This is a genomic window from Winogradskyella vidalii, from assembly GCF_013403955.1.
GTDB classification, from domain to species: Bacteria; Bacteroidota; Bacteroidia; order Flavobacteriales; family Flavobacteriaceae; genus Winogradskyella; species Winogradskyella vidalii.
On sequence record NZ_JABFDG010000007.1, the window covers coordinates 173,015 to 255,664 of the forward strand.

Below are 82,650 nucleotides of genomic sequence, written 5' to 3' on the forward strand. Positions count from 1 at the left end.
ATACGGTTTAAATATTCTTGCAGAAAGCATACAAACAATTAAAGAAAACGAAACGCGCTTTGTTATTGTTAAACGGGAAATGATTGATAAAGATGAAAGTCAAATCAATAAAGCCTCTTTAAAGTTTGAATTAGATCATAAGCGTGGTAGTTTGGCTACAATTTTGAATGTTTTAAGTGATTGTAAACTGAATTTAACAAAAATACAATCCTTACCTAAAATTGATACCCCTTGGAAGTATGCGTTTTTTGTAGACGTTACTTTTAAGACCTATAATGATTATGAGAAAGCAAAATCTATAATGAATTTAATGGCTGAGAATTTTAAAGTTTTAGGAGAATATAAAAATGCAAGATTATGATTGAAGTTGCTAAACGTTTACAAAAAGTTGAAGAATACTACTTTTCTAAAAAGTTGCGAGAAGTGGCGTTTCTAAAATCTCAAGGAAAACCTATTATAAACTTAGGAATTGGTAGTCCAGATTTAGAACCACCTTTTAAAGCTTCTATGGTGCTTCAAGATAGTTTAATAGACGAAAAAGCACATCAATATCAAAGTTACCAAGGCTTGCCAGAATTAAGAGAAGAGATTTCAAACTTCTATAAAAAACATTATAAGGTTAATTTGGTTCCTAAGTCCGAAATTTTACCTTTAATGGGAAGCAAGGAAGGTATTATGCATATTTCTATGGCGTTTTTAAATAAAGGCGATAAAGTATTAGTGCCAAATCCTGGGTACCCAACGTATGCCTCGGTGACCAAATTATTGGAAGCAAAACCAATTTATTACGACTTAAAGGAAAAACGTAATTGGTTACCAGATTTTAGAGCACTAGAACGATTAGATCTTAAACGTGTTAAAATTATGTGGATTAATTATCCGCACATGCCAACCGGTAGAAATGCAGATAATAAGTTTTATGATAAGGTGATTGCCTTTGGGAAACGCCACGATATTTTAGTTGTAAATGACAATCCTTATAGTTTTGTATTAAATGAAAAGCCTAACAGTATTTTAAGATATAAAGACGCCAAAGACGTGTGTTTAGAGTTGAATTCGTTGAGTAAGACTTTTAATATGGCAGGTTGGCGTGTTGGAATGTTGTCTGGAAATTATGAATTTATTAATGCCGTATTACGTGTAAAAAGTAATATGGATTCGGGGATGTTTTATGGCATTCAAAAAGGAGCTATTGAAGCCTTAAAATCCTCAGATATGTGGTTTCAAAGCTTAAATAGTGTGTACCTAAAGCGTCGAAAACTTATATGGGAATTAGCAAAAAAACTAAAATGTACCTACTATAGAAATGCAACAGGCTTATTTGTTTGGGCAAAATTACCACCGGGTTATAAGTCAGAGGAATTTACCGATTTAGTATTAAAAGACTATTCTATATTTATAACACCAGGAACCGTTTTTGGAACTAATGGAGAAGGTTATGTGCGATTTTCATTGTGTGCAGATGACGATGTAATTAAGGACGCAATAGAACGAATAAAATAAAGGCTTAGAAATAGATTAATGAAGAATATTTTTATAATAGGAGTAGGGTTAATTGGCGGAAGTTTTGCTTTAGATATTAAGAGTTTATATCCAACGTGTACCATTTTTGGGATTGATAAAAGTGAATCTCATTTGGAAGAAGCTATAGCGCTCAACGTCATAGATAAAACAGCAAATTTTGAGGATTTAAATATAGCAGATTTAGTTATAGTTGCCATTCCTGTGGATGCTACTTTAACACTTTTACCCAAAGTTTTAGATCATATAGCAGATACTACGATTGTTTTTGATGTTGGTTCAACTAAAGAAAATATTTGTTTAAAAGTAAAAGAGCACAAAAATCGCCGAAACTATTTAGCTGTTCACCCTATTGCAGGTACAGAACATTCGGGACCAAAGGCTGCACTTCAAGGTTTGTATAAAAACAAAACGAATATCATTTGTGAAGTAGAAGAAACCGCATTTAAACTTCAAGAAAAAGCCCTAAAATTGTTTACGGATTTAGGAATGCGAATTCGTTATATGAATCCTAAAGCACACGATACACACATCGCTTATGTATCACATTTATCGCATATTAGCGCTTTTATGCTAGGTAAAACGGTGATAGACAAAGAACGAAATGAGCGTGATATATTTGATATGGCGGGTAGTGGATTTGAAAGTACAGTGCGTTTAGCAAAAAGCTCACCAGCGATGTGGACACCAATCTTTAAACTCAATAAAACGAATGTAATAGCATCTTTAGATGAATATATAGAAAACCTCAAGCATTTTAAAAAGATGATGGAAGCCGAAGATTTTGAAGCAGTCTATCAAGAAATGGAAAAAACAAATCATATAAAAGAAATTCTAAACGGAATACAATAGTAATTAAGATTAAAAAGGAAACATGGAAAATAAGAAAGAAATGAGAACATGGTTAGATGACTTAAAATTAGATCATCCATTAGTAATTGCAGGACCATGCAGTGCAGAAACAGAAGAACAAGTATTAAAAATAGCACACGAGCTAAAAGATACGGATGTTAATTACTATAGAGCTGGTATTTGGAAACCAAGAACACGTCCCGGAAATTTTGAAGGTGTTGGAGCATTGGGTTTAAAATGGTTGAAAAAAGTAAAAGAAGAAACAGGCTTAAAAACAGCTACGGAAGTCGCTAATAGAAATCATGTAGAATTAGCCTTAGAAAATGATGTCGATTTATTGTGGGTTGGTGCACGTTCTACAGTTAGCCCTTTTATAATGCAAGAAATTGCCGATGCTTTAAAAGGTACGGATAAAATTGTATTGGTTAAAAATCCTGTAAATCCAGATTTAGCTTTATGGCTAGGAGGGATTGAACGTTTACATTCTGCAGGTATTAAAAATTTAGGCGCTATTCATAGAGGGTTTTCTACTTATGAAAAGTCTAAATACAGAAATATTCCTGAATGGCAATTAGCTATCGAATTTCAAAACAGATTTCCAGATTTGCCTTTAATTAATGATCCGTCTCATATTACAGGAAAAAGAGATATGATTTTTGATGTGTCGCAAACCGCTTTAGATTTAAATTTTGATGGCTTAATGATTGAAACGCATTTTGATCCTGAAAATGCTTGGAGTGATGCAGCACAGCAAGTAACGCCAGGTAAGTTAGTTCAAATAATGGATGATTTGAAAATTAGAAAAATAACAGATCCTGAAGCAGAATATAATTCTGAATTGAATAACCTAAGAGCGCAAATCGATGTTGTGGATAATCAAATTATTGATTTATTAGGCAAACGTATGAAGGTTGCTGATGGTATTGGCAAACTAAAAAAGCAAAAGAATGTTGCGGTACTACAGAACAAACGTTGGAATGAGATTTTAGGAAGTATGGTATTAGAAGGGGAAGAAAGAGGATTGAGTGAAGAATTTGTACTACGTATGTTTAAAGCCATTCATCAAGAATCAATTAATCATCAAGAGAAAATTGTAAATAAATAAATTTAATTACAACTTCAAAAAAGGCTCGCAATTTGCGAGCCTTTTTTATGTAATACGTTTACGCACTGAAAAGTAGGTGTCACTCATTTTGGTTTTTTTAAAATTGTGTTTTATGATATGTTTGGTGTATTAACCAAAACCAATGATTCATGAAAAAAATGACTTTATTAATTGTTACATTGTTTTTTAGTGTTATCACTTCAGCACAAGTTTCAATAACCGGTATTGTGTCTAATGATTCCATTCCGCTAGAATCAGCAAGCGTTATTATTAAAAATAGTACAACAGGAATAGCCACCAACAGCAAGGGGGAGTTTAAATTAAAAGCCCAAAAAGGAGATACCTTATTGGTGTCTTATTTGGGGTACAAAACCGAAGAATTAGTTTTAACTGTGAGCGAGAGTATTACATTTAAACTTAAAGACGATAACAACTTAGATGAAGTTGTAGTAATTGGTTATTCTCCATCTATTTATCACATTAGAACAGGTTGTGGTGGTTATGTAACTCAAATAAACTATTTGGAGATTACTAAAACTAAGAAAAATAGACTCTTTCCAAATCCTTCATCAAATGGAATGTTTCAATTAAAGTTGACTGAAAATTATAATAAAGTAGAAATTTCAATAGCAAATATATCTGGTCGGATAATTCAGAATTCAACCTATCAAAAATTTGGAGAAATAGGGAGTATTGATCTCTCTCATTTTTCAACAGGAATTTATATTGTAAATATTATTGCAGATGGCAAGCGATTAGCCACATTAAGGGCAATAAGGAGTTAAAATTAATTAAGAATTTTAATTAATTCATGTTGAATTTAACGATTTATATTTCAAAGTGTTAAAATTTAAATAAAAAAGTTATTTTTGGTATTAATAAGAAATTACTTGTTAATGAATTCTAAATATTTTAAGGTATTACTTCTTTTTTTATGTTTTCAACTTGTTTGTTCTCAAGATGCGGTTAATGAGTATCTACCTCAAGATATAAATGAAACCGAGATTTACCTTAAGAGAATTAATTCCAATTATATTAATAAAATTGAAGGGCCTTTTTCTTCAAAAATTAAGAAAGTATTTAAAGACAGAGATGAGGAAATATTAAAAACAATAAAGGACAGTAGTTATGTTTTTATTCCAGAAATAAAAGAACATCTCGACTTAATTCTTGCAAATATTTTTGCTTCCAATCCTGAAATAGATACTACAGATTTCAATTTTTTTATTAATAATTCTATGTTGCCCAATGCGGCTTGTTATGGTGATGGCATGTTTCAAATTAATATTGGCTTATTTACTGCATTAGAATCTGATGATGAGCTAGCCTTTGTAATTTGCCATGAGATTGCTCATAAGTATTTAGAGCATTCTTTAAAAAATGTTTCAAATGTAATTGCAACAATTAACTCTAAAGAAACAAAAAAGAAGGTAAGGCATGTAAAAAGACAAAGGTATGGACAAACCAGAGCCGCATTATCTGTTATAGATGGTTTAAGTATTGATATTTTAGAACACTCTAAAGAGGTTGAAGCGGAAGCTGATTCATTAGGGTTTGTGTTTTTTTCTAAAACCAAATATTCTAAATCTAAAGCTCTTAGTTCTTTAAATAAACTAAAGGCTGTTGATGATATGTTGTTGCATCATGATGTTAAAATTGATAGTGTATTTAATTTAGAAACTTATCCTTTTAAATCCTATTGGTTAAAAGAAGCAATATCAATTTTTGATACAGATGAAAAAATAAACGAGTTTAAACTATCATCAGATACCCTAAAAACACATCCAGAAATTAATTTTAGAATAAAAAAATTAAAAACAGAGTTTAATATCCAAGACGAATTAATATTAGGAGTAACGACTGAAATTAGTGAAATAAAAAAAATAGCGAACGCTCAAAGTATTAAATGTTCAATTGATTTAAAGCTCTTAGACCTTGCGATATATCAGTTGATTGAACAATTTCAAAATCATAAAATTACATCAGATTACTATTATAGTACAATGGCTCAAGTATTAAAATCAATATATCAAGCCAAAGAACAGCATCATTTAGGAAAATATGTTCCTCAAAAAAATAGTTTTTCAGACGAGAAACAATTGAATACGATACGATTGTTTTTACACAATTTAGAACTCAATGAAACACGAAAACTAGGACTCGCATTTTGTGAGTTCAATAAAAGTAACATGGAGAACTATGAATTGTTAAGGACAACTCATGAATTTTTTGAATCTATTAATCAGTAATTACTAATCTTTAACTAAAACAAAATGAAAAACTTTTTAGGACTTGCATTTATTTGCTTCTTAAGTGTTGGTGTTTTTGCACAGCAAAAATCATTAAGCGAAATTACATCTTTTAAAATAAAGAACTCGGGTTCTTTTATGGACAAAAATAAGGATGTTGATGGCTATTATTTTTACTATCAGGTAGATAAACTAAAAAAAGGTAAGCGAGAATATGCCATTAAAATGTTAGATAATAATCTAAATGAAATTGCAACAAAATCTTACATTGATGATAAAAATACCGTTTTAGCAAACAGCAAGTTTAATAATCAAAAACTAATGTTTGCGATGGTGAATGTAAAAGAGCGACAGTATAAGTTAGTTTCTTTTGATAGGCAAGGAAATCAGGGTAAAGATATTGTGATTCCTGTGAGTAAAAAAGAAATGAAATGGTTGTCTTTTATGGTGAAATCAGGAAACTTCAACTTATTATTTCCTATTGATAACAAAGGGTTTTTGTTTAACTATATACGCGATAATAAAAAACTAGGATACGGTTTAAAGTATATACCAACAGATGGAGGAAAAGCTTGGGATTATAATTCACCAGAAGAGATTAAAGAAATTTTGTCAATTAATCCAATTGAGGTTAATGAAGAAGTCGTAGTTGCATTAGAAACCTCTAAGAAGTCTTTAATGAGCCAAACGCTAAAATTCAAAATTTTAGTTATAGATGTTAAAACTGGAGCGTTATTATTTGAAAAAGAGTATGATAGGGAGGAAAACCCGAGATTAATAACCAATGCTTTTTTAACAGATGATAAAGAATTGGTTTTATTAGGTGAGTATTTCAAAAAAGGAGATAACGTTGTTAAAGCTAAAAGTGAAGGGATTTTTGCGGAAGTGACCAGTTTAGATGGGAAAACGATTTCTGATAATAAAGTAAGTTGGGAAGACAAAATAGACGCTATGATGCCTGAGGATTCTAGTGGAAAGAAAAATAGAGGTTATGTCTATTTTCATGATATTATACGAACACAAACAGGGTCTTATTATTGTATAGGCGAGCGTTTTAGAAAAACAGCTAGTGGAATGGGTATTGCAGCTGCTGCACTTGGTGGAGGAGGTTCTGTAACTCAATTAACTATAACTGATGCAGTAATTTTTGAATTTGATAACGATTTTGAGCTAAAAAATATTACCAATTATAAAAAAGGAAAATCTAGAGCTCCTAGTTTAACCGACTTTGGAAGCCCGCAATTAAATGCTCATGCCTTAAAATCCTATGGTGCTTTTGATTATGAATTCACTCAAATTGATACAGATAGAGATCGATTCTATGCTACTTTTATTGATTATGAAAGATTAAAAGGTGAAAAAAATAAATTGGCTTTCAAATCAATAATGTATAATGAAGGTGAATTATCTGAGGATAAAATCTATTTGCAAAAATCTAAAGGTAAAATTAGCTATAGAGTTTTACCAGCAAAACTGGGGCATGTGATGTTGTTAGAATATAACAGAAAAGAAAAATCGTTAGATATTCATTTAGAAAAATTAAATATCAATTAATTTTTAAAATAAAATTAAAGGCTACCAATTGGTAGCCTTTTTTAGTTGTATTACACGCTAATAATAGCCATCTTTGTAGCAATGACAGGAACAGTATATAAATCTACAGGAAGCTGGTACACAGTTAAAACCTTAAATGGCAAATTCTATGAATGTAGAATTAAGGGCCGTTTTAGGCTAGAGGGCATTAAGAGCACCAATCCAATTGCTGTTGGTGATAAGGTAACGTTTGAATTAGAAACCAAAAACAATACCGAAACCGGTGTTATTCATCATATTGAAGAGCGTAAAAATTATATCGTTCGCAAATCGGTAAACCTATCTAAACAAACCCATATTATTGCATCTAATATTGATCAGGTCTTTTTATTGGTTACCATTAATAATCCACCAACATTTACCACTTTTATCGATCGTTTTTTAGTCACTGCAGAAGCCTATTCTATAACTACCATTCTGCTTTTTAATAAGGTAGATACTTATGATGAAAATACGAGGTTAGAGATGAAATATATCTCTAGTATTTATAGTGCTATAGGTTATAAATGTATTGAGATTTCTGCTGCTACAGGCGAAAATATAGATCAGGTTAAAAACTTAATGCTAGGGAATGTAAGCATGTTTGCAGGACATTCTGGCGTAGGTAAATCGACCTTGGTTAATGCTATAGAACCAGCTTTAGATTTAAAAACGAAAGCGATATCTACCCAACACAGCCAAGGGCAACATACCACAACATTTGCCGAAATGTTTGATCTTAGTTTTGATGCTAAGATTATAGACACACCTGGTATTAAAGGTTTTGGTGTTGTGGATATGGAAAAGGAAGAAGTAGGTGATTATTTTCCAGAATTCTTCGCGCTTAAACAAGATTGTAAGTTTAATAACTGTATCCATCTCAACGAACCTAAATGTGCCGTAAAAGACGCTTTAGAAGCTGATGAAATTTCGTATTCAAGGTATAAAAGCTATGTTCAAATTTTAGAAGGTGAAGACGAACATTACAGAACTGATAATTGGGATGAGGTTCAGTAATCAGTTTTCAGTTTCAGCTAACAGTAAAATATTATGAAAATAGTTATTCAAAGAGTTTCAGAAGCTTCAGTAATTATAGATGATTTAGAAGTTGCAGCGATACAAAAAGGACTTTTAATTTTACTAGGCATCGTTAACGATGATACTCAAGAAGACATTAATTGGCTCTGTAATAAAATAGCTAATCTTCGCATTTTTCCCGATAATGAAGGTGTTATGAATCTGTCTTTAAAAGATGCTAAAGGCGATGTAATTTTGGTGAGTCAATTCACACTTCATGCTAGCACAAAAAAAGGGAATCGACCAAGTTATATTAAAGCAGCAAAACCGGCTATTGCTATTCCGTTGTATGAAGACTTTATCAAGACTCTCGAAAACACACTTGAAACACCCATACAGACAGGTGAATTTGGTGCCGATATGAAAGTAGCTTTGGTTAATGATGGCCCTGTTACTATTATTATCGATTCTAAAAATAGTGAATAATTTTAAAGAAATATTAGATTCTTCAAGCGAATACATTTGGTAAACTTTCAAATTATAAAAGAATAATAACATGAATATTAAAAACGCACAACAAGACGTTGATAACTGGATTAATGAACACGGTGTTCGTTACTTTAATGAACTTACCAATATGGCACAACTCACTGAAGAAGTGGGGGAAGTAGCAAGAATTATAGCAAGACGTTACGGCGAACAAAGCGAAAAAGAAAGTGATAAAGACAAAGATTTAGGTGAAGAGTTATCTGATGTGATGTTTGTAGTTCTATGCTTAGCCAACCAAACCGGTATAGATTTACAAGCTGCATTCGATAAAAAAATGGATAAAAAAACAAAACGAGATCACGACAGGCACCACAATAACGAGAAATTAAAGTAGTTTTATCACCTCAACTTTTAAAGACCCTTTATGAATATCAGAATTCAAAAGTCTAAGCTAATAAATAATCAAACGATTCAAATTACAGGATCAAAAAGCGAATCTAACCGCTTGTTGCTGCTTAAAGCATTGTTTCCAAATATTAGTATCGCCAACGTGTCAAATTCCGACGATTCAGTGCTCATGCAAAAAGCACTAGAATCAAATGAAAAGCTCATAGATATTCACCATGCTGGCACAGCCATGCGATTTTTAACGGCTTATTTTTCTATTCAAAACGATAGAGAAACTATTATTACAGGGTCGCCTCGTATGAAAGAACGACCAATTAAAATCCTAGTTGATGCCTTAACAACGCTAGGCGCAGATATTACTTATTTAGAAAATGATGGCTTTCCTCCACTTAAAATTTCAGGAAAACAACTCACTAAAAATAAAGTAGCATTAGAAGCTAATGTAAGTAGTCAATATATTTCGGCATTATTACTTGTGGCTTCAAAATTAGAGCATGGATTAGAGCTTACTTTAAAAGGAAAAATCACCTCTGTGCCTTACATCAATATGACTTTGAGTTTATTGAATTCTATCGGCATACAAACTAGTTTTGTAGATCAAATTATTACAGTAAAACCAAACGATACTCCGATTAATGCACAACAATTAACGGTTGAGTCCGATTGGTCATCAGCTTCTTATTTTTATAGCCTTATTGCTTTAAGCGAGGTTGGGACACAAATTACAATCGCGTATTATAAAGCAGAAAGTTTACAAGGTGATTCCGTTTTAGCTGAAATTTATAAAGATTTTGGTGTGGAAACACATTTTGAAAATAATGAAATTACACTCAAAAAGATTTCAGAGGTAAACCAACAAGAAAAAATCTATTGTGACTTGAGTAACGCACCAGACATCGCTCAAACTATTGCCGTAACCGCATTTGGTTTAGGCTTAGAATGTGAGATGATTGGGCTACACACGCTTAAAATAAAAGAAACAGACCGTCTAGTGGCGCTTAAAACCGAAATAGAAAAATTAGGAGGAGCCGTAAGTATTACAGAGGCTTCACTACATTTACAGATAGCACAAAAAATTAACCACAACATACCTATTGCTACTTATAATGATCACAGAATGGCAATGGCTTTTGCTCCCTTGGGATTAAAAGTGCCACTTATAATTGAAAATGCAGATGTGGTAAGTAAATCTTATCCAAAGTTTTGGGAGGATTTTAAAGCCATTGGTTTCGCCATAGAGTAAAGTTAAAACAATTAAATTTTTATGCTGAGATTGCCTTGTTGTTTGTTATTTATATAACCGAATGACTTATGCTTATAACTAGAAGTGAGGCTGTTTTAAAGCCATTATTATAATACCAAAATAAAAATAAACATCTATTTACTTGACAACCCCTATCTTGAGATTGTATATTTGCAGTTCGAAAAATAATAAAATACCACACGCTTAAAACCACGCATGTTAGAATTAGCGTTATTATGATAAATGATTAATAGCGAACAACATGTAATCTTTAAAATCTAATACATATAAATACATGAAATTATCACACTTTAGTTTTGACCTTCCAGACGAATTACTTGCCGAGCATCCTGCAGAACACAGAGATGAAGCAAGATTGATGGTGCTTAACAGGGAAAAGCAAACTATTGAACACAAGCTCTTCAAGGATATTATTGATTACTTTGATGAAGGTGATGTGATGATTATGAATGATACTAAAGTGTTTCCTGCACGTTTGTTCGGTAATAAAGAAAAAACAGGCGCACGTATCGAAGTATTTTTATTAAGAGAATTAAACCAAGATCAACGTCTTTGGGATGTTTTGGTAGATCCAGCTCGTAAAATAAGAATTGGTAATAAGTTATATTTTGGTGATGACGAAACACTTGTTGCAGAAGTTATAGATAATACCACCTCTAGAGGTAGAACGCTTCGTTTTTTATATGACGGGTCGTATTCAGACTTTAGAACAAAATTAACGCAATTGGGTGAAACACCATTACCTAAGTACATTAATAGAGAGGTAGAGCCAGAAGATGAAGAGCGTTACCAAACTATATATGCTAAAAATGAAGGCGCTGTTGCAGCACCAACTGCAGGGTTACACTTCTCAAAGCATTTATTAAAGCGTTTAGAAATTAAAGGCGTAGAAACAGCAGAGGTTACTTTACATGTTGGTTTAGGAACTTTTAATCCGGTTGAGGTTGAAGATTTATCTAAACACAAAATGGACAGCGAAGAAATCATCATCAGCAAAACTGCTGCAGATATCGTAAATAAAGGCATTGAGAACAAAAAACGTGTATGTGCCGTAGGTACAACATCCATGCGTACTATTGAAAGTTCGGTGTCTTCAAATGGCAGATTAAATGAATTTGAAGGATGGACTAATAAATTTATTTTTCCTCCTTACGATTTTAGCATTGCTAATTGTATGATTACTAACTTTCATACACCAAAATCAACGTTGTTAATGATGACATCAGCCTTTGCAGGTCATGATTTTATGAAAAAAGCTTACGAAGAGGCTGTAAAAGAAAAATACAGATTCTATTCTTATGGTGATGCTATGCTTATCATCTAATAAACGAAATAGCCTATAATTTAAAGCCTCTTTATAGAGGCTTTTTTTTGTTTCAATTTTTTGGGCGTTACTCTACTCCGTGAAAAAACTACGTAGAGTCAGGCTGTCCGCTGCAAGTCCTCGTAATTTGGAAAAGAAAACCAAATTCCTGTGGGCTTTCCACTACCATCCTTAACGCGCTTACCAAAGGCTTGATTATCCTTTCTAGTGTCGTTCTATTCCAAACGCATAGATTGTTAATTTTAAATGTTACTAGCATTTATTTTCACTTTTAATAGCGCTTTTTTTCTGTGTGAATCTCGGGGTGTATGCCGCTTAACACTGCTAAATAATCGCTTTTTAGAATTTTTAAATCACAAAATTAGTCGCATAGGTTCGTATGAATTAGTGCAAGTTGGGGCTAAAAAAATATTCAATTTTAAGTATCACAATACATTTCATTACTTTTGCAAAATATGGAAACTAAAAAGAAAGACATACGCGCGTTAACCAAAGAGCAACTCAGAGAATTCTTTGTAAAACAAGGTGATAAAGCTTTTAGAGGTAATCAGGTTTATGAGTGGTTATGGCAAAAGTCAGCTTACAGTTTTGAAGATATGACCAATGTATCTTTAGAAACACGACAAATGCTAGAAGATAACTTTGTAATTAACCATATCAAAGTGGATCAAATGCAAAGAAGTTCTGATGGGACGATTAAAAATGCAGTTAGACTTCATGATGATTTAATTGTAGAGTCTGTATTGATTCCTACCACATCTAGAACTACAGCATGTGTGTCATCTCAGGTAGGTTGTAGTTTAGATTGTAGGTTTTGTGCAACATCGCGATTAAAACGTATGCGAAACCTTAATCCAGATGAAATTTATGACCAAGTGGTTGCTATAGATAACGAAAGCCGCTTATACCACAACAGACCATTGAGTAATATTGTATTTATGGGTATGGGGGAGCCTTTAATGAATTACAATAATGTACTTAAGGCGATTGATAAAATTACATCACCAGAAGGTTTGGGTATGTCACCAAAGCGTATTGTCGTATCTACATCAGGAGTGCCAAAAATGATAAAAAAAATGGCAGATGATAAGGTGAAGTTTAAGCTAGCTGTTTCCTTGCATTCGGCTATAGATGACATTCGTACCTCAATAATGCCATTTAACGCCACATTTCCTTTAAGTGACTTAAGAGAAGCCTTGCAATATTGGTATGCCGCTACAAAAAACAGAATAACCTACGAGTATGTAGTTTGGGATGCTATAAATGATAAACGAAAAGACGCAGAAGCCTTAGTGGCATTTTGCAAATTTGCACCAAGTAAAGTCAATCTTATAGAATATAATCCTATCGATGATGGCGAATTTCAACAAGCCAATTCAAAAGCAATTGATATGTATGTTTCTGTTCTAGAAGCTAATAATATAACGGTTACCGTAAGACGAAGTCGAGGTAAAGATATTGATGCTGCTTGTGGACAGTTGGCGAATAAAGGTTAAAATAATTTAAGTTTAGACATAAAAAAAAGCGGCCAATGGCCGCTTTTTTAATTAGAATTAACAATGATTAATTCTTAATAAATTTGATAGTTTCAGAATTACCATCTATCGTTACTTTAGCTAAATATACGCCGTCAGCTAATGAAGCAGTATTGATGCTTTCAGTAGTGTTAGATAATGGTTGAGAAATTACACGTTTTCCTTGAATTGAATATATCTCAATATTAGTTATTGGTGAATTTGATGACTCAAGATTAAAAGTTTCAGAATTTTTATCGTAGTAATGTGTTAATGAACTTGAATCAAATTCGTTAACTGAGGCAGTTGGCTCATCATTTGTTCTAAAATTGTCCAAGTAAGCAAAACCAGCAAAATTATCATGAACAAATCTTACATGTTCTATATCTGCATCTGGAGTCGCAACAGTTCCTGTATAAATGGAAACGTTATCAATAAAAATTTCAACAGCACCTCCAGTAGTTAACTCCATACGAACATTAAACCAAGTCAAAGGTGTCCAATCTGTTAAAGTGTCATCTAAAATAACTGTGCCTGCTCCATCGTCAGCTAGAATGTTTATGTCACCTGTGTAGCTAAAATTAATGTAAGTAATAAATACACCGTCGGTTAGATTTATGAATCCTAACATATAATCTGAAGTGGTTGAAGAATCAAAAGTGTCAATATACAAGTCTGTAGAAAAAACAGCATCAACATAAGAAACAGGTGTGCTATAATCGTAAAAACCTCCTACTATAGGACTTTCTTGGCCTCCAAATGCACTTTCAGTAGTGATTTTTAAAGAGTATGATCCATCAGATGCTTGCTCATCGCTAACCACCTGATTTGTCACAAATCCTCCAGCGCCATCTCCTGTTGATACCCATCCATTCTGAGTATTGATGTCACCTAAGGTGTAACCTTCTGTGCTTTCAAAAGAAATTGTTTCTTGTGCTGTTAGGTTTAAAGAAAGTACGGCACAGATAAATAATAAAGTAATTTTTTTCATGTGTTTTTGGATTAAAAGTTAATTTTATAAAAGTACAAATATTTTATAAAATCAAAGTTTATTTTTAATAATCTTATACAAGATACTTCGGGTAATAACGTCGTGTCGATGTATGATTCGTTTAATTATTACGAATAGGTATAAAAAAAAAGCGGCAATTTGCCGCTTTTTTAATTCGAATTAATAATAATTAGTTCTTAATGAATTTAATTGTTTTAGACTGACCATTAATTTCAACTTCAGCTAAGTATACACCATCTGAAAGTGCTGGTAAATTAATTAATTCACTAGTATTAGATAATGATTTTGACATTACATTTTGTCCTAAAACAGAATGAATATTAATGCTGCTTAATGCATTGGTATTAGATTCTAATTTAAGCGTGTTTAAATTATTATCATAATAGTAAGAAAATGAATTGCTGTCAAACTCATTAACGCTAAGTGTGCTTGCAGTTACAGTTAAATCATCAATTGAGATCCAATCTTGATCGGTAGTATCCCAGTGTCTTAAAGCAATGTAAACTTCAGCTTCACCCGCTAAGCTACTAATGTCTAGAGACTGGTTAGTAGGTGTGCCTAAATCATCAGCTTGACCTAAAGTCTCTGTCATTGAGGTAGTTGCATTTACTAATGTAGCAGTATCACTACTTGTACCAACATGGATGCTGTATTTTTCTAAATCCCAAGATGCTGCAGCAACTTGTGTTATCCATTCAACAGTTATTGTTCCAGAAGCACCACTTAAATCAATAGCTGGAGATATAGCCCAATTATCAGGTGTTAAAGCTATTGTTTGCCAAGATCTAGAGATTAAAGATACTGGAGAAACAGGAGCTCCTAAAGCATCAGTAACTTGAAATAGATCTCCCCAGTTAAAAGTGTCTCCATCAGCGTCAATTAATGTCCAGTCAGAAATATCTTCGTCATCAAAGTTGTCAGACCAGACAACGTCTTGTGCATAAGTGTTTAAGCTAATGCTTAAGATAAAAAGTAATAAAGTAATTTTTTTCATAGTGTTATATTTTTATGATTAAAAACCTAAAATTACAAATATTAATTCAGAGAAAATGTTAAAACTGTAAATTTCTATTTTTGAGAATATACTAGCACTATTATTTGTAATATTGTAAAATAGGAGCATAATATCAATTTAAATGAAGATTACTGAGGAGATAAAACAGCTTACGGTCTACAAGATGACAAATTCTTACGAAGGTAGAAATCTTAATTATTACGTTAAGAGTAATTGAAACTATCAAATGATTATTTAGTTTTACAAATTAACTTTTTTACAGGCTAACCAAACATGCGTAAAATGAAGATTACTGAGCAGATTAAACAACCTATTGCTTACGAAATGGAACTTTTTGAACAAAAGTTTCAACTTTCAATGGCAAGCAAGGTGGCGCTTCTTAATAGAATTACACATTATATTGTTAACCGGAAAGGCAAGCAAATGCGACCTATGTTTGTGTTTTTGGTGGCAAAAATGATGAATAATGGCGAAGTTAGCGAACGTACATATAGAGGCGCTTCGGTCATAGAGTTAATACATACTGCGACTTTGGTTCATGATGATGTGGTTGATGATAGTAACAGAAGACGAGGCTTTTTCTCCATCAATGCCCTTTGGAAAAATAAAATTGCCGTCCTTATTGGTGATTTCTTATTATCAAAAGGACTGTTATTGTCTATAGATAATAATGATTTCGATTTACTAAAAATTATTTCTGTCGCTGTACGAGAAATGAGTGAAGGCGAATTGCTTCAGATTGAAAAAGCCAGACAATTAGATATTACAGAAGACATCTATTACGAAATTATTAGGCAAAAAACAGCCACTTTAATTGCAGCTTGTTGTAGCTTGGGTGCAGCTTCGGTTAAACCTAATTCTCCAGAAGTGGAAACCATGCGAAAATTTGGTGAACTGATAGGTATGGCTTTTCAAATAAAAGATGATTTATTTGATTATGGTCAGGAAGCTATTGGTAAACCTACAGGAATAGATATTAAGGAGCAAAAAATGACCTTGCCATTAATATATGCCTTGAATAACTGCAGCAAAAAAGAAAAATCTTGGGTGATTAATTCTGTTAAAAATCATAATAAAGATAAAAAACGAGTTAAAGAAGTTATTGACTTTGTTAAGAATAAAGACGGCTTAAACTATGCGGTTTCTAAAATGAAAGCATTTCAAGAGGAAGCTTTAAGTATTTTAGCAACCTATCCAGAATCACCTTATAAGGCGTCTTTAAAATTGATGGTAGATTATGTCATCGATAGAAAAAAATAGATTGTAAGTGCTATATAGTCATTATATTGAATAGTGTTTTTAGTCTATTTCAGACATATAATATTTGTTTGATTTAAGATTAATTATCAATAAGTTATATTTATTACAAGCAATCAATATTATCCTACAGTTCCGTATGAATCCCTTTCCTTTGGGAAGGCTTAGGTAGAGGTCAATGAAATCAGAAACAAGACAACAAGAAATCATAAGAGTAGCAGCAAAACTTTTTAAAGAAAAAGGCTATAGTGCGGTTACCATGCGAGATTTAGCAAAAGCCATGGGAATAAAAGCGGCTAGTCTTTATAATCATATCAATTCTAAACAAGATATTCTAAATGCTATCATTATTTCTTTAGCGGAAGCGTTTTCTAGCGGCATGAAGCAAATTAGCGAGTCCAATGAAGCTTGCATCGATAAGCTAAAAAAAATTATAGAACTTCACGTTCATATTTCAAGTAAAAACAGCTACGGCATGGCATCCTTAAATAACGATTGGATGCACCTTGAAACTCAACTTAACTACTACAAAAAACTACGCAGCGATTACGAAAACGACTTCAAAACCATTCTAGAAGACGGTATAAAATCCGGAGAAATTATAGACGCAAAACCAGATGTCATGATGTTTTCTATACTCACTACATTACGTTCGCTTTATATTTGGATTCCAAAGAAAGAGGTAATCAATCTCAAAGAATTAACGGACGACCTAAGTAATATTCTCATTAATGGTATTGCCATAGAATAGCTGATAAATTAAGATTTTCTTAGTTTATGGCGTTCAGAAAATCGAATTAACAAAAACTTTAGAATATATTTTATATTTTTGTCAAGCAAACTAACAAGTGTTAGTTGTGTAAAATTGAGATAGAATATGAAATTGAAGGTATTCAGTTTCAAATTCTAGTTCAAGTTCGATTTCAAATTAGATGACAGAATTTCACAAATTAAAAGTCGAAGACATATATAAGGAAACAGAAGACACCTCTGTCATTACCTTTCATGTGCCTTCAGAATTACAAAACGCATTCAAATTCAGGCAAGGGCAACATTTAACCTTAAAAGCTGATATTGATGGCGATGACGTACGACGTTCCTATTCCTTATGCTCAAGCCCTGAAGAAAAGTTGTGGAAAGTCGCGGTAAAATTAATTCCAGGCGGCAAATTCTCAACCTACATTAATAACGAACTCAAAGCCAATGACGATATCGAAGTCATGTCACCAAACGGCACATTTGGTGTAGAAGTTAATGCCAAAAAAGCGAAAAATTATCTGTTTTTCGCTGCAGGAAGTGGTATCACACCAGTCTTGTCCATGGTTAAAGCACATTTACAAGCCGAACCAAATTCAACATGCAAATTATTTTACGTCAATAAAACCGCAAAATCCATTATCTTTAAAGAAGAATTGGAGCAACTGCGAAACAAATATTTCGGACGCTTAGAAATCTATTATTTCCTCACTAAAGAACGACGAGATATCGAACTATTCAACGGAAGATTCGATGACGACAAAATGAAAGTCCTCACAAAAACCTTCATCGATATTCCAGATACCAGTGAAGTATTTCTCTGCGGACCAGAAAAAATGGTCAATTACGTGAGCGACTATTTAATTAACGCAGGATTACCAAAAGAACTCATCCATTTTGAGCTCTTTGTAACCGGACTTTCAGACGAAGATATCAAACGCGCCGAACGCTTAGCAAAACAAAATGTTGAAGGCACAGAAATCACAATCGTAGATGGAGGAAAAGAATTTTCCTTCACTATGACCAAGCAATACGACAACATCCTCGATGCAGCCCTTGGCGCAGGAGCCGATTTACCATTCGCATGTAAAGGAGGCGTGTGCAGCACTTGCAAATGCGAAGTCAAAGAAGGTGACGTGGAGATGAAAATAAATTACGCATTAGACGACAAAGAAGTCGCACAAAATTTGGTGCTAAGTTGCCAATCCGTACCAACAACCGATAAAGTTGTGGTCGATTTTGACGTTTAAAATTCCTGCGTAAACAGGAACCTCATGTCGTTATCCTGCAAAGTTTCAAAACCTTGTAGGTATTATAAGTTCATTAAAATAATAATTTGGGCGTTACTCTACTTCGCAAAAAAAAAAAAGCTACGTAGAGTCGGGCTTTCCGCTATATCTTTTTTACTTGTTCTCGATATAAAATTGCAAAAAGGCAATTTCACTCGAACTGACGTAAAAAAGGATGTCGCTACAATCCCTAACGCGCCAATAGTAAAAAGCCAACAGCCAACAACTAATAAAAGTTCAACAAGCTAAAGGCAAATAGCCAAAAGCTAAAAGCTTAAAACCATGAGTGAAGAACAAATAAAAAATCCAGGGACTGAGCGCAGTCGAAGTCTAGAAAAACAGTTCGAAGCACGTATCGCAAGAGACGAAAAAATCGAACCCAAAGACTGGATGCCCGAAAAATACCGAAAAACACACATTCGTCAAATGTCGCAACACGCGCATTCCGAAATTGTAGGGATGCTTCCAGAAGGCAATTGGATAACGCGCGCACCGTCATTACGAAGAAAAGTCGCCTTACTCGCCAAAGTCCAAGACGAAGCGGGTCACGGTTTATACCTCTATTCAGCAACAGAAACCTTAGGTATTTCTAGAGATGAAATGTACGAGCAATTACATACCGGAAAAGCAAAATATTCATCCATATTCAATTACCCAACAGTCACTTGGGCCGATATGGGAGCGATTGGTTGGCTCGTCGATGGTGCAGCAATTATCAATCAAGTGCCCTTATGTAATACCTCTTATGGTCCTTATGCAAGAGCGATGATTCGCGTCTGTAAAGAAGAAAGTTTTCACCAACGTCAAGGTTATGAAATCATGATGAAACTGGCAAACGGAACACCAGAACAAAAGGAAATGGCTCAGGATGCCTTAAACCGATGGTGGTGGCCAAGTTTAATGATGCTGGGACCAACTGACGCTGAATCCATTCACACAGAGCAATCCATGAAATGGAAGTTAAAACGAAAATCAAATGACGATTTACGTCAACAATTTATAGACCAAACCGTACCGCAAGCCGATTTAATCGGACTCACTATTCCGGATCCAGATTTAAAATGGAACGAAGAACGCCAAAGTTATGACTTCGGTGACATCGATTGGGACGAATTCTGGCAAGTCGTAAAAGGTCATGGCCCAATGAACAAAGAGCGTATGAAAGCAAGAGTTGGCGCATGGGAAGAAGGCGAATGGGTTAGAGATGCGGCAATGGCGTATGCTGATAAGAAACAAGAACGAAAAGAGAAACAAGTAGTTTAATTAGATAATAGATATTTAGACCGCTTTGCTGTTAGATTATAGACAAAGCAGTGCCTTGACAAAAAATAATAATATAATAGTTGAGATTTTGAATCCTTGGATTGTCCCCTTGAGGGGACTTTAGGGGGTGTTTTTAAGATAGTAATAGTATAAAGTATAAATTGAAACGATTCATATTCGAGTTCAATTTCAAATTCAATTTCATATGAGTAAAAACTGGCCACTTTGGGAAATCTTCGTAAGAAGTAAAAACGGATTAGAACACAGACACTTTGGTAGTTTGCATGCCGCAGACGCTGAAATGGCATTAGTAAACGCAAGAGACGTTTACACCAGACGCAATGAAGGCGTTAGCATTTGGGTTGTAGAAAGTAAAAACATCATAGCATCAAATCCAGAACACAATGGAGAGATGTTCGAACCAGCACAAGACAAAGTCTATCGTCATCCCACGTTTTACGATTTACCAGATGAAGTGAAGCACATGTAAAATTCCTTTGAAGAAAGGAATCTCATTAATTGAAATACAAATTTGATGCTTATGATTGTCCCCTTGAGGGGACTTTAGGGGTGTTAAACAGAAAAAAATCAATTTTGAAAGTAAGTAAAACTATTTATTGAAATTCTTCGAATGCAACTTCAAGTTCAATTTAATATGAAACAAGAATTATACAAATACATCCTAGGCATTGCAGACAACAGCCTAATCCTCGGCCAACGCCTAGGCGAATTAACAGGTCACGGTCCAACTCTAGAAACAGACATCGCTTGCACCAACATCTCACTAGATTTATTCGGACAAGTCCGTAGTTATTTCCAATACGCAGCTAAAATCGCCGGAGATGGCAGAACGGAAGATAACATTGCGATGCTCAGAAAAGAGCGCGAATACGTCAATGTATTATTAGTAGAACAACCAAACACTAATTTTGCTTACACTATGGCACGTCAGTTTTTATTTGATGTGTACCATTTGGCTTTTCTTTCAGAATTAGAAAAGAGCAAAGACTTAACACTTTCCGCAATAGCAAAAAAATGTATCAAGGAAGTACGTTACCATGAGCGATTTTCATCAGATTGGATAAAACGTCTAGGCGACGGAACAGAGGAAAGCAAAGCAAAAATGCAGGAAGCCATAAATGATTTATGGACTTATACCGACGAATTATTTCATCAAACCGAAGCTGATAAAGCAATGGTTTCCGAAGGTATTGGCGTTGATGTCACCAAGCTAAAAGATGCTTATTACAAACAAGTCAATGAAGTTTTAGAAATAGCAACACTGAAAATCCCAGAATCAAAATATTTTCAAAAAGGAGGAAAAAAAGGAATTCACACCGAACATTTAGGGTACTTATTAGCTGAATTACAATATATGCAACGCACATACCCTAATATGGAATGGTAACCCAATTCCTACGAAAGCAGGAATCTCATAAATGAACAATAAAATTTCAAATTAAAACTATATGTCATGCTGAGCTTATCGAAGCATTTCAAAAATGATAACAGAAACACAAGATATCGACAAAAACCTAATTGAGATTTTATCCAAAGTCTCAGACCCAGAAATCCCAGTACTTTCTATAATGGACATGGGAGTCGTACGTTCTGCAACTATTGTTGATGGGATTGTTAAAGTAGAAATCACACCAACTTATAGTGGTTGTCCTGCTATGGACGTCATTGGAGATGATATAAAAAAAGCATTAAAAAAAGCCGGTTACAAATCTGAAACTGAACTCATCCTGCATCCAGCATGGACCACCGACTGGATTACACCAAGAGGAAGAAAAGCATTAGAAGATTACGGCATAGCAGCACCATTAGAGGCAGAAGCAGATAAAGATGTATTGCTCAACGAAAAACGCTTGGTAAAGTGTCTGCAATGTGGTTCTACCAATACAAAATTAGTAAGTCAATTTGGCTCAACCGCATGTAAAGCACAATTTCAATGTGATGATTGCCATGAACCCTTCGATTATTTTAAATGTTTAAAGTAACATCACGTCAGTTCGAGTGAAATTGCTTTAGGGCAATTTTGTATCGAGAACATATAAAAGAAAAAGATTAAATGAAGTCAATTGAATTAAAAACAGAAAACAAAATAGCAACCATAACGCTAAACAGACCAGAGGTCTTTAATAGTTTCAATCGTGAAATGGCTTTAAGTTTACAAAGTATTTTAGACGATTGTGAAAATAATCCCGATGTCAGAGCCATTGTCCTCACAGGAAACGGAAAAGCGTTTTGCGCGGGTCAAGATTTAAAAGAAGTCACGGACCCAGATTCAAATCCAGGCTTCAAAAAAATATTGGAAGAACACTACAATCCAATTATCACAAGAATCAGAAGTATTAAAAAACCAATTATTGGAGCCATAAACGGCGTTGCTGCAGGAGCAGGCGCTAATATAGCATTAGCCTGTGATATTGTTGTGGCTCACGAAAAAGTAAGCTTCATTCAAGCCTTTAGCTTAATAGGATTGGTACCTGATAGCGCAGGTACCTACTTTCTTCCAAGATTAATAGGTTTTCAAAAAGCACAGGCCTTAGCCATGTTAGGCGATAAAATTTCAGCTGAAGATGCAGAAAAAATGGGAATGATTTACAAAATGATTCCATTAGAAAATTTCGAAGAAGAAGTTGATAAATTAGCCTTAAAACTAGCCAACATGCCAACCAAAGCTTTGGGAATGATAAAAGAGCTATTCAACAAATCGATGACCAATACTTTAGAGCAACAACTCGCTCTTGAATCAAAATTACAAATTGAAGCCGCACAAAGCGACGATTACAAAGAAGGAGTCACTGCATTTATAGAAAAACGTCAACCAAAATTTAAAGGACAATAATATCATTAACCTGTAAGGTTTCTAAAACCTTGTAGGTTTTTTTAAAATTATGAATAAACAAACTCTCATAGAAGTTCACAACCGAATAAAACCTTTTATTCATAAAACCCCTGTTTTAACCTCACAATTATTAAACAAAGAAACGGGTTGTAATCTATTTTTTAAATGTGAGAATTTCCAGAAAATGGGAGCCTTTAAAATGCGAGGCGCAACAAATGCTATTCTTTCGCTGTCTGAAGAAGAAAGACAACGCGGCGTCGTTACACATTCCTCAGGTAATTTTGCACAAGCGGTTTCATTAGCTGCTCAAAATCTAGGCATAAAAGCTTATATCGTTATGCCTGAAAACGCGCCACAGGTTAAGAAAAATGCAGTTAGAACATATGGAGGAGACATCATTGAATGCGAATCGACATTAAAGGCAAGAGAGGAGACAGCCAATAAAATAAAGACAGAAAGAGGCGCCTCATTTTTGCACCCATCCAATCAAGATGAAGTCATTTATGGTAATAGTACAGCTGCTATAGAATTACTAGAGGAACAGCCCAATTTAGAGGTCATTTTTGCACCCGTTGGTGGTGGTGGATTACTAGCCGGAACTGCTTTAGCAGCGCATTTATTCTCAAATAATTGTAAAACTATTGGAGCGGAGCCTATGGCTGTGGATGATGCGTATCGTTCCTTGGTTTCTGGACAAATTGAAACAAACAAGACAACTTTGACAATTGCAGATGGTTTGCGAACAAATTTAGGAAACCGTAACTTTCCAATTATCCAAAAACACGTTGAAAAAATAATTCGTGTGGAAGAAAATGAAATTATAAACGCTATGCAATTACTTTGGGAACGCATGAAGATTATTATAGAGCCTTCATCAGCTGTTCCTTTTGCAGCCGTTTTAAAACATAAAGAAGAATTTAAAAACAAAAACGTCGGTATTATTTTATCTGGCGGAAATGTAGATGTGAAAAATTTACCATTTTGATTAACGATTGAAGACTGTTGATTTATGATTATAGAACTTAAACAGAATAAAGATGAAACCTAATCAATTAGAAGAGAGAGTAATTCAATTTTCAATTGAGATTATACTGTTGTGTAAAACAATAGATAAATCTTTTGCATCAGAACATTTAGCTAAACAATTAATACGTTCGGTAACGTCTTCAGCTTTAAATTATGGATAAGCTAGAAATGGAAAGTCTACAAGAGATTTTCTTCATAAAATGAAAATTTGCTTAAAAGAATTAAGAGATTCTTTTATAAACTTAAGAATATTAAAAGGAGCTAATCTTATCAAAGACTTTGAATTTTTAGAAAAGATATTAAAAGAAAATGATGAATTAATTTCAATTTTTGTTGTTAGTATTTAAACAACACCAAATAAGTTGAAATCATAAAATATAGATGGAATATTAGGTATGGGTGAAAATCAAAAATCAGAAATCGTTAATCTAAAATCTCAAATCAATAGAGTTGGAATAATAGGTTCTGGAACCATGGGAAGCGGCATAGCACAAGTCGCTGCAACCTCGGGTTGTAAGGTTAAATTGTACGATACTAATCAAGCGGCTTTAGACAAAGCAAAAGCTTCATTGGAAAAAATATTAAATCGCTTAATCGAAAAAGGAAGGATAAATGCAGAAGAAAAAAACAGAATTCAATTTAATATCAGTTATGTTGATAATTTAAAAGACTTATCGGATTCAAATCTAACGATTGAAGCCATTATTGAAAACCTAGACATCAAGAAAAAAGTCTTTTCAGAATTAGAAAGTTATGTGTCTGAGGATTGTATTATTGCTTCTAACACATCAAGTTTATCAATAGCATCCATTGCAGCATCCCTAAAAAAGCCAGAACGTTGTATCGGCATTCACTTTTTTAATCCGGCACCTTTAATGAAATTGGTTGAGGTCATTCCTGCTATTCAAACGTCAAAAGAAGTGCTTGAAAAATCAATTCAAACCATTTCGGATTGGAAAAAAGTAGTTGCTGTTGCGAAAGATACACCAGGGTTTATAGTCAACCGAGTAGCAAGACCATTTTATGGGGAAGCTCTTCGAATATATGAAGAAGGCATTGCAGATTTCGAAACCATAGACGCAGCAATGAAAGACCTAGGAGGTTTCAGAATGGGGCCATTTGAGTTAATGGATTTTATTGGAAACGATGTCAATTACACTGTAACTGAAACTGTTTTTACAGCGTTTTATTTCGACCCAAGATACAAACCTGCATTCACACAAAAACGTTTTGCCGAAGCAGGTTACTTAGGACGAAAATCAGGAAAAGGCTATTATAATTATGATGAAAATGGAAGAAAAATAGAATGTCCATCTGTCTCGTCGAGCGCAGTCGAGATGTCTCTTTCAGAAACCATTTTCAACAGAGTCCTAGTCATGCTGATCAACGAAGCAGCAGATGCCTTATTTTTAAACATCGCATCAGCCGAAGATATCGACAACGCCATGACCAAAGGCGTCAACTACCCAAAAGGCTTATTAGCCTGGGCAGACGAAAAAGGTATCGATTGGTGTGTGAATAAAATGGATGAGCTTTACAATGAATATCATGAAGACAGATACCGTTGTAGTCCGTTATTGCGTAAAATGGATAATACAGGTGTGAGTTTTTTTTAATTGCAAAGGGATTGGGTAATAGGAAATAGGCATTAGTATGAAGAGTAACTATCATTTTAATTTGAGGATTTAATAGTGTATCAAAAGGCAATGGATTTTGGTGAAATAGTTAATGCTTTAGTAAAAGAATTCCCAAACCATGAGTTATACGCACTATCATCACAGTTCAGAAGAGCCGCCGATTCTATTGCATTAAATATAGCAGAAGGCTATCCTGGTTCAGATGCTCAATTTGTTAAACATATTAATCACGCTATTTATAGTGCTAATGAATGTGTTAGTTGCAGTACAAAAGCAAAGAGAAGATTATATATTAACTTTGAAAAAGATGAAGAAAACCGAAAACTAATATCAGAATTAACAAAAATGATGTCTTCCTTGAGAAAGAAAATTTTGGAAAGAAACAAGCGTAACTAATCCCTAATACCAAATTCCTAATGCCTTTAACCGGAGAACAAATCCCACATAAAATGCTTAGTCAAGACCATTACAGTCAATGGCTAGGAATAGAAATCCTAGAATGCGAAATAGGCAGATGTAAAGTGGCTATGACCATAAGAAAGGAAATGCTAAACAGCATGAACAAAGCGCACGGTGGAATCAGTTACTCATTAGCGGATACTGCATTCGGGTTTACGGCAAACACACATGGTAACTATGCCGTTTCAATTGAGACCAGTATTAATCACATTGAAGCATTGAATGAAGGCGATTATTTAGTAGCAGAATCTGTTATAGAAAAAGTGAATAACAAATTAGGTTTCAACATTGTGGAAGTGAAACGCGGCGACGAATTAGTGGCACTTTTTAAAGGTGTAGTTTATCGTACACAAAAACCATGGGAAGAAAACTAACAAAAGAATAAACTTATAAAATATGAAATGGCAAGGTAGAAGAAAAAGTGATAACCTCGACGATAGACGAGGGATAGGAACAAAAGGCAAAGTCGCAGCAGGTGGTGGTGTAATCGCAGTAGTGGTTATTCTTTTACAACTATTTGGTGGTGAAACTGGTCAACAAATAGCACCAATTCTTGAACAAGTAGGTAATAGTCAAAGTTCCCAACAAGTTGAGCAAAGAGATTTAACCAGCGAAGAAGTTGAAATAGGCAATTTTATGAACGCAGTCTTGGTCGATACAGAAGATATTTGGAATCGGCTTTTTAAGGAATATAACTTAGGCGATTATAAAGAGCCAACACTTGTTTTATTCACAGATGCCGTAAGTACAGGCTGCGGAAATGCAAGTTCAGCTTCTGGTCCTTTTTATTGTCCAGCAGACCAAAAATTATACATGGATATGTCTTTCTTTGACGAATTAAGAACGCGTTTCGGAGCTAAAGGTGGCGATTTTGCGATCGCCTATGTGACAGCTCACGAAGTCGGTCATCACATTCAAACGCTTTTAGGAACGTCAAATAAAGTCAGACAATTACAAAGCCAAGCAAGCCAAACTCAAGCAAATAAACTTTCAGTAGCACAAGAATTACAAGCCGATTTTTATGCAGGTGTTTGGGCACACCATAATAAAAAATATTTACAAGCAGGTGATATAGAGGAAGCGCTAAGTGCTGCCAATGCAGTAGGAGACGATGCTATTCAAAAACGAATGAGCGGAAGCGTCAATTCAGACAGTTTCACACACGGCACTTCAGAGCAGCGTATGGAGTGGTTTATGAAAGGCTACAACACAGGCGATATTAGAAATGGAGATACGTTTTCTGCACTTTTAGATTAATCAATTCCTGCGAAGGCAGGAATCTCAGAATAAAACAGAACAGAACAAACTAAATTCAAAGACTTAAACAAATAAGTTTTTTAAGACCGAGTAAAAACACAAGATTCCCACTTTTGTGGGAATGTAATCAAAAGATACCCACTTTCGTGGGCAATACTATGGAAGCATACATAATAGACGGTATAAGAACACCAATAGGTAACTACAAAGGCACATTATCAGCCGTAAGAACAGATGATTTAGGAGCACTTGTCATTGCAGAAATCGTAAAACGAAATCCAAACATCCCAAAAGACGCTTACGACGATGTCATCATAGGATGCGCTAATCAAGCAGGAGAAGATAACCGAAATGTTGCAAGAATGGCCTCTCTTTTAGCAGGACTACCATTCACAGTTCCTGGAGAAACGGTCAACAGACTTTGTAGCTCAGGATTATCCGCTATCATTCACGCCAACAGAGCCATAAAAGCAGGTGATGGGGACCTTTTTATTTCAGGTGGTGTTGAAAACATGACCCGTGGACCGTACGTCATTGCTAAACCATCAACCGGATTTGGGGGCGATTCAAAAATGTATGATTCTACATTCGGGTGGCGTTTTATCAATCCAAAAATGCAAGAGATGTATGGTACTGATGGTATGGGAATGACGGCTGAAAATCTTGTCGAAAAATATAATATCTCTAGAGAAGACCAAGATAAATTTGCGCATTGGAGCCAAATGAAAGCCACCAAAGCACAAGAAAATGGTCGACTAGCAAAAGAAATTGTAACCGTAGAAATTCCACAACGCAAAAAAGACCCAATCCTTTTTTCGAAAGACGAATTCGTAAAACCTAACACGTCCTTAGAGGTTTTAGGAAAACTAAGACCAGCATTTAAAAAAGAAGGTGGCAGTGTCACGGCAGGAAATTCATCAGGATTAAACGATGGAGCGGCAGCAACAATCATTGCTTCCGAAGCTGCCGTTAAAAAATACAATCTAAATCCGATAGCAAAAATTGTAAGCTCTGCAGTCGTTGGTGTTGAGCCTAGAATTATGGGCATCGGTCCTGTTGCAGCTTCCAACAAGGCGCTAGAAAAAGCAGGGTTAACTATGGCTGATATGGACATTATTGAGCTTAACGAAGCTTTTGCGGCGCAAGCTTTGGCATGTATTCGTGCTTGGGGATTGGCAGATGATGATGAAAGAATAAATCCAAATGGTGGTGCGATTGCCATTGGTCATCCACTTGGGGTTACAGGCACCAGAGTAGCCTATTCTGCCGCTTTAGAATTGAAAGAACAAAACAAAAAATACGCCTTAATCACAATGTGTATTGGCGTTGGACAAGGTTATGCTGCCATAATCGAAAATGTGAATTAAGTGATTTATATGTTTTTAAATAAAATAAGATTTCTTTTTCTAAGCGTAATTTTCGTTTTTGTTTCATGTCAGGAAACGAAATCTAAAACTACTTCAAACCCAATAAAAAATACAGGTAAGAAGGTGGTTGGTGAGAAAATAGATAGTGCTGTTAAATTAAAAGCGGATAGCATTATCGATATTTCTGGTAGCTATGAATTAATAAAAGGGGAAACTTTTTTTGTAGATTCAAAACGTAAAGCAATCCACGATAGTGAATTAATTATAAACCGTCTTTCAGAAACCGATTTTGGATTCTATTCTGCTTATAAAGAAAAAGATATTACACCGATTAGTGATTTTGGTGTGCTAAGAAGTTTTAAAAATAAATTTTATTTAATAAAAATATGTAATGGAAATGGATTAGGATTCGATGCTTATGCTCAAGAAAATTTCACAGCAGGAACTTACCTCTATAATCAAGTGATGATTAGAAAAAATAAGAATCTACTTTCTGTAATAGAATATGGAAGTAATTTTAGAAGGTATCTAATTTATAAGAAAAAGAAACCGGGTTCAGAAACTTATGTTTCATTACAAAAAACATTAGAAAAGGCTAAAAATGGTCTTAGAAATTATACGATAGAATACAATAAAGCACAGGAATACGACAAAAAAAAATTACAAATAGAATATATTTTTAAAGATAGTATTTGGGTTTCTAAACATAAGCATAAAGAAGAGTATGCATCTTTCGATTATTTGCATACTTATACAAACCCCTACCAGAACGGTAGATTTACAAAACAAGACAGCATTTTTTATAAAGAATTTAATGCTTATAAATAAGATAAAGACAACATCAAGTTTCCGTGAAAACGGAAATCTCACAAAATAAACCACAAAGTTTATGAGAAAAATAGAACATTATGTAACTGGTTCTTGGACAACAGGAAAAGAAGAAGGAATACCAATCCTTGATGCCGTTACAGGTGAAGTATTCACAAGCATTGCTACTGAAGGTTTAGATATTCCGGAAATCCTAAACTACGGAAGAACCAAAGGCCGCGAAAAACTTCGCAAAATGACTTTTCAAGAGCGTGGAAATATGCTCAAAAGTTTAGCATTATACCTTACTAAGCGAAAGAATGAGTTTTACGATTTAAGTTACAGAACAGGAGCAACCAAAGTTGATAGTTGGATAGATATCGAAGGGGGTTTCGGGAATTTATTCGCCAATGCTTCGCTTAGAAAACTATTTCCTAATCAACCTTATCATGTTGAAGGCGATGCTATCGATTTATCTCGAGGTGGACGTTTTATGGCGCATCATATTATGGTGCCTAAAAAAGGCGTTGCGGTTCATATCAATGCCTTTAATTTTCCGGTTTGGGGCATGTTAGAAAAATGTGCGGTCAATTGGATGGCAGGAGTTCCTGCAGTCGTTTTGCCAGCACCTTCATCTTCGTATTTAGCGGAAGCTGTAGCGAGAACTATTATAGATTCAGGTATTCTTCCAGAAGGCGCACTTCAAATAATAAACGGTACCGTAAAAACGATTTTAGACACAGTTGAATCACAAGACGTCATCACATTTACAGGTTCAGCACAAACAGGACGCCTTTTAAAAGCGCATCCAAGATTAATTCAGGAGTCTGTACCTTTCACAATGGAAGCCGATTCTTTAAACGCATCTATTTTAGGAGAAGATGCGGTTCCTGGAACACCAGAATTCGACCTTTTTATCAAAGAAGTAAGAAAAGAAATGACGGTTAAAGCAGGACAAAAATGTACTGCCATCCGCCGAATTATTGTGCCTGAAAATTTAATTGAAGACGTTCAGATTGCATTAGGAAAAGCACTAGATAAAGTCACCATTGGCAACCCAAGATTAAAAGAAGTCCGAATGGGGTCTTTGGTCAGTCATCAACAAGTACAAGCCGTTAGAGATTCGGTAAATGATTTAGCCAAAGAAGCACAAATAGTATACGGTAGTTTAGACAAAATAGAAACCATTGGAGCAGATGCCAAAAAAGGCGCTTTTATAAGTCCGATTTTATTACGAGCAGACCATCCGTTTAAAAACACGGTTATTCATGAGCGTGAAGCTTTCGGTCCGGTAAGTACCATTATGCCTTATAAGAATTTAGATGAGGCTATCACTTTGGCGCAAATGGGGAAAGGTTCACTGGTATCTTCTATAGCTACGAACGATGATAGAATCGCTAAAGATTATGTGGTCAATGCTGCAAGTCATCACGGAAGAATTTTAGTTTTAAATAGAGAAAGCGCTAAAGAAAGCACAGGTCATGGTTCACCATTGCCATACTTGGTACATGGAGGTCCTGGTCGCGCAGGAGGAGGTGAAGAAATGGGAGGCATGCGTGGTATAAAGCATTATTTACAACGTACCGCTATCCAAGGTTCGCCATCAACTATAACCGAAATCACAGGTGTTTACCAGCAAAACGCCAAATATAAGGAGGCAGAACAGCATCCGTTTCAATACCATTGGGAAGATATCCAACCCGGAATGTCGTTAAAAACCCACAAACGAACATTAACTGATAATGATATCCAGAATTTTGCCAATTTAACTTGGGATCACTTCTATGCTCACACCGATATTACGTCATTAGATGGAAGTATTTTCGAAAAAAGAACGGCTCATGGTTATTTTATTATTTCTGCAGCCGCAGGATTATTTGTATATCCTAATAAAGGACCTGTAGCAGCAAATTATGGTTTAGATAGTATCCGTTTTTTAAGACCATTATATCATAACGATACTATTTATGTGCGTTTAACGTGTAAGGAAAAAGTAGACCGTGATGTGGCTTCCGCAGAACACCCAAGTGGAATTGTAAAGTGGCATGTTGAGGTTTTTGATGCTAATTTTGAAAACCGTCCTGAAAGTCAGAAAACAGAAAAAGATAGTCCGTTAGTCGCTGTAGCAACCATATTAACCATGGTTGAAAAAAAGCAAGAAACGTTTGTGGAGATGACTTCGGAAAAAATAAACGAATGTCTTTCTAAATTAAAAGCAGATACAAAACCAAAATGGGGAATCATGACACCACAACACATGGTTGAACATTTAGAATACACTTATAAAATTGCTTCAGGCGACATTCAAGATTTTGAAATTGCAACACCAGAAAAGATTTTAGAAAAAGTACATCATAGTTTATATAATTATGATAAGTTTCCTAAAAACTCTCAGTTCCCGCAGTTGGAAAAAGATAAATTAGAGGATTTGAAACATCCTGATTTGGAAACGGCAATCGAAAAATTCAAAGCACAGCGTGAAAGATATATTGAATATTTTAAAGCACATCCAGAAGCTAAATTAAAAAATTTGGTGTTTGGGGAATTGAATAAGTATGAATCGTATCTTTTAGAGCGAAAGCATTTGAATCATCACTTCGAGCAGTTCAATTTGCTTTAACAATTTGAACTGCTCGAAGCACCCGAGAAATCGGGTGTCTCAAGAAAACTATAGTGAATATAAAAATCCAATTAACCAACAGGTAAGTTTTGAAACATTATGTCTACATCATAACCAACAAACCAAAAGGTGTTTTGTATATTGGTGAGACAAAAAGGTTAAAAATAAGAATATACCAACATAGAACGAAGGTACATCCAACCACATTTTCGGCGCGATATAATTTAGATAAGCTCGTGTATTTTGAAGTGCATCCTACAGAGGCAGCAGCTAAATTAAGAGAAAAGCATATGAAGAAATGGAATAGAGTTTGGAAGATTGAGTTAATAGAAAAAATAAATCCTCAATGGAAGGATTTGTATGAAGAAATAAAAGTATAACATTAAAAGATTACCGCTTTCGCGGCAAGTAAACATGAACACACCATACGTAAAACTAGAAAACAAAAACCAAGTAGGCTACATAGAATTCTTCCATCCAGCCCACAATTCCTTACCAGGTGATGTGTTAGCGAAATTAGCCAAAACCATAACCGAAGCAGGAGAAAACAACGACATAAAAGTTATTGTTTTAAAAAGTGGAGGCGACAGAACATTCTGTGCGGGAGCAAGCTTTAATGAACTAATTAACATCAACGATGCAGCAACCGGAAAAGTATTCTTTTCAGGATTTGCAAACGTGATTAATGCCATGCGAAAATGTCCGAAATTCATCATCGGGCGAATCCAAGGAAAAACCGTTGGTGGCGGTGTTGGCTTAGCTGCTTCAACCGATTATTGTATGGCTACCAAATTTGCAGCTATTAAATTAAGCGAATTAAATATTGGTATTGGACCTTTCGTGGTTGGACCAGCCATAGAACGTAAAATGGGATTGAGCGCCATGTCGCAAATCGCCATTGATGCCAACAGTTTTTATCCACCAGAATTCGCAAAGCAAAAAGGCTTGTATACGCAAGTTTATGAAACCACAGAAGAACTAGATGAAGCCGTAAAAACAACCGCAGAACATTTGTGTACTTACAATCCTGAAGCGATGATAGAAATGAAGAAAGTATTCTGGAAAGGCACTGATGATTGGGATGCGTTATTGGCAGAACGTGCTGAAACGAGTGGAAGATTAGTATTAAGTGAATTTACAAAAGAGAAATTGAAAACTTACCGATAGTCTATCCTGCAAGGTTTCAAAAACCTTGTAGGTATTTTAAATAAAAAATTTATGGCCATATATTCATTTAAAAATTTCACACCAGTCGTACACCAATCAAGTTTTGTTCATCCTTTAGCAGCCGTTACAGGAAACGTCATCATTGGCAAAAACTGTTACATTGGCCCAGGAGCAGCCATTCGTGGTGATTGGGGACAAATTATATTAGAAGACGGTGTTAATGTGCAAGAAAATTGTACTATCCACATGTTCCCGGGAAAATCCATAACCCTACAAGAAAGTGCACACGTTGGTCATGGAGCTATTATTCATGGGGCCAATTTAGGTCGCAATTGTTTAATTGGAATGAATACGGTAATTATGGATGATTCTGAAATTGGTGATGAATGCATTATAGGCGCCATGTCTTTTGTAAAAGCGGAGACCAAAATCCCATACCGGAGTTTAGTGGTTGGTAATCCTGCAAAAATAATACGAGGTGTAACGGATAAAATGATAGCATGGAAAACCAAAGGCACAGAATTATACCAACAATTACCAAGTGATTGTCATGAGAGTTTAAAAGAAGTTGAACCACTTCGAGAGGTTCCTGAAAACATGAAAGTTCAGGATGAGGTTTACCAAACGCTTCGTGAAACGTTTAAGAAATAGTATCACGTCACTTCGAGTGATTCCGATTTTTTTATCGGAATTGTATCGAGAAGCCGTAATTTAATTCTCAAAAATAAAGATTGTTAGGTATTGAAAGCTTCCAAGACTACAACACCCGACTCAAATCAATAGCATTGGTTTCCTTGCTTGTAGACATCGCAATCAAACTTTGTACATTGCCCAAATAAGGAAGTAAGGTCAGTTTCGAAATAATAAAAGTCTCATATGCTTCAATATCTTCAACCACCAATTTTAAAAGATAATCAAAATTACCGCTCACTCTGTGGCACTCGATAACTTCAGGGAAATTATTGATTTCTTTCACAAATTTTTCCAAATAACTTCGGGTATGCCCTTGTAATGTAATCCCGATAAAAACGGTCAGTTTTAATCCAATTTTTTTATTGTTGAGAACAGCAACGTATTTTTCTATATACCCTTGTTTTTCAAGCTTTTTTATTCGTTCAAAAATAGGAGAGGTTGTCATACCTAGTTCTTTTGCTATACTCTTTGTTGTTCTATTGCTATCGGTTTGAAGAATGTGAAGGATTTGAGCGTCAATTTTATCTAAAGTAGCCATAAGAAAATTTGTTTTTAAATCTATTCAAATGTAAAGTATGTAAGTTTAATTTTCTGAATATAATAAAATAAAAGAATATTTATCTTCCATAAGTTAATATGAAAGATTTTAAGAACTGTAATGTGTAATATGCTTTATCTTTAGTTCTTATTATGTTATTGATAATAGATTAAGAAATGAAAGATAAAGTGAGATTCCCACTTTCGTGGGAATTGAAGATGCCCAAAATGGGCGAAAGCATAACCGAAGGAACAAACTTCCTGCGCAGGCAGGAATCTCAAAATTGGTAAGAATGAGTAAGTGGTATATCTATATTATGGCAAATAAGTTTAATGGCACAATTTATATAGGTATTACTAATAATATTGACGAACGAGTAAAAGAACACAAATTAAAAGTCAACCCCAATTCTTTTACCGCAAAATATAATTGTGATAAACTAGTATATTTTGAAGAGTTTGAAAATAGCAGCGAAGCAATTATTAGAGAGAAACGATTAAAAAAATGGAAACGAGATTGGAAAAAAAATTTGATTGAAAATATGAATCCCAGTTGGATGGACATTAGTATTAATTGGAATATGGACTTTAATAGATTAAGAAATGAAAGACAATAAGAGATTCCCACTTTCGTGGGAATTGAAGATGCCCAAAATGGGCGAAAGTATAACCGAAGGAACAATCATCAATTGGTTAATTTCCGAAGGAGATACTTTCGAAGAAGGCGATATCATCCTAGAAGTAGCAACCGATAAGGTGGATAACGAAGTTTCAGCACCAGCATCAGGAACATTAAAAGAAATTTTGTTTCAAGCCAAAGCTGTAGTTCCTGTTGGAGAAGTCATGGCAATTTTAGAGGTTTCAAATGAGAAGAAAACGAAGTCTGATGTCATTTCGACAGAGCGAGGAACGAGCGACGAGAAATCTCAACCTAAGAAGAAAAAACAAAAACCAACCAAACAACCTTCAAGTTCATTTTCAACCTCAAATTCAAACACCTTCTTCTCGCCATTAATCATTTCAATAGCAAAAGAACAACACATCAGTTTTGAAGAATTAGCAAGAATTCCTGCAACAGGACACGACAACAGATTACGAAAAAGCGACCTTTTTCAATATATCGAAGACGGTAGACCATACAAATTTGCGCAACCCATTGCGGAAAAAGACCCAACCGCCTATCGAATTCCACAATTACAACTCGATAAAGGGAAAGGGAAGGTCATAGAAATGGACCGAATGCGACAAATGATTGCGGACCACATGGTGTATTCAAAACATACATCACCTCACGTCACCGCTTATGTAGAAGCTGATTTAACCAATATGGTCAACTGGCGAAATGCCAACAAAGTCGCTTTTCAAAAAAAATATGGCGAACGCTTAACCTTCACACCATTATTTGTGGAAGCCGTTGCTAAAGCCGTAAAAGATTTTCCAAATATCAATGCTTCTGTAGATGGAAATAATATCATCGTAAAAGAAGACATCAATATTGGTATGGCAACGGCTTTACCAAGCGGAAACTTAATTGTTCCTGTGGTGAAAAATGCAGATACTAAAGATTTAAAAACCATTGCATGTAATGTTAACGAGCTCGCAGGAAAAGCAAGAGAAAATAAATTGGCTGCTGATGATATAAAAGGCAGCACCTTCACTATTTCCAATGTTGGAACTTTTGGAAGTGTCATGGGTACACCAATCATCAACCAACCCGAAGTGGCGATTCTCGCACTGGGAATCATCAAAAAACGACCAGAAGTTATCACCACTGACAAAGGCGATGAAATTGCCATAAGAAGTATGATGTACTTATCATTATCATTCGACCACAGAGTTGTAGATGGGTTTTTAGGAGGTTCATTTGTAAGACGTGTAGCAGATTATTTTGAGCAATTTGATATCAACCGAAAAATATAAAAATAAACGTCACTTCGAGTGATTCCGATTTTTTATCGGAATTGTATCGAGAAGCCATCAAAAGTTCTCGATACTAAATTTCAGAAAAAAAAATTTCACTCGAACTGACGAAAACTAAGAAATATGAAACCTAACATTTCAATCACTAAAGTAGAAGAATCTAGAGTAGATACGATAGACTTTAACAACATTCCATTAGGAACCACTTTCACGGACCACATGTTCATCTGCGATTATAATAACGGCACATGGGAAAACCCAAGAATTGAGCCTCTAGCATTAATCCCAACACATCCGGCAGCAATGGCTTTGCATTACGGACAAGCTATTTTTGAAGGCATGAAGGCCACTGTTGATGAAGATGGAAATCCTATGCTTTTTAGACCCTCTAAAAATGCCCAACGATTAAATTTTAGTGCAGACCGCATGGGAATGCCATCCTTTCCCGAAGATTTATTTGTGGAAGGTTTAAAGCAACTTGTAGATTTAGAACGTAATTGGATTCCGCCACAAGACGGAAGCGCTTTGTATTTAAGACCTTTTATGTATGCCGACGAACCATTTATAGGTATGCGAGCCGCAACCCATTTTAAGTTTATCATTATGGCATCACCAGCAGGTCCATTTTTTACAAAGCGTATTAAACTGTGGGCAGAAAACAAGTATATCCGTGCCGCTTCAGGTGGAACAGGAGAAGCTAAAGCTGCAGGAAATTATGCCGCAGCCATACGACCAACCGAATATGCAAAAGCCAAAGGTTACGACCAAGTCTTGTGGCTAGATGCCGTGGAGCACAATTATATTCAAGAAGTGGGCACTATGAATATCTTCTTTAAAGTCGATGGTAAATTCATCACGCCTCAACGCGATGGTTCTATTTTAGATGGTATCACAAGAATGAGTGTCATGGATATATTAAGGGATAAAGGTTTTGAAGTAACAGAAAGAGCCATTACCATTCAAGAAATTCGGGATGCGGCGATTGATGGTCGATTAGAAGAAGCCTTTGGCACCGGAACTGCCGTAGGTATTGCCTATATTCAAGAAATCGCTATGGGCGAAAAAACCATTCATGTATCCGATGAAAGTCCGGTTGGTTTAGACGTTAATAACACATTAAATGCCATTAAAACCGGAAAAGTGGACGATAAATTTGGTTGGATGGTTAAAGTGGAAAATGAATTGGTTTAACCTGCAAGGTTTTAAAAACCTTGTAGGTTTATTATCAATTTAAATATGTAGGATGAAAATTTAGTGTAGTTGGGCGTTACTTTTTGCTCATACCTGGCAGGTTTTAGAAACCTTGCAGGATCGCAAAAAGTCGGGCTTTCGGCAGTCGCTTTTTTTGAGAAAAACAAAAAAGAGCTTCAACAAATGCCTCAATCCCTAACGCAAAACACCCCTAAAGTCCCCTCAAGGGGACAATTGTTACCAATTAACTTTATAGGATTGTCCCCTTGAGGGGACTTTAGGGGTGTAAAAAATATAATTTTACGGTTGCGGATTATGGATTCGGAGAACCGTTCAACATCGTAAAAACCTGACAAGTCTAAAAAACAACCTCAGTGTATCTCTGCGTAAACTCAGTGAAACTCTGAGTAATAATTAAAAATAGATTCCTGCCTACGCAGGAATGACAATTATGGAAAAAAGTAACTTAAAAAAAGGATTCTCAAAACTCTGCACTGCAAAAGCAATGGCAGAATTATACGAAGCTAATTTTAAACACGTCTCAAAATATGTACATGCCACATCTCGTGGACATGAGGCTATTCAAATTGCTTTAGGTATGCAATTATTACCTCAAGATTATGCTTTTCCTTATTATAGAGATGATGCTATGCTGTTATCATTTGGGGTAGAACCCTATGATTTAATGCTACAACTATTAGCCAAAAAAGACGACCCGTTTTCAGGTGGAAGGACCTATTATTCGCATCCTAGTTTAAAGGATGAAGATAAACCAAAGATTCCACACCAATCTTCAGCAACAGGCATGCAAGCAATTCCAGCCACAGGCGTTGCTATGGGATTTAATTACCGCGAAAGCGGTAATCTCTTCTCGGATGAAAACCAAGAAAATGGCAAAGCACAAAACACAAATGAAAATTTAGGAATCGAATATGATTCTTCTGTTCATTCAGAAGATTCCCGCGTTCGCGGGCATACACCACTTGTAGTCTGTTCGTTAGGCGACGCCTCTGTAACCGAAGGCGAAATTGCAGAAGCCTTTCAAATGGCAGCTTTAAAGCAAATGCCTATTTTATATTTAGTTCAGGATAACGGTTGGGATATCTCGGCGAATGAAGGCGAAACGAGAGCCCAAAATGCCTTTGAATACGCGCAAGGATTTCATGGACTTGAAGCCATTTCAATCGATGGTGCTAACTTTACAGAAAGTTATGAAGCTGTCGAAAAAGTCATAAAAACGATACGTGAAGAACGACGACCATTTTTAATTCATGCTAAAGTGCCTTTATTAAATCATCATACTTCTGGTGTACGCATGGAATGGTATCGTGATGATTTGGAAGCCGCGCGTTCTCGTGATCCTTATCCTGTTTTAAAACAACAATTATTAGATGCAGGTTTTTCAGAAGACGAAGTTTTAGCTATCGAAGATTCCGCAAAGAAAAAGGTGCAATCGGACTATGAAAAAGCATTACAAGCGGAAGACCCAAAACCAGAAGATTTATTTACTAATGATTTTGCACCCACACCAATCACTGAAGAAAAAGGCACACGAGCACCAGAAGGCGCCGAGAAAGTGGTGATGGTCGATTGTGCGTTGTTTGCGGTTGAGGAACTGATGAAAAAACATAAAGAATGTTTGCTCTACGGTCAAGATGTTGGTGGACGATTAGGTGGTGTATTTAGAGAAGCGGCTACTTTAGCACAAAAATTTGGTGACGACCGCGTTTTTAACACTCCAATTCAAGAAGCATTCATTGTTGGAAGCACCGTTGGCATGTCTGCTGTAGGCTTAAAACCAATTGTAGAAGTTCAGTTTGCCGATTATATTTGGCCAGGATTGAATCAACTGTTTACCGAAGTGAGTCGTAGTTGCTATTTATCTAACGGAAAATGGCCAGTTAGTATGATTCTTAGAGTACCTATTGGTGCGTACGGTAGTGGAGGTCCTTATCATTCGTCTTCTGTAGAATCTGTAATTACCAATATTAGAGGCATAAAAATTGCTTATCCAAGTAATGGTGCGGATTTAAAAGGGTTGATGAAAGCTGCGTATTACGACCCAAATCCGGTAGTGATTTTAGAACATAAAGGCTTGTATTGGTCTAAAGTTCCAGGCACAAAAGGAGCAACATCTATTGAACCAAGTGAAGATTATGTATTACCATTTGGGAAAGCTTGGCTGCTTCAAGAAATCTGGAAACAGGATAATGTAGAAACTATAACTATAGTGACTTACGGTATGGGCGTGCATTGGGCAATGAATGCTTCCGAAGCATTAGATATGAAAGACCAAATTGAAGTGATTGATTTACGAACGTTATTTCCTTTAGATGAAGACACCATTATGACATCGGTAAAGAAAACAGGAAAATGTTTAGTGGTTACCGAAGAACCTTCCAACAATAGTTTTGCTAGAGCTTTGGCAGGGAAAATTCAAGAGGAATGTTTTAAGTATTTAGATGCACCAGTAATGACTATCGGTAGCGAAAATATGCCCGCGATTCCTTTAAATTCTACTTTAGAAGAAACCATGATTCCTTCAACAGAAAAAGTAAAAGCTAAAATTGAAGACTTATTAAGTTATTAGGTTATTCTCATAACTTAATTTTATTAGTGTTAATTAAAAAAAGCCTAAATCGAATTTAAGATTTAGGCTTTTTACACTCAAATAATGATTGGTCTTAGTCCATATCAAATCGTAATCCTACTGAAATATTATTTTGATCTACAACCTGATTTTTAAATATTGGGTTGAGGTCATATTTTACATATAAAGCGACATCACCTAAAGCTACATAACCACTAAGTCCGTAAATAAGTTCGCTGACTTCAAATTGATCACGTTGTTTTTCTTTTTCGCGTTCCCCATCTTCTTTATATTTAATTTTTTGCATGTTTCCTAAATTAAGTCCTGCATAACCACCTAAGCCAATTTTTAGTTTTTTGTGTGTTGAATATCTAAAGTAATCTTCTTTGTCGATTTTTTTAGAGGGCCCAAATTCTAAGTGCATAGGAAAAACCAAATTTGTGGTTCTAAATTTTATTTTATCGGCATCAATAGGGTATTCTTGAAGCGATATGTCTCCATTTGTATTAACTAAATAGTTGTTGTTCTTTATTTTTAATTTATTCCATTGTAGCGAGAAACCGTATTTCAATCGCCAAAAATTGGTGTTATCAAAGATTCTTGTTTTCCATGCATAGCCTAATTCAATAAAACCGGAACCACCCAATTTGTATGGGGAATCTTCTAAATTCTCACCGTCGATTAGTGCATTGTTGAATCCAAAAGCAAAGACAAAATCTGTAGATGTCCGTAAATCATATTTTCTTGGTTTGTCCTTCGATTTTTCTCCTAGGTAGATAAAACTCTCTCCAGTGTTCTCATCGCCACCTATTCGGAATGTGTAGCCGTCATCAGTACTCTCAGTGTTATTATTGCGTTCTAATAATGCTATTTTATTATCAATGATTGCTAAGCGATTTTCAATATTTAAAGCTCTTATTTTTGCTGCTTCTTTTTTTAGGTCTTCGGCTTCAGCTGCTGTTATTTCTTTGTTATCTAGCCGTTTATTAATGGCTGTTATTTCTGTTTTTAGAAATTCACGTTCCTCACTTTCAATTTTTGATTTGAGGTTTATCAGTGTTTCAATTTTTAAGGCATTAGTGGACTGTTGTGTGCTGTCCGTTTTTATTTCTTGACCTTGCGCTTTAGTAAATGCAAGTGAAATTAGAATACAGACTACTAGTTTTGTAATTGTTGTCATGACTGTTCGTTTTTTGATTAATGATGATTTGATTTGATGATAAGATTTCTTTTTTCAAAGGGATTTTAGTTATTCCGATCCGCAACAGCGGTTTTTACAGTTTCGTAACTTTCCTTTAAGGCTTCAAAAACTTTGGATCTAAAAGATTGCCCCATTTCGTCTTCCACGCTTTCTAGTAATTGTGTTGCGTTTACTATTTTTGTGGTTTCATTTTGTAACCTCTCTCGGAATAGTTCTTTACTTGCTATTTTTAATAAAGAATCTATTTCTTTATCTGTAACAGAACTATTTTCAGACTTTAAGGTTTTCATAGCTTCAGCTAAAGCGTCTTTAATAATATGGTCTTCTGTTTCGGTTTCAAGGGTATTATTAGCATCTTTATGTATGTTTTTAGTTATTGGTTCTAAAGTTTTTTTGTTGGTCTCCGCCAATTGGGTCTTAGGATTGGTGATTGTGTTGGTTATCTTCTTATAGTCTTTAATTGGTGCTTCATTAGGTGTTGGAAGCTCTGTTTTTTTATCTTTTGTTTGATTGACTAGTTCTTGAGGTATTTTTAATTCAGTGTCTACAGGCTTTTTAATTAATGGTGTAGTTGTACTATCTTCTTCAACGAGTTGTGGGGAGATTTTCTCCGTGTCTTCAAGATTAAAAAACGAAATCGAAATGGCTAGCATAACCAATAATCCTGCAGCAACACCTAACCACCAAAATATTGGTTTTTTAGATTTTTTTTCAGCATCATCTAAACGATTTGAAAGTTTAGACCAACCGTCTGATGATGGGGACAAGGTTCGTTTTTCGAGCTTATCTTTTATATTTTCTTCAAATTTAATTGGAGCCATAACTATTGTTATTTAATTCTTTAATTTTTGTCTGAAGCATTTGTCGTGCTTTAAACAATTGTGATTTTGAGGTGCCTTCAGAAATTTTTAATAATTCGGCAATTTCTTGATGCTTATAACCATCTATGGCATACATCACAAATACCATTCGGTAGCCTTCTGGCAAACTATCAATGAGTTGCTGTATCTCTGCGACTTCGATATTTGAATTGATGTTGTTAGTAGTACCTGCATTTTTAGAATATTCTAAATAATCATCTTCAATTGCAAATTCTATAGATTTTTTTTGTCTTAAATAAGAAATAGCTTCTCTTACCATGATACGTCTTATCCAACCTTCAAAACTACCTTCGTTTTTAAAAGACTTTAAGTTTTTAAAAACTTTAAAAAAACCATTTAGGAGCACTTCTTCTGCTTGGTGCACGTCTTTAATATAATACCTGCAAACGCTCAGCATTTTTGGTGAATGCAACTCATACAGTATATGCTGTGCTTCACGATTTTGTTTCGCAGCACGCTGTATAAGTTTAGTTTCGTTCCGAGCGCTTTCGGAATTGTAAAGTTGAATAACTTTCATGGTTTAGTTTAAGTTCTGATAGCTTACAGAAGCCTTTCTATTTATAAAGACGCAATTTTAGGTCAATGGGTTGCTTATGATATTAAAAAAAAATAAAATAATTTCTAAATACCAAACTATCAGTATTTTATGTTTTAGTTTTTTTTGATAAATTGTTGTTAGATTTAATGTAATACGCTTTTAGGATTTAAGTTTCTACACAGCTAATGTAGTTGAATTTTATATAATTTATTCTCATAAATAATCTAAGATGTTACAAAACAGGTGTTTGGTGTGGTGGTATGTGGTGATATAACTTTTATACCCTTTTTTATGTCTTATATCGAGATTCACTGCATATTAACCAAATAAATGGTCTTCTGTCTGAATTATAAAATCAGATTTATGTAAACCTCTAACTTTGTTAGTAACATAAAACTAATCATTGTGATTAGTAGCATGTTAAAATTGTTTCCCAAAACAAAAACCTACTTATTATGAGACTACTATATACGATTGTATTCTTATTTTTGACGACTATTACCTATGGTCAAAAATCTATATTATTTCAAAATGTAAATGATAGAGCAAAAGAACTTAAGCATAGTCTTAATGCTTCTGAAGATCACATAATTTTACAATGTGAACGAACCATTTACGAAGTGGTAATTTATAATAACGATTTTCACCATACAATAAAGGTCAAGGATACAGCGACAAAAATTCCAATTAAAGATATTCCTGTAGGAAGATATATTGTTGAGACCTTATTGAGGGATAAACTCATTGTTATTACTTTAGTGAGAAACGAACCTTTTGATATGCCAGAGTCTGCACCTTTGATAAGCGCTAATTCAAATTCTTTAGAGATTAATGCGCCAACAAGAAATGCAACGGTTACAGCTTTAAAAACGCCTAAAAAAGACAATGAAGTTGATGGAGCTACGGTTACAGAGGAATTACCGACTTCAGATCATGTGAATTATGGTAGTGAAAGTGCTATTAAAAAGACCGATTTAGCTGTGGCTGCTAAAAGTGAAGCAAATCTTACTGAAAAAGCCGGACAAAAAAGGAATGAGCTTTTAACTGCAAAAGAAGGTAAAGTAGCTACTAAATCTTCTACACAAAATTCATTAGAAATAGCGTCTGAAAACGCTGATAGAGTAGTGCGTACTTATTGGGTTATTTATAAAATGAATAACGGCCACAGGTCTGAAAAAATACAAAAATTAACAGACAAAGCAACTGTGGACCGTATGATTAAGAAGAACGAAATAGACTTAAAAACTAAATCAGGGCGATTAAATGAACTTTCGATTTGGTCAATTTATGATACCACTGAATTTGTGCGTCACAAACGAAAAAATAAGGAGAACTATTTAGCTGTAGACTCTGAGAGTTTTAATAATGTTCCTTATTACAATAATGTTAGTGAATCTAAATAAACGACAATGGTCTTATTTTTTAAGTTCTAATTTTTCAGCAAAATAATCGCAAAAATCTTTCATAGTTGCAGTCATCTTTTCGTCTTGAGTAGCTCTTAAAAAAGTATCACTCATGGTTACTAAGGTTTGATGAAAAAAGAGTTTCATCTCATCAACAGGCATATCTTTAGTCCACAAATCTATTTTTAGAGTTTCTTGTTCTTTACTATCCCAAACAGATAGCATTATAGCCTTTGCTTCTTCGTTATTAACGTCACCATCTTGTGCAGACCAATTTAGTTTTTCAGGCACACGGTTTTCGTCCAATTCCACGTTTAATACTATTTTAGATTTTATAACTTTTGCCATTATTTTTTTGGTTTGAATTTCGATTTATTAAATATAACTTGAGGTTCTGTTTGCATAATTTTCATTATATCCTCGTTGGTTTGTTCAGCATAAGCCCTAACAATTTGCCAACCGATATATTGACCTAGCCGGCCAGGTGAGTCGTTATCTAATTCAAGATAAAACTTGGAAAATGGGGCGTCAGCAATAAAACGGTTAGGTAATTTAGGGTCTGTATCGTACAATAATTCTTTTTCAATAAAATAGCTCCAAATAGGACTTTCATTAGCTATTGCCCAATTTATTTGAGTATCTGTATATCCTATCTTTTCAGCATCTGTTTTAAACGGAATCATTACATCTTTAAAGTAAAGTAATTTTCCAAAGTAGATCATTTCGTCTAATAATGTTTTTCTACTTGTTTGATATACATATTTCTTTGCATAGTCCTCAGCCACATCTGAAATCATTTGATTTTTATCCATATTAGCGGCGAGGTACATGGGAATGTTTTGATAAAATTGATGTTCCGCACCTAAATAATTATCTAACGCAATAAGTACTAAAGAATCATTAACAATTGTTTTATCTCTATAAGCAACATCATTGGTTAGTGTAATTACTCTAGGGGTTTTAAAAGTTTTATCGTAGTATTTTAAATGTTGAAATAAGTCTTTTAATTCTTTTTTAGAATTTTCAAAATCAGGAAAAGTATGTTGTACTTCTTTTAATAATTCATGCTGTAAGCTGTCATTTATTTTTTCAATCCAAAAAGTATCTGGGTCATTTGAGAAGAAAAAAGGATAATTGCTTTTTAGTTTTGGTAAATCTTTGGGTTTCGCTTTAAAAAAGGCTTTATCAAACCGTTCTACTTCAAAATCGACAGTAATAGAAGCGATTTCTTTTTCAACTTTAGACGTCTCGCCACAAGACAGAAATAGTAATCCAATTATTAAAACGACGTAAAATCTTATTTGCATTGGTAAAACATTTTTAATCTTAACACTATTCTAGTATTTTTGTTGTGCAAAGGTACACTTCTTTGTTATAAAAACTCAAAAATTATGCAAACAGAAAAGGTAGTAAATCACATTGTAGATTGGTTAAAGGACTATGCTACAAATGCAAAAATAAACGGATTTGTAATTGGAATATCTGGAGGAATTGACTCTGCTGTAACATCGACGTTATGTGCGATGACAGGTTTAGATTTGCTTTGCTTGGAAATGCCTATTCACCAAGCACCGACCCAGGTTAGCCGCGCTTTAAACCATATTAATTGGTTAAAAGAAAACCATGATAAAGTTAGTATGACACAAGTGGATCTTACACCTGTATTTGACCAGCTTATAGAGGAATTGCCGAGTGTTGAGAATGAAGAAAGCCGATTTATGTCACTAGCAAACACTAGAGCTAGGTTACGAATGACGTCACTCTACTATTTTGCAGCCATCAAAAATTACTTAGTTGCTGGTACAGGAAATAAAGTTGAAGACTTTGGTGTTGGATTTTATACAAAATATGGCGATGGCGGAGTAGATTTAAGTCCGATAGCAGATTTGTTAAAGAGTGAAGTTTACGAAATAGCAAAGTATTTGGGTGTAAATCAAGAAATTATAGATGCAGCGCCAACCGATGGACTTTGGGGTGATGATAGAACGGATGAAGACCAAATAGGAGCTTCTTATCCAGAATTAGAATGGGCAATGGCAATGAATGATCAAGGGAAAAGTGCTGATGATTTTGAAGGGCGTCAACATGAGGTTATGAAAATTTATAAACGCCATAATACTTCCAATAGCCACAAAATGAATCCTATACCAGTTTGCGAAATTCCTAAAAATTTAAAATAAAAATTGCATTTTGACAACGATGTTAGTGAATTTATTTAATTTTTGATTATTTTTACGATAAGGTTTCCTCAATACCTTGAATATAATATTAGTTATATTGTTAATCCTAACCAAATAATAAAATCAAATTGTAATGATACGTATTCTAATTGTTGATAGTCATCCGATTGTAAGAAAAGGATTAGAGCTATATTTAAACAGTAAGGCAGATTTTGAAGTTGTAGGTAGTTTAGGTAGCGGAATTGAGATATTTGAATTTGTTAGACGTCATAATGTTGATGTTATTATATCTGAAATAGACTTACCAGAACTTAATGGTATAACTGCCCTTAGAGCAATTAAAAAAGAAAATAAATCGGTTAATGTTTTGATGTTCAGTCATCAGCCTGAAGAAATCTATGCTATAAGTACACTTAAAGCAGGTGCTTCAGGTTATCTTAATAAAGGAGCCAGCGTTGAGGAAATTGAAGCTGCAGTACGAAAAGTAAGCACAGGGCAAACTTCGCTAAGTGAAAAAATGGATAAACACTTTCGTTATGAGGATACACGAAAAAGTAGAAGCCGAATGTTTAAAAAGTTATCTACTAGAGAAGTAGAAGTTTTAAAATTACTTTCTATTGGTCGTAAAAATAAAGAAATAGCGGAAGAATTAGATATCAATGAAAAAACGGTGAGTACTTATAAAGCCAGACTGTTTAAAAAGTTGAATGTCACTAATATAGTAGATTTAATCCACCAAGCTAAGCATCATAATTTAACCTAGTAGGTTTATTAGCCAACAACCTTTCCTAATTTTCTAGATAATAACATTTTAAGGCCAACGTAATCTTTTACATCTTCAATGATAGCGCGCTTATCTGCGTTTTCATTAAGCGTTTCATTTTTATAATCTGCGACTTTTTGGTCTATGAGGTGGCAACGTAAACTTAAAATTGTTTGACTTACTAACTGAGAAACAGAATCTTTCTTTTCTTTAGGTGTGATTTGATTGCGCTCCCAATCGTGTAGATTATAGCGTTCATCCTCCATTAAAATACTGGTTACTGTACTAGCAGAATCTTGGTCGAGTTGGTTGATAAAGTTTTTAGTTGAAAAATTTTGATCCTGATTTAACTTATCTATAATAGAGTAATAAAGTGCTTTAAACTGTGGGTTTGAAAACTGCATTTCGTCTTCTTGAAGGTCTAAATATATTTTTTCAAAAACACGGGTTTCATGCTTTGTTGGTTCTAATATTAATTCACCTGAAGCCTCATCTTCTTTTAAGATTAAATCTTCAAATTGTTCTGTTTTATCACCATAAAGCATTAAAATCTCTATGATTTTACGTTCTAATTCATATTGAATATCAATTTTTCGCTTGGCTTGAGGTTCATTTTTAACAACTTGAAATGCTTTTTGCTCTTGTTTAGGCGCTTTGCTAGCGTCTTGGCTTTCCTTTTTATTGATTTGTGCTAGTGTAGTAAACAATACATTTTCGCTAATATCCATAATTCGTGCACACTCCTGAATATAAATCTCACGCTTAATTTGATCCGGAATTTTAGAAATGCTGTTAACAATTTCACGGATAGTCTCTGCCTTTTTTATAGGGTCGTTATTAGCCTCTTTAACCAGTAGCGAGGCTTTAAATTGAATGAAATCTTTAGCATTGCTGTTGAGGTATTCTGTAAGCTCTTCTAAAGTATTTGATTTTGAAAAACTATCAGGGTCTTCACCATCAGGAAAGGTGCATATTTTCACATTAACTCCTTGTTCAAGAATTAAATCTATACCGCGAATAGATGCTCTAATTCCAGCAGCATCACCATCAAAAAGAACGGTGATATTATTAGTAAGCCTATTGATAAGTCTAATTTGGTCAGGAGATAACGCAGTTCCTGATGAGGACACTACGTTTGTAATTCCCGTTTGATGAAACTGAATCACATCTGTATAACCTTCAACTAAATAGCAATTGTCTTCTTTGGCAATACTCTGCTTGGCATGATACAGACCGTATAGAATCTTACTTTTATAATAGATTTCGCTTTCAGGAGAATTTAAATATTTAGCAGCTTTTTTGTCATTGGTTAAAATTCTACCGCCAAAGCCTAAAATACGTCCACTCATACTATGAATTGGAAACATCACACGGCCTTTAAAACGATCAAATCGTTTTTCGCCTTTTACAATAGTCAGCCCTGTCTGTTCTAGAAAATTGATATTATAGCCTTTCCCTAAAGCATCATCTGTAAAAGCTTGCCATTCATCTAACGAGTAGCCAAGCTGAAATTTTTTAATGGTTTCCTCAGTGAATCCACGTTCTTTAAAGTAGCTTAAACCAATGGCTTTACCTTGATTCGTATTATGTAGCGTTTTTTGAAAATAGGTGTTAGCATACTCACTGACTAAGTACAAGCTTTCTCTTGTGTCTGCATGTGCTTTTTCTTCGTCAGTACGTTCGGTTTCTTCTATTTCAATGTTATATTTCTTAGCGAGATATTTTATAGCTTCAGGATAGGTGAAATGCTCATGCTCCATTAAAAAAGTTACAGCATTACCGCCTTTACCACTTGAGAAATCTTTCCAGATTTGTTTAACAGGAGATACCACAAAACTTGGAGAGCGTTCATCGCTAAAAGGACTTAATCCTTTAAAATTAGTGCCTGCTTTTTTTAGTTGAACAAAATCGCCAATAACCTCTTCTACGCGAGCGGTTTCAAATACTTGAGCTATGGAGTTTTGTGAGATCATAAGGAGTATTGCCTTTCAATTATTGCTAAAATAAATTACAACAGAAATTTTATTAATGCTTAATGAGTTTTCTATATTTCTGTATTCACAGAAATGAAAAGTTTGTAAATTTAAGGCAAACAATTTGTATTAAAAATTAATTAATGACTAAAAGTAATTTTAGGTTCTCATTAAAAACAACGAACTTCGTTGGGTATTACGATAACTATAACGTGATTAAAATATGAATTGGGTTTTACTAATTATAGCAGGATTATTTGAGGTTGCTTTTGCAGCTTGCCTCGGTAAAGCTAAAGAAGCAACAGGTAACGAAGTTACGTATTGGTATATTGGATTTTTAATATGCTTAACGATTAGTATGTTGTTACTTGTAAAAGCAACACAAGAACTACCAATTGGAACCGCTTATGCCGTTTGGACAGGTATAGGAGCCGTTGGTACTGTATTGGTAGGCGTTTTTGTATTTAAAGAACCAGCGACGTTTTGGCGATTATTCTTTATCAGTACTTTAATAGTCTCTATTGTGGGATTAAAGTTTGTTTCTCATTAGGCATAAAAAAAACCTATCAAGAAAGATAGGTTTTAAATTTAAAAAGATTGTAAGGTGAAATTATATCACTTTTACATTTACTGCGTTTAATCCTTTTTTTCCTTCTGCTAAATCGAATTCTACATTATCGCCTTCTCTAATCTCATCGACTAAACCAGAAATATGTACAAAATGCTCTTTTCCGTTTCCTTCTTCTGTTATGAATCCAAAACCTTTAGAGTCATTAAAAAATTTTACTGTACCAGTACTCATATTAAAATATATTAAATAATTAAGAGACAAAGGTAGTATAAATAGTTGGTAATCAAATATTTTGAATCCTTTATTTTAAATATGATATATAGGTCTAGTCCTTAGCGTATAGAGGCGCTTAAGCGTTGAGTATTTACATATTATATTCAGAAAGTGGTTTGGTAAATTTCTCTGGGTTTTCAGCCAAATGATAGCGCGGGTCGTCTATAGCTTCCTCAATGACGTCTTTAAATTTTGGATTGGCTTTATAGAGTAATATTTTACTGTCTTCGCTTAAATGCTTTAATTTAATGGTTTTTCCTAAAGCTTGATATTTTTCAACTAGTATAAAAATGGCTTCAATAGCTGAATGATCCGAAATTCGAGCTTCAACAAAATCGATAACGACTACGTCTGGGTCATTTTTAACATCAAATTTCTCATTAAATGACGTAATACTTCCGAAGAATAAAGGCCCCCAAATTTCGTAAGTTTTTGTGCCGTCTTCTTTGTAACGTTTACGGGCTCTAATTCTTTTTGCATTTTCCCATGCAAACGATAGTGCTGAAATAATTACACCAACAAATACCGCAATAGCCAAATCAAAAAATACAGTTACAACTGAAACAATAATTAGTACAATAGCATCCGACATTGGGATTTTTTTCATAATCCGGAAACTAGACCAAGCAAAAGTTTCGATAACCATCATAAACATAACGCCTACAAGCGCAGCGATTGGGACTTGCTCAATAATTTTGTCTGCAAAAAGGATGAAAGTAAGTAAGGTTATGGCTGTCATTACACCAGACAAACGGCCTCTACCGCCAGCATTAATGTTAATAACGGTTTGTCCAATCATACCACAGCCACCAGTACCTCCAAATATTCCGCTAAGCATGTTTCCGGCACCTTGAGCTACACATTCACGATTTCCGTTACCTCTAGAATCTGTTAACTCATCTACAAGGTTCATGGTCATTAATGTTTCAATTAATCCAACTGAAGCTGCCAAAAATGCAAATGGAGCAATGAATTTAAGGGTGTCTAAATTGAATGGTAAGTGGCTCCAAAGTTCAAAAAGATTCAATTTACTCGATATTTCATCAAAACCATTAAGGCCAGCACCACCACCATCTCTTATGAATTCACCTACATTTATGGATTGAAGTCCTCCAAAGATAGAAATCAAAGTAACGATTAATATTGCCGTTAATGCTGCCGGCAATTTTTTGGTTAGTTTAGGTAGTCCCCAAATTATAAACATGGTTAATAAGACAAGGCCTATCATGATATATAGTTTTTTGCCTTGCATTATGGTTTTTACGACACCGTTATCTTTTACGGCATAAAACCCATTATCTTTTACGTTAAAAACAACTCTTTTGCTATTGACATCAAATACTTGGTTGTCAGCCATTATAAAAACAGTTTCACCAGTATTAATATTAACAATGTTCTCATCTTCTATTGAAAACAATTCAGTGCCAGAAATTAAATCTTTGACCTTGTTGTCATTAACATTATAAACCAGTTCTTTTGATGTGGTTTTACGCATATTTTGACCAAAAACATCCTTTTTATTTTCTTTAAACATACCTAATTGTGCTAAGAAAATAACAATAGCCAAACCGTTAACAAAGCCCATCATTACAGGATGTGGAATCAACCGAACAAATTTTCCAAGTTTAAATACCCCTGCTAGAATTTGAATTATTCCCATGAGAACAACAGCAGCTAAAAGGTAAAAGTAGCCCATGTTTTCCACGGGAGTGTCAAACAGGAGACCTTTAGCATGTCCTTCTTGAATCATGTAAACAAAAATGACGGCTACGGCACCTGCAGCTCCTGATATTAGTCCTGGACGCCCACCAAAAAGGGCTGAAATAATACCAATAATAAAAGCCCCGAAAAGTGCTACAATAGGACTTATTTGTGCTACGAATGCAAAAGCGACAACCTCAGGAATCATTGCTAGTGATACCGTTATACCTGCGAGGATATCATTTTTAGGGTTTTGAGTGATTTTTTTTAAGGTGTTTCTACTTAGCATAATCGTTTTATGAAATTAAAAGTCGGCAAAGATATACTTTTTGAATTTAACAAAAAAAGCATTGGTTTCCCAATGCTTTTTTACGGTATGTGTCAATTTTTTATTTTTCTTCCGGAGGAAATTGCATCAGCATTTCTGTTACAAATTCTTTAATACGAGCTTCTTTCTTTTCAACATTCCTTGTTTCAAGATTTCCTGTTCCAGAGCCTTGCCAAATCAATTCTTTTTTTTCAGTATCTATTAAATCGATATACAATACACCTTCTGTAGTGGTAGACACTTGGTTGTTATTCCAGCCTGATCGCCAGCCCCAGCCACCATAGCCTCCCCAGCCCCAAGCGCCATGACCCCAAGCATTGTTGTAGATGTCTACACGTTGATTAGATTTGGTGAATATACTAACTAACATATCTGGATTTTCAGATTTAGTATACCCTTTAGCCATTAATTCGGCTTCAATAGCTTTAAGAATTCTTCGTTTGTCAAGATCGTTTATTTCCGCTTTGTCAATACCAGGTTTAAAGAAAGCAAAAGTTTTATAAGAGTCAAAATCAGCCTCTCTGTCGTAATCTGCAGCTACTTGAACCGAACTACATGAAGATAGTACAATAAGGAGCAGAAATAAAGGTGTAAATTTCGTTAGTTTTTTAATGTAAACATTTTTGAATGCATTTTGTAGATGTTTCATAATAGCTTTTTTTAATAAATTAAACTTCATTTAATAATTCATCATCAACGAAATTTGGCAAGGTGACTTTTAAATTAGGCTCAGTTGCCATAGCGCGTTTTATAGCAAAAACAGCACCTTTATTTCTCGCCCAGCTTCGTCTTGAAATGCCGTTGTTTACATCCCAAAAGAGCATTTGTTTTAATCGTTTTGATGCTTCCTTAGTACCATCAAGAACCATACCAAAACCACCGTTAATAACTTCACCCCAGCCAACACCACCACCGTTGTGTATACTAACCCAAGTGGCGCCCCTAAAACTATCTCCAATTACATTTTGAATCGCCATGTCTGCTGTAAAACGTGAGCCATCATAAATATTGCTTGTCTCTCGGTATGGTGAATCGGTTCCTGAGACATCATGATGATCTCTTCCTAAAATAACTTCGCCAATGTCTCCTTGTTCTATGGCTTCATTAAAAGCTTGTGCGATTTTCATTCGTCCTTCTGCATCGGCATATAAAATTCGAGCTTGTGAACCTACGACGAGTTTATTTTCTTGAGCGCCTTTAATCCATTGAATGTTATCGGCCATTTGTTGCTGAATTTCAATAGGAGAATTCTTTTTTATAGTTTCTAGAACTTTACAAGCAATCGCATCAGTTTTGGCTAAATCTTCAGGTTTCCCTGAAGCACAAACCCATCTAAAAGGCCCAAAACCATAATCGAAACACATGGGGCCCATAATATCTTGAACATAACTTGGGTATTTAAAATCGATACCATTATCAGCCATAATAGCGGCTCCTGCACGAGAGGCTTCTAGTAAAAAGGCATTTCCGTAGTCAAAGAAATAGGTGCCTTTTGCAGTATGCTTATTTATAGCATTTGTATGACGACGTAAGGTTTCTTGAACTTTTGTTTTAAAGAGTTCAGGTTCATTTGCCATCATGTTATTCGCATCTTCAAAAGAAATATCAACGGGGTAATAGCCACCCGCCCAAGGGTTATGTAATGAGGTTTGGTCACTTCCTAAATCGATGTGGATATTGGCTTCATCAAATTTTTCCCATACATCAACAATGTTTCCAAGATAGGCAATAGAAATGGTTTCTTTATCTGCCTTAGCTTTGTTGACACGATTAACAAGCTGATCTAAATCGGTTATTTTTTCGTCAATCCAGCCTTGGTCTAAGCGCACCTGTGTGATTTTTGGGTTGACTTCAGCACAAACAGTAATACAACCAGCTATGTTTCCGGCTTTTGGTTGCGCTCCAGACATGCCTCCTAATCCAGAGGTGACAAATAGATTTCCTTTAGGTTCTTTTTTAATTTTTCTAAAGCCATTAAGGACTGTTATTGTTGTGCCATGAACAATACCTTGAGGGCCGATGTACATATAGCTTCCTGCTGTCATCTGACCATATTGAGTGACACCTAAAGCATTGAATTTTTCCCAGTCATCTGGCTTGGAGTAATTAGGAATCATCATACCATTAGTGACTACAACTCTTGGCGCATCCTTGTGCGATGGAAATAATCCCATTGGATGACCAGAATACATTACTAAGGTTTGTTCATCATTCATTTCTGCCAAATATTTCATGGTCAGACGGTATTGCGCCCAATTTGAAAATACTGCGCCATTTCCACCATAGGTAATTAATTCATGTGGATGTTGCGCTACAGCATAGTCTAAATTATTTTGAATCATAAGCATAATAGCTGCAGCATGTGTCGATTTTACTGGGTATTCAGATATTGGTCGGGCCTGCATTTTGTAATCAGGTCTTAAACGATACATGTATATGCGGCCATAGGTGTCTAATTCGTTTTTAAACTCTGGCAGCAAGGTCTTATGGTCTTTTTTGTCAAAATAACGCAGCGCATTTTTTAAGGCTAATTTTTCTTCGTCTTTAGATAGAATAGCTTTGCGTTTTGGTGCGTGATTTATAGAAGCATCAAAAGATTTAGGCTCGGGTAAAGGATTTGGAATGCCTTCTAATATTTGGTCTTTGAATGAGCGTTTTGTAGTCTGCATTACGTTTGGTTTAATGTATTTTTATTTTGATTGGCGTGTAATTGAAGGGTTAAATCCATACGGACAATGTCTGCAACCACTTTCACAACAATACCCGCGTTTTAAATGGTATTGTTCTGTAAAACAACGGTAACCTTCTGGTGTAAGATAGTAATCGCCATCTTCAATAGGAACGTATTTTTTCATATCTAACAAAGATAATGTAATTTAGAGAAAAATTTCTTAGGCCAAGTTAAGGTTTACCATTAGCAATACTTTTAGTAAAATATTAATGGTTTGATTTTTGAAATGCATTAACAATGATCTTAATTTCGAAATATTTAGTACCCCGAGGTTACCTTGGGATGACTATATATCCTTTTATGTTTTTAAAAACGGAAGCTTTAAAAGACAACATAGTGCTTTTGAATCATGAAAAAATTCATCTTAGGCAACAAATAGAATTGCTCGTTATTCCTTTTTTTATTATTTATATAACTGAATTTTTATTCCGGTTATTACAATATAGAAATTGGCACTTAGCCTATCGGAATATTTCATTTGAGCGTGAAGCTTATACTAACGAAAAAGACCTTGATTATTTAAGGTTAAGGTCTTTTTGGGCATTTAAATCTTATTTTTAGAACTACATTGTAATTGATGTATAAAATAAAAAACAGTTACTTATTTTTGTAAAAAAAGGTTTGAATCAACCCCGTGTTTATAATCAGAATATGTCTTTAGAAAGTAGTTCTATTTCTATCGCTATTAAGCGTGAAGACCTAATTCATCCATTTATTTCAGGGAATAAGTATCGTAAGTTAAAATTTAATATTCTTGAAGCTAAAACACGTAATGCATCCGTTTTACTAACTTTTGGAGGTGCATACTCTAATCATATTGCCGCTGTTGCAGCTGCAGGGAAAACATATGGTTTTAAAACCATTGGTGTCATTAGAGGTGAAGAATTAGCAGATAAAGTTTCTGAGAATCCAACCCTAAGCTTTGCTAAAGAGCAAGGGATGGAATTTCATTTCGTTTCAAGAACGAGCTATAGAGAAAAAACATCCGATTCATTTATTGCTAATTTAAAAGTTCTGTTTGGAGATTTTTATTTAATTCCCGAAGGTGGAACGAATGGTTTAGCGGTTAAAGGTTGTGAAGAAATTTTACAAGAAAATGATTTTAATTTTGACTATATCTGTTGTTCAGTAGGTACAGGAGGTACAATTTCGGGATTAATTAATGCTTCACAATCACATCAGAAAATATTAGGTTTTCCAGCTTTAAAAGGTGATTTTTTACAAGCAGATATTTGTAAATTTGCAAATCAAGATAATTGGAAACTAATAACAGATTATCATTTTGGAGGTTATGGTAAAATAAAGCCAGAATTAATAACGTTTATCAATCAGTTTAAGCAACGTTATGATGTGCCTTTAGATCCCATTTATACTGGTAAAATGATGTTTGGGATATTTAATTTATTAGAAAAAGGATTTTTTCCGAAGAATTCAAAAATACTGGCTATTCATACAGGAGGTTTGCAGGGTATAGCAGGTGTTAATGCAATTTTAAAACGTAAAAAGCAGCCTTTAATAATTCTATAATTAAAAAAGTAATCTGAAAATTACGTCTACTAAAACGAATGATTATTGGCATGAAAAACAAGATTTACAAATTTATGAAATTTAAATATTTAATTATATTGATAGTGTTGTCTGCTATGAGTTGTGGCCCTAAAAAAGGGATTGTCACTAAAAAGAAAAATGACAGTGCCACTACTCATAATAAAACTGTTGTTGTAGAAGATAAAGACAGTCGTAATAGCGTTGACGAGGTAAAAGAAACTGTTGTAAAAGCCAATGATACCCGGAACGTGGTAGAGGTTTATATTGATCTTTATGCCGATATTGCGATGGAAAAAATGCGAAGCCATAAGATTCCGGCAAGTATTACATTGGCGCAAGGTATCTTAGAATCTGGTTCTGGGCGTGGACGATTAGCGGTTAAGGCTAACAACCACTTTGGTATTAAATGTCATGGTTGGAAAGGCGCTAAAATATATCATGATGATGACCGTTCTCAAGAGTGTTTTAGAAAATATAATAAAGCAGAAATGTCTTATGAAGATCATTCCGAATTTTTAACAGGAAGAAGTCGTTATGCTAGTCTATTTGATTTAAAACCCGATGATTATAAAGGGTGGGCAAAAGGCTTAAGAGCTGCTGGTTATGCAACCGACCGAAAATATCCACAAAAACTAATCAGTTTAATAGAGCGCTATAAACTTTATCAATACGATGATGAGGCGCTTAGCTCAACTGACAGGACCAAAAAAAGAAAATCGACCACTATAATTGAAGGGCCTCAGAAATCTGTAACAAAAACTCACACGGTTACAAAAGGAGACACCTTGTATTCGTTGTCAAGATTATACAGAACTACGGTTGATGCTATTAAAACTAAAAACAACTTAAGATCAAATGACCTAACTATAGGTCAAAAACTTAATATACCGAATTAATTTATATGTTATATCAAAGAAGTAGTGCGTTGTTTAAGGACGCTCAAAATGTTATTCCAGGAGGTGTAAATTCGCCTGTAAGAGCTTTTAGTGCAGTAGGAGGGACTCCAATTTTTGCCAAATCTGCTAAAGGAGCTTATGTGTATGATGAAGATGGTAATCGTTTTATAGATTATATAAATTCTTGGGGACCTATGCTATTAGGGCATGCATTTCCTCCAGTTGTAGACGCTGTTGTTGAAAAAACAAAACAAGGAACTTCCTTTGGAATGCCTACGGCAATTGAAACTGAAATAGCTGAACTAGCCGTTTCTATGGTGCCTAATATTGATAAAATTCGTTTTGTAAATTCGGGTACAGAAGCATGTATGAGTGCTATCCGTTTGGCTAGAGGATATACAAAAAAAGATAAAATCATAAAATTTTCAGGCTGTTATCATGGGCATAGTGATTCGTTTTTAATCGCTGCTGGTAGTGGTGCAATTACCTTTGGGACACCAAACAGTCCGGGTGTCACTCAAGGAACAGCAAAAGATACACTTTTAGCAACTTACAATGATATTGAAAATGTAAAGGAATTAGTTGCCGCAAATAAAGACACTATTGCAGCCATTATAATAGAACCTGTAGCAGGTAATATGGGGTGTATTCCACCCGTTGATGGTTTTCTTGAAGGTTTAAGGGCGGTTTGTGACGCTAATGATATTTTATTGATTTTTGATGAGGTTATGACGGGCTTTAGATTAGCTAAAGGTGGCGTGCAAGAACTTAAAAATATTAATGCAGATATTGTCTGTTTTGGTAAAGTTGTTGGCGGTGGTTTGCCGGTGGGAGCTTTTGCTTCACGAAATGAAATTATGGATTATTTAGCACCCAATGGCCCTGTTTATCAAGCCGGAACATTAAGTGGTAACCCTTTGGCTATGGCTGCAGGATTAGCGATGTTAAAAGCTGTACATGACGATGACGACCTTATGAGTCGATTAGCGGAGAAAACAGAATATCTTCATAAGGGAATTGCGGATGCGCTTAATAAGAATAATGTTACGCATACTATCAATAGAATAGGATCTATGATATCAGTTCATTTTTCTGAAGCTGCAGTTGTCGATTTCGATTCAGCAACAAAAGGGAATAATGAAACGTTTAAAAAATTCTTTCACGGTATGTTAAAAGAAGGTGTATATATTGCACCAAGTGCTTTTGAAACTTGGTTTATAACTGATGCTTTAACTTATGAAGATTTAAATGCGACAATTACAGCGGTTGAACATGTTGCAAAAACATTGTAATCGTGTTCTAATATAAAAATATAAAAGCCTCACAATTTGTGAGGCTTTTATTTTATAGTTTTGAGTCTGTGTTTTTAGTTTGTCTCTTCAAAAGACTTATAGCGCTCATATTGTTCCTCATTTAAAAATCTTCTAACGGTATCGTTTAATTCGTTTTCTAATTTCATAATAGAACGTTCATTAGGTTCAGCTTGGTTCAATTTTGCTTTACGTGTTCCGTAAGTTTTTAAAGCCTTGTACATTTGGTCACGTTGATCATTATCAAACTTTATGTATTTTCTTAACGCTTCAGTTTTTTTGTTAGCTGCAGCATTTATTTCTATAATGTTTGGTGTTGATTGTGCCATTACAGATTCAGAACCAAGAACCATTATAAAAGCGAACATGCAAAGTGTAATTACCTTTTTCATTTTGGATTATTTAATTAAATTGGTCACTAATGTAACAATTTTATTCAATAAAATAAAAAAGTATCGGTGATACGATACTTTTTATTGTAAAATGAGGTTTCAATTACCCTTTTTTATTACGCTTTCCTTTTTTTTTCTTGTCTTTGAGGTTTCATTTTTTCAAACTCAGCATATTGTTCTTCGTTTAAAATGGATTTCATTTGACGCTTCATTTCTATTTGCTCGTCCAATCTTTCATTCTGCATTTTTATGCGCTCTTCCTTAGAAGGTCTTTTTCTTTCTTCATCTTTAGAAGCTTTGCGTTCTTCTCTGATAGCGGCACGTTTTTCAGCTTGTTCTACAATAAGTTTATGTACTTCTTTTTGTTGAGCATCTGATAAATCTAATTTTAGAGTTAAGGTTTTAGATTTTAAATCTGCGATGTCATTTGGTGTCATGTCTTTCATTAATTCAGACCTATTTTCTCTATCCATTTTTTTTTCACCTTTTTTTTGAGCAAAACCACTTAAGGTTACAAGTGCTAAGGCAATAACTGCTAATTTTTTCATGTTTTAAATATTTTAATGTTATACTACTTAGACGTTAAAAGCATTAAAGCGTTTAATGATGTCGCTATTTTTAACAAAGAATTTAACATTTTGCTACTACATATTTGAATAAAAAAAGGCTTCAAAATTAATTGAAGCCTTTTTTAAAAATATACTATTTTAACTAAATTACTTAGGGTCTAAAATAAGGTTAATACGTTCAATAGCATCCGCAATATGAATTCTACTCATAGTATCTCTACCACGAGAAGAACGTAATTGGCTTCTTAAAGCCGTTAACTCTGCTCTTACAACCGCTCTAATGTCTGATTGGCTTGTATTAACAGGTGTTACTTTAACATACGAACTAGAGCGTCTGCCTTGGGTTTGGTTTTCTGCGGTCATCAAATACTCTAATCGATCAATATGTGCACGTTGTAAATTACGTCTGTAAGTATCAATACTTTTTCTAGAACTTAATTCGCTCCATATGCCTTTACGTAAATCGCTCATCATATCCGTTAATGCATAGGCATCACTATCAAATGTATGCGCTTCAATTAAACGTTGCATTTTTCCTAGACTTAAAATATTATTTACAGTTCTAGATTGTAATGCACGAACACGCTCAACAGAACCTGTGAACTCAATACGGTCAAAAATATTCTTGTCTATTAACCATTCTGGAGTTTCAAATAAATTTTCTTGTATAAATTGCATTGCTTCTTTTTGATGTGCTTTTGGTACAGCAGTATAGACAGCACCTTCTTGATCAGCTGCTTTATAATGCTCATAAACACCACCAATATTATTAGAAACATGTCCCATGTAACGGTTAAATTGAGAGATAACATGGCCATACATTTCATCTAAATCATCATAATCTTCACCTGCTTCTGTTGTCCATTCAATTAAATTAGGTACAATTCTTTTTAAGTTTTTAATACCGTACTCACTAGCTAACATAGCGTTATCACCTAAGTCTTCAGTTTGAGAACTTGGATCAACAACATCACCAGCCTGTTGGTGGCCAAAACGGTACATTGGGTCACCAGCATGTTTCATAATCCACTCGTTAAGAATAGGCTTTTCTTCTTCGGCAGTTTTGTCTAAGATAGGTCTGTAACCCCAAGAAATTGAATATTTATCATAGACTCCAATATCTGGCATTAAAGCTACACCTTCATCTCCAGGTTGTGCGATATAATTAAAACGTGCATAATCCATAATAGATGGTGCTGTTCCGTATTGTTTAGTGAATTCTGCATCACGTAATTTCTCTACTGGGTAAGCTACACTAGAACCCATGTTATGTGGTAAACCTAAAGTGTGACCAACTTCGTGCGATGATACAAAACGAATTAAACGTCCCATAACTTCGTCTTTAAATTGTGGACTTTGTGCATCTGGATTAATAGCTGCTGTTTGTACAAAGAACCAACCACGTAGTAAAGACATTACATTGTGATACCAATTAATATCACTTTCTAAAATTTCTCCTGTTCTTGGGTCGCTTACGTGCGGTCCGTTTGCATTAGGAATAGGAGATGCTAAGTAACGTACAACAGAGTAACGCGCATCTTCTGGGCTCCATTCTGGGTCTTCTTCAACTGTTGGAGGGGCTTTAGCAATAATTGCTTCTTTAAAACCTGCGGCTTCAAAAGCGACTTGCCAATCTTCAATACCTTGTTTGATGTATTTTCTCCATTGTTCTGGAGTTGCTCTATCTATGTAATAAACGATTTGTTTTTTTGGTACAACTAATTCACCTCGCTTGAATTTTTCGATGTCTTCATCTTTAACTTCTAATCTCCAGCGGTCTAAGAATTCTAAGGATTTACTTTTTTGATCCGCTAAACCATAATCTGTTTGGCTGCTTGTAAACCACCCCACACGTTCGTCAAAATAACGACGTTTCATTGGTACGTCTGGTAGTAAAATCATAGAATTATTCATTTCTACTGAAACTGCTCCAGTACTAGAATTAGATGGCGGATTTCCTGCAGCATAAGTTTTTACATGACGTGCTTCAATATTTCTTGGGTAACTTTTTACCGTTTCAATAAAAGATTTATCACTTTCTAAACGTGAAATCTTATAAGAAGATCGCCCACGTTGTGGTAAACCTAAAGGCTTTACATCTTTTTCGAATAATGGTGTTGCATTAATAACGGTACTTGTAGAATCTTTACCTATTGCTTCAATTGGAAATGTAAATAAAACAGGTTCAAAATTAGAATTTGTAACAGCTTCATTTACAGGAAGAGAATCTGAGGCAACTACATCATAAGAAACCACTCTAAGTACAACTTTCTTATCTTTTTTCTCCCAACGTAATACTTGTTCGTTAGTTTTTCCTCCACCAAAACCTAGTCCTGATGCCGTTTTTGCAATACGTGTAACCATTAACATTTCTCTATCAAAAAGAGAATCTGGTATTTCGTAGTAAAATTTATCATCTAAAGTATGAACTGTAAATAGACCTTCGTCACTTTTAGCATCTTTAGTAATAACTTTGTTATAAGGTTTGGGGTCATTTTTGCCAGGTTTTTTTCCTGAAGTTTTTGCCGTTTCGGCAGCGTCTTTAGAGTTTCCTGCTTTTTTTGCGGTATTGCATGAAAATGCTAAAAACGCAGAAACTACAAAGAGTAGTTTGATGGATACGTGTTTCAAAATAAGTTAGTTTTTGTTAAATTTTGATCAAAATACGGATTCTATTAAGAATATGTTAAACACCTGTCTGACTTTAGTAAATTTTTAACGTGCTTAATTTAGGGTGTTCATATACTCCTGAATTAAATCTAAGCCCTCTGTATGTCGCATCGTCGTTCCGATGAAAGGCATACTTAAACCCTCGAGGTAAAATGAGACTCTGTAATCAATAAGGGTAGTTTGTTCTAAAATATTACTGTCTTCTAAACCTGTTTCAAAAGCGAGATTTAAGGTGGAATCGTCAGCGCATGTCCCTCCTGGAATATGACAATGCGCACAATTAATATCCATATAAGCACGTGCTCTAGTTTCTATAGGAAGCGCGGTGTCTTTCCAATTGGGTAATACTCGTACTGAAGCACTATGGTCTATACCTGTTAACTGTTGGTTATTTATAAATTGCTCTAATTGATTAACGCCATTGATTTCAAAATTCATAGATCTTAATTTTGGACCTATCGGTATAATATTATCATTATTAGCATGGCAAGTAAAGCAGTCTGTATTTGAAGGGATTTTATAAGTTGTAGAATTTGAATTGCCTGCTGCATCAATCCACGCTATAGGTAATGTGCTTCCTGCTCCATCTAAAAAGGCTTCCGTTTGGTTGTCATTCCATTTGTAATCTCCGGTTTCCCACTCTCCATTCAATTTAATTAAAATTCGCGTTTCAATAATTGTTCTTCCTAAGGATAAATCGCGCTCATCTAAATTGTAATAGAAGGTTTTTGCAATAACTGTATTATCAGGAAAAACAGGTAAGCCATCGCCATCATAGGCCATGCTTGTGCCTTCTGGTAAAGCTATGATACGCTGTTTGTGTGCGTAGTCAGTAAATAGAGTTGTGTTTAGATTGTATTCAAATGCAAAAGGGGTTATTTGTAAATCATCGAGATTTCCAACGAACACATTCATTTCAGATAAAGTTGGCCTGAATGCTATAGCTACAGTCGGAAGTAGAGTGGTAAAGCTAAACACATTAGAATGAAGACTCTCGTCACTTGTGTCGCATACGGTTTGAATATAGATATCGTATGTTGTGTTTTCTTGTAAATTAGAGAGTTCAATAGCTGTATTAGATTCGGAAACGCTAGTTCCGCTGCCCAAAATAAATCCTGAAATACCATATTCTACGGTGTAATGTGCTGAAGCGTCAGCTGAATCCCAACTGATTGTAGCAGAATTATCTGTTATAGAATTTGATGTTATGTTTGTTACAATATTGCATGCAGGAACAAGATTTTCATCGTCATTATTACAAGAAAAGAGAACACTTACGAAGGCAAATAGGAAACAGATTTTCTTTAACATTTGGTGGATTTTTCTAATATATAGCTAGTCGCTAATGTAAGAAAATTTTTTAACGAAAATATGCAGTCAATTTGAAGGGGTAATGCAAATCACTATCTGTTTTATGCTTTTGATTCTTAATGGATCCATATTATAATCTAAAATGCGAGTGCTAATATTCTTAGAATACTATAAACTTCCTGATGCTATTTGTCATGCTGAAGTATAAGAGACACTTCCTGTAATTTCGAAATAATATTATTTATGTTGACTTAAAGGTGATTTTAAAAATAAAAAAAAGGAACTATTTCTCAATAATTCCTTTTTTCTAATAGTTATATGTAATCGTGTTTAGACCATTTCAACAAACAAACCTTCATCTGTTTTTTCAACTTTAGTTAAGCCATGTTTTGCTAAACCTTTTAAACCTTTGTCCCAACCTTTGTTGCTGAGTCCAGCTTGCGATTTAAGAACATTTAAGTCCATTCGTTTTTCCGTTTTTAAAATCTCTAAAATCGCTTTTTCATTATCGCTAAGGTCAATTTTCTTACGTTCTGGTCGCATTTGAGGGAAGAATAACACTTCTTGTATGCTTTGATTGTTGGTTAAGAACATAATTAAACGATCCATACCAATTCCCATTCCAGATGTTGGAGGCATACCATATTCTAATGATCGCAAGAAATCATGATCTATAAATTCTGTTGCTTCGTCATCTCCTTTTTTAGCTAAGCTTAATTGGTGCTCAAAACGTTCGCGTTGGTCAATAGGGTCATTTAATTCTGAATACGCATTTGCAATTTCCTTACCACAAACCATTAATTCAAAACGTTCTGTTAATTCCGGATTGTCTCTATGTTCTTTACATAGCGGACTCATTTCTTTTGGGTAATCTGTAATAAATGTAGGTTGGATATAGTTTCCTTCACATTTCTCACCAAAAATCTCATCAATCAATTTGCCTTTACCCATAGTGTCATCCACTTCAATGTGCATACCTTTTGCAGCCGCTCTTATTTCTTCTTCAGACTTGTTATAAATATCAAAACCCGTGAATTCTAAAATAGAATCGCGCATGGTGATACGCTTATATGGGGCTTTAAAGTTTATTTTATGCTCACCAAATGTTGCTTCCGATGTCCCGTTTACAGCAATAGCACAATGCTCCAAGAGTTGCTCGCAGAAATCCATCATCCAGTTGTAATCCTTGTATGACACATAGATTTCCATGGCGGTAAACTCTGGGTTATGCGTTCTGTCCATCCCTTCGTTTCGGAAGTTTTTTGAAAATTCATAGACACCATCAAAACCACCAACAATTAAACGTTTTAGGTATAATTCGTTTGCAATTCGCATATACAACGGTATATCCAAGCTGTTGTGATGTGTTATAAAAGGCCGTGCCGCAGCTCCTCCAGGAATCGATTGTAAAATTGGTGTTTCTACCTCAAAATAACCAGCATCATTAAAAAACTGACGCATAGCATTAAATAATTTAGTACGTTTAATAAACACTTCTTTAACATGCGGATTTACCACTAAATCAGCATAACGTTGTCTGTAACGTTGTTCAGGGTCTGTAAACGCATCGTAAGTTTTTCCATCTTTTTGCTTCGGGATAGGTAAGGGCTTTAAAGCTTTACTCAATAATTTGAAATCTTTAACCATCACGGTTTTTTCGCCTACTTGCGTGGTAAAGAGTTCGCCTTCAATACCTACAAAATCACCTAAATCCAATAACTTTTTGAAGATGTCATTGTACTTAGATTTGTCTTCACCAGTACAAATTTCATCGCGATTAAAATACACTTGAATACGACCTTCGCTATCTTGCAGTTGTGCAAAAGAGGCTTTACCTTGAATGTTAATTGCCATTAGACGACCCGCAATGATGACCTGTTTACCTTCTTCGTAATCCGATTTTATCTGTTTTGAAGTATGATTAACGGGAAATAAATCCGCTGGATAAGGGTTAATCCCTAAAGCTCTAAGCTTTTCTAACTTTTGGCGTCTTACCAATTCTTGTTCTGAAAGTTGCATTCTTTTTAATTTTTAAAAGCCTATCTGTTATTTGATAAGCAAATGCAAAATTACAATTTTTAGAAAAATAAGAGAGCACCTTTTTAGTTAGATTTTAAAAGCTTTAAAATTTGTGTATAAGTGTCATTGTTTTAAAAGACTGAGACGTCCTTTAAGAGTGAAAAATTGATTCAAAAACTTACAGGAATAAATGATTCAGTAATTCTGTAACAGTTTAAAAAAAGTGACGTCTTATAGGTACAATAAATTATGAAATCTTATTATGAGTATTTGGCGTGTTATTCTTTCTATTATTTGTCCTCCGTTAGCTGTTTTAGATAAAGGTTGTGGCTCTATATTAATTACATTTCTCTTATGGCTTTGTGGTTGGGTGCCTGGCGTTATTGCAGCATTGGTTATTCTTAATAATCCTAAGCGATAAAATCTTACCTTTACAATTCTAAATTTATAAAAAAAAACACAGTAATGAAAACAGTTTTTACAATACTAGCTTTGGCTTCATTGATGATGCTAACCAGTTGCCAATTTTCAGAAAATGTCTACATTAATGAAGATGGTAGTGGAACAATGAATTTCTCAATGGATGCTTCTGAAATGATGGGAATGATGGCTCAAATGGGTGGAGACGATAGTTCTAACGGAATGGATAAAGCTATGGATTCTACTATAGTTTTTAAGGATATAATGGAAGACTATAAAGATAGTATTGCAGCTATGCCTATAGAAGATCGGAAAAATTTAGAGGCCTTAGAAGACTTTAGAATGCGTGTGACTATGGATCCTGAAAAGGAAACCATGTTTTTTAATTTAGAAACAGATTTCAATGATGCCAATGAGCTTCAAGATATGTTTAAAGCCATGAATAATCTTAGTAATTTGAAAGGTAATGACGCCGCACCTGTTAATTCGCCTTCGAGTCCATTTTCGGGTATGGATAACAATGGAGCAACTTCTGTGAATTATGCTTATGACGGTACGGTATTTAAACGTATTGCAAAAATTGAAGATAAAGAAAAACACTTACAATCTTTAGATAGTTTAGGCGAATCTGCTATGATGTTTGGCGGTTCTAAGTATAAAATTAATTATCACTTTCCTAGAGCTGTAAAATCGTTTTCTAAAGAAGGTGCGATGTATAGTGAAGACCGAAAAACGGTTACTTATGAGGTTGGGTTTATGGATATGTTGAAAGACCCTGAATTGTTGAATTTTGAAGTTGTATTAGAAAATAAGTAGTGTTGAATAAAGTTATAAAACTTCAAGATTTAGGGATTAAAGACTTTAAGGCCACTTGGGATTATCAAGAGGTGCTTTTTAAAGCTATTATTGATACAAAAATTAAAAATAGAAGGGAAGAAGCGGGGTTAGAAACCGAAAATCATTTTCTGTTTGTAGAACATCCTCATGTTTATACCTTGGGTAAAAGTGGTGATTTATCTAATCTTTTGCTTTCAGAAGCTCAATTAGCAGAAAAAGGAGCAACGTTCTATAAAATAAATAGAGGGGGCGATATTACGTATCACGGACCAGGACAAATTGTAGGTTATCCGATTCTGGATTTAGATAATTTCTTTACTGATGTTCATAAGTACTTACGCTTTTTAGAAGAGGTAATTATTCTCACTTTAGCTGAATATGGTTTAAAGACTGAACGTAGCCCCGGAGAAACAGGCGTTTGGTTGGGCGTTGGTACACCGTTTGCACGTAAAATATGCGCTATGGGAGTTCGTGCGAGTCGTTGGGTTACGATGCATGGTTTTGCCTTAAATGTGAATGCGGACTTAGGCTATTTTGATCATATTATTCCTTGTGGAATTAAGGGGAAAGCAGTAACAACGCTTAACAATGAATTAGGAGTGTCTATGGTTGACGAAGCTGAGGTAAAAGCTAAAATTCTTAAGCATTTTAAAACGCTATTTGAAGCCTCTTTTATTGATTAGATAGTTGTACTATTATTAGTGATTATTAAAATAGGGTGTTTTAAATGATGTTCTACGTTGCTTATATTTTCGTCGTGTTTTAATCACTCTATATCGCATATCGTCATAAAACAGGCTGATAATCAGTATGATTGCGCCAAAAATAAGCGTGTTTAATTTTAAATTCAATCTTGAATAAAGCAGTCCTCCAACGATGCCTCCAAGAAAAAAGAAACAGATGATAAGCACACGAAGCGTTATTGTTGCGATTAGTTTTTTTCTGTGTCTATAATATTTCTTAAAAAACAAATGTGATAGTTCTATACCTAAATCGGTAAATAGGCCTGTGAGATGTGTTGTTCTAACTACAGCGTTTGAAATCTTAGTGACAAACGAGTTCTGTAAACCCATAGCGAGAAGCAGTAAACAAACAATTAAATCAGAATAAAGTATCCCCCAAATATGACTACTAATAGCAACTGAGATTAAAATAGCACATTCAATTAGTGTAGGGAGTACAAAAACATTCAATTGTCTATTTCCATTAAATTGTTCAATGAGAAAGCTAGATAAAAAGGAACCAAAAAGAAACGAAAAGATATAAAGAAAATAAATGGTGCCTCTCCAAAACTCAAAGTTAGCAACATCACTAATAAAAAGCGCAAAATGCCCAGTGACATTGGTGGTTAATTGACTAAAGGCTAAAAAACCAGTGACATTTACTACACCAGCAACAAAGGATAAAATTGTAGCAATTCTTAGGTTATGTTTTAACGTTCTGCTTGTGCCTTGATGTCTAAACATTGTGTACTATTTATATAATCCTAAGCCATTAGATTACTTTCGATGGGGTAAAATTTTCAATGAAATCAGTTTTATGCTTCATCATTAAAAAACACTTTGTAATAGTGCATTTTCTTTTCATCATCGTAACCGCGTTCTAAATATTCCGCAGAAGCATCAGGTGCGTCGACATCGAGTTTTATTTGAATATTCGTGTCGAGTTTTATTTCCGTTTTAATCTTTTGTTTTTGCTTTTTTAAGGCGATTTCAGAAACATCAAACTGATTTCTAATGAGGACTTTATTGTCGGTTTCGTAGGTTTTTTTATAGTCTTCAAACAGTTGAATTTTATCTTCCTCCTCAAAAACTTCTTCTTTAAACGTTTCGATATTTACAATTTCGTTTTCTTTAAAAAAGTCAACGGTTTTAGCTAAGAAATTACTCTGCTCTTGGCCACCATAGCTAGGTTGTAGAATTTCCTTTGAAAACTCTCTACAAAGTTCAATACAATTTTTGGTGTGTTGGTTACTGTCATCCGGATAGCTGATGTTTAAGAAGCTTTTTATCCAATACTGCGTGTCGTAGGTGTTGTTGTCAACACTGAGTACAATTTTTCCTTCCATATCAGACGTATTCAAGATTAAACAGCCTTTATCTACTTTTTTTGCTTGAATCCCTTTTTGGACTAAAATATCGTAGTTGTTATCCTCTAAATACGTTTGGAAAAACTCAGTTTTATTTTCAATTTTAAAGATGCCAATAGCATCCGTAAAATAGTCTTCATATTGTACATTTTCAAAATGACAAATAAGCACATCTCCTGTTTTAATTTGGGCTGAATTACTTTGCTCAAATAGATGGGTGACAATGTGTTTAGATATGTCGACAAAATCAGCATCTTCTTTAAAAAGTTGGTCGCTGTAGGTGTTGATTTCATTGAGGCTAACATCACTGTGGTGATGAAAACGATAACTTTCTGCTACGCTAACAAAAGGTTTTAAAAGGTAGGGTAACATTAAATTATAAGTGGCTTCGTCAAATTCTACAATAGCATCAGAAAAGGCATTTTTTGTACCGTTAAATTTGTTGCCAACTTTATGAATTATGCAGCTTTTTATAGAAGCTTTTTGTCGTTTTATCATGGAAGAAATATTGGGTGTTAATTCTAGTGCAGTTTGTAAACAATAATGGTTTTATCGTCACTTTGCGTAATAAGTTCTAAGCTGTTGTCATTATCTAATTTTTCTAGCGTTGCCCTTGCAGTGCCAAAAACAGGGAAATTAGGGATGGGGTTTGCTTGACTGTCAAAAAGATAAACCTTTTTAGCTTGTTTGTCTGTTGTGCTAACATAGATTTTATCATTTAGATAGAAAATTCTAGGGGCTGTATAATCACCATAATCTAAATCTATGATTCTAGATTTAATCTTGAGTCTGTTTTCTCTCAAAGAAACTAAGGTTTTACTAGTAGTGCTAATTTTATGGTTTTCCGTTAAGTTGAGATTTTCTTTGCTAATCTTTCCTTTGGTGTCAACTTGAAACAATTGACCAAGTGTGTTAGAGGTTGAAAACTTATTTTGGTAGAGGTAGATATCATTACCAGAAAAGTTAATTTTATCCTTTACATCAATCCTAATGTCACCTTGTCTATTTAGAATTTTTAAGTTTTCGCCAGTACCAAAAACGATATAATCCTTGGTACCAATTCTAAAATGTTTTGGTTGTGTTATAATTTCTGAGTTGTTATTTTTATAATTAAAACCATTAACCGACTTTCCTTTAGTGTTATACATTAGTAGGTATTTACCCTGTGTAATGAGCAATCTGTAGTCTTTTCTTTTGTTGTAATCAAAAACAGATAATGGTTGTGTAATACTGTGATTAAACTTCAGAGGAAAATTGGAGACATTATTACCATTTCGATCCAAAACATACAGTCTATTTGGAGTCGTAAAAGCCAATTGTAATCGACCGTTTTTGTACATGTCAATCTGCTCAACCTGTCCTAAGATTTTACCTTGAAGTTGTTTTTTCCAAAGTATATTGCCAGTACTTGATATGAGATAAAGCGTATTGTTTACATCTTGCACAACAATATCATGCGCTTTGGTAACATGGTTTTTAACGGCTTGAGGTGCGGTTAATAATGAAGTTTCAAGAGGTGTTGTAAATGTTTCTGTTACGGAGTTTGATGCTGCACGTTTTTTGAATTCTTGAACCACACCATTGACATGTGTATAGTTGTCCTCGCGTATAAATTGTACTGCGTTAGCATTGTAACCAGTCATAGGTTTACCTAATATTTCGGACAGCCCTTCTGAATTTTTAAAAATAAATAAAGAAGCTTCATCGCTTAGTCCTTCGTTAATATTCTTAAAGGCATCTGTATGGGCAAGGGTATTATTATTTAATGCGTTTGTTAAGATGGATTTTAAGCTCTCTATAGAATTTGTAAACACAGTAAAGTTTTCATAAACAGCGAAGTACTTGGCATTTTCAAAACTTAGGATAGGTTTTAAATTTGATTTAAAAAAATCAGGAGTTCCAAATTCAAAAATATCAATAGCTCTAAAAGATTCTATATGTGATTTATCTTCTATAGCTTCTAAAATTAAACTGGGGTCTAATGAATGAAGCACCAATGCCATGTCTAACTGAGCAATTTCATCTGTAAAGTTTAAGAAGGTTTCAGATACCGTTGTTGTGCTATCAGTTATTTGTTGGCTGTTTTTGTTAAATACTGAAAAATCATTATAAGAAATGCTTGTCAATGATTTTGTGTTGTAAGGGGCAATAGAAGGCGTATTTGTTTTCTGTGGTATAGTGTTTTTAAAGCTGTCGAGATAGTTGTTGCTAGAATCTTTAGAGGTTAGTATTCCATTGTATTTTAGGCCTTTGTCTGAATAGTCTAAATCTAAAATAGTATAGTTTAACGTGTCACTATTAGTAACCGGAGTAAATAACAATTTAGAATAATTGGTAGTGTTAGATTTAAAGAGTATTGAGGCGACTGATTTTCTGTCGGAAGTTTCAATTAATTTACTGAGCTCGGTGTTTTCATTTTTTGAATCTAAGCTTTTTAAAAGTTCAAGATTGTTTGAGCTAGCAAAAGTATTTCCTAGAACTTTATGGTAGATTGTGAAGTCATTAATTTGGGTCTTTTCAATTTCTGAACCTGTTAAAGTTCCTGAAATATGATTTTTTATAGAATCGCGTACAAATAAAGTACTATCGTTTTCGGTTAGAATTATATAGTCGGAATTTATAGAATCCGTAAACGCTAAATATATTTCTTTAGTTGTATTGAGGTGTTGTAATGTTTGTGAAGCATCTTTTAACTCTTTATTGTAAAGACTTGAAAGTATTTCGTTGTTATCAATACTACTTATAAAGTCATTTAATTCATTAATCTGAATAATAGCTGTAGATTCACTAGGGATAAATTTATAAGCTTGTTTGGTTTTGTTATAGTCTTTTTGGCAGGCCAATACTAAGGTAAAAAAAATCGATAATAAACCAAGTCGCTTCATTAAATTAAAAGTTTAGATGACAAATATAAAAAGTAAAACCTACTTTAATTTTAAAATGAGCTATTAATCGTTTTGAATTATTTTTTTATTATTAAAATTGGAGTTACTGTTACCAGAACTTAAAAAAGAAATGTCTGTCTTATTTATCCTTATAAATCGAGTTGATATTGTTCAGGCAATAGTCTAAATGATTTTCTATGATATTTGGTAACGCCATACTCTTTAATAGCAGCTCGGTGCTCTTTTGTTGGGTAGCCTTTGTTTTGCTTCCAATTGTACATGGGGAATTCTTCATGAATTTTTTCCATATAGGCATCGCGATATGTTTTTGCTAAGACTGAGGCGGCGGCAATACTTAAATATTTACCATCACCTTTAATTATAGTGGCATGCGGAATTAATTGGTAGGGCTTAAATCGATTACCGTCTACTATTATATATTGTGGTGCAGGGTCTAATTGTGAGATAGCACCGTGCATTGCTTTTATAGAAGCGTTTAAAATGTTAATTGTGTCTATTTCAGATTCAAATATGTGTTGTACACCATAAGATATACATTGCTTTTCTAAAAGCGGTTTTAATAGTATTCTGTTTTTTTCTGATACCTGCTTAGAGTCATTTAAGATGTTGTTTTTAAATGTGGTAGGTAATATAACTGCAGCAGCAGTAACAGGGCCAGCTAAGCAACCTCTGCCAGCTTCATCGGTGCCACATTCAATATCAAATGTAGAATAATGGGGTTTTAAAGCCAAAATGTTAATTTTTGAACAAAGTTAAAATTTTAACGCAACCCTTTTACTGTTTTAGCATCTAAATGGTGAGTTAAATACTAAAAATATTAGAAAAATCAACTTAAACGGAATACAGATAATTCTGTAATAACATTAACATTTTTTTGGCAAAAACGCTTGCTTATTTAATATTTAATTAGGATGTTTGCAATTAGACTAACTCAAATAATTGTTTTATGAAATTAAAATTAACATGGTTATTAACGCTTTTTATGGCGTTCGTGATGCAGTTCTCTTTCGCACAAGAGAAGACTGTCACAGGTACAGTTACAACAGCTGCGGATGGTTTACCCCTTCCTGGAGCAAGTGTAATTGTAAAAGGGACCTCTTCAGGTCAACAAACAGATTTTGATGGTAAGTATACTATTCAAGTCAATGAAGGTGATGTTTTAATATTTTCCTATGTAGGGATGGTTACTTCTGAATTAGAAGTTGGTTCCTCTAGCGTAGTGAATGTTGCATTAAAAGAAGATAGCCTTTTAGATGAGGTTGTAGTAGTGGCTTATGGTAAAACTGTTGCTAGTGCTAAATCTACATCTGCAACGGTTCAGCTGACTTCAGAAGGATTTGAAAACCGACCTAATGTGAATCTTATTAATTCACTTCAAGGTCAAGCAGCTGGTGTAAATATTAGTAGTTTCTCTGGTCAGCCAGGAACTAATAAAAATGATGTGGTAATTAGAGGAAATGCCTCTTTGTCTGGGTCGTCAGATCCATTGTATGTAATAGATGGAGTTCCTTTAACTCAAGCTTTTTTTAGAAATTTGAATCAAAATGAAATAGAGTCTGTTACAGTTTTAAAAGATGCATCCGCAACTGCTGTTTATGGAAACAGAGGTACTAATGGTGTTATACTTATTACAACTAAACAGGGGTCTTTTAATGAATCTTTTGGGGTGAGTTATTCTTCTTCTTATGGTTATACTAACTTTATAGAGGATGACTACAATCTTGGAAGTGCTATTGATCAGCTTAAATTACAACGTAAAGGTTTCGATGAGGGGGTTGGTGTTTTAGCTTCTTCTTTCGCTGTTACTGGTTCTTATCTAGGTGGTGCTTTAACATTGGATCCTAATAATTTGGATGCTTATGAGGTGAATACAGATTGGACAGATATATTTTTTAGACAAGGTGTTACTCAGTCTCATGATGTGAGTCTTACATCAGGTGGAGAAAAAACTAAAAACTTTACCAATTTTGGGTATTTCGAACAAGATGGTATCGTGCCAAATACAGGTTTTCAGAGATTTACAATTAGAAATAACTTTAGTGGTAAAAGTTTAGATGAGAAATTTAATTATTCTTTAAATGTTTTTAGTGCTTTTTCTAAAAGAGATCAATTAGAGCAGGAGACTAGAGGTGGTATTAATAATAATGTTTTGCAAAATCCATTGACGGGATACATTTCTTCTTCGAGGTTTATGCCTGTGGACTTGTATCAAAGTGGTCAGCAGTTGTTTGATGAATTTGGTGGCGCTTCATTAAACCTTATTCCTTATATGTTGTTGGACTTGCAGCAAGGTCAAAATTCAGTTAATGAATACCAAGAGTTTAAAACAATTCTGACGCTTAATGCTTCTTATAAAATTACGGATAATTTAACATTTGGTATTACAACAGGTGGAGATTATGCTCAAGATAACAGAGTTTATGGAAATGGGCCTGAGTCTTATTTATCAGTCATTAGAGCTTCAGGTGCAAATCAGCCTTATCATGGTATTGAAGACATTGCTAACACTCGTGAATTTATGTTTAACCACGTAAATAGATTAAGTTATGATAATACCTTTGGTAATAATCACAGTATAGAGGTGAGTTTATTTACCGAGTATTTAAAAGCTCATAGAACAACTAATTTTCAACGACAAATTGGTTTAAACCCATTAACTTGGTCTCCAGGCGCTGGTACAGGTTATATACCATTTGACCCTGAAACACTCCCAGCTTCATATTTGCCTGCTGTTAGTGCCTCTGAGAGAAATGCAGGTATGTTTTCTTATTTTGGAACTCTTGATTACGGATATAAAGAAAAGTATGGTTTTTCTGCATCTGTTAGACGTGATGCTACTTACAGGTTTATTGATGATAACAAATGGGGTACTTTCTGGTCAGTTGCTGGTAGATGGAATATTACAGAGGAAGATTTTATTGGAGAAAGTGATATTTTAAATGATTTAAAATTAAGAGCTTCTTATGGTACTACAGGTAATCAAAATGTTGTCGGTAGAGGAGTAGATAGTGCGACATCTGATATTTTCTTAGGTCCTCAACTAGTGAGGGATCTTAATGCATCTTCTTCAGGATATCTTAATTCTGCATCATTTGCTGTTTCTTCATTTGCAAATACAGATTTAATATGGGAAACAACGACTCAATTTAACGTCGGTATTGATTTTGGAATGTTTAATAGACGTTTTGCTGGATCTATAGATTATTATAGTAGATTAACAGAAGATCTTTTTCAAAGTTTACCAATTTCTGCTTCTAATGGTACTAGTGCAATTTCTGCTAATGATGGTGAACTTTTGAATAAAGGTTTCGAGTTTCAAGGACGCTATAATATTTTTAGAGATGGTAAGTTTAAGTTAAGTGTCTTTGGTAATATAGGTTATAACATTGATACATTTGAAACGTTAGGATCTGTTGATACAGATGGTGATGGAGAACATAGAGTAGGTGAAAGTATTATACGTTATGAAGGTGGTCAATTATCTGAGTATTATTTAGTCCCTTACGCTGGTGTTAACCCAGCAAATGGTAATTTACTCTTTGTAGATATTAATGGAGATTTAACAGAAGCTCCAACTGATGAAGATCGACGTAAAACAGGCAAGTCTTTATTTCCAAAATATTCAGGGGGATTTGGATTCGACGCTGAGTATGACGGTTTTTTCTTAAATACCTTATTTACATATTCAGCTGATGCGTATAGGTTTGACAACAACCTTTGGAGTGCATATGATATAAGACAAGCAGGAGATTCACCAGTTTCAAATGATTTATTTAACGCTTGGACTCCAAGTAACAGAAATACAGATATTCCAGCTTTAGCAGCAAGTAATATTGATAGTCAAGATTTATCTGACAGATTTTTACGTGATGCTTCTTTCTTAAGATTAAGAAATGTAACAATTGGGTACAATGTGCCAAATAGATTTTTAAGTGATATTTTCTTAGAAGGACTTACGGTAAGAGTAATTGCAGAAAACTATTTCACATTTACTAATTGGAAAGGTCTTGATGCTGAAAGATCTGTTGGTGGTGAATCTATAGGTTTCTATCCAACACCAAAAATTTTAACTTTTGGAATTGATGCTAATTTTTAAAAAACAATAATGATGAAGAAATATATAATTTTATTTTTAATGACCGTCTCAATTTACTCTTGTAATGACGCTATAGACATAGTGCAAGATGGTGAATTGAATAACGATGCACTCTACACTTCTGTAGAGAATATGCAATTGGTCTTAAACGATGTTTATGGACAAATGTCAACGACAAACGAGCTGCTACTTAGTTCTATTTTAACTGATGAAGTTGGGCTTGGAGAGGCTGGCTTCCCCGGGGATACTCATAGCTTTCAAATTTTCTCAACAAACGGTTCTGCGAATGCTATCTGGTTTCAGAAGTATCAAGCTATAAATAGAGCGAACAGATTAATAGAGGGGGCTGCTCTTTACACTCCTAATGATGCTGAAGTTGATGAATATAATAATATCCTTGCGCAAGCAAGAGCGATTAGAGCTTTTTGTCACTTTCAATTACTAACTTATTTTTCAACTGATTTATCAGATGATGATGCGTTAGGTGTTATGTTAGTTGATTATGTTCCTTCTATTGAAGAAGATTTACCTAGATCAACTAATGGTGAAGTATTTGCTTTAATTGAAAGCGATTTATTATTTGCTGAAAATAATTTGACTACTGCAACTTCTGGTGGTACTAGTTGGTATTATTTTAATACGAATGTGATTGATGCAATGCGTGCTAGAATGTATTTATATAGAGAAAATTATACACTTGCAGAACTTTATGCAGATAATGTAATTAATAATTCTGGTATTGTTTTAGCAAGTTCTATGTTTACTTTACCTGCAAATTTTCCAACATCAACTGACGAAATGTCACACGTGGGTGCAGCAGGTGCAACATCTTTAGATGCAGCGCCTCCAACAGGAACTATTCAGTTTGCACTATACCAAATGGATCGTTGGACTGCTACTTCTACATCTCCAATGTATAAGAAAATGTGGGTAGATGCTGATCAAGGTGAAGCTATTTTCTCTTTAGGTCGACCTAATAGTTCAACTAACTTTGGTAGTGCATATAATACAAATAATTCTAGTGCTACTGGTGCACCTTTATGGGATATGGGAAGGAATCTTTTTGACCTTTATACTGAACCATTGGGTAATGGAGCTCAAGATTTTAGAAGATGGGCTTTTGTTGATAGATCTGCAACAATATCTACAGATCCATTAAATGCAACTAGAGGTTCTGAGAATATCATTATTGATAAATATCCAGGAAAAGATGGCGCTCACAGTGCTAATGATATCAAAGTTTTTAGAATGTCGGAAATGTATTTTATTAAAGCCGAAGCTCGTGTAGAAGCAAACGATTTTGATAGTGCCGAATCACTTATTCAAGATGTTAGACAAGCTCGTAACTATATAAGTGGTACAACTGTACCGGCTCCAAATTACAATGATGGAACAGAAGCTTATGCTGATATTTTAATGGAAAGATATAAAGAACTATGTTTTGAAGGTCATAGATATATTGATTTAAAAAGAATAGGGGCTAAGGCTGGAGTTAGTGGAACCAACAGGTTTATCGCAGATTCACAAAATGCTTCTGCAGAAAATCCTCTTAATATTTCTATTGGAGATTACAGATTCACGCTTCCTATACCTCAAGCAGAATTAAATGTAAATTCTTTACCTCAAAACCCAGGTGCTACTTATTAATCGTTAAATAATAATAATTATGAAAAATAAATTTATAAAATATTGGTTGTGTACAGTAGCTTTGTCGTTGTTGGCATATAACTGTAATAAAGATGAAGATGCTTCTTTTTCAGATAATGGTCAGACAGCTTTATCATTTGAAGATACAGCTTTTAATTTATCTATACCAGAAGAAGATTTGGTGTTAGAAATTCCTGTTTATGTAACTACTTTATCATCGACTGATCGATCTTTTGATGTTGAAATTACAAGCGCAACTGAAGATACATCTAATGAGTATTCAGTAGGTACGGTTGTTATACCTGCTGATAATTATTCAGGAGTTTTAAATGTTGATTTTGATTTTTCTGAAATTTCTGGTGAAGACGGAGAAGTTAAAGATTTAATTTTAACTATAATTCCTGATGAAGGTACAGCGTCTTATAATGATGTGGTGTCTATTAGCTATTTTAGAGAAATTATATGTAATGATTTAACATTAGATATTGTATCAGATATTTATGCTGCTGAAACATACTTTACTGTTGAAAGTGCAGATGGTACTATTATTGTTGATAGATTTTTTCCTTTCACTGTTAATTCATTAACTGCTCAAGAGTATAGTGTAACTTTTAATTTACCTGATGGTGATTATTTGTTAAAAATAGGTGATTCTTATGGAGATGGTATGTATGCTGTTAATGGAGATGTTACGTTAACGGGCTCATATTCTCTAACGTGCTCTATAATCACACACGCTTCTGGTGAAGGTACTTTTGATACTCCTGTGCCAGATCCTTTTACTGGGAATCCAGGTGCAGAAGTAGAAGTTACAGCATTTACAGTTAATCCATAAAAATATTTTGTTTTATGTAAAAAAGACTGCCTTTTTTGGCAGTCTTTTTTTTATGTAGTACTTTTAAAAAAAAAATAAATATGAAAAAATTATATTTTACAACAATTTTATGTTTTGTTGTATATAATTGTTTTGCTCAAGCAGAAATTAGTAAAGAGAGGTTTCAAAGTTTACCTCAAGCAGAAAAAGAACTTTATCTTAGGGTAAAAAAATCTGATTCGTTAAAAACTATTAGGATAAATAAATTTTTATCCAATAATAGTAATGTAAGTAAAATAGAAAAGGATAAAAATGGAGCTGTGTTTGTTATCACAGATGTAATAAATGACAAACCTGTTTACACTACAACATATAATTCTAATGCTGCAATTCACACCGGTACCAATCACTTGCAAGTTGGTGGTAGTTTAGGTTTAGATTTAGATGGATCAGGTTTAGTTGTAGGCGTTTGGGATGGTGGTCCAGTACAGAACACCCATGTTGAGTTTGAAGATGAAACAGGAACTTTTTCGAGAGTAACTAATATTGAACTCGTAGGAACAGATGGTAATAATGGTTATGATGAACATGCAACCCATGTTACTGGAACTATAGCCGCAAAAGGGGTAAGTGCACCGGCAAAAGGCATGGCGACCAATGTAGCAGTAAGAAGCTATAATTTTAATAATGATACTCCGGAAATGGTGACTGCATTAGCAGATTCTAATTTTCCTATGATTCTTTCTAATCATTCTTATGGAGTACCAATTTATAGAAATGATTCTCAGGTTTCAGCTTCATGGCAAATGGGGTCTTACAGTTTTGGAGCGGCAGAGGTTGACGATATTGCTAGTACGTACCCTGAGTATCTTATTGTTGCCTCTGCTGGTAATTCAGGAACTGAAAGTTATGATGGGGGCCTGTATACAGGTTACGATAAATTAACAGGCAATAAAAATTCTAAGAATAATTTAGTGATAGCTAACGCTTCTCCTTCTGTACACCCTTTTACAAATGAAATTTCTTTTGTAATTAATGCTTCAAGTAGTCAAGGCCCAACAGATGATTTAAGGATAAAACCAGATATTGCAGGTGATGGAACAGCTTTAACTTCTCCAATACCTAATGATACTTATGGTGTTAGCACAGGAACTTCAATGTCTGCACCAAATGTAACAGGGTCATTAGTACTACTTCAGCAGTATTATAATCAATTACATGGTAGTTATATGAAATCTGCTACGTTAAAAGGCTTAGTTTGTCATACAGCAACAGATGATGAAATTTATATAGGTCCAGACCCAATTTTTGGTTGGGGACTTTTAAACGCCAAACTTTCTGCTGAAGTTATAACGAAAGACAATAATGGATTATCTGTTTTAGAAGAGTTAACACTAGATAACGGAAGTGTATATTCTTTTTCTTTCCTAGCTCAAGCAGGTGAGAAGTTGAGTGCAACAATATGCTGGACAGATATACCAGGTGTTGCTACAACAGGAACTCAAGATCTAAATAATCCAACTCCAAGATTAGTAAATGATCTTGATTTAAGAATAACAAAAGATGATGGTCAAATCTTTTTGCCATGGAAATTAGATTACGATAGTGGTACAGGTTTTTTAAATTCAAAAGCTGATAACATTGTTGATAATATTGAAAGGATTGATATAGATGTTCCTGAATCAGGTAATTATACTATTCAAGTTTCTCACAAAGGAACACTGCAGGCGTCAGCTCCTTTTCAACCTCTGAACCAGGATTTTTCATTAATTATTACAGGTAATAATTTAACATTAGGAACTAACGATGATGTGCTAGCAAGTAGTTTGGTTGTATTTCCTAATCCTAATAAAGGCGAATTTACTATTCGTTTTGATTCTGATTTAAACAATAATCAAGATGTAAAAGTAGATATTTATGATATCAGGGGACGTTCAGTTTATCAAAATACGTTTATTAGTGATAACGTTCAATTTAATCAAACTATCAATTTAAATGATGTCGCTTCAGGCGTATATATTGCCAACATCTCTAAAGGAAGTACAGTTACATCACATAAAATAATTATTGAGTAAATTCTCAACTATTTATTTTTAATATTTAAGACCAACAATAATCACTGTTGGTCTTTTTTTATGTTAAGTAATTTGTAAATTTCTATACATAAACAATAATTTATAGTTTTCTTTGTTAAAAATTGATATCCTCTTAAATGCGTATTAAATATTTATACACCCTTATCTTTTTTCTCTTTGTTACAAGCATTGAAGCGCAAGTTCAACAAAGAAGAACGGATTTATCTAGCGACCAAACTAAATCCGTAAATGATTCAGTAAACGCTAATCGTGCTAAAGGTTTTGAAAACCTGGCAACAATAGATATGTATTTGAAATTTAATCACGAATTAGATTCAATTCAAGTAGATACCACCATATCTATTAAAAAAAATTATAAATTCAACTACCTGCAAAAAGATAATTTCGGTTTAATGCCATTTGCTAATATTGGCCAAACTTATAACGAACTTACTTTTGATGCTTTAGAGTTCCAAACCATACCAAGTTTTGGAGCAAGCGCACGTCACTTTAATTATTTAGCGCATGATGATATTAATTTTTATGAAGTACCAACACCTTGGACACGCTTAACCTATAAGACCGCTTTTGAACAAGGGCAGCTTTTGGATGCTTTTTTTACCGTTAATTTATCAAAACAACTCAATTTTTCAATAGCCTATAAAGGACTTCGATCTTTGGGTAATTACCAAAATGTATTAACCAGTTCTGGGAATTTCCGATTCACTACAAAATACCATACAAAAGACAAAAAATATTACGCTAAAGGCTATGTTGTAATGCAAGATTTACTTAATCAAGAAAATGGAGGATTACAATCAGAAGACATTGAGAATTTCACATCAGGCAATGAAGAATTTTTAGACCGCTCTGTATTCGACCCTAATTTTGAAGATGCAGAAAATATATTAAAAGGAAAACGCTTTTATTTTGAACATGCTTATAGTTTAACTAATGAAATGGACTCATTAGATAATAATAGTGTAGCAGTAATAAATAAAATCACTTTTGAAGATAAATATTTTCTATACGATCAAACAAGTGCTGCAACTGATTTTTATGGTAGCGCTTTTGATAGCAGTATAAATGATAAAGTCACTTTAGAAAATTTTAAAACATCACTTGGTTTAAGCTATTCTAATAATATACTAGGTCAAATGCAGTTTGCCTTAAATTATACGAATCTCAATTATGGTTATAATAGTGTAGTATTATTCCCAAGCCAGACAATTACAAATAGAATTCAATCAGATTTTCTAGGTTTAGAAGGAGGGTATTCAAAAGCCTATAAAGGTTTTAGTATATCAGCTCAAGGCGGACTAAACCTTTCCGATACATTTGTAGGGAGCTTCTTAGACGGAACAATTAATTTAAAACTCAACGAAGACATAGCTTTTTCAGGAGGGGTTTCAATTAATTCTAAGCTTGCTAATTTTAATTACTTGCTGTATCAAAGTGATTATGTTAACTACAACTGGTATAATTTTGATGACTTTAAAAACGTAAACACGCAACAATTAAAATTTAATATAGAATCCCAAAAGTGGCTTAATGCTTATCTCGATATCTCTAATATTGATAACTATACCTATTTTAATTTAGAAGAAACCACCGATGGGGTTAATGTTATTAAGCCTAAACAATATAATAAGCCACTTCAATACCTTAGACTAAAGCTTCAAAAAGATTTTAGCTTAGGTAACTTCACTCTAGATAACACCTTAATGTATCAAAATGTGGTGAGTGATGAAGATGTACTAAACATACCAGCCATAATATCCCGAAACACCTTATATTATTCCAATCAACTGTTCAAAAAAGCCATGACTTTGCAAACAGGAGTAACCTTTAATTACTTTACAGCCTATAATATGAATGGCTACGACCCTCTACTTGCAGAATTCTACACGCAGAATGAAACCGAACTAGGTGGTTTTCCAAGATTAGATTTCTTTATTAATGCAAAAGTGAGACAAACACGTATATTTTTTAAGGCAGAACATTTTAACTCATCATTTACAGGTTACGATTATTTCTCAGCACCCAATAACCCTTATAGAGACTTTACGATTCGTTTTGGCTTGGTTTGGGATTTCTTTCTTTAATTTTTTGGACGTTTCTAATCTTTAAAAAAGAAAAGATTAGAGCGCGCTATCCACTATATCTTTCTGCGAACTAAATCAAAATAGGTTTAAAAGCTGTCTATATATAAGGATGGCACAATTTATATTGGTTAATAAGGCGTATAAACTTCGCAGAAAGGATGCCGTTACTATCGCTAACGCGTATACTTACTGAAGGCGATATTCATACATAACGATACTGAATCTTTACTGTTGGGGGCTAAAAGTGTTTTGCGTTTGTAAAATACAATGTTTTTTTTAAGAGTATTAAGCTTGTTATTAGCGCTTTAAAAATTAAATTAAAATAAACTCACAAAAAGGGTTGTGGGTTTAGAAAAGGGATCTATATTTGC

The 82,650-nt window shown here is 34.2% G+C and carries 74 protein-coding genes and 1 pseudogene (1 of these 75 running past the window's edge); 52 read left to right on the forward strand and 23 right to left on the reverse strand.

The window, feature by feature from the left end; all coding sequences use genetic code 11:
• The 13 genes from HM982_RS15455 to rlmN form a co-directional block, all read left to right on the forward strand.
• Positions 1-361, forward strand: partial view of a prephenate dehydratase gene (locus HM982_RS15455; protein WP_179354316.1) — the final stretch only. It extends 467 nt beyond the left edge of the window; 361 of the gene's 828 nt are visible here — the last part of the coding sequence; its start codon lies off the left edge, out of view; its stop codon occupies positions 359-361.
• The gene (locus tag HM982_RS15460; protein WP_179354240.1) at positions 358-1,503 is read left to right on the forward strand and encodes a pyridoxal phosphate-dependent aminotransferase; all 1,146 of its coding nucleotides are present in this window, start codon (positions 358-360) and stop codon (positions 1,501-1,503) included. Before HM982_RS15455 ends, HM982_RS15460 begins: the two co-directional genes overlap by 4 nt.
• Before the next feature lie 18 nt (positions 1,504-1,521).
• Positions 1,522-2,373 carry a prephenate dehydrogenase gene (locus tag HM982_RS15465; RefSeq protein ID WP_179354241.1) on the forward strand — a complete coding sequence of 284 codons (852 nt, stop codon included), beginning with the start codon at positions 1,522-1,524 and terminating at the stop codon, positions 2,371-2,373.
• A gap of 22 nt (positions 2,374-2,395) precedes the next feature.
• Positions 2,396-3,478, forward strand: a complete 1,083-nt coding sequence (locus HM982_RS15470) for a bifunctional 3-deoxy-7-phosphoheptulonate synthase/chorismate mutase type II (protein WP_179354242.1) — start codon at positions 2,396-2,398, stop codon at positions 3,476-3,478.
• A 149-nt stretch (positions 3,479-3,627) separates the two neighbouring features.
• Entirely contained in the window at positions 3,628-4,263 is a 636-nt protein-coding gene (locus HM982_RS15475) for a carboxypeptidase-like regulatory domain-containing protein (protein ID WP_179354243.1), read from the forward strand.
• A 111-nt stretch (positions 4,264-4,374) separates the two neighbouring features.
• Entirely contained in the window at positions 4,375-5,727 is a 1,353-nt protein-coding gene (locus HM982_RS15480; RefSeq protein ID WP_179354244.1) for a M48 family metalloprotease, read from the forward strand.
• 24 nt (positions 5,728-5,751) lie between these two features.
• Complete coding sequence (locus tag HM982_RS15485) at positions 5,752-7,281, forward strand: DUF6770 family protein (protein WP_179354245.1); 1,530 nt, start codon at positions 5,752-5,754, stop codon at positions 7,279-7,281.
• Between the two features lie 81 nt (positions 7,282-7,362).
• Positions 7,363-8,316 (forward strand): ribosome small subunit-dependent GTPase A, encoded by a 954-nt coding sequence (gene rsgA, locus HM982_RS15490; protein WP_179354246.1) that lies wholly within the window; start codon positions 7,363-7,365, stop codon positions 8,314-8,316.
• Positions 8,317-8,349: 33 nt separating this feature from the next.
• Positions 8,350-8,802 carry a D-aminoacyl-tRNA deacylase gene (gene dtd, locus HM982_RS15495; RefSeq protein WP_179354247.1) on the forward strand — a complete coding sequence of 151 codons (453 nt, stop codon included), beginning with the start codon at positions 8,350-8,352 and terminating at the stop codon, positions 8,800-8,802.
• Between the two features lie 70 nt (positions 8,803-8,872).
• Positions 8,873-9,199 carry a nucleotide pyrophosphohydrolase gene (locus tag HM982_RS15500; protein ID WP_179354248.1) on the forward strand — a complete coding sequence of 109 codons (327 nt, stop codon included), beginning with the start codon at positions 8,873-8,875 and terminating at the stop codon, positions 9,197-9,199.
• Positions 9,200-9,229: 30 nt separating this feature from the next.
• The gene (locus HM982_RS15505) at positions 9,230-10,456 is read left to right on the forward strand and encodes a 3-phosphoshikimate 1-carboxyvinyltransferase (RefSeq protein ID WP_179354249.1); all 1,227 of its coding nucleotides are present in this window, start codon (positions 9,230-9,232) and stop codon (positions 10,454-10,456) included.
• A gap of 295 nt (positions 10,457-10,751) precedes the next feature.
• A complete protein-coding gene (queA, locus tag HM982_RS15510; RefSeq protein ID WP_179354250.1) occupies positions 10,752-11,801 on the forward strand; it encodes a tRNA preQ1(34) S-adenosylmethionine ribosyltransferase-isomerase QueA in 1,050 nt (349 codons plus the stop codon).
• Positions 11,802-12,256: 455 nt separating this feature from the next.
• Positions 12,257-13,297, forward strand: a complete 1,041-nt coding sequence (rlmN, locus tag HM982_RS15515; protein ID WP_179354251.1) for a 23S rRNA (adenine(2503)-C(2))-methyltransferase RlmN — start codon at positions 12,257-12,259, stop codon at positions 13,295-13,297.
• Positions 13,298-13,364: 67 nt separating this feature from the next.
• Here the strand turns inward: rlmN and HM982_RS15520 are convergent, their stop codons facing one another.
• Both HM982_RS15520 and HM982_RS15525 read right to left on the reverse strand, forming a co-directional pair.
• Complete coding sequence (locus tag HM982_RS15520; RefSeq protein ID WP_179354252.1) at positions 13,365-14,306, reverse strand: T9SS type A sorting domain-containing protein; 942 nt, start codon at positions 14,304-14,306, stop codon at positions 13,365-13,367.
• Between the two features lie 190 nt (positions 14,307-14,496).
• Positions 14,497-15,321, reverse strand: coding sequence for a T9SS type A sorting domain-containing protein (locus HM982_RS15525; protein WP_179354253.1), 825 nt, complete (start codon positions 15,319-15,321; stop codon positions 14,497-14,499).
• A gap of 303 nt (positions 15,322-15,624) precedes the next feature.
• Between HM982_RS15525 and HM982_RS15530 the strand changes: the two genes are divergently transcribed.
• From HM982_RS15530 to HM982_RS15625, 20 genes and pseudogenes are all read left to right on the forward strand, one after another.
• Positions 15,625-16,602 (forward strand): polyprenyl synthetase family protein, encoded by a 978-nt coding sequence (locus HM982_RS15530; protein WP_179354254.1) that lies wholly within the window; start codon positions 15,625-15,627, stop codon positions 16,600-16,602.
• A gap of 175 nt (positions 16,603-16,777) precedes the next feature.
• Positions 16,778-17,350 carry a TetR/AcrR family transcriptional regulator gene (locus tag HM982_RS15535; protein WP_179354255.1) on the forward strand — a complete coding sequence of 191 codons (573 nt, stop codon included), beginning with the start codon at positions 16,778-16,780 and terminating at the stop codon, positions 17,348-17,350.
• 181 nt (positions 17,351-17,531) lie between these two features.
• Positions 17,532-18,605: a 2Fe-2S iron-sulfur cluster-binding protein gene (locus tag HM982_RS15540; protein WP_179354256.1), complete on the forward strand. Its 1,074-nt coding sequence runs from the start codon at positions 17,532-17,534 to the stop codon at positions 18,603-18,605.
• A gap of 321 nt (positions 18,606-18,926) precedes the next feature.
• A complete protein-coding gene (gene paaA, locus HM982_RS15545) occupies positions 18,927-19,907 on the forward strand; it encodes a 1,2-phenylacetyl-CoA epoxidase subunit PaaA (RefSeq protein ID WP_179354257.1) in 981 nt (326 codons plus the stop codon).
• A gap of 205 nt (positions 19,908-20,112) precedes the next feature.
• Positions 20,113-20,397, forward strand: coding sequence for a 1,2-phenylacetyl-CoA epoxidase subunit PaaB (paaB, locus tag HM982_RS15550; protein WP_179354258.1), 285 nt, complete (start codon positions 20,113-20,115; stop codon positions 20,395-20,397).
• Positions 20,398-20,562: 165 nt separating this feature from the next.
• Positions 20,563-21,315 carry a 1,2-phenylacetyl-CoA epoxidase subunit PaaC gene (paaC, locus tag HM982_RS15555; RefSeq protein WP_179354259.1) on the forward strand — a complete coding sequence of 251 codons (753 nt, stop codon included), beginning with the start codon at positions 20,563-20,565 and terminating at the stop codon, positions 21,313-21,315.
• Between the two features lie 94 nt (positions 21,316-21,409).
• Positions 21,410-21,910: a 1,2-phenylacetyl-CoA epoxidase subunit PaaD gene (paaD, locus tag HM982_RS15560; protein WP_179354260.1), complete on the forward strand. Its 501-nt coding sequence runs from the start codon at positions 21,410-21,412 to the stop codon at positions 21,908-21,910.
• Between the two features lie 71 nt (positions 21,911-21,981).
• Entirely contained in the window at positions 21,982-22,761 is a 780-nt protein-coding gene (locus tag HM982_RS15565) for an enoyl-CoA hydratase-related protein (RefSeq protein WP_179354261.1), read from the forward strand.
• 49 nt (positions 22,762-22,810) lie between these two features.
• Positions 22,811-23,746 (forward strand): pyridoxal-phosphate dependent enzyme, encoded by a 936-nt coding sequence (locus HM982_RS15570; RefSeq protein WP_179354262.1) that lies wholly within the window; start codon positions 22,811-22,813, stop codon positions 23,744-23,746.
• Positions 23,747-23,798: 52 nt separating this feature from the next.
• Positions 23,799-24,134, forward strand: a pseudogene (locus HM982_RS15575) (four helix bundle protein).
• 48 nt (positions 24,135-24,182) lie between these two features.
• Positions 24,183-25,403, forward strand: a complete 1,221-nt coding sequence (locus HM982_RS15580; RefSeq protein WP_179354263.1) for a 3-hydroxyacyl-CoA dehydrogenase NAD-binding domain-containing protein — start codon at positions 24,183-24,185, stop codon at positions 25,401-25,403.
• A gap of 90 nt (positions 25,404-25,493) precedes the next feature.
• Positions 25,494-25,820 (forward strand): four helix bundle protein, encoded by a 327-nt coding sequence (locus HM982_RS15585; RefSeq protein ID WP_179354264.1) that lies wholly within the window; start codon positions 25,494-25,496, stop codon positions 25,818-25,820.
• Positions 25,821-25,840: 20 nt separating this feature from the next.
• Positions 25,841-26,257 carry a PaaI family thioesterase gene (locus tag HM982_RS15590; protein WP_179354265.1) on the forward strand — a complete coding sequence of 139 codons (417 nt, stop codon included), beginning with the start codon at positions 25,841-25,843 and terminating at the stop codon, positions 26,255-26,257.
• Positions 26,258-26,279: 22 nt separating this feature from the next.
• Entirely contained in the window at positions 26,280-27,140 is an 861-nt protein-coding gene (ypfJ, locus tag HM982_RS15595; RefSeq protein WP_179354266.1) for a KPN_02809 family neutral zinc metallopeptidase, read from the forward strand.
• A gap of 158 nt (positions 27,141-27,298) precedes the next feature.
• Positions 27,299-28,507: a 3-oxoadipyl-CoA thiolase gene (gene pcaF / locus HM982_RS15600; protein WP_179354267.1), complete on the forward strand. Its 1,209-nt coding sequence runs from the start codon at positions 27,299-27,301 to the stop codon at positions 28,505-28,507.
• A 9-nt stretch (positions 28,508-28,516) separates the two neighbouring features.
• Positions 28,517-29,335, forward strand: coding sequence for a hypothetical protein (locus HM982_RS15605; RefSeq protein ID WP_179354268.1), 819 nt, complete (start codon positions 28,517-28,519; stop codon positions 29,333-29,335).
• Positions 29,336-29,396: 61 nt separating this feature from the next.
• Complete coding sequence (paaZ, locus tag HM982_RS15610) at positions 29,397-31,934, forward strand: phenylacetic acid degradation bifunctional protein PaaZ (protein ID WP_179354269.1); 2,538 nt, start codon at positions 29,397-29,399, stop codon at positions 31,932-31,934.
• A gap of 89 nt (positions 31,935-32,023) precedes the next feature.
• Complete coding sequence (locus HM982_RS15615; protein ID WP_179354270.1) at positions 32,024-32,314, forward strand: GIY-YIG nuclease family protein; 291 nt, start codon at positions 32,024-32,026, stop codon at positions 32,312-32,314.
• Between the two features lie 34 nt (positions 32,315-32,348).
• A complete protein-coding gene (locus tag HM982_RS15620; protein WP_179354271.1) occupies positions 32,349-33,101 on the forward strand; it encodes an enoyl-CoA hydratase/isomerase family protein in 753 nt (250 codons plus the stop codon).
• 51 nt (positions 33,102-33,152) lie between these two features.
• The gene (locus HM982_RS15625) at positions 33,153-33,752 is read left to right on the forward strand and encodes an acyltransferase (RefSeq protein WP_179354272.1); all 600 of its coding nucleotides are present in this window, start codon (positions 33,153-33,155) and stop codon (positions 33,750-33,752) included.
• 106 nt (positions 33,753-33,858) lie between these two features.
• Here the strand turns inward: HM982_RS15625 and HM982_RS15630 are convergent, their stop codons facing one another.
• Positions 33,859-34,332: an Lrp/AsnC family transcriptional regulator gene (locus HM982_RS15630; protein ID WP_179354273.1), complete on the reverse strand. Its 474-nt coding sequence runs from the start codon at positions 34,330-34,332 to the stop codon at positions 33,859-33,861.
• Positions 34,333-34,624: 292 nt separating this feature from the next.
• On the opposite strand from HM982_RS15630, the gene HM982_RS15635 reads away from it, so the two are divergent.
• The 4 genes from HM982_RS15635 to HM982_RS15650 all read left to right on the forward strand — a co-directional run bounded on the left by HM982_RS15635 (position 34,625) and on the right by HM982_RS15650 (position 40,032).
• Positions 34,625-34,948 carry a GIY-YIG nuclease family protein gene (locus tag HM982_RS15635; RefSeq protein WP_179354274.1) on the forward strand — a complete coding sequence of 108 codons (324 nt, stop codon included), beginning with the start codon at positions 34,625-34,627 and terminating at the stop codon, positions 34,946-34,948.
• Positions 34,935-36,251 carry a dihydrolipoamide acetyltransferase family protein gene (locus HM982_RS15640; protein ID WP_179354275.1) on the forward strand — a complete coding sequence of 439 codons (1,317 nt, stop codon included), beginning with the start codon at positions 34,935-34,937 and terminating at the stop codon, positions 36,249-36,251. The genes HM982_RS15635 and HM982_RS15640 overlap by 14 nt, the downstream gene beginning before the upstream one ends.
• A gap of 123 nt (positions 36,252-36,374) precedes the next feature.
• A complete protein-coding gene (locus HM982_RS15645) occupies positions 36,375-37,442 on the forward strand; it encodes a branched-chain amino acid aminotransferase (protein ID WP_179354276.1) in 1,068 nt (355 codons plus the stop codon).
• Positions 37,443-37,893: 451 nt separating this feature from the next.
• Complete coding sequence (locus HM982_RS15650; RefSeq protein WP_179354277.1) at positions 37,894-40,032, forward strand: alpha-ketoacid dehydrogenase subunit alpha/beta; 2,139 nt, start codon at positions 37,894-37,896, stop codon at positions 40,030-40,032.
• Positions 40,033-40,126: 94 nt separating this feature from the next.
• Here HM982_RS15650 and HM982_RS15655 read toward each other — a convergent pair whose 3' ends face one another.
• From HM982_RS15655 to HM982_RS15665, 3 genes are all read right to left on the reverse strand, one after another.
• Positions 40,127-41,212 carry a hypothetical protein gene (locus HM982_RS15655; RefSeq protein ID WP_179354278.1) on the reverse strand — a complete coding sequence of 362 codons (1,086 nt, stop codon included), beginning with the start codon at positions 41,210-41,212 and terminating at the stop codon, positions 40,127-40,129.
• A gap of 65 nt (positions 41,213-41,277) precedes the next feature.
• Positions 41,278-42,054, reverse strand: coding sequence for a hypothetical protein (locus HM982_RS15660; protein WP_179354279.1), 777 nt, complete (start codon positions 42,052-42,054; stop codon positions 41,278-41,280).
• Positions 42,041-42,631 (reverse strand): RNA polymerase sigma factor, encoded by a 591-nt coding sequence (locus tag HM982_RS15665; RefSeq protein ID WP_179354280.1) that lies wholly within the window; start codon positions 42,629-42,631, stop codon positions 42,041-42,043. Before HM982_RS15665 ends, HM982_RS15660 begins: the two co-directional genes overlap by 14 nt.
• Positions 42,632-43,107: 476 nt before the next feature.
• Between HM982_RS15665 and HM982_RS15670 the strand changes: the two genes are divergently transcribed.
• Positions 43,108-44,055 carry a hypothetical protein gene (locus HM982_RS15670; protein WP_179354281.1) on the forward strand — a complete coding sequence of 316 codons (948 nt, stop codon included), beginning with the start codon at positions 43,108-43,110 and terminating at the stop codon, positions 44,053-44,055.
• Positions 44,056-44,067: 12 nt separating this feature from the next.
• Here the strand turns inward: HM982_RS15670 and gldC are convergent, their stop codons facing one another.
• Together gldC and gldB are read right to left on the reverse strand one after the other, a co-directional pair.
• A complete protein-coding gene (gldC, locus tag HM982_RS15675; RefSeq protein WP_179354282.1) occupies positions 44,068-44,403 on the reverse strand; it encodes a gliding motility protein GldC in 336 nt (111 codons plus the stop codon).
• On the reverse strand, positions 44,403-45,362 hold the full coding sequence (gldB, locus tag HM982_RS15680; protein WP_179354283.1) for a gliding motility lipoprotein GldB: 960 nt from the start codon (positions 45,360-45,362) through the stop codon (positions 44,403-44,405). The genes gldC and gldB overlap by 1 nt, the downstream gene beginning before the upstream one ends.
• An 84-nt stretch (positions 45,363-45,446) precedes the next feature.
• Here gldB and nadE point away from each other — a divergent pair, with 84 nt between their 5' ends.
• Positions 45,447-46,235, forward strand: a complete 789-nt coding sequence (gene nadE / locus HM982_RS15685; RefSeq protein WP_179354284.1) for an NAD(+) synthase — start codon at positions 45,447-45,449, stop codon at positions 46,233-46,235.
• Positions 46,236-46,368: 133 nt separating this feature from the next.
• Positions 46,369-46,998 (forward strand): response regulator, encoded by a 630-nt coding sequence (locus HM982_RS15690; RefSeq protein ID WP_179354285.1) that lies wholly within the window; start codon positions 46,369-46,371, stop codon positions 46,996-46,998.
• 8 nt (positions 46,999-47,006) lie between these two features.
• On the opposite strand, the gene dnaG is transcribed toward HM982_RS15690, so the two are convergent.
• The gene (dnaG, locus tag HM982_RS15695; protein ID WP_179354286.1) at positions 47,007-48,971 is read right to left on the reverse strand and encodes a DNA primase; all 1,965 of its coding nucleotides are present in this window, start codon (positions 48,969-48,971) and stop codon (positions 47,007-47,009) included.
• A 223-nt stretch (positions 48,972-49,194) separates the two neighbouring features.
• On the opposite strand from dnaG, the gene HM982_RS15700 reads away from it, so the two are divergent.
• The gene (locus tag HM982_RS15700) at positions 49,195-49,521 is read left to right on the forward strand and encodes a DMT family transporter (protein WP_179354287.1); all 327 of its coding nucleotides are present in this window, start codon (positions 49,195-49,197) and stop codon (positions 49,519-49,521) included.
• A 60-nt stretch (positions 49,522-49,581) separates the two neighbouring features.
• On the opposite strand, the gene HM982_RS15705 is transcribed toward HM982_RS15700, so the two are convergent.
• The 5 genes from HM982_RS15705 to HM982_RS15725 all read right to left on the reverse strand — a co-directional run bounded on the left by HM982_RS15705 (position 49,582) and on the right by HM982_RS15725 (position 54,699).
• Positions 49,582-49,773 carry a cold-shock protein gene (locus HM982_RS15705; protein WP_179339703.1) on the reverse strand — a complete coding sequence of 64 codons (192 nt, stop codon included), beginning with the start codon at positions 49,771-49,773 and terminating at the stop codon, positions 49,582-49,584.
• A gap of 133 nt (positions 49,774-49,906) precedes the next feature.
• Positions 49,907-51,805, reverse strand: a complete 1,899-nt coding sequence (locus tag HM982_RS15710; protein ID WP_179354288.1) for a SulP family inorganic anion transporter — start codon at positions 51,803-51,805, stop codon at positions 49,907-49,909.
• A gap of 100 nt (positions 51,806-51,905) precedes the next feature.
• The gene (locus tag HM982_RS15715; RefSeq protein WP_179354289.1) at positions 51,906-52,493 is read right to left on the reverse strand and encodes a DUF4136 domain-containing protein; all 588 of its coding nucleotides are present in this window, start codon (positions 52,491-52,493) and stop codon (positions 51,906-51,908) included.
• Between the two features lie 19 nt (positions 52,494-52,512).
• Positions 52,513-54,513 (reverse strand): urocanate hydratase, encoded by a 2,001-nt coding sequence (locus HM982_RS15720; protein WP_179354290.1) that lies wholly within the window; start codon positions 54,511-54,513, stop codon positions 52,513-52,515.
• Positions 54,514-54,534: 21 nt separating this feature from the next.
• The gene (locus HM982_RS15725; protein WP_179354291.1) at positions 54,535-54,699 is read right to left on the reverse strand and encodes a DUF5522 domain-containing protein; all 165 of its coding nucleotides are present in this window, start codon (positions 54,697-54,699) and stop codon (positions 54,535-54,537) included.
• A gap of 527 nt (positions 54,700-55,226) precedes the next feature.
• On the opposite strand from HM982_RS15725, the gene HM982_RS15730 reads away from it, so the two are divergent.
• The 3 genes from HM982_RS15730 (at position 55,227) to hemL (ending at position 58,311) form a co-directional block, all read left to right on the forward strand.
• On the forward strand, positions 55,227-56,102 hold the full coding sequence (locus HM982_RS15730; RefSeq protein WP_179354317.1) for a 1-aminocyclopropane-1-carboxylate deaminase/D-cysteine desulfhydrase: 876 nt from the start codon (positions 55,227-55,229) through the stop codon (positions 56,100-56,102).
• Between the two features lie 74 nt (positions 56,103-56,176).
• Entirely contained in the window at positions 56,177-57,019 is an 843-nt protein-coding gene (locus tag HM982_RS15735) for a glucosaminidase domain-containing protein (RefSeq protein ID WP_179354292.1), read from the forward strand.
• A gap of 5 nt (positions 57,020-57,024) precedes the next feature.
• Positions 57,025-58,311 carry a glutamate-1-semialdehyde 2,1-aminomutase gene (hemL, locus tag HM982_RS15740; RefSeq protein ID WP_179354293.1) on the forward strand — a complete coding sequence of 429 codons (1,287 nt, stop codon included), beginning with the start codon at positions 57,025-57,027 and terminating at the stop codon, positions 58,309-58,311.
• Positions 58,312-58,385: 74 nt separating this feature from the next.
• Here hemL and HM982_RS15745 read toward each other — a convergent pair whose 3' ends face one another.
• The 5 genes from HM982_RS15745 to lysS all read right to left on the reverse strand — a co-directional run bounded on the left by HM982_RS15745 (position 58,386) and on the right by lysS (position 65,290).
• Positions 58,386-58,721, reverse strand: a complete 336-nt coding sequence (locus HM982_RS15745) for a hypothetical protein (protein WP_179354294.1) — start codon at positions 58,719-58,721, stop codon at positions 58,386-58,388.
• 116 nt (positions 58,722-58,837) lie between these two features.
• Positions 58,838-59,269: a hypothetical protein gene (locus tag HM982_RS15750; RefSeq protein WP_179354295.1), complete on the reverse strand. Its 432-nt coding sequence runs from the start codon at positions 59,267-59,269 to the stop codon at positions 58,838-58,840.
• A 168-nt stretch (positions 59,270-59,437) separates the two neighbouring features.
• On the reverse strand, positions 59,438-61,924 hold the full coding sequence (locus HM982_RS15755) for a zinc-dependent metalloprotease (RefSeq protein ID WP_179354318.1): 2,487 nt from the start codon (positions 61,922-61,924) through the stop codon (positions 59,438-59,440).
• Positions 61,925-62,014: 90 nt separating this feature from the next.
• Entirely contained in the window at positions 62,015-63,271 is a 1,257-nt protein-coding gene (locus HM982_RS15760) for a fibronectin type III domain-containing protein (RefSeq protein WP_179354296.1), read from the reverse strand.
• Positions 63,272-63,601: 330 nt separating this feature from the next.
• Positions 63,602-65,290, reverse strand: a complete 1,689-nt coding sequence (gene lysS, locus HM982_RS15765) for a lysine--tRNA ligase (RefSeq protein ID WP_179354297.1) — start codon at positions 65,288-65,290, stop codon at positions 63,602-63,604.
• Between the two features lie 262 nt (positions 65,291-65,552).
• On the opposite strand from lysS, the gene HM982_RS15770 reads away from it, so the two are divergent.
• From HM982_RS15770 to lipB, 3 genes are read left to right on the forward strand one after another with little or no spacing between them, the layout of a single operon-like run.
• Positions 65,553-65,711 (forward strand): YqaE/Pmp3 family membrane protein, encoded by a 159-nt coding sequence (locus tag HM982_RS15770; RefSeq protein WP_092470473.1) that lies wholly within the window; start codon positions 65,553-65,555, stop codon positions 65,709-65,711.
• Between the two features lie 44 nt (positions 65,712-65,755).
• Positions 65,756-66,526 carry a hypothetical protein gene (locus HM982_RS15775; protein WP_179354298.1) on the forward strand — a complete coding sequence of 257 codons (771 nt, stop codon included), beginning with the start codon at positions 65,756-65,758 and terminating at the stop codon, positions 66,524-66,526.
• Positions 66,527-66,528: 2 nt separating this feature from the next.
• On the forward strand, positions 66,529-67,230 hold the full coding sequence (lipB, locus tag HM982_RS15780; RefSeq protein ID WP_179354299.1) for a lipoyl(octanoyl) transferase LipB: 702 nt from the start codon (positions 66,529-66,531) through the stop codon (positions 67,228-67,230).
• A 15-nt stretch (positions 67,231-67,245) separates the two neighbouring features.
• Here the strand turns inward: lipB and HM982_RS15785 are convergent, their stop codons facing one another.
• The 4 genes from HM982_RS15785 to HM982_RS15800 all read right to left on the reverse strand — a co-directional run bounded on the left by HM982_RS15785 (position 67,246) and on the right by HM982_RS15800 (position 72,273).
• Complete coding sequence (locus tag HM982_RS15785; RefSeq protein ID WP_179354300.1) at positions 67,246-68,013, reverse strand: YoaK family protein; 768 nt, start codon at positions 68,011-68,013, stop codon at positions 67,246-67,248.
• A gap of 71 nt (positions 68,014-68,084) precedes the next feature.
• On the reverse strand, positions 68,085-69,134 hold the full coding sequence (locus tag HM982_RS15790) for a nucleoid-associated protein (RefSeq protein ID WP_179354301.1): 1,050 nt from the start codon (positions 69,132-69,134) through the stop codon (positions 68,085-68,087).
• Positions 69,135-69,157: 23 nt separating this feature from the next.
• Positions 69,158-71,521 (reverse strand): PQQ-binding-like beta-propeller repeat protein, encoded by a 2,364-nt coding sequence (locus tag HM982_RS15795; RefSeq protein WP_179354302.1) that lies wholly within the window; start codon positions 71,519-71,521, stop codon positions 69,158-69,160.
• Between the two features lie 149 nt (positions 71,522-71,670).
• On the reverse strand, positions 71,671-72,273 hold the full coding sequence (locus HM982_RS15800; RefSeq protein WP_179354303.1) for a ribonuclease HII: 603 nt from the start codon (positions 72,271-72,273) through the stop codon (positions 71,671-71,673).
• A gap of 215 nt (positions 72,274-72,488) precedes the next feature.
• Between HM982_RS15800 and HM982_RS15805 the strand changes: the two genes are divergently transcribed.
• The 5 genes from HM982_RS15805 to HM982_RS15825 all read left to right on the forward strand — a co-directional run bounded on the left by HM982_RS15805 (position 72,489) and on the right by HM982_RS15825 (position 82,279).
• Complete coding sequence (locus HM982_RS15805) at positions 72,489-75,638, forward strand: SusC/RagA family TonB-linked outer membrane protein (RefSeq protein WP_179354304.1); 3,150 nt, start codon at positions 72,489-72,491, stop codon at positions 75,636-75,638.
• A gap of 12 nt (positions 75,639-75,650) precedes the next feature.
• The gene (locus HM982_RS15810; protein WP_179354305.1) at positions 75,651-77,285 is read left to right on the forward strand and encodes a RagB/SusD family nutrient uptake outer membrane protein; all 1,635 of its coding nucleotides are present in this window, start codon (positions 75,651-75,653) and stop codon (positions 77,283-77,285) included.
• Positions 77,286-77,304: 19 nt separating this feature from the next.
• The gene (locus HM982_RS15815) at positions 77,305-78,120 is read left to right on the forward strand and encodes a hypothetical protein (RefSeq protein WP_179354306.1); all 816 of its coding nucleotides are present in this window, start codon (positions 77,305-77,307) and stop codon (positions 78,118-78,120) included.
• An 80-nt stretch (positions 78,121-78,200) separates the two neighbouring features.
• On the forward strand, positions 78,201-80,174 hold the full coding sequence (locus HM982_RS15820) for a S8 family serine peptidase (RefSeq protein WP_179354307.1): 1,974 nt from the start codon (positions 78,201-78,203) through the stop codon (positions 80,172-80,174).
• Positions 80,175-80,311: 137 nt separating this feature from the next.
• Complete coding sequence (locus HM982_RS15825; protein WP_179354308.1) at positions 80,312-82,279, forward strand: putative porin; 1,968 nt, start codon at positions 80,312-80,314, stop codon at positions 82,277-82,279.
• Positions 82,280-82,650 lie beyond the last annotated feature (371 nt).

What these genes read in the sequence shown, in the direction of transcription:
- HM982_RS15460 (WP_179354240.1), top strand. Translation starts at nt 358, where the DNA reads ATGATTGAAGTTGCTAAACGTTTACAAAAAGTTGAAGAATACTACTTT.
- HM982_RS15465 (WP_179354241.1), top strand. Translation starts at nt 1,522, where the DNA reads ATGAAGAATATTTTTATAATAGGAGTAGGGTTAATTGGCGGAAGTTTT.
- HM982_RS15470 (WP_179354242.1), top strand. Translation starts at nt 2,396, where the DNA reads ATGGAAAATAAGAAAGAAATGAGAACATGGTTAGATGACTTAAAATTA.
- HM982_RS15475 (WP_179354243.1), top strand. Translation starts at nt 3,628, where the DNA reads ATGAAAAAAATGACTTTATTAATTGTTACATTGTTTTTTAGTGTTATC.
- HM982_RS15480 (WP_179354244.1), top strand. Translation starts at nt 4,375, where the DNA reads ATGAATTCTAAATATTTTAAGGTATTACTTCTTTTTTTATGTTTTCAA.
- HM982_RS15485 (WP_179354245.1), top strand. Translation starts at nt 5,752, where the DNA reads ATGAAAAACTTTTTAGGACTTGCATTTATTTGCTTCTTAAGTGTTGGT.
- rsgA (WP_179354246.1), top strand. Translation starts at nt 7,363, where the DNA reads ATGACAGGAACAGTATATAAATCTACAGGAAGCTGGTACACAGTTAAA.
- dtd (WP_179354247.1), top strand. Translation starts at nt 8,350, where the DNA reads ATGAAAATAGTTATTCAAAGAGTTTCAGAAGCTTCAGTAATTATAGAT.
- HM982_RS15500 (WP_179354248.1), top strand. Translation starts at nt 8,873, where the DNA reads ATGAATATTAAAAACGCACAACAAGACGTTGATAACTGGATTAATGAA.
- HM982_RS15505 (WP_179354249.1), top strand. Translation starts at nt 9,230, where the DNA reads ATGAATATCAGAATTCAAAAGTCTAAGCTAATAAATAATCAAACGATT.
- queA (WP_179354250.1), top strand. Translation starts at nt 10,752, where the DNA reads ATGAAATTATCACACTTTAGTTTTGACCTTCCAGACGAATTACTTGCC.
- rlmN (WP_179354251.1), top strand. Translation starts at nt 12,257, where the DNA reads ATGGAAACTAAAAAGAAAGACATACGCGCGTTAACCAAAGAGCAACTC.
- HM982_RS15520 (WP_179354252.1), bottom strand. Translation starts at nt 14,306, where the DNA reads ATGAAAAAAATTACTTTATTATTTATCTGTGCCGTACTTTCTTTAAAC.
- HM982_RS15525 (WP_179354253.1), bottom strand. Translation starts at nt 15,321, where the DNA reads ATGAAAAAAATTACTTTATTACTTTTTATCTTAAGCATTAGCTTAAAC.
- HM982_RS15530 (WP_179354254.1), top strand. Translation starts at nt 15,625, where the DNA reads ATGAAGATTACTGAGCAGATTAAACAACCTATTGCTTACGAAATGGAA.
- HM982_RS15535 (WP_179354255.1), top strand. Translation starts at nt 16,778, where the DNA reads ATGAAATCAGAAACAAGACAACAAGAAATCATAAGAGTAGCAGCAAAA.
- HM982_RS15540 (WP_179354256.1), top strand. Translation starts at nt 17,532, where the DNA reads ATGACAGAATTTCACAAATTAAAAGTCGAAGACATATATAAGGAAACA.
- paaA (WP_179354257.1), top strand. Translation starts at nt 18,927, where the DNA reads ATGAGTGAAGAACAAATAAAAAATCCAGGGACTGAGCGCAGTCGAAGT.
- paaB (WP_179354258.1), top strand. Translation starts at nt 20,113, where the DNA reads ATGAGTAAAAACTGGCCACTTTGGGAAATCTTCGTAAGAAGTAAAAAC.
- paaC (WP_179354259.1), top strand. Translation starts at nt 20,563, where the DNA reads ATGAAACAAGAATTATACAAATACATCCTAGGCATTGCAGACAACAGC.
- paaD (WP_179354260.1), top strand. Translation starts at nt 21,410, where the DNA reads ATGATAACAGAAACACAAGATATCGACAAAAACCTAATTGAGATTTTA.
- HM982_RS15565 (WP_179354261.1), top strand. Translation starts at nt 21,982, where the DNA reads ATGAAGTCAATTGAATTAAAAACAGAAAACAAAATAGCAACCATAACG.
- HM982_RS15570 (WP_179354262.1), top strand. Translation starts at nt 22,811, where the DNA reads ATGAATAAACAAACTCTCATAGAAGTTCACAACCGAATAAAACCTTTT.
- HM982_RS15580 (WP_179354263.1), top strand. Translation starts at nt 24,183, where the DNA reads ATGGGTGAAAATCAAAAATCAGAAATCGTTAATCTAAAATCTCAAATC.
- HM982_RS15585 (WP_179354264.1), top strand. Translation starts at nt 25,494, where the DNA reads ATGGATTTTGGTGAAATAGTTAATGCTTTAGTAAAAGAATTCCCAAAC.
- HM982_RS15590 (WP_179354265.1), top strand. Translation starts at nt 25,841, where the DNA reads ATGCCTTTAACCGGAGAACAAATCCCACATAAAATGCTTAGTCAAGAC.
- ypfJ (WP_179354266.1), top strand. Translation starts at nt 26,280, where the DNA reads ATGAAATGGCAAGGTAGAAGAAAAAGTGATAACCTCGACGATAGACGA.
- pcaF (WP_179354267.1), top strand. Translation starts at nt 27,299, where the DNA reads ATGGAAGCATACATAATAGACGGTATAAGAACACCAATAGGTAACTAC.
- HM982_RS15605 (WP_179354268.1), top strand. Translation starts at nt 28,517, where the DNA reads ATGTTTTTAAATAAAATAAGATTTCTTTTTCTAAGCGTAATTTTCGTT.
- paaZ (WP_179354269.1), top strand. Translation starts at nt 29,397, where the DNA reads ATGAGAAAAATAGAACATTATGTAACTGGTTCTTGGACAACAGGAAAA.
- HM982_RS15620 (WP_179354271.1), top strand. Translation starts at nt 32,349, where the DNA reads ATGAACACACCATACGTAAAACTAGAAAACAAAAACCAAGTAGGCTAC.
- HM982_RS15625 (WP_179354272.1), top strand. Translation starts at nt 33,153, where the DNA reads ATGGCCATATATTCATTTAAAAATTTCACACCAGTCGTACACCAATCA.
- HM982_RS15630 (WP_179354273.1), bottom strand. Translation starts at nt 34,332, where the DNA reads ATGGCTACTTTAGATAAAATTGACGCTCAAATCCTTCACATTCTTCAA.
- HM982_RS15635 (WP_179354274.1), top strand. Translation starts at nt 34,625, where the DNA reads ATGAGTAAGTGGTATATCTATATTATGGCAAATAAGTTTAATGGCACA.
- HM982_RS15640 (WP_179354275.1), top strand. Translation starts at nt 34,935, where the DNA reads ATGAAAGACAATAAGAGATTCCCACTTTCGTGGGAATTGAAGATGCCC.
- HM982_RS15645 (WP_179354276.1), top strand. Translation starts at nt 36,375, where the DNA reads ATGAAACCTAACATTTCAATCACTAAAGTAGAAGAATCTAGAGTAGAT.
- HM982_RS15650 (WP_179354277.1), top strand. Translation starts at nt 37,894, where the DNA reads ATGGAAAAAAGTAACTTAAAAAAAGGATTCTCAAAACTCTGCACTGCA.
- HM982_RS15655 (WP_179354278.1), bottom strand. Translation starts at nt 41,212, where the DNA reads ATGACAACAATTACAAAACTAGTAGTCTGTATTCTAATTTCACTTGCA.
- HM982_RS15660 (WP_179354279.1), bottom strand. Translation starts at nt 42,054, where the DNA reads ATGGCTCCAATTAAATTTGAAGAAAATATAAAAGATAAGCTCGAAAAA.
- HM982_RS15665 (WP_179354280.1), bottom strand. Translation starts at nt 42,631, where the DNA reads ATGAAAGTTATTCAACTTTACAATTCCGAAAGCGCTCGGAACGAAACT.
- HM982_RS15670 (WP_179354281.1), top strand. Translation starts at nt 43,108, where the DNA reads ATGAGACTACTATATACGATTGTATTCTTATTTTTGACGACTATTACC.
- gldC (WP_179354282.1), bottom strand. Translation starts at nt 44,403, where the DNA reads ATGGCAAAAGTTATAAAATCTAAAATAGTATTAAACGTGGAATTGGAC.
- gldB (WP_179354283.1), bottom strand. Translation starts at nt 45,362, where the DNA reads ATGCAAATAAGATTTTACGTCGTTTTAATAATTGGATTACTATTTCTG.
- nadE (WP_179354284.1), top strand. Translation starts at nt 45,447, where the DNA reads ATGCAAACAGAAAAGGTAGTAAATCACATTGTAGATTGGTTAAAGGAC.
- HM982_RS15690 (WP_179354285.1), top strand. Translation starts at nt 46,369, where the DNA reads ATGATACGTATTCTAATTGTTGATAGTCATCCGATTGTAAGAAAAGGA.
- dnaG (WP_179354286.1), bottom strand. Translation starts at nt 48,971, where the DNA reads ATGATCTCACAAAACTCCATAGCTCAAGTATTTGAAACCGCTCGCGTA.
- HM982_RS15700 (WP_179354287.1), top strand. Translation starts at nt 49,195, where the DNA reads ATGAATTGGGTTTTACTAATTATAGCAGGATTATTTGAGGTTGCTTTT.
- HM982_RS15705 (WP_179339703.1), bottom strand. Translation starts at nt 49,773, where the DNA reads ATGAGTACTGGTACAGTAAAATTTTTTAATGACTCTAAAGGTTTTGGA.
- HM982_RS15710 (WP_179354288.1), bottom strand. Translation starts at nt 51,805, where the DNA reads ATGCTAAGTAGAAACACCTTAAAAAAAATCACTCAAAACCCTAAAAAT.
- HM982_RS15715 (WP_179354289.1), bottom strand. Translation starts at nt 52,493, where the DNA reads ATGAAACATCTACAAAATGCATTCAAAAATGTTTACATTAAAAAACTA.
- HM982_RS15720 (WP_179354290.1), bottom strand. Translation starts at nt 54,513, where the DNA reads ATGCAGACTACAAAACGCTCATTCAAAGACCAAATATTAGAAGGCATT.
- HM982_RS15725 (WP_179354291.1), bottom strand. Translation starts at nt 54,699, where the DNA reads ATGAAAAAATACGTTCCTATTGAAGATGGCGATTACTATCTTACACCA.
- HM982_RS15730 (WP_179354317.1), top strand. Translation starts at nt 55,227, where the DNA reads ATGTCTTTAGAAAGTAGTTCTATTTCTATCGCTATTAAGCGTGAAGAC.
- HM982_RS15735 (WP_179354292.1), top strand. Translation starts at nt 56,177, where the DNA reads ATGAAATTTAAATATTTAATTATATTGATAGTGTTGTCTGCTATGAGT.
- hemL (WP_179354293.1), top strand. Translation starts at nt 57,025, where the DNA reads ATGTTATATCAAAGAAGTAGTGCGTTGTTTAAGGACGCTCAAAATGTT.
- HM982_RS15745 (WP_179354294.1), bottom strand. Translation starts at nt 58,721, where the DNA reads ATGAAAAAGGTAATTACACTTTGCATGTTCGCTTTTATAATGGTTCTT.
- HM982_RS15750 (WP_179354295.1), bottom strand. Translation starts at nt 59,269, where the DNA reads ATGAAAAAATTAGCAGTTATTGCCTTAGCACTTGTAACCTTAAGTGGT.
- HM982_RS15760 (WP_179354296.1), bottom strand. Translation starts at nt 63,271, where the DNA reads ATGTTAAAGAAAATCTGTTTCCTATTTGCCTTCGTAAGTGTTCTCTTT.
- lysS (WP_179354297.1), bottom strand. Translation starts at nt 65,290, where the DNA reads ATGCAACTTTCAGAACAAGAATTGGTAAGACGCCAAAAGTTAGAAAAG.
- HM982_RS15770 (WP_092470473.1), top strand. Translation starts at nt 65,553, where the DNA reads ATGAGTATTTGGCGTGTTATTCTTTCTATTATTTGTCCTCCGTTAGCT.
- HM982_RS15775 (WP_179354298.1), top strand. Translation starts at nt 65,756, where the DNA reads ATGAAAACAGTTTTTACAATACTAGCTTTGGCTTCATTGATGATGCTA.
- HM982_RS15785 (WP_179354300.1), bottom strand. Translation starts at nt 68,013, where the DNA reads ATGTTTAGACATCAAGGCACAAGCAGAACGTTAAAACATAACCTAAGA.
- HM982_RS15790 (WP_179354301.1), bottom strand. Translation starts at nt 69,134, where the DNA reads ATGATAAAACGACAAAAAGCTTCTATAAAAAGCTGCATAATTCATAAA.
- HM982_RS15795 (WP_179354302.1), bottom strand. Translation starts at nt 71,521, where the DNA reads ATGAAGCGACTTGGTTTATTATCGATTTTTTTTACCTTAGTATTGGCC.
- HM982_RS15805 (WP_179354304.1), top strand. Translation starts at nt 72,489, where the DNA reads ATGAAATTAAAATTAACATGGTTATTAACGCTTTTTATGGCGTTCGTG.
- HM982_RS15810 (WP_179354305.1), top strand. Translation starts at nt 75,651, where the DNA reads ATGAAGAAATATATAATTTTATTTTTAATGACCGTCTCAATTTACTCT.
- HM982_RS15815 (WP_179354306.1), top strand. Translation starts at nt 77,305, where the DNA reads ATGAAAAATAAATTTATAAAATATTGGTTGTGTACAGTAGCTTTGTCG.
- HM982_RS15820 (WP_179354307.1), top strand. Translation starts at nt 78,201, where the DNA reads ATGAAAAAATTATATTTTACAACAATTTTATGTTTTGTTGTATATAAT.
- HM982_RS15825 (WP_179354308.1), top strand. Translation starts at nt 80,312, where the DNA reads ATGCGTATTAAATATTTATACACCCTTATCTTTTTTCTCTTTGTTACA.